Source organism: Rahnella sp. Larv3_ips (genome assembly GCF_003697865.1).
Taxonomy (GTDB): Bacteria; Pseudomonadota; Gammaproteobacteria; order Enterobacterales; family Enterobacteriaceae; genus Rahnella; species Rahnella rivi.
In genome coordinates this window covers 77503-180883 of the sequence record NZ_MJIB01000004.1, presented here as the reverse complement: position 1 = coordinate 180883, position 103381 = coordinate 77503, and the positions used below count along the sequence as shown (strand labels likewise).

At 53.2% G+C, this 103381-nt stretch carries 82 protein-coding genes; 33 read left to right on the top strand and 49 right to left on the bottom strand.

Annotated features, from left to right (window positions below; translation table 11 throughout):
- The 5 genes from ED901_RS03240 to cmoM form a co-directional block, all read right to left on the bottom strand.
- Positions 1 to 1032 (bottom strand): peptidoglycan-binding protein (locus tag ED901_RS03240; protein ID WP_371414277.1); only part of this gene is annotated, 1032 nt, incomplete at its 3' end.
- Positions 1033 to 1390: 358 nt separating this feature from the next.
- Positions 1391 to 5839 carry a chromosome partition protein MukB gene (gene mukB / locus ED901_RS03235; protein WP_122094788.1) on the bottom strand — a complete coding sequence of 1483 codons (4449 nt, stop codon included), beginning with the start codon at positions 5837 to 5839 and terminating at the stop codon, positions 1391 to 1393.
- The gene (gene mukE / locus ED901_RS03230; protein WP_056769283.1) at positions 5836 to 6567 is read right to left on the bottom strand and encodes a chromosome partition protein MukE; all 732 of its coding nucleotides are present in this window, start codon (positions 6565 to 6567) and stop codon (positions 5836 to 5838) included. The genes mukB and mukE overlap by 4 nt, the downstream gene beginning before the upstream one ends.
- Positions 6548 to 7870 carry a chromosome partition protein MukF gene (gene mukF / locus ED901_RS03225; RefSeq protein ID WP_056769281.1) on the bottom strand — a complete coding sequence of 441 codons (1323 nt, stop codon included), beginning with the start codon at positions 7868 to 7870 and terminating at the stop codon, positions 6548 to 6550. Before mukF ends, mukE begins: the two co-directional genes overlap by 20 nt.
- Complete coding sequence (gene cmoM / locus ED901_RS03220; protein ID WP_122094786.1) at positions 7867 to 8652, bottom strand: tRNA uridine 5-oxyacetic acid(34) methyltransferase CmoM; 786 nt, start codon at positions 8650 to 8652, stop codon at positions 7867 to 7869. The genes mukF and cmoM overlap by 4 nt, the downstream gene beginning before the upstream one ends.
- 169 nt (positions 8653 to 8821) lie before the next feature.
- On the opposite strand from cmoM, the gene elyC reads away from it, so the two are divergent.
- On the top strand, positions 8822 to 9601 hold the full coding sequence (gene elyC, locus ED901_RS03215) for an envelope biogenesis factor ElyC (RefSeq protein WP_122094784.1): 780 nt from the start codon (positions 8822 to 8824) through the stop codon (positions 9599 to 9601).
- Position 9602: 1 nt separating this feature from the next.
- On the opposite strand, the gene ED901_RS03210 is transcribed toward elyC, so the two are convergent.
- The 14 genes from ED901_RS03210 to serC all read right to left on the bottom strand — a co-directional run bounded on the left by ED901_RS03210 (position 9603) and on the right by serC (position 25180).
- A complete protein-coding gene (locus ED901_RS03210; RefSeq protein ID WP_056769276.1) occupies positions 9603 to 10496 on the bottom strand; it encodes a YcbJ family phosphotransferase in 894 nt (297 codons plus the stop codon).
- A 189-nt stretch (positions 10497 to 10685) separates the two neighbouring features.
- Positions 10686 to 11435: a 3-deoxy-manno-octulosonate cytidylyltransferase gene (gene kdsB, locus ED901_RS03205; RefSeq protein WP_056769274.1), complete on the bottom strand. Its 750-nt coding sequence runs from the start codon at positions 11433 to 11435 to the stop codon at positions 10686 to 10688.
- Positions 11432 to 11614, bottom strand: coding sequence for a Trm112 family protein (locus tag ED901_RS03200; RefSeq protein ID WP_056771818.1), 183 nt, complete (start codon positions 11612 to 11614; stop codon positions 11432 to 11434). Before ED901_RS03200 ends, kdsB begins: the two co-directional genes overlap by 4 nt.
- Before the next feature lie 374 nt (positions 11615 to 11988).
- Positions 11989 to 13215, bottom strand: coding sequence for a winged helix-turn-helix domain-containing protein (locus ED901_RS03195; RefSeq protein ID WP_122094782.1), 1227 nt, complete (start codon positions 13213 to 13215; stop codon positions 11989 to 11991).
- Between the two features lie 96 nt (positions 13216 to 13311).
- The gene (locus ED901_RS03190) at positions 13312 to 13524 is read right to left on the bottom strand and encodes a cold-shock protein (RefSeq protein ID WP_056769270.1); all 213 of its coding nucleotides are present in this window, start codon (positions 13522 to 13524) and stop codon (positions 13312 to 13314) included.
- Positions 13525 to 13785: 261 nt separating this feature from the next.
- Entirely contained in the window at positions 13786 to 13995 is a 210-nt protein-coding gene (locus tag ED901_RS03185) for a cold shock domain-containing protein (RefSeq protein WP_056769269.1), read from the bottom strand.
- A gap of 341 nt (positions 13996 to 14336) precedes the next feature.
- A complete protein-coding gene (lpxK, locus tag ED901_RS03180; protein ID WP_122094780.1) occupies positions 14337 to 15326 on the bottom strand; it encodes a tetraacyldisaccharide 4'-kinase in 990 nt (329 codons plus the stop codon).
- A complete protein-coding gene (msbA, locus tag ED901_RS03175; RefSeq protein WP_122094778.1) occupies positions 15323 to 17071 on the bottom strand; it encodes a lipid A ABC transporter ATP-binding protein/permease MsbA in 1749 nt (582 codons plus the stop codon). Before msbA ends, lpxK begins: the two co-directional genes overlap by 4 nt.
- 38 nt (positions 17072 to 17109) lie before the next feature.
- Positions 17110 to 19389, bottom strand: a complete 2280-nt coding sequence (locus tag ED901_RS03170; RefSeq protein ID WP_122094776.1) for a ComEC family protein — start codon at positions 19387 to 19389, stop codon at positions 17110 to 17112.
- 244 nt (positions 19390 to 19633) lie between these two features.
- The gene (gene ihfB / locus ED901_RS03165; protein WP_013574835.1) at positions 19634 to 19918 is read right to left on the bottom strand and encodes an integration host factor subunit beta; all 285 of its coding nucleotides are present in this window, start codon (positions 19916 to 19918) and stop codon (positions 19634 to 19636) included.
- 60 nt (positions 19919 to 19978) lie between these two features.
- The gene (gene rpsA / locus ED901_RS03160; RefSeq protein ID WP_056769263.1) at positions 19979 to 21691 is read right to left on the bottom strand and encodes a 30S ribosomal protein S1; all 1713 of its coding nucleotides are present in this window, start codon (positions 21689 to 21691) and stop codon (positions 19979 to 19981) included.
- Positions 21692 to 21811: 120 nt separating this feature from the next.
- Positions 21812 to 22510, bottom strand: coding sequence for a (d)CMP kinase (gene cmk / locus ED901_RS03155; RefSeq protein WP_056769261.1), 699 nt, complete (start codon positions 22508 to 22510; stop codon positions 21812 to 21814).
- A gap of 196 nt (positions 22511 to 22706) precedes the next feature.
- A complete protein-coding gene (aroA, locus tag ED901_RS03150; RefSeq protein ID WP_122094774.1) occupies positions 22707 to 23990 on the bottom strand; it encodes a 3-phosphoshikimate 1-carboxyvinyltransferase in 1284 nt (427 codons plus the stop codon).
- 104 nt (positions 23991 to 24094) lie between these two features.
- Positions 24095 to 25180 carry a 3-phosphoserine/phosphohydroxythreonine transaminase gene (gene serC / locus ED901_RS03145; protein WP_122094772.1) on the bottom strand — a complete coding sequence of 362 codons (1086 nt, stop codon included), beginning with the start codon at positions 25178 to 25180 and terminating at the stop codon, positions 24095 to 24097.
- A 306-nt stretch (positions 25181 to 25486) separates the two neighbouring features.
- Here serC and ycaO point away from each other — a divergent pair, with 306 nt between their 5' ends.
- From ycaO to pflA, 4 genes are all read left to right on the top strand, one after another.
- Entirely contained in the window at positions 25487 to 27250 is a 1764-nt protein-coding gene (ycaO, locus tag ED901_RS03140) for a 30S ribosomal protein S12 methylthiotransferase accessory factor YcaO (RefSeq protein WP_122095605.1), read from the top strand.
- Between the two features lie 474 nt (positions 27251 to 27724).
- Complete coding sequence (gene focA / locus ED901_RS03135; protein WP_056769256.1) at positions 27725 to 28582, top strand: formate transporter FocA; 858 nt, start codon at positions 27725 to 27727, stop codon at positions 28580 to 28582.
- Positions 28583 to 28656: 74 nt separating this feature from the next.
- Entirely contained in the window at positions 28657 to 30939 is a 2283-nt protein-coding gene (gene pflB, locus ED901_RS03130; protein ID WP_122094770.1) for a formate C-acetyltransferase, read from the top strand.
- Between the two features lie 269 nt (positions 30940 to 31208).
- Entirely contained in the window at positions 31209 to 31949 is a 741-nt protein-coding gene (gene pflA / locus ED901_RS03125) for a pyruvate formate lyase 1-activating protein (protein WP_056769253.1), read from the top strand.
- Between the two features lie 99 nt (positions 31950 to 32048).
- Here the strand turns inward: pflA and ED901_RS03120 are convergent, their stop codons facing one another.
- From ED901_RS03120 to lrp, 12 genes are all read right to left on the bottom strand, one after another.
- Positions 32049 to 33194, bottom strand: coding sequence for an MFS transporter (locus tag ED901_RS03120; RefSeq protein ID WP_122094768.1), 1146 nt, complete (start codon positions 33192 to 33194; stop codon positions 32049 to 32051).
- Between the two features lie 133 nt (positions 33195 to 33327).
- Positions 33328 to 33861 carry a ferredoxin-type protein NapF gene (gene napF, locus ED901_RS25550; RefSeq protein ID WP_256370246.1) on the bottom strand — a complete coding sequence of 178 codons (534 nt, stop codon included), beginning with the start codon at positions 33859 to 33861 and terminating at the stop codon, positions 33328 to 33330.
- A 20-nt stretch (positions 33862 to 33881) separates the two neighbouring features.
- Complete coding sequence (gene dmsD / locus ED901_RS03110; protein ID WP_122094764.1) at positions 33882 to 34490, bottom strand: Tat proofreading chaperone DmsD; 609 nt, start codon at positions 34488 to 34490, stop codon at positions 33882 to 33884.
- Between the two features lie 73 nt (positions 34491 to 34563).
- The gene (locus tag ED901_RS03105) at positions 34564 to 35421 is read right to left on the bottom strand and encodes a dimethyl sulfoxide reductase anchor subunit family protein (RefSeq protein ID WP_122094762.1); all 858 of its coding nucleotides are present in this window, start codon (positions 35419 to 35421) and stop codon (positions 34564 to 34566) included.
- Between the two features lies 1 nt (position 35422).
- On the bottom strand, positions 35423 to 36040 hold the full coding sequence (locus ED901_RS03100; RefSeq protein WP_056769245.1) for a DMSO/selenate family reductase complex B subunit: 618 nt from the start codon (positions 36038 to 36040) through the stop codon (positions 35423 to 35425).
- Positions 36041 to 36051: 11 nt separating this feature from the next.
- Positions 36052 to 38487 (bottom strand): dimethylsulfoxide reductase subunit A, encoded by a 2436-nt coding sequence (gene dmsA / locus ED901_RS03095; RefSeq protein ID WP_371414294.1) that lies wholly within the window; start codon positions 38485 to 38487, stop codon positions 36052 to 36054.
- A gap of 104 nt (positions 38488 to 38591) precedes the next feature.
- The gene (gene ynfE / locus ED901_RS03090; protein WP_122094759.1) at positions 38592 to 41048 is read right to left on the bottom strand and encodes a selenate/tellurate reductase subunit YnfE; all 2457 of its coding nucleotides are present in this window, start codon (positions 41046 to 41048) and stop codon (positions 38592 to 38594) included.
- Between the two features lie 285 nt (positions 41049 to 41333).
- Entirely contained in the window at positions 41334 to 42626 is a 1293-nt protein-coding gene (gene serS, locus ED901_RS03085) for a serine--tRNA ligase (protein WP_122094757.1), read from the bottom strand.
- Positions 42627 to 42732: 106 nt separating this feature from the next.
- Positions 42733 to 44076: a replication-associated recombination protein A gene (locus tag ED901_RS03080; RefSeq protein ID WP_122094755.1), complete on the bottom strand. Its 1344-nt coding sequence runs from the start codon at positions 44074 to 44076 to the stop codon at positions 42733 to 42735.
- 7 nt (positions 44077 to 44083) lie between these two features.
- On the bottom strand, positions 44084 to 44695 hold the full coding sequence (lolA, locus tag ED901_RS03075; RefSeq protein WP_122094753.1) for an outer membrane lipoprotein chaperone LolA: 612 nt from the start codon (positions 44693 to 44695) through the stop codon (positions 44084 to 44086).
- A 195-nt stretch (positions 44696 to 44890) separates the two neighbouring features.
- Positions 44891 to 48388, bottom strand: coding sequence for a DNA translocase FtsK 4TM domain-containing protein (locus tag ED901_RS03070; RefSeq protein WP_122094751.1), 3498 nt, complete (start codon positions 48386 to 48388; stop codon positions 44891 to 44893).
- 122 nt (positions 48389 to 48510) lie between these two features.
- Positions 48511 to 49005, bottom strand: coding sequence for a leucine-responsive transcriptional regulator Lrp (gene lrp / locus ED901_RS03065; protein ID WP_013574775.1), 495 nt, complete (start codon positions 49003 to 49005; stop codon positions 48511 to 48513).
- 729 nt (positions 49006 to 49734) lie between these two features.
- Here lrp and trxB point away from each other — a divergent pair.
- The 5 genes from trxB to infA all read left to right on the top strand — a co-directional run bounded on the left by trxB (position 49735) and on the right by infA (position 55430).
- Complete coding sequence (trxB, locus tag ED901_RS03060; RefSeq protein WP_122094749.1) at positions 49735 to 50703, top strand: thioredoxin-disulfide reductase; 969 nt, start codon at positions 49735 to 49737, stop codon at positions 50701 to 50703.
- Positions 50704 to 50840: 137 nt separating this feature from the next.
- On the top strand, positions 50841 to 52607 hold the full coding sequence (cydD, locus tag ED901_RS03055; RefSeq protein WP_122094747.1) for a cysteine/glutathione ABC transporter permease/ATP-binding protein CydD: 1767 nt from the start codon (positions 50841 to 50843) through the stop codon (positions 52605 to 52607).
- 2 nt (positions 52608 to 52609) lie between these two features.
- Entirely contained in the window at positions 52610 to 54331 is a 1722-nt protein-coding gene (gene cydC / locus ED901_RS03050; RefSeq protein WP_122094745.1) for a cysteine/glutathione ABC transporter ATP-binding protein/permease CydC, read from the top strand.
- Positions 54332 to 54383: 52 nt separating this feature from the next.
- Positions 54384 to 55118, top strand: coding sequence for a leucyl/phenylalanyl-tRNA--protein transferase (gene aat / locus ED901_RS03045; RefSeq protein ID WP_122094743.1), 735 nt, complete (start codon positions 54384 to 54386; stop codon positions 55116 to 55118).
- A 93-nt stretch (positions 55119 to 55211) separates the two neighbouring features.
- On the top strand, positions 55212 to 55430 hold the full coding sequence (infA, locus tag ED901_RS03040; RefSeq protein ID WP_002211347.1) for a translation initiation factor IF-1: 219 nt from the start codon (positions 55212 to 55214) through the stop codon (positions 55428 to 55430).
- A 219-nt stretch (positions 55431 to 55649) separates the two neighbouring features.
- Here the strand turns inward: infA and clpA are convergent, their stop codons facing one another.
- Positions 55650 to 57932 carry an ATP-dependent Clp protease ATP-binding subunit ClpA gene (clpA, locus tag ED901_RS03035; RefSeq protein WP_056769228.1) on the bottom strand — a complete coding sequence of 761 codons (2283 nt, stop codon included), beginning with the start codon at positions 57930 to 57932 and terminating at the stop codon, positions 55650 to 55652.
- A gap of 27 nt (positions 57933 to 57959) precedes the next feature.
- Entirely contained in the window at positions 57960 to 58280 is a 321-nt protein-coding gene (gene clpS / locus ED901_RS03030; RefSeq protein ID WP_056769226.1) for an ATP-dependent Clp protease adapter ClpS, read from the bottom strand.
- A 382-nt stretch (positions 58281 to 58662) separates the two neighbouring features.
- Between clpS and cspD the strand changes: the two genes are divergently transcribed.
- Both cspD and ED901_RS03020 read left to right on the top strand, forming a co-directional pair.
- Complete coding sequence (cspD, locus tag ED901_RS03025; RefSeq protein WP_056769224.1) at positions 58663 to 58884, top strand: cold shock-like protein CspD; 222 nt, start codon at positions 58663 to 58665, stop codon at positions 58882 to 58884.
- 287 nt (positions 58885 to 59171) lie between these two features.
- Entirely contained in the window at positions 59172 to 60161 is a 990-nt protein-coding gene (locus tag ED901_RS03020) for a VirK/YbjX family protein (RefSeq protein ID WP_122094741.1), read from the top strand.
- On the opposite strand, the gene ED901_RS03015 is transcribed toward ED901_RS03020, so the two are convergent.
- Entirely contained in the window at positions 60158 to 61891 is a 1734-nt protein-coding gene (locus ED901_RS03015) for an ATP-dependent endonuclease (protein WP_122094738.1), read from the bottom strand. The two genes, ED901_RS03020 and ED901_RS03015, sit on opposite strands and share 4 nt — an antisense overlap.
- A gap of 188 nt (positions 61892 to 62079) precedes the next feature.
- On the opposite strand from ED901_RS03015, the gene ED901_RS03010 reads away from it, so the two are divergent.
- The 7 genes from ED901_RS03010 to ED901_RS02980 all read left to right on the top strand — a co-directional run bounded on the left by ED901_RS03010 (position 62080) and on the right by ED901_RS02980 (position 71539).
- On the top strand, positions 62080 to 62979 hold the full coding sequence (locus tag ED901_RS03010; protein ID WP_122094736.1) for a lysine exporter LysO family protein: 900 nt from the start codon (positions 62080 to 62082) through the stop codon (positions 62977 to 62979).
- Between the two features lie 176 nt (positions 62980 to 63155).
- Positions 63156 to 64808 carry a hydroxylamine reductase gene (gene hcp / locus ED901_RS03005; RefSeq protein WP_122094735.1) on the top strand — a complete coding sequence of 551 codons (1653 nt, stop codon included), beginning with the start codon at positions 63156 to 63158 and terminating at the stop codon, positions 64806 to 64808.
- A gap of 6 nt (positions 64809 to 64814) precedes the next feature.
- Complete coding sequence (gene hcr / locus ED901_RS03000; protein ID WP_122094733.1) at positions 64815 to 65828, top strand: NADH oxidoreductase; 1014 nt, start codon at positions 64815 to 64817, stop codon at positions 65826 to 65828.
- Positions 65829 to 66007: 179 nt separating this feature from the next.
- A complete protein-coding gene (gene poxB, locus ED901_RS02995; protein WP_056769214.1) occupies positions 66008 to 67729 on the top strand; it encodes a ubiquinone-dependent pyruvate dehydrogenase in 1722 nt (573 codons plus the stop codon).
- Positions 67730 to 67815: 86 nt separating this feature from the next.
- Positions 67816 to 68829 carry a low-specificity L-threonine aldolase gene (gene ltaE / locus ED901_RS02990; protein WP_072158017.1) on the top strand — a complete coding sequence of 338 codons (1014 nt, stop codon included), beginning with the start codon at positions 67816 to 67818 and terminating at the stop codon, positions 68827 to 68829.
- Positions 68830 to 68907: 78 nt separating this feature from the next.
- Positions 68908 to 70350, top strand: coding sequence for a DUF2867 domain-containing protein (locus ED901_RS02985; RefSeq protein ID WP_122094731.1), 1443 nt, complete (start codon positions 68908 to 68910; stop codon positions 70348 to 70350).
- A 154-nt stretch (positions 70351 to 70504) separates the two neighbouring features.
- Entirely contained in the window at positions 70505 to 71539 is a 1035-nt protein-coding gene (locus ED901_RS02980) for an NAD(P)-dependent oxidoreductase (RefSeq protein ID WP_056769211.1), read from the top strand.
- Positions 71540 to 71561: 22 nt separating this feature from the next.
- Here ED901_RS02980 and ED901_RS02975 read toward each other — a convergent pair whose 3' ends face one another.
- Together ED901_RS02975 and ED901_RS02970 are read right to left on the bottom strand one after the other, a co-directional pair.
- The gene (locus ED901_RS02975) at positions 71562 to 72410 is read right to left on the bottom strand and encodes an N-acetylmuramoyl-L-alanine amidase (protein ID WP_122094729.1); all 849 of its coding nucleotides are present in this window, start codon (positions 72408 to 72410) and stop codon (positions 71562 to 71564) included.
- On the bottom strand, positions 72407 to 72733 hold the full coding sequence (locus tag ED901_RS02970; RefSeq protein WP_056769207.1) for a heavy metal-binding domain-containing protein: 327 nt from the start codon (positions 72731 to 72733) through the stop codon (positions 72407 to 72409). The genes ED901_RS02975 and ED901_RS02970 overlap by 4 nt, the downstream gene beginning before the upstream one ends.
- Before the next feature lie 177 nt (positions 72734 to 72910).
- Between ED901_RS02970 and ED901_RS02965 the strand changes: the two genes are divergently transcribed.
- From ED901_RS02965 to sanA, 9 genes are all read left to right on the top strand, one after another.
- A complete protein-coding gene (locus ED901_RS02965; RefSeq protein ID WP_122094727.1) occupies positions 72911 to 73492 on the top strand; it encodes a lipoprotein in 582 nt (193 codons plus the stop codon).
- A gap of 219 nt (positions 73493 to 73711) precedes the next feature.
- Positions 73712 to 74440: an arginine ABC transporter ATP-binding protein ArtP gene (gene artP / locus ED901_RS02960; protein ID WP_122095604.1), complete on the top strand. Its 729-nt coding sequence runs from the start codon at positions 73712 to 73714 to the stop codon at positions 74438 to 74440.
- Positions 74441 to 74488: 48 nt separating this feature from the next.
- Entirely contained in the window at positions 74489 to 75220 is a 732-nt protein-coding gene (artJ, locus tag ED901_RS02955; RefSeq protein WP_056769202.1) for an arginine ABC transporter substrate-binding protein, read from the top strand.
- A gap of 12 nt (positions 75221 to 75232) precedes the next feature.
- Positions 75233 to 75949 carry an arginine ABC transporter permease ArtQ gene (gene artQ / locus ED901_RS02950; protein ID WP_056769200.1) on the top strand — a complete coding sequence of 239 codons (717 nt, stop codon included), beginning with the start codon at positions 75233 to 75235 and terminating at the stop codon, positions 75947 to 75949.
- Positions 75949 to 76617 (top strand): arginine ABC transporter permease ArtM, encoded by a 669-nt coding sequence (gene artM, locus ED901_RS02945; protein WP_056769198.1) that lies wholly within the window; start codon positions 75949 to 75951, stop codon positions 76615 to 76617. Before artQ ends, artM begins: the two co-directional genes overlap by 1 nt.
- 224 nt (positions 76618 to 76841) lie before the next feature.
- Positions 76842 to 77576: an arginine ABC transporter substrate-binding protein gene (locus ED901_RS02940; protein ID WP_122094725.1), complete on the top strand. Its 735-nt coding sequence runs from the start codon at positions 76842 to 76844 to the stop codon at positions 77574 to 77576.
- Positions 77577 to 77750: 174 nt separating this feature from the next.
- A complete protein-coding gene (gene cdd / locus ED901_RS02935; protein ID WP_122095603.1) occupies positions 77751 to 78635 on the top strand; it encodes a cytidine deaminase in 885 nt (294 codons plus the stop codon).
- A 150-nt stretch (positions 78636 to 78785) separates the two neighbouring features.
- Complete coding sequence (locus ED901_RS02930) at positions 78786 to 80483, top strand: NAD-dependent malic enzyme (protein ID WP_122094723.1); 1698 nt, start codon at positions 78786 to 78788, stop codon at positions 80481 to 80483.
- A gap of 218 nt (positions 80484 to 80701) precedes the next feature.
- Positions 80702 to 81625: an outer membrane permeability protein SanA gene (sanA, locus tag ED901_RS02925; RefSeq protein WP_122094721.1), complete on the top strand. Its 924-nt coding sequence runs from the start codon at positions 80702 to 80704 to the stop codon at positions 81623 to 81625.
- Between the two features lie 105 nt (positions 81626 to 81730).
- Here sanA and mglC read toward each other — a convergent pair whose 3' ends face one another.
- From mglC to ED901_RS02890, 7 genes are all read right to left on the bottom strand, one after another.
- A complete protein-coding gene (gene mglC / locus ED901_RS02920; protein ID WP_056769191.1) occupies positions 81731 to 82741 on the bottom strand; it encodes a galactose/methyl galactoside ABC transporter permease MglC in 1011 nt (336 codons plus the stop codon).
- An 18-nt stretch (positions 82742 to 82759) separates the two neighbouring features.
- A complete protein-coding gene (mglA, locus tag ED901_RS02915; protein ID WP_056769190.1) occupies positions 82760 to 84295 on the bottom strand; it encodes a galactose/methyl galactoside ABC transporter ATP-binding protein MglA in 1536 nt (511 codons plus the stop codon).
- 227 nt (positions 84296 to 84522) lie between these two features.
- Positions 84523 to 85521: a galactose/glucose ABC transporter substrate-binding protein MglB gene (gene mglB / locus ED901_RS02910; protein WP_056769188.1), complete on the bottom strand. Its 999-nt coding sequence runs from the start codon at positions 85519 to 85521 to the stop codon at positions 84523 to 84525.
- 250 nt (positions 85522 to 85771) lie between these two features.
- On the bottom strand, positions 85772 to 86815 hold the full coding sequence (gene galS, locus ED901_RS02905) for an HTH-type transcriptional regulator GalS (protein WP_122094719.1): 1044 nt from the start codon (positions 86813 to 86815) through the stop codon (positions 85772 to 85774).
- A gap of 269 nt (positions 86816 to 87084) precedes the next feature.
- Complete coding sequence (yeiB, locus tag ED901_RS02900) at positions 87085 to 88239, bottom strand: DUF418 domain-containing protein YeiB (protein WP_122094717.1); 1155 nt, start codon at positions 88237 to 88239, stop codon at positions 87085 to 87087.
- Positions 88240 to 88351: 112 nt separating this feature from the next.
- A complete protein-coding gene (folE, locus tag ED901_RS02895) occupies positions 88352 to 89017 on the bottom strand; it encodes a GTP cyclohydrolase I FolE (protein ID WP_122094715.1) in 666 nt (221 codons plus the stop codon).
- Between the two features lie 128 nt (positions 89018 to 89145).
- Positions 89146 to 90270, bottom strand: coding sequence for a YbfB/YjiJ family MFS transporter (locus ED901_RS02890; protein WP_056769182.1), 1125 nt, complete (start codon positions 90268 to 90270; stop codon positions 89146 to 89148).
- Positions 90271 to 90460: 190 nt separating this feature from the next.
- Between ED901_RS02890 and ED901_RS02885 the strand changes: the two genes are divergently transcribed.
- Genes ED901_RS02885 through fghA form a run of 3 tightly spaced genes read left to right on the top strand, consistent with a single transcriptional unit; the run spans position 90461 to position 93410 of the window.
- The gene (locus ED901_RS02885; protein ID WP_122094713.1) at positions 90461 to 91390 is read left to right on the top strand and encodes a LysR family transcriptional regulator; all 930 of its coding nucleotides are present in this window, start codon (positions 90461 to 90463) and stop codon (positions 91388 to 91390) included.
- A gap of 27 nt (positions 91391 to 91417) precedes the next feature.
- Positions 91418 to 92542 (top strand): S-(hydroxymethyl)glutathione dehydrogenase/class III alcohol dehydrogenase, encoded by a 1125-nt coding sequence (locus ED901_RS02880; RefSeq protein WP_122094711.1) that lies wholly within the window; start codon positions 91418 to 91420, stop codon positions 92540 to 92542.
- A 10-nt stretch (positions 92543 to 92552) separates the two neighbouring features.
- Entirely contained in the window at positions 92553 to 93410 is an 858-nt protein-coding gene (gene fghA, locus ED901_RS02875; protein WP_122094709.1) for an S-formylglutathione hydrolase, read from the top strand.
- Positions 93411 to 93557: 147 nt separating this feature from the next.
- On the opposite strand, the gene gsiD is transcribed toward fghA, so the two are convergent.
- The 5 genes from gsiD to ED901_RS02850 all read right to left on the bottom strand — a co-directional run bounded on the left by gsiD (position 93558) and on the right by ED901_RS02850 (position 100025).
- Positions 93558 to 94478, bottom strand: coding sequence for a glutathione ABC transporter permease GsiD (gene gsiD / locus ED901_RS02870; RefSeq protein ID WP_122094707.1), 921 nt, complete (start codon positions 94476 to 94478; stop codon positions 93558 to 93560).
- A gap of 8 nt (positions 94479 to 94486) precedes the next feature.
- Positions 94487 to 95407 carry a glutathione ABC transporter permease GsiC gene (gsiC, locus tag ED901_RS02865; RefSeq protein WP_056769173.1) on the bottom strand — a complete coding sequence of 307 codons (921 nt, stop codon included), beginning with the start codon at positions 95405 to 95407 and terminating at the stop codon, positions 94487 to 94489.
- A 111-nt stretch (positions 95408 to 95518) separates the two neighbouring features.
- Positions 95519 to 97075 carry a glutathione ABC transporter substrate-binding protein GsiB gene (gene gsiB, locus ED901_RS02860; RefSeq protein ID WP_122094705.1) on the bottom strand — a complete coding sequence of 519 codons (1557 nt, stop codon included), beginning with the start codon at positions 97073 to 97075 and terminating at the stop codon, positions 95519 to 95521.
- A gap of 71 nt (positions 97076 to 97146) precedes the next feature.
- Complete coding sequence (gene gsiA / locus ED901_RS02855; RefSeq protein WP_371414276.1) at positions 97147 to 99003, bottom strand: glutathione ABC transporter ATP-binding protein GsiA; 1857 nt, start codon at positions 99001 to 99003, stop codon at positions 97147 to 97149.
- Positions 99004 to 99011: 8 nt separating this feature from the next.
- Positions 99012 to 100025 carry an isoaspartyl peptidase/L-asparaginase family protein gene (locus ED901_RS02850; protein ID WP_122094702.1) on the bottom strand — a complete coding sequence of 338 codons (1014 nt, stop codon included), beginning with the start codon at positions 100023 to 100025 and terminating at the stop codon, positions 99012 to 99014.
- Between the two features lie 278 nt (positions 100026 to 100303).
- Between ED901_RS02850 and tsgA the strand changes: the two genes are divergently transcribed.
- A complete protein-coding gene (gene tsgA, locus ED901_RS02845; RefSeq protein ID WP_056769167.1) occupies positions 100304 to 101503 on the top strand; it encodes an MFS transporter TsgA in 1200 nt (399 codons plus the stop codon).
- Positions 101504 to 101539: 36 nt separating this feature from the next.
- Here tsgA and ED901_RS02840 read toward each other — a convergent pair whose 3' ends face one another.
- The gene (locus tag ED901_RS02840) at positions 101540 to 102460 is read right to left on the bottom strand and encodes a LysR family transcriptional regulator (protein ID WP_122094700.1); all 921 of its coding nucleotides are present in this window, start codon (positions 102458 to 102460) and stop codon (positions 101540 to 101542) included.
- A 159-nt stretch (positions 102461 to 102619) separates the two neighbouring features.
- Here ED901_RS02840 and xapA point away from each other — a divergent pair.
- Positions 102620 to 103381: xanthosine phosphorylase (gene xapA / locus ED901_RS02835; protein ID WP_122094698.1), on the top strand; the 762-nt coding region annotated here is incomplete at its 3' end.

The window sequence follows — 103381 nt, the reverse complement described above, 5'->3', positions numbered from 1 at the left end:
CTGGCGGGTACGGGCACCAATGATGCCGTCAGCTTCCAGCCCTTGCCATTTCTGGAAACGTTTAACCGCCTCCACCAGCTCTGGTGTGTACTGGTTATTGGACACCACAACTGGCGCGACCGGCGCCGGGCTTTCGGCAGACTGCACGGTAGGCAGGACATCCTGCACTGACGTTGCAGAAGGACTCACCGCAGGCGTTGCGTTCTGCGCTTTGTCAGCTGTTTCATCGACGGAAAGATCGTCATTGGCTGCGCTGCCCGGCACATTTGGCGCGATGGTTTCGTCCGTCGGCTTAGGTGCTTTGATCTCTTCCGGCGCGGCAACCATCATGCCGGTGCGGTCGAGAATTTCACGCAGGGCAGGAATGTCGTCACTGATCTGGTCAGGACGCAAACTTGATGCTCCGGTCATGGCAGGCCATGGGCGGTTATCCGCCAGCATGATTTTCAGTGCTTCGTGCATTTTCGCGTAGTAAGGGTGCTGCGGAGTCAGTGTCGATAAATACTGCGCCGTTGTATCTTTGCGCACCGCCAGCTGCCACTGATTGATGACGGTGAGCGGTGGTGTGGTCATTTTGTAAGGGACATTGCTGTACAGCCAGGTGTCGCCTTTCGCTTCAACGCTGCTGGTGAACTGCAAATACCCAAGCATGGCGTCAGACAATACGACGTCACGCGCCATCCCGGTGATTTGCGGATCTGTCAGCCACCTTACCCATTGGGTAAATTGAGGCTGTATACCAGAAATAGCCAGTTCTGCGAGTTGTTGCTGGAAAATCTGGACGGTTTCCCTGTCCTTCCACATGGGCTGCATGTGGTTTGCCGCATACAGTGACGACAGAGAAGACAGATATAGCGGACGGATACCTCGCGGTAACAGTTCAGCCTGGAGCTGGCTCATACTCTGTACGCTGGAAAGCGTGGTAGTTCGCACTGGCATGGTCGGTACTGCCGCCCAGGCAGCAAACCATGGCGATAACCCGCTGGCCAGCAAGCAGCTGGCGACTAAAAACTTGAGAGACCTTTGATTCATCAACATCTTCCCTTGCCTCCCGGTAAATTTATCAATTTCATCCCCGAAATAATCCAGCGATACTGAGATTAAGTATATAAAGAGAATTCTTTTTTTGCGTAGAAACTCAATTAAATAGAGTCCGCGTCTGACGTGATGACTCTATGCCAGCCGTCAGCCGAAATAAAGCCTTCATTACGGCGTTTTTAATTCATTCGCCTATATTTCAGGCAAGGCAGGACGATTGTTTTTTTTGCTATTTGAAACCACTTATTTTTTATCTGAAAGCATAAGTAAAATGAATAATTAGACGTAAAAAGCCCCGGCATTCTTCGCCAGGGCTTTCAGACATTCAAGACACTTTCATATTAAAAAATGCTCAGGAAACGTCTTCTTCCGTGCTCGCCAGCGCAGGGACTTCTGGTGCAAAACCACGTAAACCCACCACGTGAACATGCTCATTGTTACCGAACATTTTACGCACCAGCTTATAAGTCGTCCCCTTTTCAGGGCTGATGTTTTCCGGTGCGGCAATAATCAACTGCATTTCCAGACGATCGCACAACTCGAAAAGTGTCGCGATAGATTTGGCATCCAGACGCGCCGCTTCATCGAGGAACAACAGGCGGCACGGTGAAATATCTTTCCCGCGCATACGGCTCGATTCGTCTTCCCAGCTCTGTACGACCATCACCAGAATCGACATACCGGTACCGATCGCCTCACCCGTTGACAGCGCGCCACTCTCTGCACGCAGCCAGCCGTCAGAGCCGCGGTTCACCTCGACTTCCATCTCGAGATAGTTACGGTAGTCGAGCAGCTCTTCACCGATCGTTTGTGGCGTGCGTTGCCCCATGTCGATTTGCGGGTTCAGACGCTGGTACAACTTCGCCAGGGCTTCGGAGAAGGTCAGACGGTTGCTGCTGAACAGATCCTGATGTTGTTCCTGTTGCTCGGAGAGCACATCCAGCAAGCCGGCATGCGCCTCGCGCACATTGACGTTCAGCCGCACGCTCTTCACCTGACCAAATGCCACGGCCTGCAGCCCCTGGTTCAGCTGACGAATACGGTTCTGCTCACGCTGAATCGTTTTGCGAATGATGTTGGCCACGCTCTTAGAGCTGATCGCCAGTTGTTGTTCGCGTGCAGTCAGTTCTTCCGTCAAACGCCCAAGTTCAATTTCCATCTGTTCGATGGCTTCAACCGGATCATCAGTACGAATGATATCCTGCCGGATACGTTCGCGCAGATGCTGATACACCGCGATGTAGAACTGGATTTTACGCTCAGGACGTTTTGGATCTTCTGAAAGACGAAGCACATCACGCAGATGCTCGTTATCAGACACCGCCAAACGCAGTGCACCCAATGATTTATCCGACATAGAACGCAGCTCATCGCCGTCCATATAGGCCAGCTCACGGCGATGTAAGCGACGCTCAACACCGTTATCTTTCACCAGACGCATGACGGCACACCAGCCCGCTTTCGAGGAGACAACCTGCTCACGGCTCTGATGATAATCACGTTCCAGCTTACGTAATTTCTTCTGCAGGTTATCCATTTCGGCTTCGCAGAAGGTGATCTGTTTTTCAAGCTGGTTGCAGCGCGCCCGGTTAGTGCTGAGCGCCGAGTGCAATTCATCGCGACGCGTTTTGGCGCGCGCTTCGGCATTGGGATCGGCCTGAACGCCGATATCCTGCAACTCCTGCCCCAGTTCTTTAAGCATGTCACGCTTAGCGTCGAACGAGCTTTTCAGCGAGGCCAGCACCTGGCTGTATTGCGCATATTGCGCCTGATGCTGACGCATTTGTTCACGGGCACGGGTACGTTCGGCTTCGGCATGTTCGAGGCGCTGACGCAACTGGTCGTTCAGATCAGCATTCTCATTCAACATTCCGGCAGAGTCGGTATAGCTGAAGTGAGCACGGCGCTGAACGACTTCGGTCAGGGCGAACGCCTGTTGTTTCGCCAGACGCTGGGCGTGCTGAGCCTGTGCATAATCTTCTTTCAGCTGTTCGTGTTGTTCCGGGTCGCTTTGCAGAACGGAAACCAGCGGTTCCAGCTTGCTGAGAGAAATACCATGTTGCTGAATGAAACGGGCGGCATCCTGCGCCTCTTCCATTTCATCGCGAATTTCTTCCACACGATCGATCAACGTTTCATCGCACAGCAAACCTACGCGCGGCTGAAGTTTGTTGAGCATCGCGATGGCGTCTTTTGCCTGCTCGTACTGCTGACGCTGTTGCTGATTCTGGCCTTCGTGCGCATTAAGTGCACGCTCCAGTTCACCACGGCGACCGCTCAGACTACGAATCTCAGCCTCAGGATCGGCATCAAACGCCACGGCAAGATGACTGCCGATAAAGCGGCTGAAAGCCTGATGTGCACGCTGAATTTTCTGCACATCAAATGACAGCGTGGCATAACGCTCGGACAAACTTTCGCGTTCTTTATGCAGCGTTTCCAGACGGTTTTCACGCGCCGCACGGCCAAACAACGGCACCTGCGGGAAGTGCGAATAACGCCACTGGCGGTCACCGGTTTTCACCAGCACCGCGCCCTGCATTTCATCGACTTCAAAAACGTTATCATCGAAGGACTGCGGATCCCCTTCAATCAGATAGAGATCTTCAGGGCAATCGTCCAGGCCGTCCAGCTGATCGCGGATCAGCGATAAATCAGGCACCACAATTGCGTGGCGCGACGGGCCATACAACGCCGAGAAATAAGGTGCATCGTCGATGGTGACATCATCGTAAATCTCTGACAGCAGCACGCCACCAAAACGCTCTGCCAGCGCAATCATGCGGGAATCTTCCGCACCGCTTGGCTGGCTGAGACGGGTGATCTGGCCTTCAATTCGACGCTTACGTGCCGCCACTTCGTCACGTTCGACGGTGGTATCACGCTCACTTTCCAGCAACTGCTGCATGTACTCTGTGACCTGCTGGCTGTTTTCCAGCGGCTCTTTGCTCTGCTCGCTTAACTGACTCAGGGCTTCCTGAGCGGCCAGCCAGACAGGTGCGCGTGCGGTCAGTTCACGGATGCGGGCCTGCACCTGCTCAAGTTCCTGACGCATTTCCATGCGACGTTCACCGGCCTGTGATACCACAATCTGTAATTCTTCAATCTGCACGTCCAGCTCGCGCTGCATTTCGTCCAGATCTTCCGGTTGCACATCCTGCCCGGTGCGTTTACAGAATTCCTGCAACTGACGCTCAGCGTCCTGCTGCTCGCGCAGACGCCCTTCCAGCTCGGACAAACGCATACGCAGCGGCTCAACGCGCTCAGCCTGATGCAGTTGTGAGGACCACTCGCGCAACAGTTCACGCGCCGTCTTCCAGGCATCACTGCGGCTGACTTCTCCGGCGATTTTCACGACCAGCTGGTAGGCCGTTTCGAACTGGCTGTGTGCGGCAGAGGCCACACTCATTTTTTGTTCCAGCATCAGCAGGATTTCGGTCGCTTCCTGCTCTTTGCTCTGGAACGTATCCAGCCATTGTTCACTGTTTTGCGTGCTCAGATCAGGGATCTGGCACAGCTCACGGGCGCGCTCAATCGCCTGCAAGGCTTGCTGATATTGAATAGCACGGGTCTGCTGAACATCCAGCGCCTGCTGATAATCTGCCAGCTGGCTCTTCAGTTCATCCACTTCCAGCTCGGCGGCCTCAGCACGGGCTTCATGCTCAGCGTGCAGTTCGCTGGCTTCAGCGACGACTTCGTTCTGCTCTTCCAGACGATAGGTCAGCTCTTCGAGATCGCTTTCATAACGCTCGATTTTTTCCTGCTGACGCATCGCTGTCTGTACCAGACTCAGATGATCGCTGGCGGCCTGATAATCTGTTTCCAGATCGCTTTGCGCACCGCTTTGTTCTGCCAGCTCACGCGCCATTTCAACATGGCGGTATTGTTCACCGGAGAGCTGTTTGCGGCTGGTTAACAAATCATTACGCAGCACCAGCGCACCATCAAGATGGATACGGCGTTCATTGGCGTGACGCATGTAGTCGGCGGCCACGTAAGAAGTCGCTTCAGAAATCAGATGCTTAAACAGGTCACGGTCAGATTGCGTAACGCGGATGGCTTCCAGCGTCATGCGGTTTTCGCGCAGCGCCGCTTCCATATCCTGGAAAGCTTTACGCACACCGCTGTTTTCCGGTAACAGGTAGTCACGCAGGGAACGGGTGATGGCGCTGGAAATACCGCCGTACAGCGAGGCCTCAATCAGACGATAGAACTTGCTGCGGTCTGACGCTGAACGTAAACGGCGCGGGATCACGCCCAGATCAAACATCAGGGCATGATAATCAGTAATCGAGTTGAACTGCTTAAATTGCACGCCTTCCATTGCTTCGACACGATCTTTCAGTTCCTGCAAAGACAACACGCGCGCCTGGCGTTCTCCGACCGTTTCAGTCAGCATTTCCGTCGGGTTTACCGCCACCGGCAATCCCTGAATGGTGAAGGGTTTGATATCGACTTTGCGATCGCGACCGGCAATTTGTTGCAGGCGAACGCCCACCACAATGCGCTGGTGACGTGAGTTCACCACGTCCAGCACCGAATAACACACGCCCGCACGTAGTTTTCCGTGCAGACCTTTGTCGCGTGAACCGGAAGTCGCGCCCGCTTCCGTGGTATTACGGAAATGCAGCAGCGTCAGATCGGGGATAAGCGCCGTGACGAAGGCAGCCATGGTGGTGGATTTACCCGCACCGTTGCCGCCGGAAAGCGTAGTCACCAGTGAATCGAGGTCAAAAGTACGGGCAAAAAAGCCGTTCCAGTTAACCAGCGTCAGTGAGCGAAATTTACCGCGTTCAATCATTCCTGTTCATCCTCTGCGCTCTGGTGTCCTTGCTGCCCGGTCTGGGCTTCACTGTCATCGGGCTCATCGTTTAATGACAATGCGCTGTCAACAGGCATCGCTTCGCCGTCGCGGATCATCCGCAACTGCGCTTCACGTGCATCATCTCCGCTGCGGACATCAGCACCGAAACGAAATACAGCTTCGGTGATACGGAATTTCGTGCTGTCGACGCCCATGAAAAACACCATACCCAGACGGCGCAGACGGTTCAGTGACGTTCTGACTTTGTCCTGTAACTTCTGGCGGTCGAGATCGGAGCCGGTGGAGCGCTGGTTCACGTATTTGAGCAATTTATTTTCATCAGCCAGGCTCAGCAACTCATCATAAAGTTCCTGCTGGGTGAAAATGCCTTCATGCGCCAGACGTTCAGGGCTGAGATACAGATAGCAAAGAATTTTCCCCACCATCATGTCCAGCTCAGATAAAACCGAGCGCGGGATAAGCGTGGTAGAACGCGGGCGTAAATAGAAGAAACCTTCCGGTGCCCGAATCAATTCCACGTGATAGCGGCTGTAAAAGAGTTCCATTTCTTCCTGATAGTCCATCAGGAAAGCGTGGTTATCCAGTTCATCAATGCCGATGTGGCGGCCGGAACGTAACTGGCTGTCGAGAGCAGGAAACACTGAGTTCGCCAGTGCCTGCGCCAGCTTAGCTGGCATTATGTGTTCAATATTTGTCGATGACATGGGCCTGCACCTTGGCTCCGTAATCATTGATTGCCTGCCATTCGGCGTGCAACCCTGAAAAATCTGCTTCAGCCACACCAAGGCGCACTGCCTGGTCGACCACAATTCGCGCGACATCAAAGTGTCGGGCTCGCGGATACTGTATGAGGTATTCGCGCATCACCATGCCCAGATTGAGCGGCGTTTTCTGTTGTTGATAAACTTGTAATGCCTGTTCAATCAATGCCGCAAGTTGTTCACGGATTTCATTAAATTCTTCGAATTCAAGATCTGGCGGAAGTTCGCCCGTCACTTCCTCACTGCGCAGCGCCAGTTCTTCGTCGCGCATGTCCAGCAGACGATCGGCATTGGCAAAAGTCAGTGTCCACGGCTGATCAAAATAGTTCTGAACCGACTGGCGAAGACGCTGAGCAAATACGCGATTTTTATCCATATCGATCGCGGTACGGATAAATTTGTGTACATGACGGTCATAACCGATCCACAGGTCAATGGCCTGCTGACCCCAGCTGGTAATGCGATCGAGTTTGTTTTGTAAGTCGAAAACCAGTTTGTCGACGAATCCCAGATCCATGTCGATCATGGTGGCGTCCTGAATACGCATCAGGTGCGCCTGCAGCAGGTTACCCGCCGCTTCCAGCGTATCCTGCAATTCGCGCAGTGTACCGGAGGTTTCTGACAGAAGAAGTTCACAGCTGGAAATAGCTGCGCGCCAGTCTTTGTTGAGCAGCCCGGCAATATCGTCTTTCACGCCCTGCTGCTGCTCATCCATGATGCGCTGAGTCATATCTATGCTGTCGAAGATTTCCGCAACGGAATATTTCAGCGGCGCGTAAACGTTGCGATGCCAGTGGAAATCATCACCGCCTTCGTCGGCTGCATCGGCGGCGCGCTTGAGTTCCTGCGCCACGATCGACAGCTGCATAGACAGACGCAGCGTGGAGAACTCACGCTGACGGATATAATAATCGGAGATACCGATCGCCAGAGGCGTCAGGCGATAAATAGCATTGCCGTCAGCCATTTCACTGACAAAACGGTTGAGCAAACGCTGGCGCACCATGTCATTGATGGCGTTATTGGCACGTACGTTAATCGTTTCATTCGTCTGCTCAAAACCTTTACTGACATGACGAAACGCATCAACCAGTTCACCTTCACTCATTTCCCCATCAAGGCGCTCGCTGTTTAATGTGGCAATCGCCAGAAGAAAAGCCAGTCGCTCCGTTGGCAGCGAAATTGAGAAATCATTTTTCCGTGCCCAGGCGACCAGTTCGGGTACAGTCTGGGAAAATTCACTCATAATTCGTCCTTCAGAATGGGTTTGTGCGCCATCACGTGGATGTAACGTCCCAAACTAACAAAAGGTTCCTGGCGGCAATAGCGCTGTTCCAGCGCCAGAAGCTCGTCAAAATCCTGTTTATGTTGTTGTCTGTTTCGCAAATAATCGTGGAACACTCTAACACCGGTCTTGCCACTGATCTGCATTCCAAGCTCTTCCAGCCACTGATAGACCTGCGCGGGTTCCAGCGGGTGATCAGGTAACAGGGAGCTTTTTTTGATTTTTGGTACGCCCGCGTCGACATGACCAAAATTGCCGAGGATCATGTGCCGCATGACCAGGCCGTGGATATTGTAAAACATCAGCGATAGCGCGCCACCGGGTGCCAGACAATCGACCAGCGCGGCAAGCGCCGCTTGCGGCTCTGCCAGCCATTCGATGACCGCATGGAACAATATCAGATCAACTGGCTGTTCTAAATGTTCTGCGATGTGCTGAGCGGGGCATTGTACAAATTGCATGTTACCGCTCACACCTTTTTCAATCGCAGCGGCCTGAGCGCGGCGGATCATCTCACCTGACAGATCGCACAACAAGACCTGATGTCCTAAAGCGGCCAGTTCGCAGGCCATTTGTCCTTCGCCGCCGCCCGCATCTAAAATGCGCAGAGGCCGCTGCGGTAAAGATTTCAGTAATTCCTGCAGATCCTGACCCAGCACAGCCTGACGGATACGTCCCTTCGTTGTGCCGTAGATATTGCGCGAAAATTTTTCGGCCATATCGTCAAAATTACGATCCTGCATGAAGTCTTACCTGTTCGCTGTTGAGCATTTTGGTGGAAACCAATCCACGTGAATAATTTGGTGTGCAGCTATCTGGCTGCTATTTTGGCACAGGCGGGCATAGAATAAATCATCCTGACGCGGAATCACGCCCGGATGTCGTTTTTTCACCCAAAAGGAACGGTTTCAGATGTTATTTATCCTAAAAAAGACCCTTGGCGGCCTGCTGCTTCCCCTGCCCTTTATTTTGCTGATCATGGCAATCGCGCTGGTGTTGCTGTGGATGACCCGCTGGCAGAAAACCGGTAAAGTGTGTTTTTTGCTAAGTTGGCTGCTGTTGCTGCTTCTGAGCCTGCAACCCGTGGCTGACAGCCTGCTGCGACCGATTGAATCAGAATACCCGACTTATCAGGCGCAGGCGCATCCGCCGGTGAAATTTGTGGTGGTGCTGGGAGGCGGTTATACCTTCAATCCTGAGTGGGCGCCGAGCTCGAATTTGCTCAGCAACAGTCTGCCGCGCGTCACCGAAGGGATCCGTATTTATCGTGCTAATCCGGGAGCCAGGTTGGTCTTTACCGGCGGCAAGGCAATGACGAACCCGGTCAGCAGTGCGTCAGTGGCAGGAAAAGTGGCAGAAAGTTTAGGCGTTCCTGAGAGCGATATCCTGTTGCTTGATAAACCGAAAGATACTCATGAAGAATCTGAGCAGGTCAAAGCCCTGGTCGGACAACAACCTTTCGCTCTGGTAACGTCCGCCAATCACCTCCCGCGCGCAATGATTTTCTTCCGGCAGCAAGGACTGACGCCAATACCTGCGCCAGCCAATCAGCTGGCGATCAATTCCCCGCTTAATCCGTGGGAAAAAGCCCTCCCGCAGGCATTTTATTTATCTCACAGCGAACGGGTATGGTATGAATCGCTGGGACGCCTGTGGCAATGGTTTACCGGGTCGCAGTCTGCGGCGAACTGATTCAGTCCAGCCACGGCAGCAACTGCTGCCGTGCGTAATCAAACTGGCGACGATCGAGCTTGCCGGTATGAATCAGATGCGCCACCGATTCCCACACCAGATACATCCAGCGACGGGAAAGGAATGATTCGGAAACTGGCGCTTTCTGTAAATAGGTAAATAGCAGCTGTTCGCTCATGCCCTTTTCCCATAACCGGAAAAGCTCAAATTCGCGTGGTGCCCAGAGTACGGTGCCGGGATTGATCATCGCTAACAACTGATCGCTGCGCGGGTCTTTGAGCATACTTCGCAGGGAAAGATTGCCATGAACCAGGACCGGCGTGTCGTCGAAGTCTTTAAACATGGCGCCCAGACACTGACGTGAACGAAACAGCATCGTGCGGTCTTCTGCGGTGAGTTCGGGCGCCTGCAAATGGGTTAACGTCGCCCATAACACCTCTATCCGCTGCGGATACCAGTTTTCCCAGCGATTTTCCTGCGTACTGTCAACGGAACCCACGCAACCGTGACTGTCAATACGATGCCACGCCAGCATCGCCTCCACCATTTGCTCCTGCAAAACGTGCCAGCGTTCAGGCGTTCGTGTGGGCGCTTCTGCCGAAACACCACGCAGCCGCTCTATCAGCAGGATCTCCTGGTAGGGTTTTTGATGGGTGGTGACCATGCCATAAACCGTCGGTACACGGACTACCCCTTCTCGCGCCAGCATGGAAAGTTTATAGGCCTCCTGCCCGGCGATCCCCTGACAGGTAAAGCTTTTCGCCATCAAAGGCATCGCATAGCCCTGCTCATCATAGAGTGAAAAAAGATGGGCATAGGGCTGCTCACTGACGCATTCCAGGCGGGATAAACGCTCACCCAGCACAATACTTAATTCGGCTTTTAGCTGTTCCATAACGTGTTCGCAGTGACGAAAAGAGTAAGGGTTATGATGGAAGCTTCAATGCAGGAATACCCCGTTTCAGATCAAACAAAAACCGGATAATCGGAAGAGAAAAAGGAAGGAAGTGCGCAAAAAGGCATGAAAATAATGTAAATCAGAAATGAGTAAACGGAATGCCGTAACATTCCGTTTTCGCAAACATCAGTGACTCAGGATAGCGCGCACGCGTTCCAAATCTTCCGGAGTATCGACCCCGACGGAAGGGATGGCTTTTGCCACATCAACATGGATTTTTTCACCGTACCACAGCACCCGCAGTTGTTCGAGAAGTTCGATGTGCTCCAGTTCGCTCGGTTCCCATTTCACATACTGACGGATAAATCCGGCACGATAGGCGTAAATGCCGATATGGCGCAGGAAGACATCGCCAATTGTTTCTTTAGACACGGCAAAACGTTCGCGCTCCCAGGGAATGGCCGCCCGTGAGAAGTACATGGCATAGCCTTTAGCATTGCGCACAACTTTTACGGCGTTGGGATTGAAAGCTTCTTCTGCGGTTTCAATCGGTACCGCCAGCGTGGACATGCCCGCTTCGCTGTTTGCCAGATTTTCAGCCACCTGACGGATAATCACCGGCGGAATTAAGGGTTCGTCGCCCTGCACGTTAACGATGATTTCGTCATCAGCAAACTGGCATAGCTCGATCACTTCAGCCAGACGCTCAGTCCCGGACTGATGATCCGCACGGGTCATGCAGACTTCGCCACCGGCCGCTTCAACCGCTTTTACCACTTCCGGATGATCGGTTGCGACGATCACACGTTTCGCGCCTGATTCGAGCGCACGTTCCATGACATGGACAACCATCGGTTTACCGTTGATGTCCGCCAGAGGTTTACCCGGCAAACGACTTGAGCCATAACGGGCAGGAATAATGGCAATAAAACTCATGGATGTGTCTCATCTACAGAAAGCGGGCGGGCCTCATTTTCTAATAATACGGGAATTCCGTCACGAACCGGGTACGCGAGGCTGTCCGCTTTGCAGACCAATTCCTGAGACTCTTTATTAAAATACAACTTCCCGTTACAGACAGGGCAGGCAACGATTTCAAGCAAACGGTGATCCATAAATTTCTCCGGAGGCAAATACACCAGATTATCAATGTGGTGCAGCGCAAAAACGCATTGGAAAACACGATACGACGGTGCATCAGGATAGCATAACCGCCCCACCAGCGTTACTCCTCACACCTTTGTGTCACACAGATGTGGAACCTTCGTAATGTGACGATAAAATTTCATGTTGTAATGATTGCGTTGCAGATTGAGGCAGAGTAGAATTTTTTGTGACCTGCGTCACATATATAACTTCAAATATGAGCCTTAAAATGAAAACCATTAACAAAATCATCGCAATGTTCGCAAACTTCAGCAACTAATAGTGCCTGACACCTGCAATCATCGTGAATCAACGGCTGCCTGGCGCAGCCGTTTTCTTTTGCTTAGCTCAGTTGCCAGTTTTTATTCCAGTGACGGGTTAAAGAGTCAGGAATGTTGCCCGTTATGACTTCGCCAGCCCCCTGCCAAACCGCAAAACGGTTAATCGCACCAGTGAGATCCCGAACCCGCCGTGCAGTCAGTGTAATCCCCGGTTCAAAATGTAAGCTTTTGATCTCGAAAATTTTATTCTTGCGATGCATTTTGGCATCAACCCGACCGATCAGCTCCCCCCGCTGCAAAACAGGTAAGGTAAAATAGCCATATTGCCGTTTTGCCTCCGGCGTATAGCATTCGATCCGATAGTCAAAATTGAACAAAACCGACGCGCGTTTACGATCCCATACCACCGGATCAAATGGCGAAAGTAATGTCGTCACCGACGAAGAAATACCGGATTCCAGCGCCTGCTGCAAAAGAGGCCATTGCTGCTGATGGACATAAAAAACACCGGTCAACCCTTCCACTTCCACCGGCGTTATTTCGTTGTCTGCCAGCAACTGAGCAATCACCTTTTTGGTATCAACACGCTTAAGCCGGTAATAATCAGCCAGCCATTCAGGCCTGAACAATCCGAGGCATTGGGCCGAACACCTGAGCATTTGAAACTCTGCGTCCTCTTTCGTGAGAGCCTGTGTCGCATCATCCCAACCCGGCATCACGCGCTCTGCTAAATCGTATACCCGGTGGAAATTACGTCGCTCAGCGACCATAAGTTTGCCGGAGGTAAATAGCGTTTCCAGGTGCTTCTTATGCGGTTTCCAGTCCCACCATCCACTGTTCGATTTCTTTTCCGCGCTGAAATCTGCGGAACGAACAGGTCCGTTCTCAGCAATGTGTGTCAGCAAAGCCTGTATGTCATGCTCATGTTGATCAAACCACGTCTGTGAGAATTTCCAGCCCATTTTTTCCGGGTTCAACATCCGGTGACGCAACAGTCCATAATCTTCACTGGGAATAAAGCAGGCCTCATGCGCCCAATATTCAAAGATCTTTCCCGCCGACAATGATTCTTCAAGCCACTGCGTCGGGTAATTACCGAGGCGGCTGAATAACACCAGATATGGACTGCGTGCAACCACGCTGATCGTGTCGATTTGCAGCAATCCCATCTTACGAATCGCCTGAATGACATCAGCAGCAGTGAGTTTTTGGGTGGCAGGTTTTAAGAGATTTTGTGCAGATAAATGCAAGGTACGGGCTGAAGCGAGAGATATAACCGGGTGAGACATATCGGTATCCATTGCAGCGGGTAGACTGCGGATACCGATAGCATATTTTTACCGAAGCGTAAAATTCAGCTTAACGGAGAACAACATAAATCAGATTCAGAACCCGATAACGTCAGCCGCTGAAGGACCGTGTGCGACGCTGCGGTAAGTGGTGAATTCAACTCGCTGACCGGCACTCAGGGATTTATTTCCCGTATTGGCGATCGAAGTACGCTGAACGTAAATTTCAGAAGAACCATCGAGCGGGCAAATAAAACCATAGCCTTTAGCCTGGTTGTACCATTTAACTAAACCCATTTTTAACATCATAATTTCTATCCTTTCTTTTGGGCATCCATGAACACACTTTTTTATTATTGTTCGGATGCGTTTGCCCATTTCTAAGTTATTTTTTTATAAAAAACCTCTAATGAGCGAATTTGTTTTAACGATTATTTTTACTACTTTTCGACGTTTTTATTAACGCCGCATTTACCTTCTCAGGTATGAAAAACCCGCCATCCGGCGGGCTTTACTCTGCTGATATGATTAGCGAATATCGTTATTTCATATCATCACGTCAGCCTCTTTTCAGAGCGCAATAACGTTAGCAGCAGCAGGACCGCGCGGGCTATCCTGAATGGTGTATTCTACACGCTGGCCTTCAGCCAGAGTTTTGAAACCATCGGTTGCGATTGCAGAGAAATGTACGAAGACATCTTTCTCGCCATCAGCCTGCTCAATAAAACCAAAACCTTTGCTTTCATTGAACCACTTAACCTGACCATTTTTCTTAGACATATTTAAAACCTTTTAACGAAATATAAAATCCTGCCATTCGGCAATGTTAGCCAATAGTTCAGACAATTACTTATGGGGAGGACTTAGAAGGTTCGTCTTGGAAGCGGAATCATCGGGAAAGAGATAACGTCTGGGAGGAACTGCTTTACTCAACACTCATACATAAATAGCGCTGCAACACAGGCTGCACGCATTAACTCACACGCCAGAATGAATAGCAAGCACTGTGTTACTATTATTCTTACGAGCTGAATCAAAACCATAAAGATCTGTTTGAAATCAGCGTGTTTACGTTTTCCTGCACGAGTAAATATTTTCGTTAAAGCCTGAGTCTGACGTTTTTAATGTGCTTTTTTCAAAATAAGATCAGTAATTTTTTGCAGCAGGTTTTCAGCCGAAATACCCTGAATCTTCGCTTCAACAGGTAAATACCACCAATTCTGCTGAGCAAAATAACGACATTTTACCGCGTCTTTCTCCGTCATCAGAAGCGTTCCTCCTCCCGTCACTAAGGCCGAAAGTTGTTCTGCCTGGTAAGCCTGATGATCGGCAAAAGTGACCTCTTTTTGCAACGTGACGCCCAATTGCTTAAGGGTGGCAAAAAAACGAGGCGGATGTCCGATTCCGGCCATCGCGACGACATTTTGCAACGCTGTAGCATCGCGTTGTTCGCCGGTAAGCAGGTTCACTGCTTTTCCCGGTTGCAACATCATTGACAGTTCACCTGTCTGCGCGTTTCCACCGTTGGTAATCACTGCATCGACCGAAAGCAAACGTGAAGCACGTTCCCGCATTGGGCCCGCAGGTAACCAGTGGCCATTACCGAAACGCCTCACACCATCAACAACGACAATTTCGACATCCCGCTCAAGCGCGTAATGCTGTAAACCATCGTCCGTGACGATGACATCGAGCTCGTGCTCGCTCAATAACGCTTTGACTGCCTCAGAACGAACCGGGGATACCGCAACCGGTGCCCCTGTTCGCTGAAAAATCAGTACAGGCTCATCACCCGCCTGTACCGTCGAGGTATTTTCATTAAGCACCAGCGGATAGTGTGCTGATTTGCCACCATAGCCACGTGACACTACGCCAACACGAAATCCGTGCTGTTGCAGTGTTTCAACCAGCCAGATCACCACAGGCGTTTTACCGTTACCTCCGGCGGTCAGATTGCCGACCACCACCACTGGCACCGGAGCACGCCAGCTTTTTCTGAACCCTGATGTGTAACTATAACGGATGACCGTTGCGATCAATCCGTATAACCACGACAGAGGCAAAAGTAACAAGTAAAGCGGTGATTTTCCTGACCAGATGCGCTCAATCATTGGCCAAACTGCATCCGGTAAAGCTGTGAGTAAACACCGCGCTCTTCCAGCAAGGCAGCATGCGAACCACGCTCAACAATCCGGCCATCTTCAATCACCAGAATTTCATCGGCTTTTTCGATCGTTGACAAGCGGTGTGCTATCACCAGAGAGGTTCTGTTTTTCTGCAGTTCGTCGAGTGCAGCCTGAATGGCACGCTCAGACTCTGTATCCAGCGCGGATGTTGCTTCATCAAGGATCAGGATTGGCGAGTCGCGCAGCAATGCACGTGCGATAGCAATACGCTGACGCTGACCACCTGAAAGCAACACACCGTTCTCGCCAATAACAGTGTCCAGGCCCTGGTCCATTTTACCAATGAAGTCCATGGCATATGCCATGGTGGCGGCTTTTTCGATTTCTTCGCGTGAATACATATCCGTACGGGCATACGCAATATTGTTAGCGATCGTATCGTTAAAAAGATGAACGTTCTGCGATACCAGTGCGACCTGATCACGCAGTGAGGACAAGGTGTACTCACGCAAATCATGCCCATCCATCAGGATTTGCCCTTCCTGGATGTCGTAAAAACGCGTCAGGAGGTTGGCAATGGTAGATTTACCTGAACCAGAGCGGCCTACCAGCGCGATCGTTTTCCCTTCAGGCAGGTCGAAGGAAATATCACGCAGTGCAGGAATATCGCGGCCAGGGTACGTGAAGGTCACATTTTTGAACTCAACATCGCCTTTGGCACGTTTAACTTCCAGCTTACCTTCGTCCTTCTCCTGCTCCATATCGAGGATCGAGAACAGAGTCTGACAAGCTGCCATACCGCGCTGGAACTGTGAGTTGACGTTGGTCAGAGACTTGAGCGGACGCATAAGTGCAATCATCGATGAGAACACTACCGTGATCGTACCGGCACTCAGCGTTTCCATAACAGACGGGAAGCTCGCGGCATACAACACGAAGGCCAGTGCAAGTGAGGCAATAAGCTGAATAATCGGGTCTGATATTGAAGAGGCAGAAACCATGCGCATACCTTGCTGACGCATGCGGTTACTGACTTTATCAAATCTCTGCGTCTCGACTTTCTGACCACCAAAGATAAGCACTTCTTTGTGACCTTTCAGCATTTGTTCAGCGCTAGTCGTGACTTGCCCCATGGTGTTCTGCATCGATTTACTGATGTTACGAAAGCGTTTCGACACCACACGGATAACCACAGACACAATCGGCGCGATAACCAGCAGGATCACAGATAACTGCCAGCTGTAGTAGAACATCATGATGAACAAACCGATAATCGACGCGCCTTCACGCACAACTGTCACCAGTGCGCTGGAGGAGGAAGATGCTACCTGTTCGGAATCATAGGTAATACGAGAGAGCAAAGTACCCGTGGACTGTTGATCAAAGAAGGCAACAGGCATTCTCATCATATGGCCGAACAGGCGGCGACGCATATGCATGACCACTTTGCCTGACACCCACGAGATGCAGTAACTTGAAATATAGCCACTCACGCCACGCACAATCATCAGGCCGATAACGACCAGTGGCATCCAGAGTAAAATTGAGCGGTCGGCTTTGCCAAACCCATCATCAAGCAGCGGCTTCAGCAAAGACAGCATGAATGTGTCACTGGCGGCGTTAGCGACCAGTGCAATAGCCGCAGCGATAAGCCCGGCCTTAAAAGGTGTGATCATCGGCCATAAGCGACGAAATGTCTGCCACGTGGAGAGATCTTTATCGTTCATCATGCAATATCAACCAGCATCGAAAGAAATAGCGGTCTATTCTACTCATTATCTTCTGATACTCCAAACCGGTGGTGGTACCAACGTGGGATTAATTGCTCACGTAAGCCCTTAATTGCCCAATAATCATCATAAATGAACAGACTCAGTTGGCCTGATATTGATGTCGAGCGCCAGTCATGGCGGGCTTTGTTGTATCTGCTAACAACTTTACGGGCAGGAAGGTGCCATTTATTGAAGCGGGCAGCCGATGCCAGGGCAATATCCGGCTGAACGGCACGCAGGAAAGGCGGCGTCGAGGAAGTGTTGCTGCCATGATGCGGCACCTGAAGGAACGTAGACTTTAACCCCTCCCGCCATTTCTTGATGAGCGCTTTCTCGCTTGCCGACTCGATATCGCCGGTTAACAGGAGACTGTATCTTCCATCATCAACACGTATGACACAGCTGTCCGCATTGCGCGCATCCGCAGTAGGCTTCTCCGGCCAAAGCACGGTGAAATTCAGCCCCTGCCACAGCCATTGCTGACCCGCAATACAGGGAAGATGAGGTACACCGGAAATCGAACTGTCACGAAGATTTGCAGCAGGATACATCGTTTGCAGAAACTCAAAGCCGCCGCGGTGGTCCATGTCATTGTGGCTGATAATAATCTGTTCAAGCTGAATATTTTTCCAGCGCAGAAATGGGGCGATATTTTGCTCTGCCGCGGAACCTCCTTCCCAGCGGTTGCCTGTGTCGTAAAGTACACCTTTCCCGTCCTTACTGATAAGTACAGAAAGCCCGTGCCCGACATCCAGCATGTCCACCCTCCAGCGCTCAGGCGGTGTTCGTGTACACCAGCAGAACGAGATCAGCCCAAGTGAAATTAGTATCGACAGGTAATGCCTGAGACAACACAGTCGCCAAAAGACAATGGTCAGCCACCCGGAAAGGCTGATGAGCAGGAAAGATTCTCCCAGCGGATGCCAGCCTTCAGAAAACAACTTAACCCCCCACATTGCCAGGCTGAGCGTATGGTCTGCCATCTTCCAGATTATATTCTGTACTTCATGCATCCATCCGGCAGGCGGTATGTTTAGCATGAGTGCCAGCAAAACCAGCGGCACCGTCACCAGAGATACGATGGGAACAGCCCACATGTTAGCCATGAAGGACGATATGTTAAGACCGTGGAAAATGGCAATTTGTAAGGGCAGCAGCAGTAACGTCATGCCTGCCTGCAAATGTCCCCAGCGTAAAAAAGACCAATACCAGGCTCGCTGAAAATTTGCAGGTAATGGCATCCATTGAAACCAGAAAATTAATGAAGCCACGGCAAAACAGGATAACCAGAAACTGTCTGACAAAATATTCATCGGGTCAGCCAGTAAAAGTAAAGCCACACCCCATAACCAGACCTGCCACGGATGGCAACGCAAGCGGAGCAAACGCAGTAATATCCACAGAGAGACCGCCAGCGCGGCGCGCAATGCTGGCGCATTACAACCTGAAAGCCAGGTATAGGTCAGAAGGAAAAGCTCACTGATTAGCAGAGGGAACCGATAGTCAATCAGCCTTACCGGCAAAATAAATTGTAATCCGCGTGCAAACCACCAACCAAACAAGGCCGCGATTCCGATGTGCAACCCTGAAATGGCCACCAGATGGGCAATACCCGTTCGTTGCAGCAGAAGTTTTTCTTCGCCGTCGATCAACCCTTTCTCGCCAAAAGCTAATGCAATCAGAACCGGTGTATTCTTAAGTTCGGGCATCGCATGTTGTACCCGCTGAATGAATTGCTGGCGAAACGAGCTGTCGACATCAAGCAGCACGCCATGCTGGATAGTTGCCGTCAGCGGTGCATGGCCTGCCAGTGCCCAACGTTGAGCGTCAAAACCGCCTTCATTTAACAGGCTATGAACAGGACGAATGTTGGCGGTCATTTTCCATCGTTGGCCTGCTAACAGCGGGGTTTGTGCCCCTTCCCACCTGGCACGAAACAGCAGAGGTGGAAATACCCACTTTCCTTCTATCTTTTCTATTTTATAAAACTGCGAGGAGGCGCCCTCTTCTCCCAGATTGATACTTTGCAAGCGAGCTACGACTTCACGATTCGTGCCCGTCAGGGTGAGCGCTTGCTGCACCAGGGTTCCGCCTTGTATCGCAGCCCAAATGAAAGCCAGCAGAGCGAGTGAAGTTAGCGTGAATATTTTTGGCTGTAATCCCGGTAGCACCCATGCGATACATCCCAGAACTATGAGTTGCAGTGTCGACGGAAGGTGAGCAACAAACACCAGCGGCACCATCCCGACAATGATGGCAACAGCGACCTCGTCCAATGAGATTTTAATAGTATTCCCTCTGCGTTAGTCATAGAGCCACCCTGGCCAGATTCTGGCTGGAGTATGTTATTCAGCACATGAGGGAACAAGTATCAGATTGATGCGGTGCGAGGTATTACGCAAAAAGTAAGAAGAAAATCAAAGAAAGGAGTTGGCTGAATTTGAAGCAAAAAAAACGGCGCCTTAAAGGCACCGTTTTAGCATTCGCTATAGGCAGTCATGTATGTTTCAGGCCGAAACCTTAGCCATAAATGTTCGCGCGATCACGCAGCTCTTTGCCTGGTTTAAAGTGAGGGACATACTTGCCATCCAACTCAACTTTGTCGCCAGTTTTAGGGTTGCGCCCAACACGCGGAGCACGGTAGTGAAGAGAAAAACTGCCAAACCCACGGATCTCGATGCGTTCACCATCAGCCAAGGTTGCAGCCATATGTTCAAGCATCTCTTTCACTGCATCCTCAACAGCTTTCGCCGGGATATGAGAGTGCTGGCCAGCAAGTCTTTCAATAAGTTCAGACTTGGTCATAGTACCTCCAAGCTTTGCAGCTAAACTACCGTATCGGGGCGGCAGGACCGCCCCCCGTCATTACTCGCCTTTTGCCGCTTTGAACGCTTCAGCCATAGCGTTAGAGAAGTTGCTTTCTTCTGCTGGTTTGTTGTTAACCACAGCGATTGCATCTTTCTCGTCTGCTTCGTCCTTAGCACGGACGGACAGGCTTACTACGCGGTTCTTACGATCAACACCGGTGAATTTAGCTTCAACTTCATCACCAACGCTCAGAACCAGAGTTGCGTCTTCAATACGGTCGCGAGAAGCTTCTGAAGCGCGCAGGTAACCTTCTACGCCGCCAGCTAATTCAACTGTAGCACCTTTGGCGTCAACTGCAGTGACTTTACCAGTAACAATAGTACCTTTCTTGTTAACAGACAGGTAGTTATTGAATGGATCTTCAGCCAGTTGCTTCACGCCCAGGGAGATACGTTCACGTTCTGCGTCAACCTGCAGGACCACAGCTGCGATTTCGTCGCCTTTTTTGTATTCACGTACTGCTTCTTCGCCTGCAACGTTCCAGGAGATGTCAGACAGGTGAACCAGGCCGTCGATGCCGCCGTCCAGACCAATGAAGATACCGAAGTCAGTGATTGACTTGATTTTACCTTCAACACGGTCATTTTTGTTGTGGGTTTCTGCAAACAGCTGCCATGGGTTAGATTTGCATTGTTTCAGGCCCAGGGAGATACGACGACGTTCTTCGTCGATGTCCAGAACCATAACTTCAACAACATCACCCACGTTAACAACTTTAGATGGGTGGATGTTTTTGTTAGTCCAATCCATTTCAGAAACGTGAACCAGACCTTCAACGCCTTCTTCGATTTCTACGAAGCAGCCGTAATCAGTCAGGTTGGTAACGCGACCAGTCAGTTTAGTACCTTCTGGGTAACGTTTAGCGATAGCGACCCATGGATCTTCGCCCAGCTGTTTCAAGCCAAGGGATACACGTGTACGTTCACGGTCGAATTTAAGCACTTTAACAGTGATTTCATCGCCAACATTGACGATTTCGCTTGGGTGTTTAACACGTTTCCAAGCCATATCAGTGATGTGCAGCAGGCCATCAACGCCGCCCAGATCAACGAATGCACCGTAGTCAGTAAGGTTTTTAACGATACCTTTAACTTCCATGCCTTCCTGCAGGTTTTCCAGCAGTTGATCGCGCTCTGCGCTGTTCTCAGACTCAATTACTGCACGACGGGAAACAACAACGTTGTTGCGTTTCTGGTCCAGTTTGATGACTTTGAACTCAAGATCTTTGCCTTCAAGATGCAGCGTGTCGCGAACAGGACGAACGTCTACCAGTGAACCTGGCAAGAACGCACGGATACCGTTCAGCTCAACAGTGAAACCGCCTTTAACTTTACCGTTGATAACACCGGTAACAGTTGCAGATTCTTCGTAAGCTTTTTCCAGCGTGATCCAAGCTTCATGACGTTTAGCTTTTTCACGGGACAGCAGAGTTTCACCGAAGCCGTCTTCGACAGCGTCCAGCGCAACATCAACTTCGTCGCCAACCTGGATTTCCAGTTCGCCCTGTGCGTTTTTGAATTGTTCTGCCGGGATTGCAGACTCAGATTTCAGACCGGCGTCAACCAGTACGATATCTTTGTCGATGGACACAACAACACCACGAACGATGGAACCAGGACGGGTTTCGATTGTTTTTAAGGATTCTTCAAAGAGTTGAGCAAAAGATTCAGTCATGTTGTTAATCTTTAGGTTCTTAAGTTTAACGTCCATCTGGCGTCCTGCTGGATGGGGTTGTTTCAAATGCCCCGCTACAGATCCTTGCGGCGAGGTTAAAAAAAACTATAGCCAAAATTGGCACTGAATAGATTCCAGCGCCAAATTAAGGCTCGATTACCGGGTTTGTTTTTGCGGCAATCCTAAAATTTCTGTGGCATAAGCCAGCGCTTTTTCGATGACTTCATCAATGGACATACTGGTTGAATCCAGTAATAACGCATCGGAAGCAGCCACTAAGGGCGCAATGGATCGGTTACGATCTCGGTCATCACGTTCCTTGATCTCGGCTAAAAGCCGTTCAAAGTTAACACTAAAGCCCTTTTCCTGCAACTGTAGCATTCTTCTGTTTGCACGCTCTTCTGAGCTGGCGTCGAGAAATATTTTGACCGGCGCATCGGGAAAGACCACCGTGCCCATGTCTCGCCCGTCGGCAATCAGGCCTGGCGCCTCACGGAACGCGCGCTGACGACGCAGTAATGCTTCGCGAACGCGAGGGAAAGCGGCCGCCTGAGACGCGGTATTACCTACCGTTTCGGTGCGGATCTCATTACTGACATCCTCACCTTCTAAAATTACCTTTAACTGCCCATCCTGAGCGACAAAACGCACGTCGAGATGTGCGGCAAGCGGAACTAACGCCTCTTCTGAGACGATATCAACCTGATGATGAAGTGCTGCCAGCGCTAAAACCCGGTAGATTGCTCCGGAATCCAGTAAACGCCAGTTAAGGGCTTCGGCCAAAGCTTTACACAATGTACCTTTACCTGCACCACTTGGCCCATCAACGGTGATTACCGGGGCTATAGCCGTCATTTTTGTCTCCTTTCGGTGGGTGATACCCGCTTCATTAGCCTCATAGGACTAATTCAGGAGCGGCATTATACGCTGCCTTTGCGGCAACTGTTACCCCACATTTATCAGTTGTCTAAAAAGCGGACGGTTCTCAATGATAAAAGCAAAAAAAAACGGACATCCAGGATGTCCGCTCTCTGACCCACCTAGTTATAGACTATGCCAGCGTACTTATTGCGGCGAGACGATCAAAATAATCAGGGAAGGTCTTCGCGGTACACTTAGGATCGAGGATCGTTACCGGCGTATCGGACAACGCCACCAGCGAGAAACACATCGCCATGCGGTGATCGTTATAGGTGCCAATCTCTGCGAATTTAAGGGATTGCGGTGGCTCAATGCGAATATAATCCTCACCCTCTTCCACCGTTGCACCGACTTTACGCAGTTCGGTCGCCATTGCCGTCAGACGATCCGTTTCTTTCACGCGCCAGTTATAAATGTTGCGCAGCGTAGTGGTCCCTTCAGCAAACAGCGCTGCCGTCGCGATGGTCATTGCAGCATCCGGAATATGGTTCATGTCCATATCAATGCCTTTCAGTTCGCCGCGGGTACATTCGATGTAATCATCCGCCCAATGAATAGTTGCACCCATTTTTTCCAGCACATCTGCAAAGCGGATATCACCCTGCATGCTGTTTTTGCCGATACCGGTGACGCGAACGGTGCCGCCTTTGATAGCCGCAGCGGCCAGGAAGTAGGACGCAGAAGACGCATCGCCTTCAACGAGGTACGAACCTGGAGAAACATACTGCTGACGGCCTTTGATGCTAAATTTCTGGTACTGGTGATTTTCTACATCAATACCAAAGGTTTTCATCAGATTTAGCGTGATATCAATATAAGGTTTGGAAACCAGATCACCTTTAATCTGAATCGTTGTGTCGTTATCAGCCAGCGGAGCTGTCATTAATAACGCGGTCAGGAATTGGCTGGAAACACTTCCATCGACACTGACGTCCCCGCCGGTAAAGCCACCGCGCAGGCGCAATGGCGGATAATCTTGCTGCTCGAGATAATCAATTTGCGCACCACCCTGACGCAGCGCGTCAACCAGATGCCCGATCGGACGCTCCTTCATGCGTGGCTCACCGGTCAGCACAACATCCTGTTCACCCAGACATAACGCCGCAGCCAGCGGACGCATTGCTGTACCTGCGTTACCGAGAAACAATTCCAGACCTTTAGCATTGGAGAAAGCGGTGCCCAGCCCCTCGATTTCACACTCAGTACGGGAGGCTGACAGGCGATGAGTCACACCCAGCTGTGTCAGTGCATTTAGCATGTGGCGCACATCGTCACTGTCGAGCAGGTTAGTCAGCCGGGTAGTGCCCTGTGCAAAAGCAGCCAGTAACAGTGCACGGTTAGAAACACTTTTTGAGCCAGGTAAATTGATGCTGCCGTTAACCAGTGCAACGGGTTGTAATGTCAGGGATTCCACTCTTTCTCCAATTCTTCTTTTCATAAAATGACCCCGGACATTGAGCCGGGGTCATTTTTAAGGCTTTTTACTAAAGCATTCTGCAGGCCTGAAAGCCAGCACACTTAACCGTGGCGTTTTTCGAACTCCGCCATAAAGTCGGTCAGCGCTTTTACGCCTTCAATCGGCATTGCATTATAAATAGATGCGCGCATACCGCCAGCAACACGGTGACCTTTAAGCGCATGCAGGCCGGCGTCCTGTGCCTGATCGAGGAACAATTTGTCCAAAGAAGCATCCGCCATCTGGAAAGGAACGTTCATCCACGAACGGTTGGCCGTCGCTACCATGTTGCGGTAAAAACCGGTGCGATCGATAGCGCCATAAAGTAATTCGGCTTTGGCCTGGTTACGTTTCTCCATCTCGCGTAAACCGCCCTGCTCTTTCAGCCACTTAAAGACCATACCAGAGAGGTACCAGGCGAAAGTCGGCGGAGTATTGAACATAGAGTCGTTCTCAGCCAGCACGGTGTAATCAAGGATGGACGGCAGTTCAGTGCGGGCTTTCCCCAGCAAATCTTCGCGGACGATCACCAGCGTCAGACCTGCAGGGCCAATATTTTTCTGCGCGCCCGCGTAAATCACGCCAAACCGGCTGACATCAATCGGGCGGGACAGGATACAAGAGGAATAGTCGGCGACCACAATCTTGTCACCGAAATCAGGCATTTCATCAATGGAAACACCGTCGATTGTTTCATTCGGGCAGTAATGAACGTAAGCGGAATCTGAATTCAGTTTCCATTCGCTCATCGGCAGAATGCCACGCTTACCGTCAAGGTTCGTGGTGACATCAATCACGTTCGGGGTGCAGTATTTTTTGGCTTCATTGACTGCGCTGTGCGCCCAGTAACCACCATCGATGTAATCAGCAGAGGATTTATCGCCCAGCAGGTTCATTGGCACCGCGGCGAATTGAGCACGTGCGCCACCGTGGCAGAACAGCACTTTATAGTTCTGAGGAATATTCAGGAGGTCGCGGATATCCTTCTCGGACTCTTCAGCAACCTGGATAAACTCCTTACTGCGGTGACTGATTTCCATCACCGATGTACCCAGTCCGTGCCAGTTACAAAGTTCCTGTTCCGCACGACGCAATACTTCAGCCGGGATCATTGCCGGGCCAGCACTAAAATTATAAACCTGAGTCATTTCCCCTCACCACTTCTCTGAGACAGCCACATTGTAAGCACTAATTTAACGGTTTTATCATCCGAGACAAGGAGTCTGCAACGGATATTCATTACGACCTGATAAACAGCGATGAGATCTCGGTCACAAGGTTCATTCCTCCCTGGAAAGCTGATTTAACAGGATTATCTGTTCATGCCCGAACCCTGCTCCGCGCCTTTGACCAGGCAAGTTACAACGCGATTACATTCTTAACACGAATACATGGAGGTGCATCGCAAAACCCCGTATCATTGCGCGTTTTTAGCACGCTCAAAAGTGAACTCAATGACGCAAACTTTTATTCCTGGTAAAGACGCGGCGCTGGAAGACTCCATTTCCCGCTTCCAACAAAAACTCACCGATCTCGGTTTTAATATCGAAGAAGCCTCCTGGCTGAATCCGGTTCCGCACGTCTGGTCAGTGCACATTCGCGACCGCGACTGCCCGCTGTGTTTCACCAACGGAAAAGGTGCGAGCAAGAAAGCCGCTCTGGCGTCTGCACTGGGTGAATATTTTGAGCGTCTGTCGACGAACTATTTCTTTGCCGATTTCTATCTGGGTAAAGAAATTGCCAATGGTGATTTCGTTCATTATCCGAACGAAAAATGGTTCCCTGTGGCTGAAGATAACAGCCTGCCGGAAGGAATTCTGGACGAGCGTCTGCATGAATTTTACGATGCCGATAAAGAGCTGGTTGCCAGTGATCTGATCGACCTGCAATCAGGCAACCCGGATCGCGGGATCTGCGCGCTACCATTCACCCGTCAGTCAGATCTGCAAACCGTTTATATTCCCATGAATATCATCGGTAACCTGTATGTTTCTAACGGGATGTCAGCCGGTAATACCGCTAATGAAGCGCGTGTTCAGGGGCTGTCTGAAGTCTTCGAGCGTTACGTTAAAAATCGTATCATCGCGGAATCCATCAGCCTGCCGGAAATTCCTGCTGACGTGCTGGCGCGTTATCCGGGCGTGGTGGAAGCCATCGCTAAACTGGAAGAAGAAGGGTTCCCGATCCTTTCTTATGACGCGTCACTGGGCGGCAATTATCCGGTCATTTGTGTGGTGCTGTTCAACCCTGCAAACGGCACCTGCTTCGCTTCCTTTGGCGCCCACCCTGATTTCGGTGTGGCACTTGAGCGTACTGTCACCGAATTACTACAGGGCCGCAGCCTGAAAGATCTGGACGTGTTCACCGCCCCGACCTTTGATGACGAAGAAGTTGCCGAGCACGCAAACCTCGAAACCCACTTCATCGACTCAAGTGGTTTGATTTCATGGGATATGTTCAAACAAGATGCAGACTACCCGTTTGCAGACTGGAGCTTCAGTGGCAGCACTGAAGAAGAGTTCGCGACGCTGATGGCAATTTTCGACAAAGAAGATGCTGAAGTGTACATCGCCGATTACGAACATCTGGACGTTTATGCCTGCCGCATCATCGTTCCGGGCATGTCTGATATTTATCCGGCTGAAGATTTACTGCTGGCAAATAACAGTATGGGTGCACATTTGCGTGATCAACTGCTGGCACTGCCGGAAAGCGATCTGCCAAAAGAAACCTATCTCGAGATGATTACTCAACTTGATGATGAAGGTCTGGATGACTTTACCCGCGTGCGTGAACTGCTGGGTATTGCCAGCGGCAAGGACAATGGCTGGTACACCCTGCGCGTTGGCGAACTGAAATCTATGCTGGCACTGGCGGGCGGCGATTTCGATCAGGCACTGACCTGGGCTGAGTGGGCTCACGAGTTCAACTCATCGGTTTACAGCGACGAACGCAATAACTACTACCGTTGCCTGCAAACCTTGTTGCAGTTGTCACTGGAAGAAGATCGCGAGCCAGCGCAGTATTACAACGCTTTCGTAAAAATGTACGGCCAGAAAGCCGTGGAAGATGCCTCTGCTGCAATCAGCGGCGAAGTTCGCTTCCACAGCCTGTTTGCGGTTGATCCTGACCTCAAAGCGCTGCCCGCCCATCAGGCATTGCTCCGTGCTTATGAAAAGCTGCAGGTCGCTAAACGTCGTCACTGGTCGAAAGCCTGATGTAAACAGCCCCCTGACTGAACCTGAACCGGCAGAGCACTCTGCCGGTTTTTTTATTTCTGGTTCGTCTGAGCTCCCTTATTTGGATAGCGGGATTTGACTCGGGGCAGGAAATGGCGTGTAATTTCGCGCGCTATACTGACGGGTTAGCATTTTTACAGGATAAATAAATTCCGAAGCCTGAAAAGTTAATTGGGTGTAAAGAAATCAAATTCAAATCAATGACAATAATTAACAGCCAATGTTTTTTATTTACCTATTAAGAAGAATAATTTAAGTATTCATCAACTTTTTTTGTAAAAATTAAAATGTTTTTATTTAATTAATTTCAACAAGTTAAGTTAAAAAGTACCTATGCAGTAGTAGACAATAATGCATCGAAATCCTCCCCGTATGATCCACGTCAATTTTTACGTTATACTGCTTTGCTAGTATCTCGTTGCGCAGTGCATAGCCCTGAATAAGAGAGTTAATGTGAAAACTGACAACCCCTTCGATCTTATATTACCCGCCGCTACAGCTAAAGTTGCTGAAGATGCCGGCGTTTATAAAGCCACCAAACAGCCGTTAAAAACGTTCTTTTTAGCCATTACTGCTGGCGTCTTTATTTCTATTGCCTTTGCTTTTTATATCACTTCCACCACAGGTACCGGCACCGTTCCTTTCGGTCTGGCAAAACTTGTCGGGGGCATATGCTTCTCTCTGGGTCTTATGCTGGTCGTGGTATGTGGTGCTGATCTCTTTACCTCTACGGTGCTGATTGTCATTGCGAAAGCCAGCGGTCGTATCACCTGGGGGCAACTGGCACGCAACTGGGCCAATGTCTATATTGGTAACCTGATTGGCTGTCTGTTCTTTGTCGCCCTGATTTGGTTCTCCGGTGAATATATGGTGGATAACGGTTTGTGGGGACTCAACGTTCTGCAAACAGCCGACCATAAGATGCATCACACCTTTATCGAAGCTGTGTGTCTCGGGATCCTGGCTAACCTGATGGTTTGCCTGGCTGTCTGGATGAGTTACTCCGGCCGCAGCCTGATGGATAAGATGTTTGCCATGATTCTGCCGGTAGCCATGTTTGTCGCCAGCGGCTTCGAGCATAGCATCGCCAACATGTTCATGATCCCGTTAGGTATTGTCGTTAAGAACTTTGCAACACCCGAATTCTGGCAGGCTGTCGGTGCAACACCGGCACAATTCGCAGAACTGAACGTCAGTAACTTTATCATCGATAATCTCATCCCTGTGACCATAGGTAACATCATCGGGGGTGGCTTGCTGGTAGGGTTAACGTACTGGGTTATATATCTTCGCGATGAGAAAAATCACTGATTCAACGTGGATTCTCGTTACGACAGTTTTACACGCGATTTTTAAAGAAATCCAAATTAGAAGGTAGGTGCAAGATGTCCAAGCTCAATGAAAAATTGACCAACGCATGGCAAGGCTTTAGTGCTGGTGAATGGCAGAATGGCGTAAACGTCCGTGACTTCATTCAGAAGAACTACACCCCGTATGAAGGTGATGAGTCCTTCCTGGCTGGCGCGACTCAGGCGACAACCACCCTGTGGGATAAAGTAATGGACGGTATCAAACTGGAGAACAGCACCAAAGCTCCGGTTGACTTCGATACTGACGTTGCGGCTACCATCACTTCTCATGACGCTGGCTACATCAATAAATCTCTGGAAACCATCGTTGGTCTGCAAACTGACGCGCCATTGAAACGTGCCCTGATCCCATTCGGCGGCATCAAAATGGTAGAAGGTTCATGTAAAGTTTATGGTCGTGAACTGGATCCAGCGCTGAAAAAAATCTTCACCGATTACCGCAAAACGCATAACCAGGGTGTGTTCGACGTTTACACAAAAGACATCCTGAACTGCCGTAAATCTGGCGTGCTGACCGGTTTACCCGATGCCTATGGCCGTGGCCGTATCATTGGTGACTACCGTCGCGTTGCACTTTACGGTATCGACTTCCTGATGGCTGACAAATTCGCACAGTTCCAGTCTCTGCAAGACGACCTGGAAAATGGCGTGAATCTGGAAATGACCATCCAGCTGCGTGAAGAAATCTCAGAACAACATCGTGCTCTGGGTCAGATTAAAGAAATGGCTGCTAAATACGGCTACGACATTTCTGGTCCTGCAACCAGCGCGCAGGAAGCTGTTCAGTGGACTTACTTCGGCTACCTGGCTGCGGTTAAATCTCAGAACGGTGCAGCAATGTCCTTCGGCCGCGTATCTACTTTCCTTGACGTGTTCATCGAACGTGATATCAAAGCAGGCAAACTGAACGAAGAACAAGCTCAGGAACTGATTGACCATCTGGTTATGAAACTGCGTATGGTACGTTTCCTGCGTACTCCTGAATATGATGAACTGTTCTCTGGTGACCCAATCTGGGCAACAGAATCCCTGGCGGGTATGGGTGTTGATGGCCGTACTCTGGTGACCAAAAACAGCTATCGTTTCCTGAATACCCTGTACACCATGGGGCCTTCACCAGAACCGAACATGACCATTCTGTGGTCTGAAAAGCTGCCAATGAACTTCAAAAAGTACGCAGCCAAAGTGTCTATCGATACCTCATCTGTACAGTATGAGAACGATGACCTGATGCGTCCTGACTTCAACAACGATGACTACGCTATCGCTTGTTGTGTGAGCCCGATGGTTGTGGGTAAACAAATGCAGTTCTTCGGTGCTCGTGCAAACCTGGCGAAAACCATGTTGTACGCAATCAACGGCGGCGTTGATGAAAAAATGAAAATCCAGGTTGGCCCGAAAGAAGCGCCAATGATGGATACCGTGCTGGACTATGACAAAGTCATGGATCGCATGGACCACTTTATGGACTGGTTAGCAAAACAGTACGTGACTGCACTGAACATCATTCACTACATGCATGATAAATACAGCTACGAAGCTGCATTGATGGCACTGCATGACCGTGATGTTTATCGCACCATGGCGTGTGGTATCGCAGGTCTGTCTGTTGCAGCTGACTCCCTGTCTGCTATCAAATATGCCAAAGTCAGCACCATCCGCGACGAAGACGGCCTGGCTGTCGACTTCAAAATTGAAGGCGAATATCCACAGTTCGGTAACAACGATTCTCGCGTAGATGACATCGCTTGTGACCTGGTAGAACGTTTCATGAAGAAAATTCAGAAACTGCGTACCTACCGTGGCGCTGTGGCAACTCAGTCTGTTCTGACCATCACCTCTAACGTGGTTTATGGTAAGAAAACCGGTAACACTCCAGACGGTCGTCGTGCTGGTGCGCCATTCGGTCCAGGTGCAAACCCAATGCACGGTCGTGATCAGAAAGGTGCCGTTGCCTCCCTGACTTCCGTTGCTAAACTGCCGTTTGCTTACGCGAAAGATGGTATTTCTTATACCTTCTCTATCGTTCCTAACGCGCTGGGTAAAGACGATGATGTGCGTAAAGCGAACCTTGCGGGTCTGATGGATGGTTACTTCCATCACGAAGCGTCCATCGAAGGTGGTCAACACCTGAACGTGAACGTCATGAACCGTGAGATGCTGTTAGATGCGATGGAACACCCTGAGAACTATCCTCAGCTGACCATCCGTGTTTCAGGTTACGCGGTACGCTTCAACTCACTGACTAAAGAACAGCAACAAGACGTTATTACCCGTACTTTCACTAAGTCCCTGTAATAAGTCACCCTTTCGTTTAGTGTGATAAAAAGGCTCCACATCGTGGAGCCTTTGTTTCATCCGCCCTACTCTTTACTGTCTTCATGACAGTCTGTTTTGCCAGAGCGCTATAGTTGTGGATCTCTGGCAAAGCAGTTCCGGCAATCGCTGGCAATCAACCTTATTGATTGTCTGGTATCATAAACAGATGGTTCCCAGTTTATCTCTGCCAGGCCAGCATCCGCACTTTTAGACTGCTATTCATTGGTCAATATGGAGAATAACCCGCAATGTCAGTTCAAGGTCGAATCCACTCATATGAATCCTGTGGCACGGTAGACGGCCCAGGTATCCGCTTTATTGTTTTCTTCCAGGGTTGCCTGATGCGTTGCATGTATTGCCACAACCGCGATACCTGGGACACTCATGGCGGCAAAGAAATCAATGTCGACGATTTGATGAAAGAAGTCGTGACCTATCGCCACTTTATGAATGCTTCCGGCGGCGGTGTAACAGCCTCTGGCGGTGAAGCGATCCTTCAGGCGGAATTCGTGCGTGACTGGTTCCGCGCCTGCCAGAAAGAAGGGATCAATACCTGTCTGGATACCAACGGTTTTGTCCGCCGCTATGATCCGGTGATAGATGAATTGCTCGATGCCTCTGACCTGGTAATGCTCGATCTAAAACAGATGAACGACGATATCCATCAGAATTTGGTCGGTGTCTCCAACCATCGCACGCTGGACTTTGCGCGCTATCTGGCAAAACGTAATCAACGCACCTGGATCCGCTACGTTGTGGTGCCGGGCTGGTCTGATGATGATGAATCCGCGCACAAACTTGGCGAGTTCACCAAAGACATGACCAATATCGAAAAGATTGAGCTGCTGCCTTACCACGAGCTTGGTAAACATAAATGGACGGCAATGGGTGAAAAGTACGGCCTGGATGGCGTAAACCCACCAACGACCGAAATTATGGATAGAGTGAAAAACATTCTTGCCAGCTACGGGCACAAAGTCATCTACTGATATTTCTGATCAGATAACAGGCTTTTGAAACCAAAAAGACGCCATCTTCGGCGTCTTTTTATTGGGCTGGGTTCAGGTCAGGTTAGCCATTTTTAAGCATTACGCGGCTGCCACCGGATTGTGGCTCTGATCTGCCTTACGCATCAACATCACCAGATAGACCAGTGAAACCACCGCGATCATCACAAACAGCAGGCGGTCGGAATAGCTCTGCATCAGCATCGCTGTCATCGTCGGGCCAGCAAGACTGCCGATGGTGTAGCTCATCAGCAGAGCCTGATTCATTGCCACCAGCTCCTCAGAACTGACCTTCTCGCACGCCCACGACATCGCAACCGGATAAAGGGTGAAACCAGCGCATCCGAGAATAAATAGCGTAGGAGCCATCGCATAACCACTGAGCATTGCAATGCTGCCGAGGATGACACAAAAAATCTGGATGCGTAAAACCATCAGACGGCCATAGCGATCGGCAAGACGTCCTACCGGCCACTGCCCGACAATTCCCGCACTGACCAGCAGCGCCATCCAGTAGCCGACATTGGCATCGCTCATGCCCTGATGCGTCAGGAAAAGCGGCATCAGCCCATACAGCGACCCCAGAACGATGCCGGAAATAATGCATCCGTTAATTCCAAGACGCGCATTACGACGACGGAACATGGGTAAAACTGAATGACGAGGCTGTTCGCTGTCCTGATTTTCCAGATGAGCAAACAGCAGCGGTAACATGGCGATAACGATGAGCGAGGTTACCCATGGCAATACGCTGAATATCTGCGTTGGCACAGTGCCGACCAGAAGTTGTCCAACCACAGTACCGATGTAATACATGATCATGTATGCCGCCAGCAGTTGCCCGCGGTTCTTCACCGTACCGCTGCGCATCAGCGCGCTTTCCACTACCACCCAAATCAGCGCACAGCCGACACCGGCAATAAAACGTGCACCGATCCAGCTCCAGAAACTCATGGAAAGCGCCAGGCCCGCGGTAGCACCGGCAAACAGGAAGCACGACAAGTAATAACTGCGATTAAAACCGAAACGCTTTATCAGGCCACCGGCGATCAACGTACCGAGTAAATTACCGGTAAAATAAGATGAGCTGACGAGGCCAACCTGCCAGGTCGGTAATTGCTCGTGGCTCAGCCACAAAGGGACAAGCGTGTTTAAAACGGCGATAGAAATCGTCAGCAGAAGAAGTCCGCAAAGCAGCAGTGAAACGGGACGGGAATAGGCGGACATAAGGCGTTGATGACCACAAAGACGAAGAAATTGCGCGCATCATGCCACCGGCGAATAAAATGTCAATCTGGCAAAAACCCGTCTGCGCACAAACTGGAGGGTGATGATTGAAATCGTTAATCAAGCGGTGTGATTATGCTTCATGATGATTTAATGACAATCTGATATCACCATGATAACAAACAAGTTTGCATTTCCCGCAGCCGTCACATTTTTCGTCATCAACGGAGGGCTGATTCTGTTGATTAAAAAATATTGCCGTGCGCGGACACGCAATTTCACACATCCTGCACATATTATCCATTCGCCCGAGACATTGTGGCAGATGCACAGGTCGTAACCCGGTATCCGCCCTGACGGAGGCATCCAGTGCACCGGTTTCACAAGCCTGAGTGCAGGCTCCGCAGAAATCGCAGTCTGCATATTCAATGCTCAGGGCTGGCTTACCTTCCTGAAGGTGCAGCATACCGACCGGACAAGCTTGGGTGCAGTTTCGGCACCCGCTACATCTTTGGAGGAATAAGGATTCTGCCACCGCCTGGGGAGGACGGGGAAGCAAACACTGCGGGAGTGATTCAGCAGGTGCAGCTGTCTGCTCTTTGGTCTGTTTCGCCGAAGCCAGCAAGCCGCGAAATAATCCGCGACGGCTGACCTGGCGAGCGCTCATTCCGCTTTCAGAATTGCTCATCAGAAATAGAGATCTGCTGAAGGGATTTTCAGCGCCAGTTGCAGCTGCCAGCCTGACAATGTGGAACCGGCAAGAAGGGCAACCCCCTGATAAAGCGGATGTTCGGATTTTTGCTGCAACAATTCGAGGTATCGGCCTGACCACGGCAATAAATGCTGCGACATAAACTCATTCAGCAATGACGGGGAATTCTCAGCCAGCCATGCGCACATCATCAGTAACAGGCCAATATGATCCTCCGGCTCGGCCTGCGTCAGGAGCGGTTCGATATGGTTTTCACGCATCCACTGGCGCAGTGCCAGGGTTGAATCACCAAACACTACCGATTCTTTATCCAGATAGACCGAACCCCAAGGCGGAGCGGGTAATGCGTACGGCCCGATAAATAACCGCTGATAAGCCTGCCCGGCACTTTCTTCTGCCTCATCGATTTGCGCGAATAATTCGGCTGCCTGAGCCTTAATCTCGGCCGTGGCAAACGGCCATAACGGGGCCCAGTCGCTGGTTTTCAACAACGCAATCAGCGGCTGAACCTCTTCCGACGCTGGCGGATAGTACAGCATCGCACCCAATACTTTACTCGTTAAACTTATTGATTCTGCTGACATAATTCACTCATTTTCACGTGGGGACGCGCCACCGACGGCGAGGCGTCCCCAGACAAAGATAACAGTTCTGTAATTAACCGCTTACCGCCATACCCACGGTCATATGCAGACCGTAGAAAATTGCGCGTCCCACCAGTTCTCCCGAGAAGACCAGCACAAATGCCAGAATCATTGAGAGCAGCGCAGGACGTTTACGCATGATCAACGGACAGAACCAGCAGCCTAATCCCAGAATGATCAGCACCAGCCGCCATGCAGACAAGCTGCCATATTGCGGGATCAATGCAGATGCCGCCTGAACCGAACTGTGGATATTCGCCAGACCTGTACTTTGCATCACCACCAGCACCATGCTGATCACCAGCCCTGACAGGCTGATGACCGGTAACAGACGCAGACCACAACCCTGGATATTCGCGCCACGCAGCAGCAGATAGCCGAGAACCGGGCCACCAATCAGAACTGTCAGTCCGAAGCTGAATGCGGTGTAAAGGTTATTCCAGGTAGGCACCGTATTGATTTCATAAACACGGCACATTGCGTAAACAAACCCGATACCCGCCAGCATAGTGACCACCAGCCAAATTTTACCCAACAGGCGCGGCATTTTGTTGATCATTGCCAGCAGCCAGTAAATGCCACCAAGCGCAAAGAACAGTGAACCGCTGCCAATCTCGTTACTCAGCGGAGAAGCGCCGAGACGGTTGAGCGAATTAAATGCGCGCAGCGGTGAGCCCAGATGCAAGACCGAAGCAATAAACGCCACCGCCATCAGTGCCCAAAGGAAAAACATCGACAGGTGAATACGACGTTGCTCTTCTGCAGAGCGCTGAGTCAGCAATGCCATAGCCAGCACGATAAATGCCCCTACAACACACTGCCCCAACACGGTAAAGACCATTAAAGGCCATTCATGCCATCCGTTTCCCATCTCAAACCTCCTTCGGGTTAGCCAGATAACCCGTTGTATCGCCTACAGGGCGGCAATTCGCATTGGGTTTAATGACGATATTTGGGTGCGTGAAATGCGCAGCCGGCAAGGGTGCCACTTCTGCCAGATCGCCATATTTCGCACGCAGTTCTTCGATCGGTGCCATATCAAGCGCACGCAGCGGGCAGGACTCGACGCAAATAGGTTTTTTACCTTCCGCAACGCGCTCATAACAGCCGTCGCATTTGGTCATATGCCCTTTCGCTTCGTTGTACTGCGGCGCGCCATAAGGACAGGCCATATGGCAGTAGCGACAGCCAATACAGACGTCTTCGTTGACCACAACAAATCCGTCTTCACGTTTGTGCATTGCACCGCTCGGGCACACTTTGGTACAGGCTGGATCTGCGCAGTGGTTGCAGGAAATCGACAGATAATAAGCGAAAACATTCTGATTCCAGCCATCACCGTCCTTCTGCCAGTCGCCACCGGCATATTCATAAATGCGGCGGAAATTAACGTCAGGCGTTAAATTTTTGAAGTCTTTACAGGCCAGTTCGCAGGTTTTGCATCCTGTGCAGCGGCTTGAATCAATATAAAAACCATATTGAGTTGTCATTTATTGCTCCGTTAAACCTTAGCCACTTGCACAAGGTTGGTATGAGAGGGGTTACCTTTCGCCAGCGGTGAAGGTCTTTGAGAAGTCAGTACGTTGATGCTGCCCGCACGGTCAATTCTTTTGCTGTCAGGGGTGTACCAGGCACCTTCGCCAAGCGCGACGACACCCGGCATCATGCGCGGCGTCACTTTCGCGGCAATCTGCACTTCCCCGCGATCGTTAAAGATGCGGATCATGTCGCCATTGGTTATGCCACGCTGCGCAGCATCCATCGGGTTAATCCACATTTCCTGACGGCATGCGGCTTTCAGCACATCCACATTTCCGTAAGTTGAATGCACCCGACCTTTGAAATGGAAACCTGTCAGTTGCAGGGGATAACGGCTGGCCAGCGGATCGTCATAGTTTTCGAATCCGGCGGCGTAAACCGGCAAAGGATCGATAATGTCTTCTTTTTCCAGCTGCCATTTCGCTGCGATATCAGCCAGCGCGGCCGAATAGATTTCAATTTTTCCGGACGGCGTTTCCAGAGGATTGGCAAGCGGATCTTCACGGAATGATTTGTACGCCACGTGGTGTTGCTCAGGGTCACGCTGCTTGAAAATCCCCTGCTGGCGGAAGGTATCGAAATCAGGAAGCGCGGGAATGGCCTGCACAGATTGCTGGTACAAGTGACGCATCCACTCTTCCTGCGTGCGGCCTTCCGTAAATTTCTGCTCAACGCCCATGCGTTTCGCCAGTTCGCTGGTCATCTCATAAATGTTTTTGCATTCAAAACGAGGTTTGATGACCTGATCGGCAAAAATGACATACGCCATATTCCCGGATGAGGCATCGAGACAGAAATCCATCTGCTCAGAGGCCGTGCAGTCAGGCAGGATAATATCCGCGTATCGGGCAGACGCTGTCATGTGGTTGTCGATGACCACGATCATTTCACACTGCTTGTCATCCTGCAGGATGTCGTGCGTACGGTTGATCTCAGAGTGCTGGTTTATCAGACTGTTACCGGCATAATTCCAGATAAACTTAATCGGTACGCTGAGTTTATCTTTCCCGCGAATACCGTCTTTTAAAGCGGTCAGTTCCGGCCCGCGTTTAACCGCATCGGTCCACAGGAAAAACGGAATGCTGGTCGTTACCGGGTTTTCAAAAGCAGGCATGCGAACAAAGGGCAGGCTGTAGAATCCTTCACAGGCACCGGAGTTACCGCCATTGATCCCTACGTTGCCGGTAAGAATTGCCAGCATTGCGATTGCACGGGTCGCGAGTTCACCATTGGCATGACGCTGTGGCCCCCAGCCCTGTGCGATAAACGCAGGTTTTGCCTGACCGATTTCGCGGGCAAGTTTGACAATTTTGTCTACGGTGATGCCGGTGATCTTTGACGCCCATTCAGGTGTTTTGGCTGTTCCGTCTTCCCCGCTACCCAAAATGTAAGCTTTGTAATGCCCGTTGGCAGGCGCGCCTGCAGGTAAGGTTTTTTCATCGTAGCCGACGCAATACTTATCAAGGAACGGCTGATCGACCAGATTTTCAGTGATCATCACGTGAGCGAGGGCCGCAGCAAGCGCAGCGTCTGTTCCGGGGCGAATAGGGATCCACTCATCTTCACGCCCTGCAGCTGTATCGGTATAACGTGGATCGATGATGATCATGCGGGCATTGGATTTTTCCCGTGCCTGCGCCAGATAGTAAGTCACACCACCGCCACTGAGCCGGGTTTCGCCGGGGTTATTACCGAAAAACACCACCAGTTTGCTGTTTTCGATATCCGACGGGCTGTTACCATCGGCCCATCCGCCATAGGTATAATTAAGGCCGGCCGCGATTTGCGCCGAGCTGTAATCACCATAATGGTTCAGATAACCGCCACAGCAATTCATCAGACGGGCAATCAATGTGGAGCCCGGCGGCCATGAACGGGTCATGGTGCCGCCTAACGTTCCGGTACCGTAATTGAGATAAACCGCCTCATTACCGTATTTGCCGATGATGTCTTTCAGGCTGCCAGAAATCGTCTCGAAGGCTTCTTCCCAGCTGATACGAATGAATTTTCCTTCTCCGCGCGCACCCACCCGCTTCATCGGAAACTTCAAACGATCAGGGTTATACACTCGACGACGCATCGAGCGCCCGCGCAGACAGGCCCTGACCTGATGTAATCCTTCGTAATTGTCATCGCCGGTGTTATCGGTTTCGACATAACGAATTTCACCATCAACAACATGCATTCTTAACGGGCAGCGGCTTTCACAGTTAACCGTACAGGCACTCCATACCACTTTTTCGTCGGTAAGTTTGCTGTCGGTGGCAGTCCCGGCCGCCTGCGCGTGCCTGAAAGGCATCGTTACCCCTCCGGCTGCGGCAACCAGTCCCACCAATGCGGAATTTTTCATCAACGTTCGACGACTTATTCCTGCGGCTGTCCCTGCATTTCCTTGCATTTTATTCGACATATCCTTGCTCCTTAATATCCCTTCATAAACAGCAAAGGGATGAAACGTTAACGACCACTTCTGTACGACGCCTTATCGGCCTTCGCTAATTTCTATATTTTTTCTATTTGAATGAGATTCGTATGTTGCGGATTTCCCTTCGCCAGCGGGGACGGGCGTTGGGTGGTCAGCGTGTTCATACACGCGCCATGGTCAATACGATCACCTTTCATATTGGCCTGATGCCATGCGCCCTGCCCCATAGCCACAACGCCGGGCATGATCCGTGGCGTCACTTTTGCCGCGACACGTACTTCACCGCGATCGTTAAAGACCTTCACTTTGTCGCCGTTTTCAATGCCACGGGTTTTGGCATCCAGTGGATTGATCCACACTTCCTGACGGCAGGCGGCCTGCAGCACATCAATATTGCCGTAGGTCGAGTGAGTGCGCGCTTTGTAATGGAAACCGAACATCTGCAACGGGAACTGGCTGCGTTTCGGATCGTCCCAGCCTTCAAAGGTCGAGGCATACACCGGTAACGGGCTGATGGTTTCGTCTTTTTTCAATTCCCATTCACCGGCAATTTTTGCCAGTGCAGAAGAGTAAATTTCGATTTTTCCGGACGGAGTTTTAAGCGGATTAGCCTGCGGATCCTGACGGAATTTTTTATAAGCAACAAAATGCCCTGCGGGGTCTTTGCGCTTATAAATTCCCATGTCACGCAAGGCTTCATAGGCAGGCAATGCCGGGTCTTTCAGCAGCATTTTGGCGTAGAGATATTGCAACCACTCACGCTGAGTACGGCCCTCTGTGAACTTGTCGTAAACATCTGGCCCAAGACGACGCGCCACTTCGCTCATCATCTCGTAAATGCCTTTTCGCCCGAACTTAGCCGAGGTCGCTGGCTGAATGAAAATCAGATAGCCCATATTTCCGGCGTAATCATTCGGGATGATATCTTCCTGCTCAACGGTCATGAGATCAGGCAGCAGGATGTCGGCATACTTAGCTGAGGAGGTCATGAAGTTTTCGATCACGACAATCATTTCGCAGTCCTGATCGTCCTGCAAAATATCGTGAGTTTTGTTGATGTCGGAATGCTGATTGGTGATGGTATTCCCGGCATAGTTCCAGATGAACTTGATCGGCACATCCAGCTTGTCTTTACCCCGTACACCATCGGCTTTAGCCGTCATTTCAGGGCCACGCGCAATGGCGTCGGTCCAGCTGAAACAGGAAATCTGCGTTTCTACCGGGTTTTCCAGCACAGGCATTCGTTCAATGGTGAGGGTATAAGTCGACTCACGCGCGCCGCTGTTACCGCCGTTAATACCCACGTTACCGGTTAAAATTGGCAGCATAGCAATGGCGCGTGACGTCAGCTCACCGTTGGCCTGGCGCTGCGGCCCCCATCCCTGAGAAATGTACGCAGGCTTAGCCTGACCGATTTCCCGCGCAAGCTTAACGATTCGCGATGCCGGAATGCCGGTGATGTGCGAGGCCCATTCCGGTGTTTTGGGCGTGGCATCCGCACCCTGACCCAGAATGTAAGCTTTATAGTGGCTATTGGCGGGTGCATCGGCAGGCAATGTTTTTTCTTCATAGCCCACGCAATACGTATCCAGGAAAGGCTGATCCACCAAATTTTCGCTGATCAGCACATGTGCAAGGCCGGCGACCAACGCGGCATCCGTGCCCGGACGGATGGGGATCCATTCGTCTTCGCGGCCTGCTGCAGTATCGGTATAACGCGGGTCGATCACGATCATGCGGGCATTGGAACGCTGACGCGCCTCTTCGAGGTAATACGTGATCCCGCCGCCACTCATACGCGTCTCGGCAGGATTATTACCAAAGAGCACCACCAGTTTGCTGTTTTCGATATCAGACGTGCTGTTGCCGTCGTTGCTGCCATAGGTGTAGGGCATGGCGCAGGAAATTTGAGCGGTGCTGTAAGTGCCGTAATGACTGAGGAAACCGCCGTAGCAGTTCATCAGGCGGGCTACCAGCGAGGCGTAAGGAGATGAACGGGTGATGTTGCCGCCAACCACGCCAGAGGTGTAGTTGATATATACCGCTTCGTTGCCGTATTTAGCGACGATACGCTTCAGATTATTGGCAATCTCGTCAAAAGCCTCTTCCCAGCTGATGCGGACAAACTTACCTTCTCCGCGCTTACCCACGCGTTTCATCGGATAGTTTAACCGGTCCGGGTGATTCATACGCCGGCGCATGGAGCGCCCACGCAGGCAGGCGCGCACCTGGTGATCACCATAAATATCATTGCCGGTATTATCCGTTTCAACCCAATACACTTCATCGTCGCGAACGTGTAACCGCAATGCACATCGGCTGCCGCAGTTAACGGTACAGGCACCCCAGACCACTTTATCCTCAGGCGTGGGATGTGTTTCTTCCCCTATCGCCGCGGCTAAAGCACTTTGTCCAAATGGCAGCGAGACGCCTCCTGCAGCAAGAGCCAGCCCGGCCAGTGAAGAGGTTTTCATCAACGTCCGCCGGCTGATACCTGTATTTTCAGGAATAATTTCTGGTTTTATTTCCGACATATTTCCGCTCCGGTAAGTTGCTTCGTCATCCGGACCGGTGCTTACAATGACACCAGACTTTGACGAAGAATTGAGCGGGCAGAAATGCAAAGCACAGGGAGTATTTGGGTACCCACTCGGAATGCATGGATATTACTCACCATGAGGTAGGAAACTTTGTTTGCTATCAAGATAAGAAAGGATTGGGGGAGACGGAACAGCAGAACCCTCGTACAACGCACGATTTCAGACATAAAAAAAGCGCCCGGAGGCGCCTTTCGCTATATTGTAAAGTATATAGCGGCATTAGCCGATATATTCTAAACCGCCCATGTAAGGACGCAGCACTTCCGGCACTTCGATACGGCCATCTGCTTGCTGATAGTTTTCCAGCACGGCAACCAGTGTACGGCCAACGGCCAGACCGGAACCGTTCAGAGTGTGAACCAGACGTGGCTTCTTCTCTGTTTTGCTACGGCAGCGAGCCTGCATGCGACGCGCCTGGAAATCCCACATGTTAGAACACGAGGAGATTTCACGGTACGTATCCTGAGCGGGCAGCCACACTTCCAGATCATAGGTTTTGCTTGAACCAAAGCCCATATCGCCGGTGCACAGCAACATTTTGCGGTATGGCAGATTCAGCAGCTGAAGGACTTTTTCGGCATGGCCAGTCAGTTCTTCAAGCGCCTGCATTGAATCTTCCGGACGAACAATCTGAACCATCTCGACTTTATCGAACTGGTGCATACGGATCAGACCACGGGTATCACGTCCGTAGGAACCGGCTTCTGAACGGAAACATGGCGTATGCGCAGTCATCTTCAGAGGCAGTGATTCCTCATCGAGGATTTCGTCACGCACCAGATTGGTCAGAGGCACTTCTGCCGTTGGGATCAGCGCATAGTTGCTGCTGCCCGCTTCTTCGTCCAAAGGCTTGGTATGGAACAAGTCTTCGCCAAACTTAGGCAACTGACCGGTACCATAAAGCGTTTCATGGTTGACCAGATAAGGAACGTACGCTTCCAGATAACCGTGCTGCTCAGTATGCAAATCCAGCATGAACTGAGAAAGTGCGCGATGCATGCGGGCAATTTGCCCTTTCATGACAACAAAACGAGAACCGGTCAGCTTAACCGCAGCGGCGAAATCCAGACCGCCCGCCATTTCACCAAGCGATACGTGATCGCGTACGGCGAAATCGTACTGGCGCGGTGTGCCCCAGCGGCTGACTTCCTGATTATCGTTTTCATCTTTACCAGCAGGTACGGAATCATCTGGCAAGTTAGGAATAGCAGAAGCGACATCACGGATATCATTTTGCAATGCGTCCAGTTCAGCTTTTGCTGCATCCAGCTTCTCACCCAGCGTAAACACTTCCTGACGCAGGGGTTCGATGTCTTCGCCACGGGCTTTAGCCTGACCGATAGTTTTCGATCGTGCGTTACGTTCAGCCTGGAGAGTTTCCGTTTCTACCTGCAAGACTTTGCGGCGCTCTTCCTGAGAACGCAGCTTTTCCACATCGAGTTTAAAACCTCTGCGAGCGAGTTTTTCTGCAACTGCGTCTAGCTCATTACGCAGCAGATTGGGATCGAGCATGCTAATCCTGTACGTGTCGTTATTGAATGTTAATTTGATGAAGCACGCCGCGTTAAACGGCAGCGTGTCAAAGAGTTATCCAGGTAACCTTACCGCAACGATAAAGTTAGCGGTAGCGTTTTGTCGGGCTATTTTGATCTTGTTCAGCAAGCCAAGCCAGCTTTTCACCGATCTTGCCTTCCAGACCGCGAGAGGTGGGATAATAATACTGAGTTCGGGCCATTTCCGGTGGGAAATAATCCTCTCCGGCGGCGTACGCGTTCGGCTCATCGTGGGCATAACGATATTCTTTACCCAGCCCCATTTCTTTCATCAGCTTGGTCGGGGCATTACGCAAATGTTCCGGCACATCGAAGTCGGATTTTTCACGCGCATCACGCATTGCTGCTTTAAACGCACTGTAAACTGCATTACTTTTTGGCGCGCAAGCAAGATAGACAATCGCCTGAGCTATCGCCCGTTCACCTTCTGCGGGACCGACGCGGGTGAAACAATCCCAGGCTGCAATCGCCACCTGCATTGCGCGAGGATCGGCATTGCCCACATCTTCAGACGCGATGGCTAACAACCGGCGGGCTACGTAGAGAGGATCTCCTCCGGCGGTGATAATACGGGCATACCAGTAAAGTGCGCCGTCCGGAGATGAGCCACGAACCGATTTGTGCAATGCAGAAATTAAGTCGTAGAAGCGATCGCCTTTGTTATCAAATCGCGCGCTGCGCTCACCGGAAATTTCGGTTAATAATTCGGGCGTGAGTGTCCGGAAACCTTTTGCATCGACTTCTGCCATATCGGCCATCATTTCGATGCTGTTGAGCGCGCGGCGGGCATCGCCATTCACCAGCTCCGACAACATCCTGCGCGTATCGGGCGGAACACGAATTTTTTCATTGGCGTATCCGCGCTCGGCATTGGTGAGTGCCTGGTCGATGACTTTTTCGATATCTTCCGCAGTGAGGGATTTCAGCAGATAAACGCGGGCGCGTGACAGCAATGCAGAATTGAGTTCGAACGAGGGATTTTCCGTCGTCGCACCAATAAATGTAATGGTGCCGTCTTCGATATGCGGCAGGAATGCATCCTGCTGGCTTTTGTTAAAGCGATGGACTTCATCGACAAACAGAATAGTACGACGCCCGGCATCGCGATTTTGACGGGCGCGTTCAATAGCTTCACGGATCTCTTTGATGCCTGAAGTGACCGCTGAAATGCGCTCGACGTCAGCATTTGCATAGCGGCCAATCAGTTCTGCCAGCGTCGTTTTTCCGGTGCCCGGCGGCCCCCACAAGATCATCGAATGCAACTGCCCTGCTTCAATCGCGCGTGGCAAAGGTTTGCCTGGCGCTAACAGATGTTGCTGTCCGATATATTCTGCAAGAGTGACTGGCCGCATTCTGGCGGCCAGTGGCTGGAATTCATTCTGGGAAAAATCGAGTGACATATTACTCAAAGGGGCCTCACTGACGCTGGTCGTCCACCGTCACACCTTGTGGTGGAGTAAATTTAAATTTGGCATCGTCAACGGTCGCATTCTGCTCACCTTTGAGAACGTAAGCGCTTTTCTGCCCGTCCTGCTCGATAGCCGAGAAACTCTTGATGGTGCCGGTCGGCGTCACGTTGATGGTGAATTGTTTCAGATTACCGGTTGCGCCTTTAGGCGTTAATTCGAAATCATCGCCTTTTTGCTTCACGTTATATTTTGCCCAGTCACTGCTGTCATTACGGGTGATCAGCATAAACGGCGTGTTACCGGTCGCATTTTTCAACCAGGTTGCAGTCACTTGCTCAACAAACGGATTGTAGAACCACAGGGTTTTGCCATCGGAAACCAAAATGCTTTCATCTGGCGTGGTCATATGCCAGTTGAACAGGTTCGGACGTTTTACCCACAGCTGACCTTCGCCCTGCTGAACAGCGGCGCCATCATCACTGGTCACGGTCTGCGTAAAGCTGGCGTGGAAGGTGTTCAGTTTGCCCAGGCGGGATTTAAGATCGCTGCTGGCATCCGCCAAAACAGAAGCGGAGGTAAATGCAGTCAGTAAACACCCTACCATTAACAATTTTTTCATTCTTATTATTACCTCAGGGATCCAAAAACTCAGACGATGCCTTTCACACTGGCAAAAGACGTATGGTGCGAACTCTATCCGAGGCGGCGCCCCGGCGGTAGCTCAATCATCTGAAAAACATGTGTTTTACGCATCTTTGCACAAGGGCCGCTTTCGCGACCCTTCTTAACCTAATACGAGCAGTTCAGACAAGGCTCATTCATGCGAAGGGGGGGCCAGTACTTCACGGTTGCCGTTATGGCCCGGCGTACTCACGATCCCCTGTGCTTCCATTTGCTCAACGATTCGCGCTGCACGGTTGTAACCGATACGGAACTGACGCTGTACGCCGGAGATTGAAGCACGACGCTTATCAACAACGAAAGCGACTGCCTGATCGAACAACGCATCAAGTTCTTCGTCATCACCCAGACCCAGCCCGCCACCTTCACCATCATCGCCACCGGAAATGATGCTTTCGATGTATTTAGGCCGCCCGCGCGCTTTCCAGTCCTGCACAACAGCGTGCACTTCCTGATCGCGAACAAACGCACCGTGAACACGTACGGGTATCGATGAGTTAGGTGCCATATACAACATGTCACCCATTCCCAGCAGAGACTCTGCTCCCCCTTGATCGAGGATGGTACGGGAGTCAATTTTACTTGATACCGTAAACGCAATACGGGTCGGAATGTTGGCCTTAATCAGGCCAGTGATGACGTCAACCGACGGACGCTGGGTGGCGAGCACCAGATGGATCCCTGCTGCACGGGCTTTCTGGGCCAGTCGGGCAATCAGCTCTTCCACCTTTTTACCCACGGTCATCATCAGATCAGCGAACTCATCAACCAGCACGACGATAAATGGCTCTTTGCCCAGGAATGGCGGCTCAGCAGCCATTCCGTCGCCCGGCTTCCAGAATGGATCAGGGATCGGGCGGCCCATGGCTTCCGCTTCCTGAATACGTTCGTTATAACCGGCCAGATTACGGACACCCAGCGCTGACATCAGTTTGTAGCGGCGTTCCATCTCACCGACACACCAACGCAGCGCATTAGCGGCGTCTTTCATATCGGTAACCACTTCCGTCAGCAAATGCGGGATGCCTTCATACACAGATAACTCGAGCATTTTCGGGTCAATCATGATGAAGCGCACTTCTTCAGGCGTAGCCTTATAGAGCATGCTGAGGATCATGGCGTTAACGCCTACCGATTTACCGGAACCGGTGGTACCCGCCACCAGTAAGTGCGGCATTTTCGCCAGATCGGCCACCACAGGCTCGCCGGAAATATCTTTACCCAATACGATAGTCAATGGCGAAGGACTGTCTTTGAACTTAGCGCAGTCCAACACTTCCCGCAGATACACGGTCTGACGCTTTTTATTCGGTAACTCAAGGCCCACATAAGGTTTACCTGGAATGACTTCCACAACGCGGACTGCGACAGCAGATAACGAACGCGCAAGGTCACGCGAGAGGTTCGAAATGCGCGCTGCCTTTACACCCGGTGCCAGATCCAACTCGAATCGGGTGATCACCGGCCCCGGCAATTTGCCGACGACGTCCGCTTTGATACGATAATCGTTCAGTCGCGCTTCAATCAGGTTACCCATCTGCTCAAGCGCAAATTCATCCACAGGCTCAGCTTCTGCCGGCGGAGACGTCAGTAAATCCAGTGACGGCAATGGCGTCGTAGGTTTTACCAGCGGCTGCTCGTGACGCATCAGGAATGGGTGGATCAGGCTATCCATATCCGGTTTAGCCGCAGGCGGTGACTGGCGCGGCGCTTCATACTCTTGCGCATGTTGCACAGGCTGAGGCGATTGCGGCCGTTGGTAAGGTTCTTGTGCAAATGCTGCGGGCTGCGGTTCTTCTTCTGCCTGCGCAGACAAGGTAAACAGCGGCTCGGAAGGCGTATCGTCGACCAGATCAGCCATTGGCGAGAAGCTGAATGCGTCATGCTGGCTGAGCTTCATGGCCGCAGCGGCAAAATCATCCGCTGCAGACGTTGCGGACTCTGCCCGCTGCTGCTGTGGATCATTTGCCTGAGAATGATGATGCTGAACTACGCCACTTTGCGGCTCAACGTCTTGCTGGTAACGGGTCTGTTCACGTGCAGCAAATGCGTTACGCAATTCCGCTTCCTGCAAGGCCGCCTCATCATCAGGCTCATCTTGCGCAGCCGTTTCGCCGTAACGCTGTTGCTGCTGATCGGAAAACGCCTGACGTAATGCGGCTTCCTGCATCGCAGCTTCATCCGCCAGAGACTGCTCGTCCTGATAGACCGGTTCCTGAGTGGCACTCTGCTGCGCCGTTTGCTCTTGCTGCTCAGCCATACGCTGTGAAGGCAGTTTTATCCCGTAGGATGCCAGCTCGCGACGCGTCGGGATCCGCACAGGGTTCGGTCTTGGCAATTCAGGGCCAAAACCTTTTTTGACCTGCGGATTTTCATCACTGACGGCGCTGAATGCAGGCATGAAAGTATTACCGGCAGTGGACGCGGCAGACTGCCCGGCTTGCGCCAGACCGGTTGCCAGCGCTGCCGTGGCAGCCACACTCGCAGCGTGAGCGCTGTCAGGTGTTGGCGAACTGAAGTCAAACGGCGAACGGGTGTTGTGTTCCGCCGCGGTCTGCCAGTTACCCATACGTGGCCCGTCATCTTCATTGTGTTCAGGTTGCACCGGTGACGGCGATTGCTGAACAGGCTGAGGATGGCGCGGTACCGGTGTTTCTTCCGGAATTTCGAAGCTGTATAACGGCGGCGCGGCAGGTTCATGGGCTGCAGGAGGTGGTGCAATATTCGCGACCGGCGGCTCTGCGGCATAACGACTGACGGCCTCAGGTGCAACGGGCGACGTTTCAGCCACCGGCGCGGCATCAGCCATTGCGGGCTGAGGGGCAGATTCATTCACTGACGGGGCCGAGAACAGCACGTCATCTTCATCTGCAGGCGCGGCTGCCACAGGTGATGCGGCTGCAGTTGTCGCTGCAACAGTTGCCGGAGCAGCATGCGCTACCGGTTTTGCATCACCCTCTTCTTCCAGCAACGGATCATCGTGTTCGTCGTCATAATACTCATCGTCGTCACGGCGTGAACGGTTGGTCACAATATTAGTGACACCGAGCACTGCACCACCAATTTTCTCAGCGATGGTCAGCCATGACCAGCCGGTAAACAGCGTCAGTCCGGCAGCCCAGACACACAGCAGAACCAGCGTGGCACCGACATTGTTAAAGTAGGGTGTCATCGCCGTGCTCAGCAAACTGCCGATCACTCCGCCAGAGGCGAAATAATAGAGGTCATCGATGTTGACTGAGGCCAGTCCGCAAGACGTGACAATAAGCGCCAGCGTCCCAATGAGACGCAGCGACCAGGCAAAATAGTCGATGAAATCCTGATTATCGCGCTGACGGAAAGCCGCCCAGCACAAACACAGGATAATAGGGGGGATCGCGTAACCAAAAACGCCAAAGATGAAGAACAGCGTATCCGCCATCCACGCGCCAACGCCGCCACCCCAGTTATGAATAGGCCCATGCCAGGCGGTTTGCGACCAGCTTGGATCTGAGGGGTTAAAACTCACCAGTGCTGCTATCAAATACGCAGCAAATATCGCCACCACAACCAGCAACGCCTCCACAATACGGCGGCCATTGCTCAGTCTTTTGAGGGTAACGTCTTTATCTTCTGTATATTCCTGGCTCAAGAAAGGCTCTCCAGGTTCCTGTGAACTGAGAAAAAGCAACAGCGCCGAGAGTTGACCCCGGCGCCATAGCTGTATAGATACACAGGAGTGTAGCTAAAGTTACAAGGTTTTGCACCTGACAATTACCGGGTCTTGATGACCAGGCGATTCGTCTGTTTCACTTCTTCCATTACCACATAGGTACGGGTGTCGTTAACACCCGGCAGACGAAGCAATGTCTCACCTAACAGCTTACGGTAAGCAGACATATCCGGTACGCGGGTTTTCAACAGGTAGTCGAAATCCCCTGAAACCAAATGACACTCCTGAATATCTTCGAGTTTTTGTACTGCCGCATTGAACTGCTCAAACACATCCGGCGCACCGCGGTTGAGGGTTATCTCAACAAAAACCAGCAGCGATGCATCAAGATAATGTGGGTTAAGCAGTGCGGTATAACCATTAATGAAGCCCTGACGTTCCAGACGACGAACGCGCTCCAGACATGGCGTTGGAGATAATCCCACACGTTTGGAAAGCTCGACGTTTGAAATCCGGCCATCCTTTTGAAGTTCGTTGAGGATGTTACGGTCAATACGGTCGAGATCTTTTCCCGGACGTTTTTTGTTGTCTACCATTATTATTGTCTCTCTGCTGTCCTTCCCTGCACCTGCCTACCCCAGCCAACTTCAATGTCTAAGGGTTGTCCCAAGCGAAGACCCGATTATTAAGGTTTACGCATCCAAAAGCCGTGTTTATCCCCTGTCATAAGGAACACGGCCAAAACCGGACACTCAAAAGAAATAACTCTGTGGAATTAATAGATTGGAAACAACCAATCTGATTCACCAAACCCTGTGGCAACACAAAAACCCAAAAGCAACACCAGAACGGGTCGGGTAGCAGCCATTTGGATAAATTTAAGTCACTGACAGGCAGTTAATTTCTTCTTACCCTGATGTTTTCGCAAATGCACAGCGGATTGTCAAAGTAAAAGAAGCAAAATCAGAAGAACGTGCCAGATTGAAAAGCCACCGCCCCCTTTTTAGCTATCTTTTCTCTTTGAACAATAACAATTCCGTTCACACGTTATTTCAGCCATATCCCTACAAATTACCGTGATATGTGGCTATTTTAGCGTGTTATAGACAACGTCCAGACTATCCCGACACTCAGACATGCTGGTTTTTTATGCTTACCATCAATCAGTTACCTGAAACATGGTGAAGCGCGAAATCCTTTTTACGCCGGTTGCGCAGTAAAAACTATCAGACAAATCGCTAACAACATCTGAGTTTGCTTTTTTTAACACGCAGTTTTCCCTACAATCGCTTATCGCTAGTCACCATCGCGGAGTTAGATTGCCCATGAGTACGGTTAAACACAGTAAATTATTGATTTTAGGTTCTGGCCCGGCAGGTTATACCGCCGCGGTTTACGCAGCGCGCGCCAACCTCAATCCTGTTTTGATTACCGGCGTGGAAAAAGGCGGTCAGCTGACCACAACCACCGAAGTGGAAAACTGGCCGGGAGATCCCGAAGGTCTGACCGGTCCGGCATTGATGGATCGCATGCATGAGCACGCCACTAAATTCAACACCGAGATCATTTTCGACCATATCAACAAGGTGGATCTGCAAAATCGTCCGTTCCGTCTGACGGGCGACAGCGGCGAATACACCTGTGATGCGTTGATCATCGCCACCGGCGCCTCTGCCCGTTACATTGGTTTGCCATCCGAAGAAGCGTTTAAAGGCCGTGGCGTCTCAGCCTGTGCCACCTGCGATGGTTTCTTCTACCGCAATCAGAAAGTGGCCGTTGTGGGCGGCGGGAATACCGCTGTGGAAGAAGCGCTTTATCTGGCTAACATCGCCTCAGAAGTCCATTTAATTCACCGCCGCGACAGTTTCCGTGCTGAAAAAATTCTGGTTGATCGCCTGAATGACAAAGTCGCCAGCGGCAACATTGTTCTTCACACCCACAAAACGCTGGACGAAGTGGTCGGCGATCAGATGGGCGTGACGGGCGCAAGCCTGATGGATGTCCGTACCGATGAAAAATCCCAGGTTGACGTCGCGGGCGTATTTATCGCTATCGGTCACAGCCCGAATACCGGCATTTTCGAAGGCCAGCTTGAGCTTAAAGACGGCTACATCAAAGTGCAGTCCGGCTCGCACGGCAATGCCACGCAAACAAGCATCCCGGGTGTTTTTGCCGCGGGTGACGTAATGGACCATATCTACCGTCAGGCGATCACGTCCGCCGGGACCGGTTGTATGGCCGCACTGGATGCTGAGCGTTATCTGGATGGCTTATCGCAAGCACCGGATTTGTAATCCTCTTTTCTGCGTTTTATTTTCCATCATCCTGATGAATAAGGCGGCTATCTGGCCGCCTTATTCTTTTTGTTTTCTCCCCTCAGCATGTAACATGTTCAGCCTCCGAACCGGATAGCTGCACAGACTGATGCCTGATGAATAAAACACGACAACAAGAACTTATCCGCTGGTTAAAACAACAAAGCTCACGCGCCAAAGGCTGGATCCGTCTGTCTATGATGCTGGGTTTACTCTCGGGTTTACTGATTTTGGCGCAGGCATGGCTGATGGCCGGTCTGCTGCACAACCTGATTATCCAGCACACGCCCCGTGAAGACTTGCTGCAAAGTTTCCTGCTGATGGCGCTGACCTTTGTTTTGCGTGCCGTGGTGAGCTGGCTGCGGGAACAGGTGGGCTTTATTTGCGGACGTGTCATTCGTCAGGAGATGCGTAAATTAGTGCTCGATCGTCTGGAAAAACTGGGGCCAGCCTGGATACAGGGCAAACCGGCGGGCAGTTGGGCGACCATCATTCTTGAACAAATCGAAGATATGCAGGATTACTATGCCCGCTATCTGCCACAAATCGCTCTTGCGGGGATCATTCCGCTGCTGATTCTGGTCAGCATTTTCCCGATCAACTGGGCGGCAGGGATGATTCTGCTGGTCACTGCGCCGCTGATCCCGATTTTCATGGCGCTGGTCGGTATGGGTGCAGCCGATGCGAATCGTCGCAACTTTGTCGCCCTCGCGCGTCTTAGCGGCAACTTCCTCGACAGCCTGCGCGGCCTCGATACCCTTCGCCTCTTCCACCGCGGCACTGCGGAAATCGATCAGATCAAACGCTCTACCGAAAGCTTTCGTGCGCGCACCATGGACGTTCTGCGCCTGGCTTTCCTCTCCTCCGCCGTACTGGAATTTTTCGCGTCAATCTCTATCGCCGTTGTGGCGGTTTACTTCGGCTTCTCTTATCTCGGCGAACTGAATTTCGGCAGCTATGGCACGCCGGTCACCCTTTTTGCCGGTTTTCTGGTGCTGATCCTCGCCCCTGAATTCTTCCAGCCGCTGCGTGATTTGGGTGCCTTTTATCATGCCAAAGCGCAGGCGGTGGGTGCAGCAGAAAGTCTGGTGACGTTCCTGACAGCCGAAAGTGCAGAGATGGGCGACGGCAGCCAGAACTGGCCACAGGGTGAGAAAGTGTCACTGCACGCCCGCGAGATGTTGATTCAATCGCCGCAGGGCAAAACGCTCGCCGGCCCGCTGACGTTCAACATTCATCCTGGCCAACGCATTGCGATTGTAGGGCTGAGCGGTGCCGGTAAAAGCTCGCTGCTCAATGCCCTGCTGGGCTTTTTGCCTTATCAGGGATCGCTGACGGTCAGCGGCATTGAACTGAAAACCTTGCGCAATGAGGAATGGCGTAAGCGGCTCAGCTGGGTCGGACAGAATCCACATCTGCCCGAACATACCCTGCGTGACAATATTCTGCTGAATCAGCCGGATGTCAGCGAGCAGCAACTCCAGTCAGCCATAGAGCGTGCGTATGTCAGTGAATTTTTACCACTGCTGCCTCAGGGGCTTGAAACCGAACTGGGCGACAGTGCGGCACGTTTGTCGGTCGGTCAGGCACAGCGTGTCGCCGTGGCCCGTGCCCTGCTCTCTCCCTGCGAATTATTGTTGCTGGACGAACCTACCGCAAGCCTCGATGCGCATAGCGAAAAACGCGTGATGAGCGCGCTGAACGAAGCGTCTGAAGCCCAGACATCCCTGCTGGTCACCCATCAGCTGGAGGACACCCGTGACTATGATGAAATCTGGGTAATGGACAAAGGTCAGATCGCTGAGCGTGGCACCTTCCCTGATCTGGTTGCTCAGGGCGGATTATTTGCCAGCCTGTTGTCTCAGCGCAGTAAGGAGCTGTAATCATGAAAATTCTTCTGCCTTATCTCGCCCTGTATCGCCGTCACTGGTTCCGTCTGTCACTGGGTATCATTCTGGCGATTGTGACCCTGCTCGCCAGCATTGGCCTGCTGACGCTCTCTGGCTGGTTCCTGGCGGCCTCTGCCGTTGCCGGTATCGCCGGGTTGTACACGTTCAATTACATGCTTCCGGCAGCCGGTGTGCGCGGTGCCGCAATATTTCGTACTGCGGGGCGTTACGCTGAACGCCTGGTCAGCCACGATGCGACCTTCCGCGTACTGGCGCATTTGCGCGTGTTCACTTTCACTAAAATTATGCCGCTGTCGCCGGGTGGCATTGCGCGGTTTCGTCAGGCTGATCTGCTGAACCGGCTGGTCGCCGATGTGGATACGCTGGATCATCTGTATCTGCGTGTTATCTCTCCGTTGATCAGCGCTCTGGTGGTGATTGCGCTGGTGACCTTTGGGCTGAGTTTCCTTGACGTGAAACTGGCCCTGACGCTCGGCGGCATCATGATGATTCTGATGCTGCTCCTGCCGGTGATGTTCTATCGCGCAGGTAAACCCGCCGGACGCGAACTGACCGCTCTGCGCAGTGATTACCGGATGCAGTTGACGTCGTGGTTACAGGGCCAGTCAGAACTGGTGGTATTCGGCGCGCAAGCGCGGTTCCGGCAGAAACTGAATGATATTGAACGCCGCTGGATGCTGCGCCAGCAGCAGCAGGCCAGGCTCACCGGGCTGTCACAGGCGGTGGTCATTGCCGCGGCGGGTCTGACCGTAACGCTGATGCTGTGGCTTGCTGCCGGCGGGATCGGGACAATCGCAAACCCCGGCGCACTGATTGCGTTGTTCGTGTTTACCCCGCTGGCTGCTTTCGAAGCGCTGGGGCCCGTCGCCGCGGCTTTCCAGCATCTGGGTCAGGTGATTGCCTCGGCGCAGCGTGTCAGTCAGATCATCGATCAGCCCGCCGATGTCACTTTCCCGGCACGAGGGCCGCAGGCCGCAGAACACGTCACTCTGTCACTGAAAAACGTGAATTTCACTTATCCCGGACAGCCGTTACCGGTGCTTAAAAATATTACGCTGGAAGTGGCTGCTGGTGAGCACATCGCCCTTCTCGGCCAGACCGGCTGTGGCAAATCGACCCTGTTGCAACTGCTGACGCGCGGCTGGGATATCAACAGCGGCGCATTGAGCATTAACGGTCATGCGATAACGACCTACGATGAAGCGTCGCTGCGTCAGATGATCACCGTCGTCAGTCAGCGCGTGCATATTTTCAATAATACGCTGCGTGAAAACCTGCGGATGGCCTCTCCCCAACGCTCCGATGACCAGCTTGCTCAGGCACTCAGGCAGGTGGATTTACATGTTCTGCTTGAAGACGAAGGCCTGAACGCATGGCTTGGAGAAGGTGGCCGTCAGCTTTCAGGCGGCGAACAGCGTCGTTTAGGCCTGGCGCGTGCCCTGCTGCATAACGCCCCGCTGTGGTTGCTGGACGAACCCACCGAAGGGCTGGATGCAGAAACGGAAAACCATATTCTGGCCTTGCTGCACAAGCATTGTGAAAATAAAACGCTACTCTTAGTGACGCACCGTTTACAAGGTCTTGAAAACCTCGACAGAATTTGTGTGATGGAAGAAGGCGAGATTGTGGAACAAGGTGATCACCCGACGTTAGCCGCCTCACACGGCCGGTACGCCCGTTTTCTTGCGCGCGGCTGATGTCTGTAACTGATTTATGTGGCGGCCTGCCAGCCGCCGGATAAGGAGATCTATGCGGTTAGTTAAACTCGAAGCCAGTTCTGTTCATTTTCCGGATCCTGATACTGCGTTACAGGACCCGAACGGCCTGCTGGCTATCGGTGGCGACCTGACCTCACCGCGTTTGCTTTCCGCGTATCAGCATGGCATTTTCCCCTGGTTTGAGCCCGGAGAGATGATCCTCTGGTGGTCACCCGATCCGCGCGCAATTTTAGTCCCTGAAGAGCGCCACATCAGCCGGAGTTTGCAGCGGTTCATGCGTAAGATGCCTTTTCGTTTTACGCTCAATCAACGTTTCGAGCAGGTGATCCACGCCTGTGCGATGCAACGTGAAGAAGGCACCTGGATCGGCCCGCTGGTTCAGCGCGGTTATCAGGAATTGCACGAGGCCGGGCATGCCCACTCCGTCGAAGTCTGGGAAGGTGATGAGCTGGTCGGCGGTTTGTACGGCGTATCCGTCGGAAGTCTGTTTTGCGGTGAATCGATGTTTAGCCGCCGTGAAAATGCCTCCAAGTGCGCGCTCATGATGTTTTGCCAACATTTTTCCCGCAATGGTGGAGAACTGATTGACTGTCAGGTGCTCAACCCTCACACTGCGTCGCTGGGTGCGAGAGAGATCCCCCGCCGCCAATTTTTGCAGCAGTTATCCAAACTTTCGCAACGCGCGTTAGCACCGGATTGCTGGTTGCCACAAGACTTATCCCCACATGATGAAGACCTGCCGGTATTTCCGAAGGATAGGGAATAGGTGCGGTCATGAACCATACTTCTTTACATAATGTGGGTTTTTCGGCATTATCTTGCCGGTTAAAAACTATGGTAGTTAGACCTAGAGGATTCGATGGCCAAAGAAGACAACATTGAAATGCAGGGCACCGTACTTGATACGCTGCCAAACACTATGTTCCGCGTAGAATTAGAAAACGGACACGTAGTTACCGCACACATCTCCGGTAAAATGCGTAAGAACTATATCCGCATCCTGACGGGCGACAAAGTCACTGTAGAGCTGACCCCGTACGACCTGAGCAAAGGCCGCATTGTCTTCCGTAGCCGTTAATAAACGGCTCACTCATCGCTGATTTTCCGGCGATACCCGAGGATACCCTCTTCGCCCTTCCTGCACTTGCAAGGGCGTTTTGTGGTATCCGCAATTCGGCATGTGTTCCACTATCCTTTCTGAAATCCCTCACTGATTCCTGCAATTAAATAAAGAATTTCGGAAAGAAAAAAGGCGATGTTTTCACATCGCCTTTTGTTTTTTCATCACCGATGAAAATTAATGCACCGCACCTTCCGGCTTTTTCTTCTGCGCGCTCATGAAGTGGTAAGTCAGCTTATCGGCTTCCTTATCCAGCGCCACAGACACCGAGCCACCGTCTACCAGTGAACCAAACAGCAGTTCATTGGCCAGCGGTTTTTTCAGGTTTTCCTGCACGGTGCGGGTCATCGGACGCGCGCCCATCGCACGGTCATAACCTTTCACGGTCAGCCAGTCACGGGCTTCATCACTGACTTCCAGCGAGACGCCTTTGGCATCCAGTTGCGCCTGCAGTTCGACGATAAACTTATCGACCACCAGCTGGATCACATCGGTAGACAGATGGTTGAACCAGATCACGTTGTCCAGACGGTTACGGAACTCTGGTGTAAACACCTTCTTGATCTCTTCCATAGCGTCAGGGCTGTTGTCCTGATGGATAAGGCCAATCGATTTACGTTCAGTTTCACGTACACCGGCGTTCGTGGTCATCACCAAAATCACGTTACGGAAATCAGCTTTGCGCCCGTTGTTATCGGTCAGCGTACCGTTGTCCATGACCTGCAACAGCAGGTTGAAGACATCCGGATGCGCCTTCTCGATTTCATCGAGCAGCACCACCGCGTGAGGATGTTTAAGTACAGCATCCGTCAGTAAGCCGCCCTGATCAAAGCCAACGTACCCCGGAGGTGCACCGATCAAACGGCTGACCGTATGACGCTCCATGTATTCCGACATATCAAAGCGCAGCAGTTCGATATCCATCGCTTTCGCCAGCTGAACCGTCACTTCGGTTTTACCCACACCGGTAGGACCGGCGAACAGGAAGGAACCGACCGGTTTGCGATCCTGACCCAGACCCGCACGGCTCATTTTGATCGCTTCTGTCAGGGCTTCGATGGCAGGATCTTGCCCGAAGACCAGCATTTTCAGGCGGTCACCGAGATTTTTCAGCACATCCCGATCGGTTGCTGACACGGTTTTTTCCGGAATCCGGGCGATACGCGCCACCACACTTTCGATGTCGCTGACGTTAACGGTTTTCTTGCGTTTACTGACCGGCATTAACCGGCTGCGCGCGCCTGCTTCATCAATAACGTCAATGGCTTTGTCCGGCAGGTGACGGTCATTGATATATTTGACCGACAGCTCCACCGCCGCACGCACCGCTTTCGCGGTATAACGTACATCGTGGTGCGCTTCGTATTTGGTTTTCAGGCCATTGATGATCTGCACGGTTTCTTCGACGGTCGGTTCAGTAATATCAATTTTCTGGAAGCGACGCGCCAGGGCACGGTCTTTCTCAAAGATATTGCTGAATTCCTGGTACGTCGTCGAACCGATCACCCGGATCTTCCCGCTCGACAGCAACGGTTTGATCAGGTTAGCCGCATCCACCTGACCGCCGGACGCCGCACCGGCACCGATAATCGTGTGGATTTCATCAATAAACAGAATGCTGTTCTTATCCTGTTCAAGCTGTTTGAGCAGCGATTTGAAACGTTTTTCAAAATCACCACGGTATTTCGTGCCTGCCAGCAGAGAACCGATATCCAGAGAATACAGGGTGCAGTCGGCCATCACTTCCGGCACGTCGCCCTGCTCGATTCGCCATGCCAGACCTTCAGCAATTGCGGTTTTACCTACGCCGGATTCCCCCACCAGCAGCGGGTTATTCTTACGGCGACGGCAGAGCACCTGAATGGCGCGCTCCAGTTCTTTGTCACGGCCAATCAGCGGATCGATGCCACCTACACGCGCTAACTGGTTAAGATTAGTGGTGAAGTTCTCCATACGATCTTCCCCCGCCGACTGCTCTTCGTTAACTGGGTTTTCCGCATTGTTTGGCGCCTGGCTACCCGATTCATCTTTACGGGTACCGTGCGAAATAAAGTTCACCACATCAAGGCGGCTGACATCATGTTTACGCAGGAGATAGGCAGCCTGAGATTCCTGTTCGCTGAAAATCGCGACCAGAACGTTAGCGCCGGATACTTCACTGCGGCCAGAAGATTGCACGTGGAATACCGCACGTTGCAGAACGCGCTGGAAACTCAGCGTAGGCTGGGTGTCACGTTCCTCTTCACTGGCGGGTAAGGTGGGTGTGGTTTGCTCGATGAAGGCTTCCAGCTCCTGGCGTAATGCCACCAGATCGACTGTACAAGCTTCAAGCGCTTCACGGGCAGCAGGGTTGCTGAGCAACGCCAGCAACAGGTGCTCCACGGTCATAAACTCATGCCGGTGCTCACGGGCTCTTGCGAAAGCCATGTTGAGACTGAGTTCAAGTTCTTGATTGAGCATAGGCACCTCCCAAATAGATTGCCTTAATCAGGCTTTTTCCAGCGTACACAGCAACGGATGCTCATTCTCCTTGGCGTACTCATTTACGTGTGCGACCTTGGTTTCGGCGACTTCGGCGGTATAAACGCCGCATATCGCTTTGCCTCTATAGTGCACCTGGAGCATCAGTTGCGTTGCACGTTCAATATCATAAGAAAAGAACTTTTGCAGAACGTCAATCACAAATTCCATTGGAGTGTAATCGTCGTTGTTTAATATAACTTTATACATAGATGGCGGTTTTACCTCATCCTTTTGCTTATTCGCCGTCAAATGTTCAAAATTTAGCCAGTCTTGTTTGTCGCCCATTGCCTGCTCGTCACCTGTGAAGATCGTATTGGATGCTAAATACCTGACGTGAAAGCTTTCTGCGGGGCTTCACGCGGCTATTTCCCCATTTTACCATCTCTTGCGTCACGGTGCCGCTGCACAAAATGTCCTCTTTGCCATCAGCCCCGCTGGCATATATTTAACAAAATATGTCAATAGCGTTACCTGCTTCAAAGTTTGGTTATCTGCCCCCTTATGACAAATGCCGTTTCCTTGATCTCTAAACCGTTTCCACTAGAGTGTAAATTCGTGAGCTGAACGTCTTTTGAACAGGCCATCACTGGCCAGGTTCTGGTCTTCCCGCTCACCCAACTGGCTTTCACGCTAACGACCAGACTAGTCATGAGAGGGATGAAGAAGCATGCTGACGGGTACAGTGAAATGGTTCAATAATGCTAAAGGTTTTGGCTTCATCTGCCCGGAAAGTGGCGGAGAAGACATTTTTGCTCACTACTCCACCATTCAGATGGAGGGCTACCGGACATTAAAGGCAGGCCAGCAGGTCAGCTTTGATGTTCATGAAGGCCCGAAGGGGAATCATGCCAGCCTCATTATTCCAGTGGAAAGTGCAGCGGTCGCCTGACCTGTTCTGTTACAGCGGTTCGGATAAAAAATAATGCCTGTCACTCACTGACTGGCATTTTTTATTTATGGGGGAGAATGCGTCAGGCTTCAAGCCCTGAACGATAAATAAAGTACATTTTTTAGACACCGATTGCTAAGACACGACACAAAACAAATTAAATCTAAACACAATCTCAACAAATCGCGTTCAATCTCTCCCTCTTTTTGCCCGTTGTGCCCCTGTTTATTGTTGGCCTGTTGAAATAGCCGTTATTGACATCCGGCCAGACACAACAGGTAAACACCATGACCACATTCAGTTACCCATGCGAAGAAAAGGCTCCGCTTTCGGGTCTTCAGTTGATGACGGCGCTGCTCTCCCGTCGTCTGGTACCGGGACCTTCGTGGAAATTGCCGCGCTACCGTTTTAAATTCCTTTTTCGCGCGCTGACGCATCCGCGCCGCACCTTTAGCATGCTGGATTACCTGGCGCAGCATCCGCAGCGTGATGAGATCCTGACGGCGCAGCCGAGCCTGCCCTGCAAGTTACACCGCGTCTATCAGGCCGCCAATATCACGCCGGAGCAGGCGATGAAACGCATCACCGATCATTACGACATGATCGGCCACTGCCTGCCGGACGCCATTAACCACGGTTATCTGAGCAAAAAGCCGATGGCGATTGCCACCCTGACCGGTAAAGATGAGCAACGTTTCGCGATCACCTTCAATTCGGTCAGCCGTCTGGATAAAGAAGGTGAAGCAACGCTGACCTTCAACAACCCGCAGGGTGAACCGATCGCCATTGTGACGTTCTCGTTTATCCACTATCAGGGTCAGCCGACGCTGTTCATCGGTGCGCTTCAGGGGCCTCGCGCGCACGTCGATCATCACGAAATACAGACGGCAACCAAAGCCTGCCACGGTTTATTCCCGAAACGTCTGGTCATTGAAGCGCTGACCACGCTGGCTGAACTGGCGGGCATGACGCAGATTGTTGCGGTAGGAAATCACACCCACATTTACGAAAACCCGCGCTACAAAAAACGTAAAGGTATGGTGTTTGCGGATTACGACAGCTTCTGGGAAACGATGGACGCCAAACAAGGCGAGGACGGTTATTTCCATCTGCCGCGCCAGATTACACACCGTCCGCTGGAAGAAATTGCCAGTAAACGACGCGCTGAGTATCGCCGCCGTTACCAGTTGTTAGATGAGCTGGAAACCCAAATCCGCCAGACATTTTCCAGCGGACATGGGCATGCGATGCTGACTGAAGAGAGCCGCGCGGCTTAATCTGCCCTGCCGCGTGCCAGCCAGGCGACGCGTGAAAACATTTGCCGCAGCAACGGGGGAATCGATGAGGTTCCCCGCAGCGAAGCCGCCTGCGCCACATCTATCGCCAGATCGGGCTTTGAGCTGCGGTGAATGGCTTTGTCGATGATGCGTCTCGGCGACATCGGCACATTCTCCGCAATGGCGGAATGCTTGCGATACACGTCTTCAAAACCTTCCCGATACAGAAAATATTCGATGTCCTGAGAAGGCAGCGCGGTCAGGCGGTAGCGCAGATTATCATCATGATTCTCAACGTTAGCTTTCACCGTCGCCGCATATTTACGCCCGGCTTCATCGCCGTCCACCAGAGTATGCCACTCAATGCCCATCTGCCGGGCGAAGCGCAGTAAGGGTTTTAACCCGCACTGGGCAAACTCGATCACCTTGATCCCTTCCGACTCAAAATGATAGCCGCACTGACGCGCCAGCTGATTGAGCAGCCAGACTTCGGTTTCCCCTTCCACCAGCAACCAGCAGCGGGCGAAAAGCGACGACGGGCGGTTAAAACGGATATGAAACGCAATGCGGCGGCTGTCCTCCATACTCAGCCCTTCCGGGCCAATGGCATAAGCCGCCACGCGGGATGACTCGCGCACCAGGCGACAAATCTGTTCAACCGGCACCAGTGAAAGTAAATCGCCGGAGTTGGTGGTGGTGATGCGCTGCAACGGCAGCTGATCCAGTAATCCCCACGCCACGGACAGCATAATCGGATGCAGACGGGTTTCGGGGTCTTCGATCAGCAGCAGCGGCCGCGCATCCGGATGCAGCACCACCGAGCCTTTCGCCTGCAACAGCGTGGAGAACATGCCGAGCAGCATCACGCGCATACTGCGGCTGTTCGGCTCGGCAATCATCCGGTTAATATTATCCAGTGAACGCCATGCCCGGCGGCTTTCCGCACGGCCATGACGCTTCTGCTGCCACGGCGCGCTGCTGGACGTGCCCTGCTCTGCAAAATAATGTTCCAGCAGTTGCTGCATGGCCGACAGCCCGCTGCGCAGTTCGCTGTTGGTCAGCGATTGCGGATTGCGCACCAGCCCGCGCGTCAGCTCATCGAGTTGCTGCGCCAGTTGTTCATTATTGGTGGAAAGTCGCGGTGCCAGCGTGTCACTGCGCAGCCGGCGGATAAAGCGCGCATCCCGCAGGCGTAAGACCGGGTTCAGGCGGATCAGCGCCAGCGCCAGCGGGTCGATAGTCGTCAGATTCAGCGGCTGTCCGTTGGATGACAGAAAGCTGCGCAGCGTCATCACGCTGCCGTCATCTTCCAGCTCACCTTCCAGACGGTAATAAATGCGGTTCAGACGATCCGGGCATTTCACCCACAGCGGAGACAGCGTATTAAAGCGCGGCGACATATGATGCCCGGCCTGATTTTCGCAGAAGGTAAACACGATATGCAGATACTGCGATTTCGACTCTTTTTCGCCCGCCGGAAAATAAAAATCTTCTTCTTTGAAGCAATACAGTTTTGCTTCGGGCGAAAGCAGCAGCGTCAACGCATCCAGCAGGCTGGATTTTCCCCAGGCATTTTCGCCGATAAGAACGGTGTTGGTCAGAAAGGATTCGGTCTGCCCCTGCTGCGCCGGGCCGGTGATTGATGCCCCCCGTTGCGCAGGCTGAGTCAGGGTCAGAGAGAGCCGGTTAATACCGCGAAAACCGACAATATCAATATGTTCCAGATACATCAGACGCCTCCTGTGCGCTCAGTACTTAGCTGAGCATGGCGTTAAAAATCGGTTTCCGTCAAGGCTGCCCGACGATCTCTGTGTCGCAAAGCTGCTTTACAGTCAGATAACTTTTGGTTAGCGTGACGGGCGGTATTTTCTGTGCCGCCCTCCTCTCAGGGAGCCTCACTTTTCAGGGATTTGATCTCATGTATTCCGGCCTGTTGATTATTCTTTTGCCGTTGATTCTCGGTTACCTTATTCCGGTTAAAAACCGCGCTCTGCTGCACGTTGTGAACCAGATGTTGAGCTGGATGGTGTATGTCATCCTGTTCATTATGGGGATCAGCCTGGCCTTCCTCGACAATCTCAGCACCAATTTATTACTGATTTTCAAATATGCCGCCGTCTGTTTCCTGTGCATCTTTGTGATGAACTACGCGGCGCTTTGGCTGCTCGAACGCCGCCGTCCGTGGAAAACCCAGCATAAACAGGAAAAGTTACCGTCGCGTTTACACATGGCGCTGGAATCTCTGAAACTGTGCGGCGTGGTGATCGGTGGCTTCGCGCTCGGCCTGACGCAATGGCACTGGCTGACTTTCGCCTCGCAGGCCAGTGAACTCGCCCTGCTCTTCCTGCTGGCGCTGGTCGGTATCCAGCTGCGCAACAGCAGCATGACCCTGCGCCAGATCATCCTTAACCGCCGCGGCATGATAGTGGCGGTGGTGGTGGCGATCAGCGCGTTGATCGGCGGTGCGCTGGCCGCCCTGCTGCTCGGGTTGCCGCTGAAAACCGGGCTGGCGCTCGCCTCCGGTTATGGCTGGTACTCGCTTTCCGGCATCGTTCTCACCGACTCTTTCGGGCCGGTCATCGGCAGCGCCGCATTCTTTAACGATCTGGCGCGTGAGCTGTGCGCAATCATGCTGATCCCGACGCTGGTACGCAGCAGCCGTTCCACCGCGCTGGGTCTGTGCGGCGCAACGTCAATGGATTTCACCCTGCCGGTCTTACAGCGCAGCGGCGGGCTGGATATGGTGCCGCCTGCGGTGGTTCACGGTTTCGTGCTCAGCCTGTTATCCCCGGTTCTGATGGCCTTTTTCTCGGCCTGATGACGCCGTCATCCCGCTGCGTGATGCGGCGGGAAACGTCCTTCCCTGCCTGCAAAACTTGCGATAAATCAAGTTCAGCTCACTTCCTCTGAAAATCCCTTCATTTTTGAGCCTGCCGGTCTTAGGCTTGCATTAAAACAAGCATTTCAAATGCAACTTTAAAAAAGGACCTCATTATGTTTTGTGTGCAATGTGAACAAACAGTCCGTACCCCGGCGGGCAATGGCTGCGCGTATGCGCAGGGAATGTGTGGCAAAACGGCAGAAACCTCTGATTTACAAGACTTACTGGTCGCAGTGTTAGAAGGCCTTTCCGCCTGGGCACTGACGGCACGCGGCTACGGCATCATTGATGAAGAGATCGACAGCTTCGCGCCCCGCGCCTTTTTCTCCACCCTGACCAACGTGAACTTCGATTCAGATCGTATCGTCGGCTATGCCCGTGAAGCCATTCTTTACCGTGAATCGCTGGCCGTTCGCTGTCGCCTGATGGACCCGGAGATCACCGTCAGTCACCCGCTGGCCGCGCTGGAACTGGTCAGCGATAACCTGAGCGAGCTGCAACAACAGGCGCAACAGTTTGCGCTCAACGGTGATAAAGCGCAGATCGGCGATGACATTCATGGCCTGCGCATGTTGTGTCTGTATGGCCTGAAAGGGGCGGCGGCATACATGGAACACGCCCATGTTTTGGGCGAGTCAGATACCGCCATTTACGCCGAATATCACCGTCTGATGGCGTGGCTCGGTACGCAACCCGCCGACATGGGCGAACTGCTCGACAACGCGATGGCGATCGGCAAAATGAACTTTAGCGTGATGGCCATCCTGGATAAAGGTGAAACCGACGCCTACGGCCATCCGCAGCCTACGGCGGTAAACGTCCGTCCGCTGGCAGGCAAAGCGATTCTGATTTCCGGTCACGATCTGAAAGATTTGCAGATGCTGCTCGAGCAAACCGCCGGTACCGGCATCAACGTTTATACCCACGGCGAAATGCTGCCCGCGCACGGTTATCCGGAACTGAAAAAATTCCCGCATCTGGCCGGTAACTACGGCAGCGGCTGGCAAAATCAGCAGGTGGAATTCGCGAAATTCCCCGGCCCGGTGGTCATGACGTCCAACTGTATTATTGATCCGAACGTCGGCAATTATGGCGACCGCATCTGGACCCGCAGCATCGTCGGCTGGCCGGGCGTGCAGCATCTGGAAGGCGAAGATTTTGCGCAGGTCATCTCACAGGCGTTGCAGCTTCCGGGTTTCCGTTACAGTGAAATCGAACAGGAAATCACTGTCGGATTTGGCCGCCAGACTTTGCTCAGTGCAGCCGATACCGTCATTGATCTGGTCGCCACCAAAAAACTGCGCCACATCTTCCTGATTGGCGGCTGTGACGGCAGCCGCGGCGAACGCAGTTACTTCACCGATCTGGCGGTCAGCGTACCGAAAGACTGCCTGATCATGACCCTCGCTTGCGGCAAATACCGCTTCAACAAACTGGATTTCGGCACCATTGAAGGATTGCCGCGTCTGCTGGACGTCGGTCAGTGCAACGATGCCTATTCCGCCATTATTCTGGCTGTGAATCTTGCCGAGAAATTAGGTTGTGGCGTGAATGAGTTACCGCTGAGTCTGGTGCTGTCGTGGTTCGAGCAAAAAGCCATTGTGATCCTGCTGACCCTGCTGTCGCTCGGTGTGAAAAACATCGCCACCGGCCCGACGGCGCCGGCCTTCCTGACCGATAACCTGCTGGCGATCCTCAATGAAAAATTTGGCCTGCGTGCAATCACTTCGGTGGAGCAGGATCTGAAAACCATGCTGCCGGAGTAAACCGAGATGAATTTTCCGTTATTCCCCGATCAGCCAACGGCGCTGTGCCAGAACCGTATGCAGGTCTATTCGGTTGCACAGGAAACGCCCGATGTCTGGACTATTTCCCTGATCAATCATGATGTTTATGATTATCAGCCCGGCCAGTTTGCGCTGGTGAACATCGGCCAGCGCGGCGATGTTCAGCGCGCTTACACGCTCTCCTCCACGCCGGGGCAAAGCCCGTTTATTCAGCTGACGGTGCGCCGCATCGACGGCGGCGCAGGCTCACAGTGGCTGACAACGCAGATCAAACCCGGTGATTACGTCTGGCTGAGTGACGCCCTGGGAGAATTTACCTGCGAAACCCGGCAGCCGTTGTTATTGCTGGCGGCCGGTTGCGGCGTGACGCCGGTGATGTCTGTCGCACGCGATATTCTGGCGCATCATCCTGCGCAAAGTGTGCAGGTGTTTTACAGCGTGCGCAGCCCGCAGGACATTATCTTTGCGCAGGAATGGCAGCACCTGTGCGCAACATATCCGCAACTGGATCTGACCCTTCTTGCGGAAAATGGCGCCGGATCCGGGCACATCGCCGGACGGCTGAGCCAGGATTTGCTGCAAAGTCGGGTGCCGGATATCCGTGACCGTCGGGTGATGATTTGCGGGCCTGCACCTTATATGCAACTGGCGGGCGACTGGGCGAAAGAACTCGGTGTGGCGGCGGATAACATCGTTAAAGAGCAGTTTCAGGCGACGGAAACCGGGGTGTCTTCCGGTCAGCAACTGACGCTGACCCGCCTGACGCCGTTGCAGAATTACCGCGTACCGGTCGGTTCCACGCTGCTGGCCGTGATGGAGCAGCATAAAATACCGGTCACCGCCGCGTGCCGCGCAGGCGTGTGCGGCAGCTGTAAAACCCGCATACTCAGCGGCGATTACCAGACCACCAGCCGCATGACGCTGACCGATGAAGACGTCGCTCAGGGATATGTGCTGGCCTGCAGTTGTCAGCTTCAGGGCGACGTCACCCTCGCCTGAACCCCGCGTTAACTCGCTGCCCGCACATGATTCTTTACAGTCTGAGCGGGCAGTTTTACAAAATTTCACCCCCCTCCTCTGCATAATTTTGTATGGTTTAAGGCTGAACATTCAAGGATGTAATCAGTGGACTATGCTTAACCCAGTCTTTTTTATGAAATACACCGAGGGAACTGAAGATGAAGCAAAGCGTAGCGTCATATCTGGCGAAAACATTAGAAGCGGCGGGCGTTAAACGCATCTGGGGCGTCACCGGTGACTCACTGAACGGCCTGAGTGACAGCCTGAACCGTATGGGCACCATTGAATGGCTGGGCACGCGTCATGAAGAAGTGGCTGCGTTTGCCGCCGGTGCCGAAGCACAAATCACCGGTGAACTGGCGGTGTGCGCCGGTTCCTGCGGGCCGGGCAACCTGCACCTGATCAACGGCCTGTTCGACTGTCACCGCAATCACGTTCCCGTGGTCGCCATTGCCGCTCATATTCCGTCGAGCGAAATCGGCAGCGGTTATTTTCAGGAAACCCATCCGACCGAGCTTTTCCGCGAATGCAGCCACTACTGTGAAATGGTGACCAATCCTGAACAGTTGCCGCAGGTGCTGGCGATCGCCATGCGCAAAGCCATTCTCAACCGTGGCGTGTCGGTGATTGTGTTACCTGGCGACGTCGCGCTTAAACCCGCGCCTGAAGATGCCAAAATCAGCTGGTATCCGCCGGTGCTGCCAAGGGTTATTCCGCAGCAAACCGAACTGGCAAAGCTGGCTGAACTGCTCAACGGTGCGACCAATATTACGATGATGTGCGGCAGCGGCTGTGCGGGCGCGCACGACGAAGTGATCAGGCTGGCTGAAACGCTGAAAGCGCCGGTGGTGCATGCACTGCGCGGCAAAGAGCATATCGAGTGGGATAACCCTTACAGCGTCGGCATGACCGGGCTTATCGGCTTCTCTTCCGGCTTCCACGCCATGATGAATGCGGACACGCTGATCCTGCTCGGCACACAATTCCCGTACCGCGCCTTTTATCCGACGGACGCGAAAATCATTCAGATTGATATCAATCCGGGCAGCATCGGCTCCCATTGTCATGTCGATATGGCGCTGGTCGGTGACATCAAATCCACGCTGACCGCGCTCCTGCCACAGTTACAGGCCAAAACTGAACGCAAGTTCCTCGACAAAGCGCTGAAGCATTATGAAGAAGCGCGTAAAGATCTCGACGGACTGGCGACGCCGAATGACAAGCAGGCTATTCACCCGCAGTATCTGGCGCAACAGATCAGCCGGTTCGCCGCATCGGATGCCATCTTTACCTGTGACGTCGGCACGCCGACCGTCTGGGCGTGCCGTTATCTGCAAATGAACGGCCAGCGCCGTCTGCTCGGTTCGTTCAACCACGGTTCGATGGCCAACGCCATGCCGCAGGCCATAGGTGCGCAGGCGATTGACCGCTCGCGGCAGGTGGTGGCGCTGTGCGGCGACGGCGGATTCGCCATGCTGATGGGGGATTTTCTGACGCTGGCGCAGCAAAAGCTGCCGGTGAAAATCGTCATCTTTAACAACAGCGTGCTGGGATTTGTGGCGATGGAAATGAAAGCAGGCGGGTATCTGACGGACGGCACTGAGCTGAAAAACCCGGATTTCGCCGCCATTGCCGAGGCCGCCGGCATCAAAGGGATCCGTGTGGAGAAAGCGTCGGACATTGACGCCGCCTTGCAGGATGCGTTTGCTTACGAAGGGCCGGTGCTGGTAGATGTGATCACCGCCACCGAAGAACTGGCGATGCCGCCACAGATCAAATTCGAGCAAGCCAAGGGCTTCAGTCTGTACATGCTGCGTGCGGTGATAAGTGGCCGGGGTGATGAAGTCGTCGAACTGGCAAAAACCAACTGGCTGCGATAACCCTGACAGGGCTATAGTGGAAGGTCAGGCGGGCTCTCAGCCCGTCTGATCTTACATTCTAAAAACACAGCAGAAGGAAGCCCACGTTGATCGACTTACGCAGTGATACCGTAACCCGCCCCAGTGAAGCGATGCGTCAGGCCATGGCCCATGCTGAAGTCGGCGATGATGTCTACGGCGATGACCCAACGGTAAATGCTTTACAGGCACTGGCGGCAAAAATGTGTGGTAAAGAAGCCGCCCTGTTTTTACCGACCGGCACCCAGGCAAATCTGGTGGCATTGCTGACCCACTGTCAGCGCGGCGAAGAGTATATCGTCGGCCAGAAAGCCCACAATTATATGTATGAGGCCGGTGGCGCTGCGGTACTCGGCAGCATCCAGCCGCAACCGCTGGATATGTCCGCCGATGGCTCCATTGCGCTGGATAAAATCGCCGCCGCCATCAAACCTGATGACATCCATTTCGCCCGCACGCGCCTGCTGAGCCTGGAAAATACGCACAGCGGGAAAGTGCTTCCTCTCGATTATCTGCAAAAAGCCTACGCGCTGACCCGTGAAAAAGGGCTGGCACTGCACATCGACGGGGCACGCATCATGAATGCCGCCGTGGCTCAGGGCGTTGAGTTACGCGAAATCACCCAATATTGCGATACCCTGACCATCTGCCTTTCAAAAGGTCTGGGTGCGCCGATCGGTTCGCTGCTGGTCGGCAGCAAAGAGTACATCCACCGCGCTAACCGCTGGCGTAAAATGACCGGCGGCGGCATGCGCCAGTCCGGCATTCTGGCAGCGGCGGCGATCTATGCGCTGGAAAATAACGTTGCGCGGCTCAAAGACGATCACGATAACGCTCAGTGGCTGGCAGAAGAGCTGACCAAAATCGGCGTGGAAATCGCCGAGCCGGGTGCGCAAACCAACGTGCTGTACATCAGACAAAGCGCTGAGCTGGCGGCCAAAATGGGCCCGTGGATGCGTGAACGCGGCGTGATCATCAGCGCCGGCCCCCTGACGCGCGTGCTCACCCACATCAACATCAGCCGTGAAGATCTGCAAAAAGTCGTCGCACTGTGGCAGGAATTCCTGCACCAGCACGCCTGATCACTGCCAGCCTGCGGCGATAATCTCCGGGTTATTGCCGCATTTCCATGATTCCTTTTACCCCTAGCAAAACGGATTATGCACATGCCACGGATCGTCATACTCGGTGCCAGCGGATACATCGGCCAACACCTGACTGCCCACCTGAGCCAGAACGGTTTTCAGGTCACAGCCGCCGCGCGCCGCATTGAATGGCTGCAACAACAGAAATGGCAAAACGTCCGCTGTTGTTTTGCCGACGTCTACCAGAGTAAAACGCTGGCCGCGGCCTTTGAAGGGGCCGACGTACTGGTGTATCTGGTTCACGCCATGACGGAAGACGACGATCTGCTGGAAAAAGAGCGGCAGGCAGCCCAGCACACCTTGCTGGCGCTGAAAGAGTCGTCGATAAAACACATTGTTTACCTCGGTTCGATGCAGCCGGAAGACAGCGATTCTCCGCATTTACAGGCACGTAAACTCACCGGCGATCTCCTGCGTATGAGCCATATTCCGGTGACCGAACTGCGTGCGGGCATCGTGATTGGCGCGGGGTCGGCGGCGTTCGAAGTGATGCGCGACATGGTGTATAACCTGCCGGTTCTCACGCCGCCGCGCTGGGTTCGCTCAAAATCTTCCCCCCTGGCACTGGAAAACCTGCTGGTGTATCTGCGCGAACTGGTGGCGTTACCTGCGCACGGCAATCGCATTCTTGAGGCTGCCGGGCCGGAGTACATCAGCTATCAGACGCTGTTCGAACGCTTTATCGCCATGAGCGGAAAGCGCCGCTGGCTGATCCCCCTGCCGATGCCGACATCGTTCGTCTCCGTCTATTTCCTCAGCCTGATCACCTCGGTACCGACGCCGCTGGCAAAAGCGCTTATTCAGGGGCTGAAGCACGATCTCCCTGCCGACAGCGCGCCGCTGCAACAGCTGATCCCACAAGAACTGATCCCCGTCGATGAGGCGATCCGCACTACGCTGGAAAAAGAACAGCAGCAGGTGATGGATTCACCCGACTGGGGATATGACGCCGACGCCCGTGAACGCTGGCGCGCTGGCTACGGCTATTACCCGAAACAGGCCGGATTTACTCTGGAAACGTCTGCCTCAAAAGCCGCGTTGTGGAAAGTGGTGCAGCAACTGGGTGGCAGCGAAGGGTATTTTTATGCCAACGGTTTATGGAAAACGCGGGCGAGAATGGATGATTTGCTCGGCGGCAAAGTGAAATATGGTCGCCCCGAACGCGATTTCCTTAAGCCGGGTGACAAAATTGATGGCTGGAAAGTGATTGGTTTGAAACCACAGCGCGAACTGGTGCTGCTTTTTGGTATGAAAGCACCGGGGCTGGGGCGGCTGACCTTTACCATCACGGATAACGGCGAAAGCCGCAGCCTGGATGTGCGTGCCTGGTGGCATCCTGCCGGTTTCCGTGGCCTGCTCTACTGGTTCAGCATGATGCCCGCGCATCAGTTTATTTTCCGCGGAATGGCAAAACGTATCGCCAGCCTTGCACGACAGAAAGATCGTTGCGGGCGATAAAGGGTTATTTAACGCGCTTTCAGACATTGCTCACTCCCTTTCCCATTGCAAGCCGCACAAATTCACGAAAGAATGGCACCCTTATTGCTGCGGGGTGTCATCACTTCACAGCTGACAACAATTTTTCTCCATTTATGAAGGCATTGGCCTGTTTATGAAGGTATTGGTCACCGGCGCGAGCAGCGGCCTTGGGCGCAACGCGGTCGAGTTTCTGCGTAATAAAGGCATCAGCGTCAGGGCGACGGGTCGCAATGCCGCAATGGGCTCACTTTTGCAGAAAATCGGTGCGGAATTTATTCATGCCGATCTCACCACCCTGGTGTCTTCGCAGGCTAAAGCACTGCTCGCCGACATCGATACCGTCTGGCACTGTTCCGGGCTGATGTCGCCGTGGGGCAGTGAAAAGGAATTCGAACTGGCAAACGTGCGCGCTACGCGACGTCTGGGAGAGTGGTCAGCGGCCTATGGCGTGGAAAACTTCGTCCACATTTCCTCCCCGGCCATCTACTTCGATTTTCATCATCACCGCGATATTCAGGAAGACTTCCGCCCTCACCGCTTCGCCAACTCTTTCGCCCGCAGTAAGGCGGCCGGAGAACAGGTGATCCACACACTGGCGCTCTCCAACCCGCAAACCCATTTCACCATTTTGCGTCCGCAGGGCCTGTTCGGGCCGCACGATAACGTGCTGCTGCCGCGCCTGCTGCAAATGCTGAAATACGGCGGCACGCTGATGCTGCCACGCGGGGGGGAAGCGCTGGTTGACATGACCTACGTCGAAAATGCCGTTCATGCTATGTGGCTGGCGACGCAGACTGACGCGACAGAATCGGGGCGGGCATTCAACATCACCAACCAGCAACCGCGGCCATTGCGCACGCTGGTCAGGCAGCTGATGGAAAATCTGGACATTAAATACCGCATCCGTTCTGTGCCCTACCCGCTGCTGGATGTGATGGCGCGCGGCATGGAGCGCATCAGCAAAAGCTCGCATAAAGAGCCGGTGCTGACGCATTACAGCGTGGCAAAACTGAATTTTGATCTGACACTCGATACCCGGCGCGCACAGAAAGAACTCGGCTATGTACCGGTGATTTCGCTCGATCAGGGGATTATCCGCACCGCCGACTGGCTGCGTGATCACGGCAAACTTCAGGGCCTGCACGGCATCGGCCCGAAACGCGACTGACCCTTCTCGTCAGCCGCTTTTCTCAGTCATTCTTATCCGGAAACTGCTGCAATAACGCCTGCACAATCGCCTGAGTTTGTGCATCGGCATTGCCGCGGTAGTCGCTCTGCCTGAAATGCATCTGAAACGCGGCAATTACCCGGCGTTGCTGGGCCTGTGTCATGTCATCCGTCACCGTATAACCGTACTGTTTCAGCAAGGCTAGCAGCTGTGCCTGATCAACCGGCTGCTGCGGATCGCGCCCGGCCAGTCTGGCCTGCACGATACCGGCGTCCGGCCATGCGCCAATCCCGCGCTGAGCCATTTCCTGCCACGGGAACAGCGGACCGGGATCGTCTTTACGCTGCGGTGCAATATCGCTGTGTGCCACCACATTGCGCGGCTCTATCTGATAGCGCGCAACAATTTCTTTGCTCAGGTTAGCCAGCAGACCGATTTGTGCAGGCGGAAAAGGATAAAACTTCTTGCCCAGCAAATGTTTACTGTAGCCTTTATTCTCCAGCTCAATGCCGACGGACGTATCGTTCAAATTGGTCCGCCCGCGCCAGCCGCTGGCCCCCGCATGCCACGCGCGCATCTCTTCCGGCACCAGTTGCCACGCCACCGGCTTGCCCTGTTCCAGCGGCGGTTTGGCCGGGATCAGGTAATGCGCGCTGACGTGTTCATCGGTAAGGGTCGTTAATGCGTTGTGGAAATCTTCAGCAGTGTAATGGATCACCAGAAAACGGATCCGCTGATCCGCGCCCTGTGCCTGATGAGTTGTTTCCAGCCGGAACGGTGAGTTCACCGCTGACTGGCTGGTGCTCTGGCAACCGGCCAGCAGGAGCAGCAAGGCCGCGCACGCACCGGCCTTCAGGCCACGGCACATCATTTGCGATGCACAATCACAGCGGTGCCGGAGATGCTGACCATCAGCATACTGGCGTTTTTACCCACGGTTTCGTAATCGATATCCACGCCGACCACCGCATTCGCTCCGCGCTCTTTGGCCTGTTCTTCCAGCTCGCTGAACGCGATTTCACGGGCTTTACGCAGCTCTTTCTCATAAGCCCCGGAACGTCCGCCGACGATATCGCGCACACCGGCGAAAAAATCGCGGAAAATATTGGCACCTAAAATCGCCTCACCGGTCACCACGCCGCAGTATTCCGCAATGATGAAACCTTCCAGCGTCGGGGTCGTTGAAATTTGCATGAGTATTCCTTATCAGTTGTCGTCCGGGATTCATTTAAAAGCGCCTGAATAGCATAAAGTATGCGCACGGAAAAAACGTATCATTTTCTCTTCGCCATGCATTAAGCCAAATCGGTTTTATACTGTATGGTAAAGAAAGTCATGGTGAAAACGTTCAATCTTTCAGTAAGGAATACAATGAAAAAGAAAATTCTTGCCGCCACCATCCCGCTGGTGCTGATGCTCAGTGCCTGTACCACGGTCGAACCTGCGTATAAGGATATCGGCAGCCGCGCGGCTCCCTGCATCGACGGCGGCCCGGACAGCGTTGCCCAGCAATTTTACGATTTCCGCATCAAACAAGGCGGCAGCGGTGTACCCAACTCCAGCCAGCTGGCAGCATACCGCCCTTACCTGAGCACCGGACTGTATAACGCGCTGCAAAAAGCGCAGTCCCAGCCGAAAGTGGATATCGCCGCCTCTCCGAACGAGAAAGCCGGAGCCGGTTCCGGTGATGGCGACGTGTTCTCCAGCCTGTTTGACGGGCCGACCTCCGCCTCTGTAGACAGCGCCTCGACCATTCCTAACACCGATGCCCGCAATATTCCTCTGCGCGTGACTTTCACGCATGAGAAAGACAAAGGCGCCTCCAGCACCTGGAAAGATGAAGTTCTGATGGTGCGCGAAGGCACCTGCTGGACTGTCGATGACGTCCGTTACATGGCCGATCTCGACTTCGCCTCAAGCGGCACTTTGCGTCAGGTTTTGGAAAATCAGTAACATTATCCTTTCCTGAATAAACGCAATAACGCGTATGCATAATGTTGGTCAAGGGTGAATAACATCATTGACCAACATCTGCGTCACAGTGATGCAACAATATCTTGTGCTACACTTTGGCATTCCTGCGGCTACAGATAATTTTTAAGCCGCGATCGTTGCATAACTATGCTGTGGAAGTTACCATCTGCGGCATCAATGGCTATTCACTATTTGCGCATGAGTATTCAACTTAATAGCATCAACTGCTTCTACGGCGTGCATCAGGCGCTTTTTGACATCCAGCTCAACTGTCCCGCCGGTGAAACCCTGGTTTTACTTGGGCCAAGTGGTGCAGGCAAAAGCTCCCTGTTACGTGTTCTGAACCTGCTGGAAATGCCCCGTTCAGGCACACTGCAAATCGCCGGTAACACCTTCGATTTCACCCGCAAACCGGATGAAAAAGCGATCCGCGAACTGCGTCAGAATGTCGGCATGGTTTTCCAGCAATACAATCTGTGGCCGCACCGCACCGTGCTCGACAACTTACTGGAAGCCCCGATGCGTGTATTGGGTCTGACCAAAGAGGTCGCGATGCAACGCGCTCAGAAATTGCTGACCCGTCTGCGACTGACTGATTATGCCGATCGTTTTCCGCTGCATCTTTCCGGTGGCCAGCAACAGCGTGTGGCCATTGCCCGTGCGCTGATGATGGAGCCTCAGGTTCTGCTGTTTGATGAACCGACCGCCGCGCTTGACCCGGAAATCACCGCCCAGATCGTCAGCATTATTCGTGAACTGGCTGGCACCGGCATTACTCAGGTTATCGTGACCCACGAAGTGGAAGTCGCGCGTAAAACCGCGAGCCGCGTGGTGTACATGGAAAACGGACGGATCGTGGAACAAGGCGACGCCTCTGTTTTCGCCCAGCCGCAAACCAAAGAGTTTGCCAGCTACCTGTCCCATTAATTTGGTTGTCTATAAATACATTAATTGATGTTTTCTACGGAGTTAGCGATGAAAAAATTAGTAATTGCCGCGGTTCTGGCTACCGTCAGTTTGTCAGCCAGCGCTGCTGACACCATCCGTTTCGCGATGGAAGCGTCTTATCCTCCGTTTGAGTTTGTAGACTCCAGTAACCAGATCCAGGGCTTTGATGTCGATCTGGCGAACGCCATGTGTAAAGAGATGCAGGCGACCTGTACCTTTACTAACCAGGCATTCGACAGCCTGATCCCAAGCCTGAAATTCCGTCGTTTTGACGCCGTGATCTCCGGTATGGACATCACCCCTGAGCGCCAGAAACAAGTGGCGTTCACCAACGCGTACTACGACAACTCCGCCTTGTTCATCGCGCACTCCGGCCAGTTCACTGACGTCGCTGCGCTGAAAGGCAAACGTGTCGGTATGCAAAACGGCACCACGCATCAGAAATACCTGATGGATAAACACCCTGAAATCACCGCTGTGCCTTATGACAGCTATCAGAATGCCGTGCTGGATCTGAAAAATGGTCGTCTGGATGCGGTGTTCGGTGATACTGCCGTGGTCAACGAGTGGCTCAAGCAGAACAAAAACCTGGCCGCCGTGGGTGACAAAATCACTGACGCGACTTACTTCGGTACCGGTCTGGGTGTCGCTGTTCGTCAGAACAATACCGAATTGCTGACGAAGCTCAATGATGCACTGGCGAAAGTCAAAGCTGACGGCACCTACAAGACGCTGTATTCAAAATGGTTCCAGCAATAAGTTTGCCTATCAATGAATGAATTCCAACCTTTAGCCAGCGCCGCCGGGATGACCGTCGGCCTTGCCGTTTGTGCGCTGATCCTCGGCCTGGTGCTGGCGATGATTTTCGCTGTCTGGGAATCCGCACCCTGGAAGCCGCTCAGCTGGCTGGGCACCGCGTGGGTCACCGTGCTGCGAGGCCTGCCGGAAATTCTGGTGGTGCTGTTCATCTATTTCGGCTCCTCACAGTTGCTGATGGTGCTGGCCGATGGCTTTAGCATCAATCTCGGCCTGTTTGCCATTCCGATTAAGTTGCCCATCGAGAACTTCGAAGTCAGCCCGTTCGTTTGTGGCGTGATCGCCCTTTCCCTGCTCTATTCCGCCTATGCCTCGCAGACATTGCGTGGCGCGCTGAAAGCCGTACCGCAGGGCCAGTGGGAATCCGGTCAGGTGCTGGGCATGAAAAAATCGGCGATTTTCTTTCGCCTGATCATGCCGCAAATGTGGCGTCACGCGTTACCGGGTCTGAGTAATCAGTGGCTGGTGCTGTTGAAAGACACCGCGCTGGTGTCGCTTATCAGCGTGAACGACCTGATGCTGCAAACCAAAAGCATTGCGACCCGCACTCAGGAGCCGTTTACCTGGTACGTGATTGCGGCGTGCATTTATCTGCTTGTCACCCTGTTCAGCCAGTTCGTGATTAAACGCATCGAACTGCGTACCACCCGCTTTGAACGGAGTGCTTCGTGATGTGGGAATATTTACCTGAAGTCCTCAAAGGATTGCACACCAGCCTGACGCTGACCGTGGCAGCCTTGGTTGTGGCGCTGATTCTGGCCATGCTGTTCACCGTGATCCTGACGCTGAAAGTGCCGGTCGTCAGCCAGATCGTGAAAGCCTATATCACGCTGTTTACCGGTACCCCGCTGCTGGTACAAATCTTCCTGATTTACTACGGTCCGGGCCAGTTTCCGTCGATCCGTGAAATTCCCTGGTTGTGGGAAGTGCTGTCACAGCCGTGGCTTTGCGCGATGTTTGCGCTGGCGCTGAACAGCGCGGCGTACACCACGCAGCTGTTTACCGGCGCGGTGCGGGCCATCCCGTCCGGCCAGTGGCAATCCTGTGAAGCGCTGGGCATGTCGAAACCGCAAACCCTGCGCATTCTTCTGCCGTACGCGTTTAAACGTGCACTCTCGTCCTATTCCAACGAAGTGGTGCTGGTCTTTAAAAGTACCTCACTGGCTTACACCATCACCCTGATGGATGTGATGGGCCACAGCCAACTGATGTATGGCCGCACCTACGATGTGATGGTGTTTGGCGCCGCAGGCCTGGTCTATCTTTGCGTGAACGGGTTACTGACCCTGATGATGCGTCTGATAGAACGTCGCGCGCTGGCCTTTGAACGCCGCAACTGATTCTGATATGCAAAACGAAAGGGACGAGAAATCGTCCCTTTTTTTACATCCAAATTTCGGCGCACATTCTGCTTTATAATTTTTTAATCAAATTTATTGCATATAAATTCATTTGATGGCACTTTAAACGAAGTCTCACTTCCTGCCAGTTAGCCGATTACATTAATAAAATCAGTAAACTGTATCATGAAGGGAATGTCATTTTTTGAACAGGAATGTATTGCATGAAAAAGCTGATCCTCGCTGCCCTCTTGTCTGCCACTGCTTTTGCTGCCACCGCTGCGGATACGATTCGTTTCGGCACATCGGCGACTTATCCGCCGTTTGAATCGATCGGCGCTGACAATCAGATTATTGGTTTTGATATCGATCTGGCGAACGCGCTGTGCAAGCAGATGCAGGAAACCTGCACCTTTACCAATCAGCCTTTTGACGGCCTGATCCCGGCACTGAAATTCCGTCGTTTTGACGTGATCATCTCCGGAATGGATATCACCGAAGAGCGCAGCAAGCAGGTGACGTTTACTCAACCGTACTACGCCAATACCGCGATGATCATCGGGCCGAAGGGCAAATTCGCTTCAATGGCCGATCTGAAAGGTAAACGTGTCGGGCTGGAAAATGGCACCACGCACCAGAAATACCTGATGGAAAAACACCCTGAAATCACCACCGTCGGTTATGACAGCTATCAGAATGCGATTCTGGATCTGAAAAGTGGTCGTCTGGATGGCCTGCTGGGCGATACGGCGGTGCTGAATGGCTGGCTGAAATCCAACCCGAATTTAGGCGAAGTTGGCGAGCTTATCAAAGACCCGCAATACTTTGGTACCGGAGTCGGTATGGCAGTGCGTCCTGATAATAAGGAACTGCTGGCGAAGCTGAACACGGCGCTCGAAGGCATTAAAGCGAACGGCGAATTCCAGAAGATTAATGACAAGTGGTTCCCCGCTCACTGATTTCTGTCTGATCCTTCTTTAACAGCCGTCTTAAAAGACGGCTGTTATGCGTAACATCTCTCAAAAATGCAAACCAGCTAAAGTTATTACATTCAAAAAGTGACATCCGTCACACTTAGTTCATGAAATGACTTCTACACTGTGAAACCGTAACTACTTCGAGATCGAATGTTTATGCACGCACGTTTTCACACCGCCTTTGCGGCACTCCCTGAAAATCTGTCCTCCGCGCTTGAGCCGCTTTTGCGACATGATGACTTCCCGGCAATGCTCACCGCGGCTGACGTTGCGCATGTAAAACAGGCGACCGGACTGGACGACGACGCACTGGCCTTTGCGCTGTTACCTCTGGCAGCGGCCTGTTCCGTTACCCCGATATCGCATTTCCACGTCGGCGCGATTGCACGCGGCATCTCCGGCAACCTTTATTTCGGTGCCAATATGGAGTTCGCCGGTGCGCCAATGCAGCAAACCGTTCACGCGGAACAGTCTGCGGTCACGCACGCCTGGCTGCGCGGCGAAACACGTCTGGCTTCCATCACGGTGAATTACACGCCTTGCGGCCACTGCCGTCAGTTTATGAACGAACTGACCAGCGGCACGGCGCTGGATATCCATCTGCCCGATCGTGATGTCGCCACACTCGGCGATTATCTGCCGCACTCTTTCGGGCCAAAAGATTTAGACATCACCACCCTGCTGATGGACAAGGTCAATCACGGTTATCAGCTTGAAGGAGCTGACTCACTGGCTCAGCTGGCGCTGGATGCCTGCAATCAGAGCCATGCGCCTTACAGTCAGTCGCACAGCGGCGTGGCGCTGGAAACCCACAGCGGCAAACAGTTTGGCGGCCGCTACGCCGAAAACGCCGCATTCAACCCGGGCCTGCCTCCGCTCCAGGCGGCACTGATCCTGCTGAATATGTCCGGTGAGGATTGCCTGAAAGTACGCCGCGCCGTGCTGGTGGAAAACGCCGGTGCGCTTATCACGCAAAATGACGCCACCCGCGCCACGCTCAACGCCATCGGCTGCGGTGACGTCACCACCCTGACCTGCTGATAATTCGTGATCGGCATAACACTAATGACTACGTCGCCGTAGTCATTAGTTACATAACAGTGCCAGATTTGAATTCCCCGTTTCCTCTCTGTTACCCTCATGCCTCTAAAATATAAAAATTAACATTCTGAGCACCGGAAGAGTAAAACGATGGAACTTGAATACGAAAGTAAACGCCCCCTGTATATCCCGCATGCCGGCCCTATCCTGTTAGAATTTCCGTTACTGAATAAAGGCAGCGCGTTCACTGAAGAAGAACGCAACAACTTCAACCTCCACGGTCTTTTACCTGAAGCGGTGGAAACCATTGAAGAGCAGGCAGACCGCGCCTACCGTCAGTTTCAGAATTTCAAAACAGATATCGATAAACACATCTATCTGAGAAACATTCAGGACACCAACGAGACGCTGTTCTACCGTCTGCTGGACAGTCATCTCAGCGAAATGATGCCGGTCATTTACACGCCGACCGTGGGTGAAGCCTGCGAGCATTTCTCTGATATTTATCGTCGCGCCCGTGGCCTGTTCATCTCCTACCCGAACCGCGCGCACATCGACGACATGTTGCAAAACGCCACCAAACAGCACGTTAAAGTGGTGGTGGTGACCGACGGCGAACGCATTCTTGGCCTGGGCGACCAGGGCATCGGCGGCATGGGCATTCCGATCGGTAAACTGTCGCTGTATACCGCCTGTGGTGGCATCAGCCCGGCCTACACCCTGCCGGTGGTGCTGGATGCCGGTACCAATAACCCGCAACTGCTCAATGACCCGCTGTACATGGGCTGGCGTCATCCGCGCATCACCGGCGAAGAGTACGATGCCTTTGTGGATCAGTTCATTCAGGCGGTGAAAATTCGCTGGCCAAATGTGCTGTTGCAGTTCGAAGATTTCGCCCAAAAAAATGCGATGCCGATCCTCACCCGTTACCGCGATGAGTTGTGCTGCTTTAATGATGACATTCAGGGTACCGCGTCCGTGGCGCTGGGCAGCCTGATTGCTGCCAGCAAAGCCGCCGGTGGCAAGCTGAGTGACCAGACCGTTGCGTTCCTCGGTGCCGGTTCTGCCGGTTGCGGGATCGCCGAGCAAATCGTCGCACAGATGAAATCCGAAGGTCTGAGTGAAGAAGAAGCGCGCGGGAAAGTCTTCATGGTAGATCGTTTCGGTTTACTGACCGACAAACTGCCGAACCTGCTGGATTTCCAGAGCAAGCTGACGCAAAAAAGTAGCACGCTGGCCGGCTGGGGAATGGAAAATGACAGCATTTCACTGCTGGATGTGGTGCGCCACGCCAAACCTACCGTGCTTATTGGCGTCTCCGGCCAGCCGGGACTGTTCACCGAAGAGATCATCCGCGAGATGCACAAACATTGTGCGCGCCCGGTAGTCATGCCGCTGAGCAACCCGACTTCCCGCGTGGAAGCCACACCGGCGGATATCCTGAACTGGACCGACGGTGCCGCACTGGTCGCCACCGGCAGCCCGTTTGCCCCGGTCAATTACAAAGGCAAACTCTATCCTATCGCGCAGTGCAACAACTCCTTCATCTTCCCTGGCATCGGGCTGGGTGTCATCGCCTCGGGCGCAACCCGCGTCACCGATGGCATGCTGATGGCCGCCAGCCGCACGCTGGCCGAGTGTTCTCCGCTCGCTACCGAAGGCAAAGGTTCCCTGCTGCCGGACGTGGATGATATTCAGGGCGTCTCAAAATGTATCGCGATGGAAGTCGCCAAAGCCGCACAACTGCAAGGTGTGGCGATGGTAACCTCAGAAGATACGCTGTCAAAAGCGATCGAACACAACTTCTGGGCTCCTCAGTACCGCACGTACAAACGTACGTCGTTCTGACGGAGTAATCAGACTGACCTGATCCTGACCAATGCCTTGTGCATTGGTCTTTTTTTTGGCGAAAAATGCAACTCTCTACGCATATCACTAAGTAATTCACTGAAAAGCGCTGAAAAAAACGGCGAAGCCCGAGGATGCAGACTTCAACGTATTGCGTCACCCTGACAGGTACAGTAGCCTTGGATCCGATTTCCATCCGATCATAAACAGGGATAACTATGATTAAGCGAATTATAGCTGGCATTACCGGCATCTTTATTCTGATGCTGGCGGTCGCTATCGGGCTTGATCGGTGGATCAGTTTGCGTACGCAACCCTACATTTATGACGAGGTGCAGTCGTTACCGCACCGTCAGGTCGGCGTGGTGCTCGGTACCTCCAAATACTACCGTACCGGCGTTATCAACCAGTATTATCTCTACCGGATCCAGGGCGCGATCAACGCTTACAACAGCGGCAAAGTGAAATATCTGCTGCTGAGCGGTGATAACGCACAACAAAGTTACAACGAACCGAGCACCATGCGTCGTGATCTGATTGCCGCCGGGATCCCTTCCAGCGATATCGTGCTCGACTATGCCGGTTTCCGCACCCTCGATTCCATCGTGCGTACCCGCAAGGTGTTCGACACCAACGATTTCATCATTATCACTCAGCGCTTCCATTGCGAACGCGCCCTGTTTATCGCCCTGCACATGGGCATTCAGGCGCAATGCTTCGCCGTGCCTTCTCCGAAAAATATGCTCAGCGTGCGCAGCCGTGAGATCTTCGCCCGCCTCGGCGCGCTGACGGATTTGTATTTGCTCAAACGCGAGCCGCGCTTCCTGGGCCCGCTGATCCCGATCCCTGCCATCCACAACGTTCCCGATGATGCTCAGGGCTATCCTGCCGTCACGCCGGAGCAGGTTCTGGCATTGCAGCAGCAACTGGAAGCCGAGAAAAAGGCCGCCATCGCCAAAGCGTCAGCCGAAAAGGCCGCTGCAGACAAAGCCGCAGCCGATAAAGCCGCGGCGGATGAAGCACAAAGACTGAAAACGGAACAGGAAGAGAATGACGCGGCGCAGGATGAAACCGAAGAGGTTGAGCCAGCGGCGAAGCCCGAACCGGCGAAACCGGTGGGCAGAAATCCTTTCAGGCAGTGATTGCATGACGACGCCCGCCCTGCAAAGGCAGAGCGAGTGACCTCCCGTCTTTCTTCGCCAAAACAAAAGGCCGCATAAGCGGCCTTTCTTTTACTGCCCGATATCTTATTTCTTCTTGGCGTACTTCAGGGAATCCAGCGCTACCGCGAAGATGATGATGCTGCCCTTGATGATGTACTGCCAGTACGGGTTGACGCCGATATACGTCAGGCCGTAGTTGATGACGGTGAAGATCAGTACCCCGGTCACCACCCCTGCCACAGAACCGACACCACCGGCGAATGACACGCCGCCGACCACACAGGCTGCGATGGCATCCAGTTCATACATAAAGCCGAGGTTGTTGGTCGCACTGCCGATACGCCCTGCTTCCAGCAAACCGCCGAATGCATAGAACACACCAGACAACGCATAAATCATGATCAGGTTTAACGGAACGTTAACGCCGGAGACTTTCGCCGCTTCCGGGTTACCACCGATAGCAAAGATGTTTTTACCAAAGCGGGTTTTGTTCCACAGCACCCAGACGAAACCGATAGCGATCAGCGCGTAGAAGGTGATGTAGGAGATTTTCAGACCGCCCAGATGGATAAAGCCCTGAGCAAACTGTGAGAAGCCCGGATCAAAACCGGCCACCGGTGAGGAACCCACATAGTCGTAATACAGTGAGTTAATCCCGTAAACGATAATCATGGTGCCCAGGGTGGTAATAAACGGGGTCACGTTCAGGTAGGCGATGATCACGCCGTTGAGCAAACCAATCAGCGCGCCAACGATACACACGGTCAGAATAACCAGCGGGATCGGCACCACGTCAAGATGCGGGAAGACCTTGTTCACGTTGTCCATCGCCTGCAGCATGGTGGCCGCGACAACGGCCGCTAACCCCACCTGACGCCCGGCTGACAGGTCAGTACCCTGCGTGACAATCAGACCCGCGACGCCCAGTGCGATAATAACGCGCACGGAAGACTGCGTCAGAATGTTACTTAAGTTGACCAGACTGAGGAAACTTGGATCCTGGATGATAATAATGGCCAGCAGGACCAATAACACCACATAAATCCCGCCCTCTTTTAAATAAGTGAGCACACTTTTCTTATTTAATGCTTTCATAATAAGAACCCTTAAAAATTAGAGATGCAAGGAAGCCAGGCGTAAAATTTCGTTCTGCGAGGTATGTTTGGTTTCAACAATACCCGCAACCTGTCCATTACTCATAACCAATATTCTGTCAGTAATACCCAGCAACTCCGGCATTTCAGAGGAGATAATAATGATCCCCTTTTCTCTTTTCGCCAACTCGGTGATTAACTGGTAAATTTCAAATTTCGCCCCAACGTCAATCCCGCGCGTCGGTTCGTCCAGCATCAATATTTCCGGCTTGGTGAGTAACCAGCGCCCGATAATGACTTTTTGCTGATTCCCGCCAGACAATGAACCAATACTGGTTTTATGCCCCGGCGTTTTTACCCGCATGGAGTCGATAACCCATTGGGTATCGCTTTTCATTCGGGCGGTATCGAGCAAGCCGACTTTATTTTTATATTGACGAATATTTGAAATCAGCGAGTTAAAACCAATATCCAGATACGCATAGATACCGGTTGAACGTCGTTCTTCCGTCACCAGCGCGAAGCCGTGGTTAATGGCTTCATTCGCACTGTGATTATTAATTTTTTTGCCGTGCAGTTTAATGGTTCCGGAGACTTTCTCACGAATACCAAATAACGTCTCGACGATATCCGTACGCTTTGCACCCACTAATCCGGCGATCCCCAGAATTTCACCTTTGTGCAAATCAAAGGAAATATCACGGATCGACGGCTGGCGCATTGAGGTCAGATTGCGCACTTCGAGGATAACTTCACCCGGCACATTCAGTCGGTCAGGGAAACGCTGGCTCAGTGAACGACCGACCATCATGGAGATAATTTTATCCATGTCGAGGCCTTCCAGCGGCTGCGTGATGATCCACTGGCCGTCGCGCAGGATGGTGATTTCATCGCACAGCTGGAAAATTTCTTCCATCTTATGAGAGATATACACGATACCGCAGCCGCGATCCTTCAGCTTACGGATGATAGTGAACAGATGGTTCACCTCTTTTTCCGTCAGCGAGGAAGTGGGTTCGTCCATGATGACGATTTTTGCATTGTAGGAAAACGCCTTGGCGATTTCGATCATCTGCATCTGCGAAACGGACAATTTACCGACCTTGTCGCGCGGGTCGATATCAATGTCCAGCTCGTCAAAAATCGCTTTAGTGTCTTTGTACATTTTGTCCTGATCGACAAAAATGCCTTTCGTCGGGTAACGTCCCAGCCACATGTTGTCCATGACGGTACGTTGCAACACCAGGTTTAATTCCTGATGCACCATCGACACGCCCGTTTCGAGCGCTTCTTTTGAACTTTTAAAATTGACTTCCTGTCCCTGAAAAAGAATCGTACCGGAGTCTTTGCTGTAAATCCCAAAAAGGCATTTTAATAATGTGGATTTACCGGCGCCATTTTCACCCATCAGGGCATGAATAGAGCTGGGGCGCACTTTTAAATTCACATTATCCAACGCCCTGACGCCAGGAAATGATTTATTGATACCACTCATTTCCAGCAGGAATTCGTCCGGCTTTTCTGTTGGTGTGTCAGATAACGAATTATCGGCCATAGTTATACCTGGCTAAAGATAAAAATAAACGGGTGTATTAATACCTGATGTCAGCCCTGCGTGCGGTCAGTAAACTCACCACACGCAGGGCGACATGACGTCCTGTCAGATAAGCATTAACGTCTAATAACACTTAGTCTTTATTTACGGCTTAACCGCAATTATTTATGCCACTGCTTAGCTTTGTTTTTTATTGCTATCTGTCTTTACTGCTTGTGCCGTATTTTTTATTTCACGAAAGAAGACAGATTGTCTTTATCTACCGCTACGTAAGGAATACGAACCACTTTATTTTCGAGCTTCCAGTTGGTGCCATCGGCGGCTGGTTTACCTGCGGCCAGATTTCTTGCCAGATCAAACGTGGCTTTCGCCTGGTTGTTGGCATCGTTAAGCACGGTACCGGCCATCGCACCGGATTTCACCAGCGCCAGCGCTTCTGCCAGGGCATCCACACCGAAGACAGGAATGCTGGATTTGTTATGAGATTTCAGTGCTTCTACTGCGCCCATTGCCATGGCGTCGTTGTTGGCAATAACCACTTCGATTTTGTTAGCATTCGGACCAGACAACCATGCATCCATCTTGTCTTTCGCCTGTGCGGTATCCCACATTGCGGTATCAAGTTGCAGCTGGTCAGTTTTCAGGCCTTCTTTGCCATTCAGTGTGCTGATGACGTATTTGGTACGCGCTTCAGCATCCGGGTGGCCCGGTTCGCCTTTGATCAGCACATATTGGATCACGCCGTCTTTGTTCAGATCCCAGGCCGGATTCGCTTTCCAGTGTTTGGCAATCAGCTCGCCCTGGATAACGCCAGACTCTTTAGAGTCAGTACCGACGTAGTAAGCTTTATCGTAGCTGTCGAGATCTTTACGGGAAGGTTCTTTGTTATAGAAAACAACCGGAATGCCAGCGCCGCGGGCTTTCTCGATGATGACCGGGGCTGCAGCAGGGTCAACCAGGTTGATGGCTAACGCCTTCACACCCTTCGCCAGCATGACGTCTACCTGGTCATTCTGGGTGGACTGGCTGTTTTGCGAGTCATTCATCAGCAGTTGCACATCTGGCGTCGCTTTCGCATCTTTCTCGATGGCTTTACGAACTTCAGACATGAAGTTGTCGTCATATTTATAGATGGTGACGCCAATTTTAGTGTCAGCAGCATGCGCGGCAAAACCAAACATCATGCTTGCAGCCAGAGTAGCCAGGGTGAAGACCTTCTTATTCATTTGTATCTCCGGTTATGTAGGGTGTTACAGAATTTGGCACCGGAACTCCATGCGGGAGCAGTACAGTTCCACATCATGTTTGTGGGTGCCTGCCATCCTTGACCTGTCACGTCCTGACTCGCTGTGAAACCAGTCCGGTGATCCGGACTCAAAGTGAATCATGTTGAAAACGAATGAATCATAATGTGCGCGATGTTAATAAACTGTGAAAGTTCTCACAGATTGAAAACGGTTACATCGCGTTATTTGATCAATAAGTGACGGGCGCCACATTTTGCCACGGCGCAACCGAGTGGCGTCTGACCAGCGTCGGCATAAAACAGTGGGAAATGCCTTGTGACAGCTGTTCTGCCGTCCCTTTCAGCGCCAGTTCGGTCGCCAGGGTCGCCATAGAAACAATCGGATAGCGCACCGTGGTCATTTTCGGGCTGGTGTAACGGGCGATCGGAATATCATCAAAGCCCACCAGTGAAAAATCAGCCGGCACATTAATTCCGTTTTCTTTCAACACTGCCATGGCACCGGCGGCCATTGAATCGTTGTAAGTAAACACCGCGCTGAGGTGCAGATTACGCCCCAGCAGCTCCACCATGGCCGCTTCGCCCCCCTGCAGATCCGGGGAACCCTGCGCACGCCAGATGGCCGGCGGTGGCTCGGATGTCTGATGTGCCTGAGTCAGCGGCTGCGTCATCGCCTGTAAATACCCCTGATAACGCTGCACATCGTCCTCAATGGCGTGGCTGGAACCGATGTAACCAATGCGCTGATGCCCCTGCGAAAGCAGTAAACGGGTCGCCATTTCCGCGCCGCTGACGTTGTTAAGCCACACGCAGCGGTGCTCGTAGCCGGGGATCACCCTGTTAATCAACACCATACCGGAAACCTGATCCATAAAGCGCGACAGCTCGTCATCGCCCAGCGCTTTGGAATGCACGATCAGCGCGTTACAGCGTTGACGAATCAACACTTCAATGGCGTGCCTTTCTTTTTCAGCAATATGATAGCTGTTGCCTATCAACACATATTTTTGATGCAACTGCGCGACGGTATCCACCGCTTTCACCAGCGCACCAAAAAAGGGATCGGACACGTCCATGACCACCACACCGATGGTATCGCTGCTTTGCGTCGCCAGCGCCTGGGCATTGGCATTAGGCCGGTAACCTAAGGTTTCAACAGCGCGCAGCACCTGTTCACGCGCCTCTTTACTGGCAATAGAAGGATTGTTCAGAACGCGGGACACGGTGGCGACAGACACCCCCGCGAGCCGGGCGACATCACGAATGGTGACCATGCGTCGCTCCGTGATCTGCCAGGGTTTGGTAAGGAGGAATACGGAAATTAATCACCCAGGAGGTAAGTAATGCAGATAAAGAGAAGCGAGGTGAAGTGCTCATGGCGTTTCCTTATTAGAGTAGTGGTCGTCAGACTGGCACGACCGCTATCCTAATCATTTTGAGGAAACGCCTGCGTGAATCTCGTCACAGGAAAGAAAACGTTTACATACAATTATGCAACGTCCATCCCAAATCTATCATTTAGGATGATGTGACAGTACAAAAATCAGTCAACCTTGAGTTCAGTGCCCGATGCGCGAAGCGTCAGTTTACGCCACAGCCATTCGACCGGCCCCTGACGGAAATGCCGTAACCACAGCAGCGTCACCAGCAGATTGCACGCCCACACCAGCGGTACCAGCGCGACCAGTTGCAACCTGTCGAAGTGCATAAAGAAGCCGAACACATTGAAGAACGTGGTGCAGATGAGGGTCTGTAACAGATAGTTGCTCAGCGCCATTCGCCCGACCTGCGAGATCCAGTGAGTGATGCGCCAGCCGGAAATCACCGACCAGAAACCGTAGCACAGCGCCAGATAGCTGACCGCCTGCATCAGCGAGCCGATTTCACGCGGCACCTGTAACAGAAAACCGCTCCAGCGATAGTCCCAGCCGGTCTTCCATTGCATATAAATCGCCGGGATCTGAATGAGCAATGAAAGCGGTAACAGTGCCGCAGCCACTTTACGATAATGCGACTCGCGAAATTCCCCTTTCAGCCAGCCACTGCGCATCAGCCCTGCCCCTGTCATCATCGCCCCCGCCAGCTCCCAGCCGTATTGCGCGCCAATCGCCAGCAGGCTTGAAGACAACAAGTCGAGCCGGTTTTGAATCGCTTCCCAGCCGCCTTTCAGCTTCCAGAACTGTTCATACTGGATCTCTGCCGGGCCGGGCATCCAGAATGTGCCGGGTGAAGGTGAGGTGATCAGGCCGAGCATCGCCAGCACGGCCACGCCAATCAGATACAAAATGATGCCGGTGGAAATCATCGACTGGCTGCTGCGCCCTTCCCGCACCATGCGCCAGCACACCAGACCGATCAGGCCGTAAGAAAGCAGAATGTCGCCGTCCCACAGAAAAATGGCGTGCAAAAATCCGCATAACAGCAACAGCGATAATCGCGCCTGGATCCAGTGTTTGCCGCGTGGCAGCAGTAAATACAAGCCGCCGCCGAACAGCATCGCGAACATCATCAGGAATTTACCCTGCGCCACGGCGTCGAGCACCGCCCAGGTCCAGACGTCTGACGTTGAAGGTGCACCGGCAAAACCGGGATTCAGGTAGGCGGCCTTCGGCAAGCCAAAGGCACTGATATTGAGCAGAAGAATGCCAAAAATGGCGAGGCCACGGGCAAAATCGAGCGTGGCAATACGTGAGCGCATACCAGACGTTCCTGTTAGATAAGGGGGCAAAAAGTTGCGGGCTTCAGACAGACTAACGGCACCCGTAAGGTGCCGCAATATCAAACTTTCTGACCGGTTAACGCACCGCCGCTTAGCTGGCGTGTCTTACGGTACGCAGGAATTCCTGACGCGTATTCTGGCTCGATTTGAACAGTCCGCCCAGCGATGTGGTGGTGGTGGCGCTGGTCGCGTCGCGCACGCCACGCGCTTTCACGCAGTAGTGCACGGCATCAATAGAGACAGCCACGTTGGTGGTACCAAGCAACGTTTGCAGTGCCACCAGAATTTGCTGGGTCAGACGTTCCTGAACCTGCGGACGCTGGGAGAAGAACTGCACGATGCGGTTGATTTTCGACAGGCCGATCACCGTCTCTTTCGGGATATATGCCACGGTCGCTTTGCCGTCGATGGTCACAAAATGATGTTCACAGGTGCTGGTCAGCGTGATGTCGCGCACGGTCACCATTTCATCCACTTTCATCTTATTTTCGATGACAGTGATTTTTGGGAAATTGGCGTAATCCAGCCCGGAGAAGATTTCATCGACATACATTTTCGCGATGCGGCTTGGCGTTTCCATCAGACTGTCGTCGGAGAGATCCAGATTGAGAAGCTGCATGATGCCGGTCATGTGTTCCTGAATACGCTGTTTGCGCGTCTCATTGTCGATCGGCAGCGCTTCACGCAAAGGGGTTTCCAGACCACGGGCTAACAGGGCATCGTGAACTAAAATGGCTTCTTTACTCAGGGTAGGCATTCTTTCTTCTCCGGCAGATGTAATCACTTTGACGCAGATCACGCTAAAGTGAGGTGGCTTACTGTAGTGGAGAGCGGATTCAGAATCCAGTGATTGTGTTTCATGATGGATGAAATCGCCGCAAGTTATCAGCGGCGGCGAAACACCAGAGCACCTGCAATAATAAATCCTGCCAGGGCGACATACAGCGCAGGTTCCAGACGGTGCGTGAGCGCCGTGGAGATGGCCGACAATATCGGGCCACACAATTGCCCCACGGCGTAGCCGGTGGTCAGCAGCCCCGCCATGTAACGGCTATGATTCGGTGCCAGTTCGCGGCTGCATTGTAAGGCCAGTTGCACCACGCTCAGGAACCCGCCGCCGGTCAGTAACGCTCCCAGCACCAGCCCGCTGACGCCCGGCACCACTTCCGCACATAAAATCCCCAGCGCCTGGATCCACAATGTCAGCGCCAGGCGCCGGTGAGTGGTCAGGCAATGACGCGTCAAAATCCCTATTACAATGCCAATGACCGCCGCACCGCCGAACACCGGCCAGACAAACTGTGCAAACAGGCTGTCTGGAAAACGGGCATTCGCCATCTGCGAAAGAAAAGTGGCAGGCAGAATGTAGCCGAACCCCGCCAGACTGTAGCTCCACACCAGGCGTTTCAGCGCGGGCGTCATCACCAGCGGTTCCGTCGCCACGTGCGAACGGTGCAAATCTCCCTTACGCGGCAGATTCGGCGTGATGATCGCCACGAAAATCAACGCCAGCACGCCGTATACGCACCAGGCCTGCGCCGAACTGAGCTGCAAACTGTGAATGCCCACGGCTAACATGCCGCTGAGGAAAATCCCCGCGCCCGGCCCGGCAAACACCGCCGCGCTCATTGCCGGACGGCCATAGTGCGCCAGCCGCTCGTTACACCACGCCGACACCATCACCATCGCCCAGCCGCTGGTCCAGCCAATCATAAACCGCACAATGCTGTGCAGCACTTCGCCGGAAATCACCGCCGACAGCAACGTCAGCACCACTCCGCCCCACACGCCGAGCCAGAGACGACGCTCAAGGTGGCGGGTCGCGCGCATGGCGTCAAAAGCACCACACAGATAACCGAGATAATTGAACGCGGCCACCAGCCCCGCACCGGTCAGGCTGAACTGATGTTCAGCTATCATTAAAGGAACCTGCGGCGTAAAGGCAAAGCGCCCGATGCCCATCGCGACCACAAAGGCCAGAAAACCACTTAACGCAATACGAAAAGCCATAACCGCTCCGAAAGGTGAAACCGCGACGCAACATTATAGAAACAGTGGGTAAACATACTGAAAGCGGATCTCCGTTAACAGTGCCTTTCTGAAAAAGAAAGTTGTCATGCATGATGCAGTAAAGTTACAATCACGAAAACTGAATAATACAAACCAAGTTGTTTACGATAAGAGAACACAGGAACTCATCATGGATCTCACCCAGTTGCGAATGTTTTGCTGCGTGGCAGAAACGGGCTCACTGGCGCGTGCGGCAGAGCAGTTACACCGCGTGCCGTCAAACCTGACCACCCGTCTGCGCCAGCTCGAACTCGAACTGGGCACCGATTTGTTTATCCGTGAGAAGCAGCGCATCCGCCTTTCCGCGATGGGCCATAACTTTCTTAATTACGCCGAGCGGATTCTGGCGCTGAGCGAAGAAGCGATGAGCATCACGCACGCAGGCGAACCCGCCGGGAACTTCGCTTTAGGCTCAATGGAAAGCACCGCCGCTACCCGTCTGCCGTCACTGCTCGCGGCCTATCATCAGGCGTACCCGCAAGTGGCCCTTTCGCTGGTCACCGGCACGTCCGGCGAAATCATCGACAGCGTGCGGGCAGGACGTCTTGCGGCGGCGCTGGTCGACGGCCCGATCGACTTTGACGATCTCAACGGCTGTATTTCGTATCGTGAACGGATGGTGGTGATCACCCCGCCGGGCGAATCGCCTCTTGAAGCCCCCTCAGGCCGCAGCGGCCATACCGTTTTCGCCTTCCGCCCGAGCTGTTCGTATCGCCAGCGTTTACAGGGGTGGATTAAGCAGATGAATGTGCCGGTGGCGAACACGCTGGAAATTCAGTCTTACCACTCGATGATGGCGTGCGTTGCCAGCGGTGCGGGCATCGCCATGGTGCCGCGATCGGTGCTGGAGCAACTGCCCGGCCACGAGCGCGTAAATATTCACGAAATCCCGGATGAATTCGCCGATACCGCCACCTGGCTTATCTGGCGGCGGGATGCTTTCGGCCCCAACGTGCGGGCGCTGAAAGAACAGATCATCGTACAAAATGACGGGGTGGTCCCGTTACTGAAACACCCGCTTGCCGGTGAACATGACCCGGCACTGCATCCCACCTATTAAGTAAAAACACCTGACTGGAGCTACATAATGAAAATGATCAAAACGCGCGCGGCCGTCGCCTGGGGCCCGAATCAACCTCTTTCCATCGAAGAAGTGGATTTGATGCCACCGCAAAAAGGCGAAGTGCTGGTGCGTATCGTCGCCACCGGTGTTTGTCATACTGATGCTTACACGCTGTCCGGCAAAGATCCGGAAGGCGTATTCCCGGCGATCCTCGGCCATGAAGGCGGCGGCGTGGTAGAAGCAGTCGGCGAAGGCGTCACCACTCTGGCCGTGGGCGACCATGTGATCCCGTTGTACACGCCGGAATGTGGCGAGTGTAAATACTGTAAATCCGGCAAAACTAACCTGTGTCAGGCAATCCGCACCACGCAGGGCAAAGGCCTGATGCCGGATGGCACCACGCGTTTCTCTAAAGATGGCAAGCCGATTTTCCACTACATGGGCACGTCAACATTCTCTGAATACACCGTAGTACCGGAAATTTCACTGGCGAAAATCAACAAAGAAGCGCCGCTGGAAGAGGTCTGCCTGCTGGGTTGTGGCGTCACTACCGGTATGGGCGCGGTCATGAACACCGCAAAAGTGAAGAAAGGCGACACCGTGGCGATCTTCGGCCTCGGCGGTATCGGTCTTTCTGCGGTGATCGGTGCCGTAATGGCGGGCGCAGGCCGCATTATTGGTGTTGATCTGAACACCAGTAAGTTCGATCTGGCACGCAAACTTGGCGCAACCGACCTGATCAATCCGAAAGATTTTGATAAGCCGATTCAGGAAGTGATCGTCGAAATGACCGACGGCGGCGTGGACTTCTCCTTCGAATGCATCGGTAACGTCAACGTGATGCGTTCAGCGCTGGAATGCTGCCATAAAGGCTGGGGCGAATCCGTCATCATCGGCGTGGCCGGAGCGGGTGAAGAGATCTCCACCCGTCCGTTCCAGCTGGTGACAGGCCGCGTATGGCGCGGTTCCGCTTTCGGTGGCGTCAAAGGCCGCAGCGAGTTGCCGGGCATTGTGCAGCGTTATCTGGATGGCGAATTCGCCCTCAACGATTTCATCACGCACACCATGCCGCTGGAAGACATCAATGAAGCCTTTGATTTGATGCACGAAGGTAAGTCGATCCGTACGGTGATTCATTTCAACAAGTAAGGAAGTGTCGATGAGCAGCTCAATTGAACTCCTCGAAGAACACCGGATGTTTGGCGGCTGGCAGCAGCGCTACCGCCATACCTCGGCGAGCCTGAATTGCAGCATGACGTTCAGCATTTACCTGCCGCCGGCGAAGGACGACACGCCGCCGCCGGTGCTGTACTGGCTGTCGGGCCTGACCTGTAATGACGAAAACTTTACCGTTAAAGCCGGGGCGCAGCGCGTCGCGGCAGAACTCGGTCTGGTGCTGGTGATGCCGGATACCAGCCCGCGCGGTGAAGGCGTCGCCAACGATGAGGGTTACGATCTCGGTCAGGGTGCAGGCTTCTATCTGAACGCCACGCAGGCGCCCTGGGCGGCTCATTACCGGATGTACGATTATCTGGTGGATGAACTGCCTGCGCTGATTAACAGCCACTTTAAGGTCAGCGATCGTCAGTCGATTTCCGGCCACTCCATGGGCGGCCACGGGGCATTGATGCTGGCATTGCGTAATCCGCAGCGTTTCCTTTCAGTGTCTGCTTTTGCACCGATCGTGAATCCGTCACAGGTGCCATGGGGGCGTAAAGCTTTCAGCGCGTATCTGGGTGATGACGAGAGTCAGTGGCTGCAATACGACAGTTGCCACCTGCTGAGTTCACTGCCAGCGAATCAGTACCCGTTCCCGATTTTAGTCGATCAGGGCGATGGTGATCAGTTCCTGGCGGATCAGCTGCAACCCTCAAAACTGGCAGAAATCGCCCGTCAGCGCGGATGGCCGTTACAGCTGCGCGCGCAGCCGGGTTATGACCACAGTTACTTTACGATTGCGTCATTTGTGGAAGAACACCTGAGATTCCATGCGGAGTTTTTGCATCCGAAGGTGTGAGTACGTAATGCCTTTCGATGCTGAGTGAGAAATTTTCGGTTTCTCAATAACGGTTACCACGTTGCAATGAGTGCAAAACCGGCCAGAGAGGGCGATGACAGCCCTCTCTGGCATTTGCACGTCTTAATCTCCCCGCTGCGCAACCCCTTAATTCTTCAGTTTTGGATCCAGCGCATCCCGTAATCCATCGCCCAATAAATTAAACGCCAGCACGGTCAGGAATATTGCCAGGCTTGGGAATATGGCCACGTGCGGCGCCATGACCATGTCAGCGCGGGCTTCGTTGAGCATCGCGCCCCACTCCGGCGTTGGCGGTTGCGCGCCCATGCCGAGGAATGACAGGCTGGCCGCGGTGATAATCGACGTGCCGATACGCATGGTGAAATAGACCACGATCGAGGAAAGCGTGCCGGGCAGAATGTGGCGGAAGAGGATGGTGGCGTCTGAGGCGCCGATGCTGCGTGCAGATTCAATGTAGGTCTGCTGTTTAAGCACCAGCGTGTTGCCACGCACCAGCCGCGCGAACGCCGGGATGCTGAATATTGCCACGGCAATGATGACGTTCGACATGCCGTTGCCCATCACCGCCACCACGGCGATCGCCAGCAGAATGCCGGGAAAGGCGAACAATACGTCGCAAACTCGCATGGTGATGCGATCCCACCAGCCTTCGTAATATCCCGCCAGCAGCCCGAACACCGTGCCGATCGCCGCGCCAAGCACCACAGAAAGTACGCCCGCCGTCAGTGAAATCCGCGTCCCCATCAGAATACGGCTGAAAATATCGCGCCCGAGAGAATCGACGCCCAGCCAGTGAATCATTGACGGGCCTTCGTTCAGCCGGTCGTAATCAAAGTAATTTTCCGGATCAAAGGGCACCAGCCACGGCGCAAGAAGTGCCGCAGCAATCAGCAGCAGGATAAAAACACCCGCTATCATCGCGATATGCTGACGGCGAAAACGACGCCAGAACGCCTTCCACGGCGTCCTGACAGATTGCGCGCTGGCCGTTTGTGCAGTGACCATCGGCAGACCCGCGAGTACGGCATTTCGCCGCCAGTTTTTCATGCGCTTGCTCACTTGTATCGGATGGAAGGGTTAATCACGGCGTACAACATGTCCACCAGCAGATTGATCAAAATGAATTCCAGCGAGAACAGCAACACTTCGGCCTGGATCACCGGGTAATCACGCATCTCCACCGAATCCACCAGCAACCGCCCTAACCCCGGCCAGTTGAAGACTTTTTCTACCACAATCGAACCGCCGAGCAGGAAACCAAACTGCAACCCCATCATGGTGACCACCGGGATCATTGCGTTACGCAAGCCGTGTTTGACGACCACAAACCCCTCGTGGACGCCCTTCGCGCGCGCGGTGCGCATGTAATCTTCCTGCATCACTTCGACGAACGAGGCGCGGGTAAAGCGCGCCATGATGGCCGCCACCGCCGCCCCCAGCGTAATGGAAGGCAGAATGTAGTGTTGCCAGGTGTCGGCGCCCACGGTCGGCAGCCAGCCCAGTTCGACGGAGAACACCTGCATCAGTAACATGCCCAGAGCAAAAGCCGGAAAGGAAATACCGGAGACGGCCAGCGCCATACCGAGACGATCGGGCCAGCGGTTGCGCCAGACGGCTGACACCACGCCAATCACCAGCCCGAAAATCACAGACCACACCATGCTGGTCAGCGTCAGCCAGAACGTCGGCATAAAACGGGAACTGATTTCATCGATCACCGGGCGCTTCGACACCATCGAGTGGCCGAAATCGCCGGTCAGCGCATTGCCGAAGAAAGTGAGAAATTGCTGATACAGCGGCTTATCCAGCCCCAGATCCTGACGCACCAGCGCCACAACGCTGGCATCCGCGTCCTGACCGGCCATCAGCCGTGCCGGATCGCCGGGCAAAAGATGAACAAACAAAAAGACCAGCACGGCCACGATCAGCAGTGTGGGGATCAATCCAAGCAGTCGTTTTAGAAAATAATTAAGCATGATTCGCTGTCTGTGATTTCACGGTACGACATCCATGTTCCGGCCACACGGAACACACGACTTCAGGGCGTACAGCAACCACGCCGCACGCCCTGAAAACTCCATCGCGAATTATTTCACATCAGCTTCATCAAAGCTGAATGCCGTATCAGGCATCACGTAGAACCCGGTCAGACGTTTGTTTTTAGCCGATACCAGACGTTCAGTCACCAGGAATGCCCAGGGCGCATCTGTCCAGATTTGTTTCTGAGCATCCGCATACAGTTTGGCTTTCTCGGCTTTGTCGGTGGTTTTCAGGGCATCGGACAAATCTTTATCGACCTGCGCATTGCTGTAAAACGCCGTGCCGAACTGTTTCGGCGGAGCCGCCTGCGTGGAGAACAGCGGCGATAACGCCCAGTCTGCTTCACCGGTAGAGGCCGACCAGCCGGTGTAGAACATGCGGACACCCGCTTCTTTCTGCCCGACGTTCTCGACCTGAGCCGCACGCTGCGCGGCATCCATCGCGGTCACGTTCACTTTGATGCCCACCTGCGCCAGCTGCTGCTGCGTGAACTGCAAGACTTTCTGCGAGGTGCTGTTGTTATGCGACGACCACAGGGTGGTCGTGAAACCGTCCGGGTAGCCCGCTTCTTTCAGCAGTGCTTTCGCCTTGGCCGGATCGTAAGGCCAGGGTTTGAATTTTGCAGCGTATTCGATGCCCTGTGGCAACGGCCCTTCCGACGGCACGGCATAACCGGCAAACGCCACTTTGATCAGCGCCTGTTTATTGATGGCGTAGTTGATTGCCTCACGCACTTTCACGTTATCAAACGGTTTTTGCGTGACGTTCAGACTGATGTAACGATGCAGAATCGACGGCGCGGTCACCAGATCCAGCTTCGGATTTTTCTCCAGCAGGGCCGCCTGCTCGTAAGGCACCGGGAAGGCGAAATCCGCTTCGCCGGTTTGCAGCATCGCTGCGCGGGTGTTGTTATCAACCACCGGACGCCATGTGATGGTGTCGAGTTTTGTTTCGTCTTTCTTCCAGTAGCCATCAAATTTCTTCACTTTCACGAAGTCAGTCTGATTCCACTGATCCAGCGTATACGGACCGGTACCGACCGGATGGAAACCGATCTCTTTGCCGTATTTGGTCAGCGCCGCCGGGGAAATCATCACCGCAGACGGGTGCGCCAGAATGTTGATGAACGCCGAGAACGGTTCTTTCAGCGTGATTTTCACCGTGGTGTCATCCACCGCTTCGGTGCTGGCGATATTTTTGAACAGGTTATAACGCTTGAGGTGGCTGTCCGGGTTGCTGGCGCGGTCGAAGTTCACTTTTACCGCCGCCGCGTTGAAATCCGTGCCGTCCTGGAATTTGATCCCCGGATGCAGTTTAACGGTATAAACCAGACCGTCCGCGCTGACCGTGTAGCTGTCTGCCAGCACGTTCTCCAGTTTCATGTTTTTATCAAAGCCAAACAGACCCTGATAGAAGGATTTGGCGACCGCCTGAGACAGCGTGTCGTTGGCGTCATAAGGATCGAGCGAGGTAAAATTAGAGCCTACCGCCACCACCACGTCTTTTGCTGCCCACGCCGAAGCGGACGCCAGCGAACCGAAAACAGCGGCAGCGAGCACGGCCTGACGAATAACGTTCTTACCTTTACGTTTCTGCTGATTCATCTCAGTTCCTTTTCCTGTCTAACCCGTTTGTCTTACGAAGATTGGCGGCTCAAAATAAGCCGCCACAAAAATCAATACACGCCGGCAATCGCATGCCGCGCCACGAAATGCCCTTCCGCCACCTGCACCAGCGGCGCAACCAAAGGCTCATCATGCAAATCATGGATCGGGCTGGGAATATCATCGACCAGCAGCGCCTGCTCTTTTCGTTTATGCGCCGGATCGGCCACCGGCACAGCCGCCATCAGTTTGCGGGTGTAAGCATGCTGGGGATTTTCAAACACCGCGCGGCGCGGGCCGATCTCAACAATCTGCCCGAGATACATCACCGCCACGCGGTGACTGATGCGCTCCACCACCGCCATGTCGTGCGAAATAAACAGAAAGGCCAGGCCAAACTCTTTCTGCAGATCCATCAGTAAATTGATGATCTGCGCCTGAATAGACACGTCCAGCGCCGACACGGATTCATCAGCAATGACCACTTTAGGATTGAGCGCCAGCGCGCGGGCGATGCAAATGCGCTGCCGCTGCCCTCCGGAAAATTCGTGAGGATAGCGCTGCGCGTGCTCCGGCAGCAGCCCGACTTTTTCCAGCAGCCAGGCAACGCGTGCCTCCGCCTCTTTCCCCTTCGCGATGTGGTGAACCAGCAAGGGTTCCATGATCGAATACCCCACCGTCAGGCGCGGATCGAGCGAAGCGTAGGGATCCTGAAAGATAAACTGAATGTCGCGGCGCAAATGTTGCAGTGCGCTGCCGCTGACGTGGGTCAGCGGCTCGCCGTTAAAGGTGATCGTTCCACCCTGACTTTTCACCAGCTTCAGCAACGAGCGGCCGGTGGTGGATTTTCCGCAGCCGGATTCACCGACCAGCGCCAGCGTTTCGCCGGGGTATAAATCGAAACTGACTTTTTCCACTGCGTGAATGCGCCGGGTGACGCGGTTAAAAATACCGCTGCGCACATCAAAGCGGGTGACCAGATTTTTCACCTGCAAAATCGGCGCGGCGCCCGGCGTCAGGGTATTTTGCACCAGTGCCGGATCGCTCTCTTGTTGCTCAGGCAGCGGAAAGCGCGCAGGGAGCGGTTTGCCGTGCATCGAACCGAGTTTCGGCACCGCCGCCAGCAGCGCCTGGGTATACGGCTGCTGCGGGGCATGGAAAATTGCCGTGACGTCGCCGGTTTCCACGCTGTTGCCTTTATGCATCACCAGCACGCGGTCGGCAATTTCAGCCACCACGCCCATATCGTGGGTGATAAAAATGACGCCCATCTGCATCTCTTTTTGCAGCACGCGGATGAGTTGCAGGATTTGCGCCTGAATCGTCACATCCAGCGCGGTAGTCGGTTCGTCGGCAATCAGCAACGCAGGTTTGCATGACAGCGCCATCGCAATCATCACCCGCTGGCGCATGCCGCCGGAAAGCTGATGAGGAAAGCTGTCGAGGATATTTTTGGCTTCGGGAATGCGCACCAGATCCAGCATCCGCAACGCTTCGGCACGGGCGGCGCGATGGTCTTTCCCCTGGTGCAGACGGATGGATTCGGCAATTTGTTCGCCCACCGGAAATACCGGATTGAGCGACGTCATCGGCTCCTGAAATATCATCGCCATATCGGCACCGCGCAGGCTGCGCATCTGCGACTGCGACGCGGCCATCAGTTCAACCACTTCGCCGTTACGACGCCGAAACTGCATGTTGCCCTGTGAAATCTGCCCGCCTCCCTGCTCCACCAGACGCATCAGCGCCAGCGAAGTGACCGATTTACCGGAGCCGGATTCGCCAACAATCGCCAGCGTTTCGCCGCGCCCGACGTCAAAGCTCAGACGGTTAACCGCCGGGATCACCTGACCCTCGTGCGAAAACTGTACGCTGAGATTATTCACCGCCAGAACCTGGCCGGGCGGCAGGATCAGAGAAGGGTTCATGGCATCCTTCATGAACGGTAGATACTGACGCTCGGCACGTCGCCCACGCGGGCAAATCCGCGGTACATGCCTTCGCTGTTAAAAGGTAAAACGACGTTGCCGAAACGGTCGATGGCGATCATGCCGCCGATACCGCCGAGCGGCAGCAGCTTTTCCTGCACCACTCTGTGCGTCGCTTCTTCAAGGGATAAACCGGCGTATTCGATCAGCGCCGCCACGTCGTACGCCGCCACCGTGCGCATAAACACTTCGCCGGTGCCGGTGCTGGAAATGGCGACTGTTTTGTTGCTGGCATAGCAGCCCGCGCCGATGATCGGTGAATCACCTACACGGCCAGCCTGTTTGTTGGTCATGCCGCCGGTGGACGTCGCCGCGGCCAGATTCCCCAGCGCGTCCATCGCCACCGCGCCCACGGTGCCAAATTTATGTTCCGGATCGAGCGGATCGCCGGACGGCGTGGCGCTCTGCGATGCGCCATCGTGATCGAGGATAACGCCGCTGTCTGCGGCGATGGCCCGTTGCAGCTGGTCGTAGCGTTCCTGCGTAAAGAAGTAGTCCGGCCCGACCATCTCCTGCCCCTGTTCGCGGGCAAAGGCTTCTGCGCCCGCGCCGGTGAACATCACGTGCGGGCTGACTTCCAGCACTTTACGCGCGGTGAGGATAGGGTTACGGATGTGATTGACACAGCTGATGGCACCGGCATCCAGCGTGCGGCCATCCATGATGCAGGCGTCTAATTCGTGGGTGCCCTGATGGGTGAAAACCGCGCCCTTTCCGGCATTAAACAGCGGGCACTCTTCCAGTAAACGCACCGCCTCGGTCACCGCATCGAGCGCGCTGCCTCCCGAAGCCAGAATGGCCTGCCCGCTGGCGACAATGCGCTCGAGCTCCGCTAAATAAAGTTGTTCTTTTTCGGCACTCATCGCCGCGCGGGTGATCGCCCCTGCACCGCCATGAATCGCAATGACCGGACACAACGTGTTCGAAACGGAAGCCGCTGAATTATCAGTAGAAGAACTCATTAGCACTGCACCCTGTGTTGTTGTATTTATGTAAAGAGAAATGCTGACCTGTTTTTGACTATATTTAGCCCGCTACAGTATGTAAAGCAGAAATGTAAAACCACTGATAACGCGCTAATTGCTTAGATTGTTTAAGAAAATTAAATAAGGGGATCGAATAAACATCCAAGACAAATGACTAAAGAACGGGAATAATAAACGTCCTAACCGTGGATAAAAGCACCTCTGGCTAAGCTTCCTGCGGCCTTTTTATATTTTTTCTTTTTAGGAAATCAGTTATGGAAACTGTCTATAACCGCCGTCGGATCAATGTGATCTCCTGGCTCAGTTACTTCTTTACCGGTGGACTGGTTTCCACCCTCGGTATCGTTATCGGGCCAGTGGCAACCGCATTCAACAAAGATCCGGGCTTTATCGGGCAAATGTTCTCATTAATGAATATTGGTTTGTTCCTGCCGATTATGGTCAGCGGCATCCTGATGCGGAAATTTGATCTCGGCAAACAGCTGATGACCGGCTCGCTGGTTTCTGTGCTGGTGTGTATCGCGCTGTTCGTGATGCCGTCGATCACGCTGTTTGGTGTGGGTGTCTTCCTGATTGGTGCCACTGCGGGCCTGATGATGTCTATCGGCAGCTATCTGGTGGTGCGCATTAATGACGATCCGAAAAAGCGCTCGGCCAACCTCATCTTCACCGATTTCTTCTTTGCCCTCTCCGGCATGACGCTGTCGCTGGTGCTCGGTTTCCTGTTCAAGCACGGCGCAAGCTGGCTGGCGATGTACGGCATTATGGGCGTACTCAGCCTGCTGATGATCCTGCTGTGTGCAGGCCAGAAATTCCCGACCGTAGCGCGCCCGGTGAAAACCGAGAAAAACAGCAGTGTCGCGCAGGAACCCTGGGGCATCGCTGTGTTTTTCCTGTGTATCGCACTGTTCGCCTTCGTGTTCACCGAACTGGTCTTTACGCTGTGGATGCCAAGCTGGCTGCATGAGCATTTCGCCATGGAAACCGATCGCGCCGCGATTTACATCACCACCTACTGGATGGTGAAAGCGATTGGCCTGTTCCTGAACCAGTTCACCGTTCGCTTCGTCAAACTGCGCACCTTCCTGCTGGTGTCCGTGGTAGTCGGTATGGCGAGCCTGAGCGTGCTGACCACCAGCAACTCGGCGTCGCTGGTGCTGTTCGCGGTCGGTCTGTTCGGTTTCTGTAACTCCGGCCTGTTCTCCGGCCTGATGAGCTACGGCAGCCTGCAGGTGAAAAACTCTCCGCCAACGCTGACCTCAGCGCTGCTGACCACCAGCTCCGTCGGTACGCTGATTTTTGCGTCGTTCTCTTCGTTCATCTACAACCGATACGGCTTGTTCTGGGCGCTGAATATCGCGACCATTTCCTACGCGTTACTGGTGCTGATGGTGATTTTCGCCAGCCTGAAAAGTAAGGCCGAAAAGATTAACCACGACGTTTCCGCGCACTAAGATTTTCCCTCACAGCAGGGCTCCGGCCCTGCTGCTTCAAACGCCCTCCCCCAGTGAATCCAGAAAACGTGCCGCCGCCGGTGTCAGCGAATCCGCCTGATACAGGGCATACAAATCGACCGGTAACCGTTCGCTCAGCGCGCAGAAACGCACGCCCGGCCAGTGGATCCGCGCATAGCTTTCCGGCAGCAGCGTGATGCCATAACCGTTCGCCACCAGCGCCAGCGCGGTTTGTGGCTCGTTCACCTGATGCCTGACCTGCGGCAAAAAGCCGTGCTGACGGCACATCGAATAGAGATAACCGCCGAGGCTGGACGTGTTCATTGGCATCAGAATGAAATCCTCATGCGCCAGCTCGCCCAGCACCACGCTGTTTTTCGCGGCCAGCGGATGATTTTCCGCAATCGCCAGAGCGACGTTTTCGCGCCCCATCAGCCTGCTGGATAACCCCTGCGGCAGCGTCAGTTTAGCTTCGCGCCAGATACCGATATCAATCCTTTGCAGTTGCAGGGCATCAATTTGCTGTAACGGCGTCAGTTCGGTAATCGACCAGGTGATCTCCGGCGCACTCTCACCGAACCGGTTCAGTGCGGGCATCAGCGGCCCCCACGCGGCGGTGCCCACGGTGCCGAACTGAATATGGCCGACCTCACCGCGCCCGATTTTACGTACCTGATGCAACGAACGGTTGATGCCGTCGAGCATCAGCCCGGCTTCACGCATCAGCGCCGCACCGGCAGGCGTCAGCGCCACCGAACGCGTGGTGCGCAAAAACAGCGGCGTGCCGAGCATCACTTCCAGCTCTTTAATATGCAGGCTGAGCGGCGGTTGCGACATATTCAGCCGCACCGCAGCTTTGCTGAAACTCAGCTCCTCCGCCACCACGCGAAAATAGTGCATAAGCCGCAGATTGATCTGACCCAGATCGAACACCGAATCCGTAAAGGGGCGCGTCATACTTCTCTCCAAAACATCCGTTTATCCCGCATTCATGGCGCATCCGATTTATAGATTTTGACTATAAATCCCGGCGCAGAACGGTATTAGACCTGAACAGCCGCTCACCCTAGCATTGCTGTTAACTCCCACCTACTGTCAACAATGAGAGAAGTGATCATGCTCAATAACCATGCTTTTGACTGCGCAGCGATTATCCGCCAGCGTGCGCCCGGCTTTATTCCTCAGGCTGCGCTGATTTTAGGCTCCGGCCTCGGGACGTTGTGTGACGATATGACCGATGCCATCACCCTTCCCTACAGCGAACTGCCGGGATTCCCGCAGAGCAGCGTCGCCGGTCACGCCGGTGAACTGGTGCTCGGGACGCTGGAAGGCATTCCGGTGATGTGTATGAAAGGTCGCGGCCATATGTATGAAGGCCACGGCATGTCAGTGATGACCAGCGCGGTTCGCACCTTCAAACTGCTCGGCTGCGAGTTCATGCTGGCGACCAATGCCGCCGGTTCGATGCGTAAAAGCGTGGCGCCCGGTCGGCTGGTTGCGCTGACCGACCATGTCAGCTTTATGCCGGAATCCCCGCTGGCAGGCCCGAATGACGATCGATTTGGCCCGCGTTTCTTCAGCCTCGCTAACGCCTATGACAAAGACCTGCGTGCGCAGCTCCACGCCGTGGCGGGCACGCTGGGCATCGACGTCGCCGAAGGCGTCTTCGCGGCCTATACCGGCCCGAACTTCGAAACGCCGGCTGAGATCCGCATGATGCAAACTCTCGGCTGCGACGTGGTCGGTATGTCCATCGTGCCGGAAGTGATTTCCGCCCGTCACTGCGGCCTGAAAGTGCTGGCGATTTCTGCCATGACCAACTTCGCCGAAGGCCTTTCCGATACGCCGCTTTCACACGAACAGACCCTGAGCTGCGCC

Excerpts from the sequence above, each read along its gene's own strand:
- mukB (WP_122094788.1), bottom strand. The coding sequence starts at position 5,839 with ATGATTGAACGCGGTAAATTTCGCTCACTGACGCTGGTTAACTGGAAC.
- mukE (WP_056769283.1), bottom strand. The coding sequence starts at position 6,567 with ATGTCATCGACAAATATTGAACACATAATGCCAGCTAAGCTGGCGCAG.
- mukF (WP_056769281.1), bottom strand. The coding sequence starts at position 7,870 with ATGAGTGAATTTTCCCAGACTGTACCCGAACTGGTCGCCTGGGCACGG.
- cmoM (WP_122094786.1), bottom strand. The coding sequence starts at position 8,652 with ATGCAGGATCGTAATTTTGACGATATGGCCGAAAAATTTTCGCGCAAT.
- elyC (WP_122094784.1), top strand. The coding sequence starts at position 8,822 with ATGTTATTTATCCTAAAAAAGACCCTTGGCGGCCTGCTGCTTCCCCTG.
- ED901_RS03210 (WP_056769276.1), bottom strand. The coding sequence starts at position 10,496 with ATGGAACAGCTAAAAGCCGAATTAAGTATTGTGCTGGGTGAGCGTTTA.
- kdsB (WP_056769274.1), bottom strand. The coding sequence starts at position 11,435 with ATGAGTTTTATTGCCATTATTCCTGCCCGTTATGGCTCAAGTCGTTTG.
- ED901_RS03200 (WP_056771818.1), bottom strand. The coding sequence starts at position 11,614 with ATGGATCACCGTTTGCTTGAAATCGTTGCCTGCCCTGTCTGTAACGGG.
- ED901_RS03195 (WP_122094782.1), bottom strand. The coding sequence starts at position 13,215 with ATGTCTCACCCGGTTATATCTCTCGCTTCAGCCCGTACCTTGCATTTA.
- ED901_RS03190 (WP_056769270.1), bottom strand. The coding sequence starts at position 13,524 with ATGATGTTAAAAATGGGTTTAGTTAAATGGTACAACCAGGCTAAAGGC.
- ED901_RS03185 (WP_056769269.1), bottom strand. The coding sequence starts at position 13,995 with ATGTCTAAGAAAAATGGTCAGGTTAAGTGGTTCAATGAAAGCAAAGGT.
- lpxK (WP_122094780.1), bottom strand. The coding sequence starts at position 15,326 with ATGATTGAGCGCATCTGGTCAGGAAAATCACCGCTTTACTTGTTACTT.
- msbA (WP_122094778.1), bottom strand. The coding sequence starts at position 17,071 with ATGATGAACGATAAAGATCTCTCCACGTGGCAGACATTTCGTCGCTTA.
- ihfB (WP_013574835.1), bottom strand. The coding sequence starts at position 19,918 with ATGACCAAGTCTGAACTTATTGAAAGACTTGCTGGCCAGCACTCTCAT.
- rpsA (WP_056769263.1), bottom strand. The coding sequence starts at position 21,691 with ATGGACGTTAAACTTAAGAACCTAAAGATTAACAACATGACTGAATCT.
- cmk (WP_056769261.1), bottom strand. The coding sequence starts at position 22,510 with ATGACGGCTATAGCCCCGGTAATCACCGTTGATGGGCCAAGTGGTGCA.
- serC (WP_122094772.1), bottom strand. The coding sequence starts at position 25,180 with ATGACTCAGGTTTATAATTTTAGTGCTGGCCCGGCAATGATCCCGGCT.
- ycaO (WP_122095605.1), top strand. The coding sequence starts at position 25,487 with ATGACGCAAACTTTTATTCCTGGTAAAGACGCGGCGCTGGAAGACTCC.
- pflB (WP_122094770.1), top strand. The coding sequence starts at position 28,657 with ATGTCCAAGCTCAATGAAAAATTGACCAACGCATGGCAAGGCTTTAGT.
- pflA (WP_056769253.1), top strand. The coding sequence starts at position 31,209 with ATGTCAGTTCAAGGTCGAATCCACTCATATGAATCCTGTGGCACGGTA.
- ED901_RS03120 (WP_122094768.1), bottom strand. The coding sequence starts at position 33,194 with ATGTCCGCCTATTCCCGTCCCGTTTCACTGCTGCTTTGCGGACTTCTT.
- napF (WP_256370246.1), bottom strand. The coding sequence starts at position 33,861 with ATGAGCGCTCGCCAGGTCAGCCGTCGCGGATTATTTCGCGGCTTGCTG.
- dmsD (WP_122094764.1), bottom strand. The coding sequence starts at position 34,490 with ATGTCAGCAGAATCAATAAGTTTAACGAGTAAAGTATTGGGTGCGATG.
- ED901_RS03105 (WP_122094762.1), bottom strand. The coding sequence starts at position 35,421 with ATGGGAAACGGATGGCATGAATGGCCTTTAATGGTCTTTACCGTGTTG.
- ED901_RS03100 (WP_056769245.1), bottom strand. The coding sequence starts at position 36,040 with ATGACAACTCAATATGGTTTTTATATTGATTCAAGCCGCTGCACAGGA.
- dmsA (WP_371414294.1), bottom strand. The coding sequence starts at position 38,487 with ATGCAAGGAAATGCAGGGACAGCCGCAGGAATAAGTCGTCGAACGTTG.
- ynfE (WP_122094759.1), bottom strand. The coding sequence starts at position 41,048 with ATGTCGGAAATAAAACCAGAAATTATTCCTGAAAATACAGGTATCAGC.
- serS (WP_122094757.1), bottom strand. The coding sequence starts at position 42,626 with ATGCTCGATCCCAATCTGCTGCGTAATGAGCTAGACGCAGTTGCAGAA.
- lolA (WP_122094753.1), bottom strand. The coding sequence starts at position 44,695 with ATGAAAAAATTGTTAATGGTAGGGTGTTTACTGACTGCATTTACCTCC.
- lrp (WP_013574775.1), bottom strand. The coding sequence starts at position 49,005 with ATGGTAGACAACAAAAAACGTCCGGGAAAAGATCTCGACCGTATTGAC.
- trxB (WP_122094749.1), top strand. The coding sequence starts at position 49,735 with ATGAGTACGGTTAAACACAGTAAATTATTGATTTTAGGTTCTGGCCCG.
- cydD (WP_122094747.1), top strand. The coding sequence starts at position 50,841 with ATGAATAAAACACGACAACAAGAACTTATCCGCTGGTTAAAACAACAA.
- cydC (WP_122094745.1), top strand. The coding sequence starts at position 52,610 with ATGAAAATTCTTCTGCCTTATCTCGCCCTGTATCGCCGTCACTGGTTC.
- aat (WP_122094743.1), top strand. The coding sequence starts at position 54,384 with ATGCGGTTAGTTAAACTCGAAGCCAGTTCTGTTCATTTTCCGGATCCT.
- infA (WP_002211347.1), top strand. The coding sequence starts at position 55,212 with ATGGCCAAAGAAGACAACATTGAAATGCAGGGCACCGTACTTGATACG.
- clpA (WP_056769228.1), bottom strand. The coding sequence starts at position 57,932 with ATGCTCAATCAAGAACTTGAACTCAGTCTCAACATGGCTTTCGCAAGA.
- clpS (WP_056769226.1), bottom strand. The coding sequence starts at position 58,280 with ATGGGCGACAAACAAGACTGGCTAAATTTTGAACATTTGACGGCGAAT.
- cspD (WP_056769224.1), top strand. The coding sequence starts at position 58,663 with ATGCTGACGGGTACAGTGAAATGGTTCAATAATGCTAAAGGTTTTGGC.
- ED901_RS03020 (WP_122094741.1), top strand. The coding sequence starts at position 59,172 with ATGACCACATTCAGTTACCCATGCGAAGAAAAGGCTCCGCTTTCGGGT.
- ED901_RS03015 (WP_122094738.1), bottom strand. The coding sequence starts at position 61,891 with ATGTATCTGGAACATATTGATATTGTCGGTTTTCGCGGTATTAACCGG.
- ED901_RS03010 (WP_122094736.1), top strand. The coding sequence starts at position 62,080 with ATGTATTCCGGCCTGTTGATTATTCTTTTGCCGTTGATTCTCGGTTAC.
- hcp (WP_122094735.1), top strand. The coding sequence starts at position 63,156 with ATGTTTTGTGTGCAATGTGAACAAACAGTCCGTACCCCGGCGGGCAAT.
- hcr (WP_122094733.1), top strand. The coding sequence starts at position 64,815 with ATGAATTTTCCGTTATTCCCCGATCAGCCAACGGCGCTGTGCCAGAAC.
- poxB (WP_056769214.1), top strand. The coding sequence starts at position 66,008 with ATGAAGCAAAGCGTAGCGTCATATCTGGCGAAAACATTAGAAGCGGCG.
- ED901_RS02985 (WP_122094731.1), top strand. The coding sequence starts at position 68,908 with ATGCACATGCCACGGATCGTCATACTCGGTGCCAGCGGATACATCGGC.
- ED901_RS02980 (WP_056769211.1), top strand. The coding sequence starts at position 70,505 with ATGAAGGTATTGGTCACCGGCGCGAGCAGCGGCCTTGGGCGCAACGCG.
- ED901_RS02975 (WP_122094729.1), bottom strand. The coding sequence starts at position 72,410 with ATGATGTGCCGTGGCCTGAAGGCCGGTGCGTGCGCGGCCTTGCTGCTC.
- ED901_RS02970 (WP_056769207.1), bottom strand. The coding sequence starts at position 72,733 with ATGCAAATTTCAACGACCCCGACGCTGGAAGGTTTCATCATTGCGGAA.
- ED901_RS02965 (WP_122094727.1), top strand. The coding sequence starts at position 72,911 with ATGAAAAAGAAAATTCTTGCCGCCACCATCCCGCTGGTGCTGATGCTC.
- artP (WP_122095604.1), top strand. The coding sequence starts at position 73,712 with ATGAGTATTCAACTTAATAGCATCAACTGCTTCTACGGCGTGCATCAG.
- artJ (WP_056769202.1), top strand. The coding sequence starts at position 74,489 with ATGAAAAAATTAGTAATTGCCGCGGTTCTGGCTACCGTCAGTTTGTCA.
- artQ (WP_056769200.1), top strand. The coding sequence starts at position 75,233 with ATGAATGAATTCCAACCTTTAGCCAGCGCCGCCGGGATGACCGTCGGC.
- artM (WP_056769198.1), top strand. The coding sequence starts at position 75,949 with ATGTGGGAATATTTACCTGAAGTCCTCAAAGGATTGCACACCAGCCTG.
- ED901_RS02940 (WP_122094725.1), top strand. The coding sequence starts at position 76,842 with ATGAAAAAGCTGATCCTCGCTGCCCTCTTGTCTGCCACTGCTTTTGCT.
- cdd (WP_122095603.1), top strand. The coding sequence starts at position 77,751 with ATGCACGCACGTTTTCACACCGCCTTTGCGGCACTCCCTGAAAATCTG.
- ED901_RS02930 (WP_122094723.1), top strand. The coding sequence starts at position 78,786 with ATGGAACTTGAATACGAAAGTAAACGCCCCCTGTATATCCCGCATGCC.
- sanA (WP_122094721.1), top strand. The coding sequence starts at position 80,702 with ATGATTAAGCGAATTATAGCTGGCATTACCGGCATCTTTATTCTGATG.
- mglC (WP_056769191.1), bottom strand. The coding sequence starts at position 82,741 with ATGAAAGCATTAAATAAGAAAAGTGTGCTCACTTATTTAAAAGAGGGC.
- mglA (WP_056769190.1), bottom strand. The coding sequence starts at position 84,295 with ATGGCCGATAATTCGTTATCTGACACACCAACAGAAAAGCCGGACGAA.
- mglB (WP_056769188.1), bottom strand. The coding sequence starts at position 85,521 with ATGAATAAGAAGGTCTTCACCCTGGCTACTCTGGCTGCAAGCATGATG.
- galS (WP_122094719.1), bottom strand. The coding sequence starts at position 86,815 with ATGGTCACCATTCGTGATGTCGCCCGGCTCGCGGGGGTGTCTGTCGCC.
- yeiB (WP_122094717.1), bottom strand. The coding sequence starts at position 88,239 with ATGCGCTCACGTATTGCCACGCTCGATTTTGCCCGTGGCCTCGCCATT.
- folE (WP_122094715.1), bottom strand. The coding sequence starts at position 89,017 with ATGCCTACCCTGAGTAAAGAAGCCATTTTAGTTCACGATGCCCTGTTA.
- ED901_RS02890 (WP_056769182.1), bottom strand. The coding sequence starts at position 90,270 with ATGGCTTTTCGTATTGCGTTAAGTGGTTTTCTGGCCTTTGTGGTCGCG.
- ED901_RS02885 (WP_122094713.1), top strand. The coding sequence starts at position 90,461 with ATGGATCTCACCCAGTTGCGAATGTTTTGCTGCGTGGCAGAAACGGGC.
- ED901_RS02880 (WP_122094711.1), top strand. The coding sequence starts at position 91,418 with ATGAAAATGATCAAAACGCGCGCGGCCGTCGCCTGGGGCCCGAATCAA.
- fghA (WP_122094709.1), top strand. The coding sequence starts at position 92,553 with ATGAGCAGCTCAATTGAACTCCTCGAAGAACACCGGATGTTTGGCGGC.
- gsiD (WP_122094707.1), bottom strand. The coding sequence starts at position 94,478 with ATGAAAAACTGGCGGCGAAATGCCGTACTCGCGGGTCTGCCGATGGTC.
- gsiC (WP_056769173.1), bottom strand. The coding sequence starts at position 95,407 with ATGCTTAATTATTTTCTAAAACGACTGCTTGGATTGATCCCCACACTG.
- gsiB (WP_122094705.1), bottom strand. The coding sequence starts at position 97,075 with ATGAATCAGCAGAAACGTAAAGGTAAGAACGTTATTCGTCAGGCCGTG.
- gsiA (WP_371414276.1), bottom strand. The coding sequence starts at position 99,003 with ATGAACCCTTCTCTGATCCTGCCGCCCGGCCAGGTTCTGGCGGTGAAT.
- ED901_RS02850 (WP_122094702.1), bottom strand. The coding sequence starts at position 100,025 with ATGAGTTCTTCTACTGATAATTCAGCGGCTTCCGTTTCGAACACGTTG.
- tsgA (WP_056769167.1), top strand. The coding sequence starts at position 100,304 with ATGGAAACTGTCTATAACCGCCGTCGGATCAATGTGATCTCCTGGCTC.
- ED901_RS02840 (WP_122094700.1), bottom strand. The coding sequence starts at position 102,460 with ATGACGCGCCCCTTTACGGATTCGGTGTTCGATCTGGGTCAGATCAAT.